Source organism: Kitasatospora sp. NPDC098652 (genome assembly GCF_044760155.1).
GTDB lineage: Bacteria > Actinomycetota > Actinomycetes > Streptomycetales > Streptomycetaceae > Kitasatospora.
Genome location: NZ_JBIWAQ010000010.1, coordinates 124684 through 238497 on the forward strand (window position 1 = coordinate 124684; position 113814 = coordinate 238497).

97 protein-coding genes, 2 tRNA genes and 2 pseudogenes (1 of these 101 only partly in view) are annotated in these 113814 nt (G+C 72.6%); 53 read left to right on the forward strand and 48 right to left on the reverse strand.

The features are described from left to right. Positions 1-281 precede the first annotated feature (281 nt). The 5 genes from dnaK to ACIQWA_RS22425 all read left to right on the forward strand — a co-directional run bounded on the left by dnaK (position 282) and on the right by ACIQWA_RS22425 (position 5883). Positions 282-2129 carry a molecular chaperone DnaK gene (dnaK, locus tag ACIQWA_RS22405; protein WP_402484993.1) on the forward strand — a complete coding sequence of 616 codons (1848 nt, stop codon included), beginning with the start codon at positions 282-284 and terminating at the stop codon, positions 2127-2129. Further along, positions 2126-2746: a nucleotide exchange factor GrpE gene (gene grpE / locus ACIQWA_RS22410; protein WP_360227379.1), complete on the forward strand. Its 621-nt coding sequence runs from the start codon at positions 2126-2128 to the stop codon at positions 2744-2746. Before dnaK ends, grpE begins: the two co-directional genes overlap by 4 nt. 223 nt (positions 2747-2969) lie before the next feature. Beyond that, positions 2970-4124: a molecular chaperone DnaJ gene (gene dnaJ / locus ACIQWA_RS22415; RefSeq protein WP_360227382.1), complete on the forward strand. Its 1155-nt coding sequence runs from the start codon at positions 2970-2972 to the stop codon at positions 4122-4124. Positions 4125-4164: 40 nt separating this feature from the next. After that, on the forward strand, positions 4165-4704 hold the full coding sequence (locus ACIQWA_RS22420; protein WP_402485245.1) for a heat shock protein transcriptional repressor HspR: 540 nt from the start codon (positions 4165-4167) through the stop codon (positions 4702-4704). 189 nt (positions 4705-4893) lie between these two features. Continuing rightward, entirely contained in the window at positions 4894-5883 is a 990-nt protein-coding gene (locus ACIQWA_RS22425; RefSeq protein ID WP_402484995.1) for a hypothetical protein, read from the forward strand. 77 nt (positions 5884-5960) lie between these two features. On the opposite strand, the gene ACIQWA_RS22430 is transcribed toward ACIQWA_RS22425, so the two are convergent. Beyond that, entirely contained in the window at positions 5961-6119 is a 159-nt protein-coding gene (locus ACIQWA_RS22430; RefSeq protein WP_402484998.1) for a hypothetical protein, read from the reverse strand. A gap of 334 nt (positions 6120-6453) precedes the next feature. On the opposite strand from ACIQWA_RS22430, the gene ACIQWA_RS22435 reads away from it, so the two are divergent. Next, positions 6454-7071 (forward strand): hypothetical protein, encoded by a 618-nt coding sequence (locus ACIQWA_RS22435; RefSeq protein ID WP_402485000.1) that lies wholly within the window; start codon positions 6454-6456, stop codon positions 7069-7071. Between the two features lie 7 nt (positions 7072-7078). Here ACIQWA_RS22435 and ACIQWA_RS22440 read toward each other — a convergent pair whose 3' ends face one another. From ACIQWA_RS22440 to ACIQWA_RS22470, 7 genes are all read right to left on the reverse strand, one after another. After that, a complete protein-coding gene (locus ACIQWA_RS22440) occupies positions 7079-8053 on the reverse strand; it encodes a LuxR family transcriptional regulator (RefSeq protein WP_402485003.1) in 975 nt (324 codons plus the stop codon). Further along, on the reverse strand, positions 8046-9014 hold the full coding sequence (locus tag ACIQWA_RS22445) for a LuxR C-terminal-related transcriptional regulator (protein WP_402485006.1): 969 nt from the start codon (positions 9012-9014) through the stop codon (positions 8046-8048). Before ACIQWA_RS22445 ends, ACIQWA_RS22440 begins: the two co-directional genes overlap by 8 nt. Next, the gene (locus tag ACIQWA_RS22450; RefSeq protein ID WP_402485009.1) at positions 9007-9969 is read right to left on the reverse strand and encodes a LuxR family transcriptional regulator; all 963 of its coding nucleotides are present in this window, start codon (positions 9967-9969) and stop codon (positions 9007-9009) included. The genes ACIQWA_RS22445 and ACIQWA_RS22450 overlap by 8 nt, the downstream gene beginning before the upstream one ends. Beyond that, positions 9962-10939: a LuxR family transcriptional regulator gene (locus ACIQWA_RS22455; protein WP_402485011.1), complete on the reverse strand. Its 978-nt coding sequence runs from the start codon at positions 10937-10939 to the stop codon at positions 9962-9964. Before ACIQWA_RS22455 ends, ACIQWA_RS22450 begins: the two co-directional genes overlap by 8 nt. Beyond that, positions 10932-11936 (reverse strand): LuxR C-terminal-related transcriptional regulator, encoded by a 1005-nt coding sequence (locus ACIQWA_RS22460; RefSeq protein ID WP_402485014.1) that lies wholly within the window; start codon positions 11934-11936, stop codon positions 10932-10934. Before ACIQWA_RS22460 ends, ACIQWA_RS22455 begins: the two co-directional genes overlap by 8 nt. Continuing rightward, entirely contained in the window at positions 11926-12921 is a 996-nt protein-coding gene (locus tag ACIQWA_RS22465) for a LuxR family transcriptional regulator (protein WP_402485017.1), read from the reverse strand. The genes ACIQWA_RS22460 and ACIQWA_RS22465 overlap by 11 nt, the downstream gene beginning before the upstream one ends. A 755-nt stretch (positions 12922-13676) precedes the next feature. After that, positions 13677-14876, reverse strand: coding sequence for a TDT family transporter (locus tag ACIQWA_RS22470; protein ID WP_402485020.1), 1200 nt, complete (start codon positions 14874-14876; stop codon positions 13677-13679). A gap of 70 nt (positions 14877-14946) precedes the next feature. On the opposite strand from ACIQWA_RS22470, the gene ACIQWA_RS22475 reads away from it, so the two are divergent. Both ACIQWA_RS22475 and clpB read left to right on the forward strand, forming a co-directional pair. Then, on the forward strand, positions 14947-15879 hold the full coding sequence (locus tag ACIQWA_RS22475; RefSeq protein ID WP_402485023.1) for a LysR family transcriptional regulator: 933 nt from the start codon (positions 14947-14949) through the stop codon (positions 15877-15879). Positions 15880-16009: 130 nt separating this feature from the next. Then, positions 16010-18616 carry an ATP-dependent chaperone ClpB gene (clpB, locus tag ACIQWA_RS22480; protein ID WP_402485026.1) on the forward strand — a complete coding sequence of 869 codons (2607 nt, stop codon included), beginning with the start codon at positions 16010-16012 and terminating at the stop codon, positions 18614-18616. A gap of 91 nt (positions 18617-18707) precedes the next feature. Here the strand turns inward: clpB and ACIQWA_RS22485 are convergent, their stop codons facing one another. After that, positions 18708-18989 (reverse strand): helix-turn-helix domain-containing protein, encoded by a 282-nt coding sequence (locus ACIQWA_RS22485; RefSeq protein WP_402485029.1) that lies wholly within the window; start codon positions 18987-18989, stop codon positions 18708-18710. A 337-nt stretch (positions 18990-19326) separates the two neighbouring features. On the opposite strand from ACIQWA_RS22485, the gene ACIQWA_RS22490 reads away from it, so the two are divergent. From ACIQWA_RS22490 to pyrE, 13 genes and pseudogenes are all read left to right on the forward strand, one after another. Beyond that, positions 19327-19881: a YbjN domain-containing protein gene (locus ACIQWA_RS22490; RefSeq protein WP_360227417.1), complete on the forward strand. Its 555-nt coding sequence runs from the start codon at positions 19327-19329 to the stop codon at positions 19879-19881. A gap of 372 nt (positions 19882-20253) precedes the next feature. Then, positions 20254-20655 carry a WXG100 family type VII secretion target gene (locus tag ACIQWA_RS22495; protein ID WP_402485032.1) on the forward strand — a complete coding sequence of 134 codons (402 nt, stop codon included), beginning with the start codon at positions 20254-20256 and terminating at the stop codon, positions 20653-20655. A gap of 3 nt (positions 20656-20658) precedes the next feature. Next, positions 20659-22281, forward strand: coding sequence for an alpha/beta hydrolase (locus ACIQWA_RS22500; RefSeq protein ID WP_402485034.1), 1623 nt, complete (start codon positions 20659-20661; stop codon positions 22279-22281). Further along, entirely contained in the window at positions 22269-22796 is a 528-nt protein-coding gene (locus ACIQWA_RS22505; protein ID WP_402485037.1) for a hypothetical protein, read from the forward strand. Before ACIQWA_RS22500 ends, ACIQWA_RS22505 begins: the two co-directional genes overlap by 13 nt. 508 nt (positions 22797-23304) lie before the next feature. Next, positions 23305-24060, forward strand: a pseudogene (locus ACIQWA_RS22510) (aminotransferase class I/II-fold pyridoxal phosphate-dependent enzyme); the annotation flags it as partial. Between the two features lie 379 nt (positions 24061-24439). Further along, positions 24440-24847: a hypothetical protein gene (locus tag ACIQWA_RS22515; RefSeq protein WP_402485039.1), complete on the forward strand. Its 408-nt coding sequence runs from the start codon at positions 24440-24442 to the stop codon at positions 24845-24847. A 3-nt stretch (positions 24848-24850) separates the two neighbouring features. Continuing rightward, entirely contained in the window at positions 24851-26602 is a 1752-nt protein-coding gene (locus tag ACIQWA_RS22520; RefSeq protein ID WP_402485041.1) for an alpha/beta hydrolase, read from the forward strand. A 17-nt stretch (positions 26603-26619) separates the two neighbouring features. Beyond that, positions 26620-27162 (forward strand): hypothetical protein, encoded by a 543-nt coding sequence (locus ACIQWA_RS22525; protein ID WP_402485044.1) that lies wholly within the window; start codon positions 26620-26622, stop codon positions 27160-27162. Between the two features lie 98 nt (positions 27163-27260). Beyond that, a complete protein-coding gene (locus tag ACIQWA_RS22530) occupies positions 27261-28421 on the forward strand; it encodes a pyridoxal phosphate-dependent aminotransferase (RefSeq protein ID WP_402485047.1) in 1161 nt (386 codons plus the stop codon). An 880-nt stretch (positions 28422-29301) separates the two neighbouring features. Further along, the gene (locus ACIQWA_RS22535) at positions 29302-29829 is read left to right on the forward strand and encodes a DUF2617 family protein (RefSeq protein WP_360227435.1); all 528 of its coding nucleotides are present in this window, start codon (positions 29302-29304) and stop codon (positions 29827-29829) included. Positions 29830-29999: 170 nt separating this feature from the next. Next, positions 30000-31670: a polyamine aminopropyltransferase gene (locus tag ACIQWA_RS22540; protein WP_402485051.1), complete on the forward strand. Its 1671-nt coding sequence runs from the start codon at positions 30000-30002 to the stop codon at positions 31668-31670. 229 nt (positions 31671-31899) lie between these two features. Beyond that, a complete protein-coding gene (locus ACIQWA_RS22545; protein WP_402485054.1) occupies positions 31900-33009 on the forward strand; it encodes a hypothetical protein in 1110 nt (369 codons plus the stop codon). Positions 33010-33062: 53 nt separating this feature from the next. Continuing rightward, a complete protein-coding gene (gene pyrE / locus ACIQWA_RS22550; protein WP_375882755.1) occupies positions 33063-33599 on the forward strand; it encodes an orotate phosphoribosyltransferase in 537 nt (178 codons plus the stop codon). A 139-nt stretch (positions 33600-33738) separates the two neighbouring features. On the opposite strand, the gene ACIQWA_RS22555 is transcribed toward pyrE, so the two are convergent. Continuing rightward, positions 33739-34458: a VTT domain-containing protein gene (locus ACIQWA_RS22555; RefSeq protein WP_360227444.1), complete on the reverse strand. Its 720-nt coding sequence runs from the start codon at positions 34456-34458 to the stop codon at positions 33739-33741. Positions 34459-34828: 370 nt separating this feature from the next. Here ACIQWA_RS22555 and fbaA point away from each other — a divergent pair, with 370 nt between their 5' ends. Further along, positions 34829-35851 (forward strand): class II fructose-bisphosphate aldolase, encoded by a 1023-nt coding sequence (gene fbaA / locus ACIQWA_RS22560; protein ID WP_360227447.1) that lies wholly within the window; start codon positions 34829-34831, stop codon positions 35849-35851. Positions 35852-35975: 124 nt separating this feature from the next. Here the strand turns inward: fbaA and ACIQWA_RS22565 are convergent, their stop codons facing one another. Continuing rightward, positions 35976-36407, reverse strand: a complete 432-nt coding sequence (locus tag ACIQWA_RS22565) for a DUF3151 domain-containing protein (protein WP_360227450.1) — start codon at positions 36405-36407, stop codon at positions 35976-35978. A 252-nt stretch (positions 36408-36659) separates the two neighbouring features. On the opposite strand from ACIQWA_RS22565, the gene ACIQWA_RS22570 reads away from it, so the two are divergent. Both ACIQWA_RS22570 and ACIQWA_RS22575 read left to right on the forward strand, forming a co-directional pair. Beyond that, on the forward strand, positions 36660-37442 hold the full coding sequence (locus tag ACIQWA_RS22570) for a DUF3152 domain-containing protein (RefSeq protein ID WP_402485057.1): 783 nt from the start codon (positions 36660-36662) through the stop codon (positions 37440-37442). Between the two features lie 100 nt (positions 37443-37542). Next, positions 37543-38262, forward strand: a complete 720-nt coding sequence (locus tag ACIQWA_RS22575) for a hypothetical protein (protein WP_402485060.1) — start codon at positions 37543-37545, stop codon at positions 38260-38262. Positions 38263-38275: 13 nt separating this feature from the next. Here the strand turns inward: ACIQWA_RS22575 and ACIQWA_RS22580 are convergent, their stop codons facing one another. From ACIQWA_RS22580 to purS, 4 genes are all read right to left on the reverse strand, one after another. After that, complete coding sequence (locus ACIQWA_RS22580) at positions 38276-39088, reverse strand: sterol carrier family protein (protein ID WP_402485062.1); 813 nt, start codon at positions 39086-39088, stop codon at positions 38276-38278. 63 nt (positions 39089-39151) lie between these two features. After that, positions 39152-41407, reverse strand: coding sequence for a phosphoribosylformylglycinamidine synthase subunit PurL (gene purL, locus ACIQWA_RS22585; protein WP_360227462.1), 2256 nt, complete (start codon positions 41405-41407; stop codon positions 39152-39154). Continuing rightward, positions 41407-42084: a phosphoribosylformylglycinamidine synthase subunit PurQ gene (gene purQ, locus ACIQWA_RS22590; RefSeq protein WP_402485065.1), complete on the reverse strand. Its 678-nt coding sequence runs from the start codon at positions 42082-42084 to the stop codon at positions 41407-41409. Before purQ ends, purL begins: the two co-directional genes overlap by 1 nt. Further along, positions 42081-42335, reverse strand: coding sequence for a phosphoribosylformylglycinamidine synthase subunit PurS (purS, locus tag ACIQWA_RS22595; protein ID WP_030278336.1), 255 nt, complete (start codon positions 42333-42335; stop codon positions 42081-42083). Before purS ends, purQ begins: the two co-directional genes overlap by 4 nt. A gap of 468 nt (positions 42336-42803) precedes the next feature. On the opposite strand from purS, the gene ACIQWA_RS22600 reads away from it, so the two are divergent. The 7 genes from ACIQWA_RS22600 (at position 42804) to ACIQWA_RS22630 (ending at position 47518) form a co-directional block, all read left to right on the forward strand. After that, positions 42804-43121, forward strand: coding sequence for an Lsr2 family protein (locus ACIQWA_RS22600; protein WP_030056585.1), 318 nt, complete (start codon positions 42804-42806; stop codon positions 43119-43121). Positions 43122-43263: 142 nt separating this feature from the next. After that, positions 43264-43336 (forward strand) — tRNA-Gly (locus ACIQWA_RS22605). Between the two features lie 39 nt (positions 43337-43375). Continuing rightward, positions 43376-43451: transfer RNA gene (locus tag ACIQWA_RS22610), tRNA-Gly, on the forward strand. Positions 43452-43612: 161 nt separating this feature from the next. Beyond that, positions 43613-44635, forward strand: a complete 1023-nt coding sequence (locus tag ACIQWA_RS22615) for an ABC transporter ATP-binding protein (protein ID WP_402485068.1) — start codon at positions 43613-43615, stop codon at positions 44633-44635. Next, on the forward strand, positions 44632-45486 hold the full coding sequence (locus ACIQWA_RS22620) for an ABC transporter permease (RefSeq protein WP_402485071.1): 855 nt from the start codon (positions 44632-44634) through the stop codon (positions 45484-45486). The genes ACIQWA_RS22615 and ACIQWA_RS22620 overlap by 4 nt, the downstream gene beginning before the upstream one ends. A 91-nt stretch (positions 45487-45577) precedes the next feature. Then, positions 45578-46804, forward strand: a complete 1227-nt coding sequence (locus ACIQWA_RS22625; protein WP_402485074.1) for a sensor histidine kinase — start codon at positions 45578-45580, stop codon at positions 46802-46804. Between the two features lie 93 nt (positions 46805-46897). Further along, positions 46898-47518, forward strand: a complete 621-nt coding sequence (locus tag ACIQWA_RS22630) for a response regulator transcription factor (RefSeq protein WP_360227477.1) — start codon at positions 46898-46900, stop codon at positions 47516-47518. Positions 47519-47546: 28 nt separating this feature from the next. Here ACIQWA_RS22630 and ACIQWA_RS22635 read toward each other — a convergent pair whose 3' ends face one another. The 4 genes from ACIQWA_RS22635 to purD all read right to left on the reverse strand — a co-directional run bounded on the left by ACIQWA_RS22635 (position 47547) and on the right by purD (position 53837). After that, complete coding sequence (locus ACIQWA_RS22635; RefSeq protein ID WP_402485076.1) at positions 47547-48446, reverse strand: phosphoribosylaminoimidazolesuccinocarboxamide synthase; 900 nt, start codon at positions 48444-48446, stop codon at positions 47547-47549. 133 nt (positions 48447-48579) lie between these two features. Beyond that, positions 48580-50118 carry a N,N-dimethylformamidase beta subunit family domain-containing protein gene (locus ACIQWA_RS22640; RefSeq protein ID WP_360227483.1) on the reverse strand — a complete coding sequence of 513 codons (1539 nt, stop codon included), beginning with the start codon at positions 50116-50118 and terminating at the stop codon, positions 48580-48582. A gap of 235 nt (positions 50119-50353) precedes the next feature. Next, positions 50354-51934 (reverse strand): hypothetical protein, encoded by a 1581-nt coding sequence (locus ACIQWA_RS22645; protein WP_402485080.1) that lies wholly within the window; start codon positions 51932-51934, stop codon positions 50354-50356. A 655-nt stretch (positions 51935-52589) separates the two neighbouring features. Then, a complete protein-coding gene (gene purD, locus ACIQWA_RS22650; RefSeq protein WP_402485083.1) occupies positions 52590-53837 on the reverse strand; it encodes a phosphoribosylamine--glycine ligase in 1248 nt (415 codons plus the stop codon). Positions 53838-54203: 366 nt separating this feature from the next. On the opposite strand from purD, the gene ACIQWA_RS22655 reads away from it, so the two are divergent. Continuing rightward, complete coding sequence (locus ACIQWA_RS22655) at positions 54204-54989, forward strand: SLATT domain-containing protein (protein WP_402485085.1); 786 nt, start codon at positions 54204-54206, stop codon at positions 54987-54989. A gap of 61 nt (positions 54990-55050) precedes the next feature. On the opposite strand, the gene ACIQWA_RS22660 is transcribed toward ACIQWA_RS22655, so the two are convergent. From ACIQWA_RS22660 to ACIQWA_RS22670, 3 genes are all read right to left on the reverse strand, one after another. Next, complete coding sequence (locus ACIQWA_RS22660; RefSeq protein WP_360227495.1) at positions 55051-55698, reverse strand: hypothetical protein; 648 nt, start codon at positions 55696-55698, stop codon at positions 55051-55053. A gap of 112 nt (positions 55699-55810) precedes the next feature. Beyond that, complete coding sequence (locus tag ACIQWA_RS22665; RefSeq protein ID WP_402485088.1) at positions 55811-56893, reverse strand: GntR family transcriptional regulator; 1083 nt, start codon at positions 56891-56893, stop codon at positions 55811-55813. 149 nt (positions 56894-57042) lie between these two features. Then, a complete protein-coding gene (locus tag ACIQWA_RS22670) occupies positions 57043-57840 on the reverse strand; it encodes a carbon-nitrogen family hydrolase (protein WP_360227501.1) in 798 nt (265 codons plus the stop codon). 173 nt (positions 57841-58013) lie between these two features. Between ACIQWA_RS22670 and ACIQWA_RS22675 the strand changes: the two genes are divergently transcribed. Beyond that, positions 58014-58835 carry a maleylpyruvate isomerase family mycothiol-dependent enzyme gene (locus ACIQWA_RS22675; protein ID WP_360227504.1) on the forward strand — a complete coding sequence of 274 codons (822 nt, stop codon included), beginning with the start codon at positions 58014-58016 and terminating at the stop codon, positions 58833-58835. Between the two features lie 177 nt (positions 58836-59012). Next, a complete protein-coding gene (locus tag ACIQWA_RS22680; protein ID WP_402485091.1) occupies positions 59013-59867 on the forward strand; it encodes a Bro-N domain-containing protein in 855 nt (284 codons plus the stop codon). A gap of 56 nt (positions 59868-59923) precedes the next feature. Here ACIQWA_RS22680 and ACIQWA_RS22685 read toward each other — a convergent pair whose 3' ends face one another. The 3 genes from ACIQWA_RS22685 to ACIQWA_RS22695 form a co-directional block, all read right to left on the reverse strand. Beyond that, positions 59924-61261: a nitrate/nitrite transporter gene (locus ACIQWA_RS22685; protein ID WP_402485094.1), complete on the reverse strand. Its 1338-nt coding sequence runs from the start codon at positions 61259-61261 to the stop codon at positions 59924-59926. Between the two features lie 142 nt (positions 61262-61403). Further along, the gene (locus tag ACIQWA_RS22690) at positions 61404-62636 is read right to left on the reverse strand and encodes a M64 family metallopeptidase (protein WP_402485095.1); all 1233 of its coding nucleotides are present in this window, start codon (positions 62634-62636) and stop codon (positions 61404-61406) included. 193 nt (positions 62637-62829) lie between these two features. Then, positions 62830-64059, reverse strand: coding sequence for a benzoate/H(+) symporter BenE family transporter (locus ACIQWA_RS22695; protein WP_402485097.1), 1230 nt, complete (start codon positions 64057-64059; stop codon positions 62830-62832). Positions 64060-64266: 207 nt separating this feature from the next. Here ACIQWA_RS22695 and ACIQWA_RS22700 point away from each other — a divergent pair, with 207 nt between their 5' ends. Together ACIQWA_RS22700 and ACIQWA_RS22705 are read left to right on the forward strand one after the other, a co-directional pair. Continuing rightward, complete coding sequence (locus tag ACIQWA_RS22700) at positions 64267-64404, forward strand: hypothetical protein (protein WP_402485100.1); 138 nt, start codon at positions 64267-64269, stop codon at positions 64402-64404. Positions 64405-64697: 293 nt separating this feature from the next. After that, a complete protein-coding gene (locus ACIQWA_RS22705; protein ID WP_402485102.1) occupies positions 64698-65018 on the forward strand; it encodes an LAETG motif-containing sortase-dependent surface protein in 321 nt (106 codons plus the stop codon). 81 nt (positions 65019-65099) lie between these two features. Here ACIQWA_RS22705 and ACIQWA_RS22710 read toward each other — a convergent pair whose 3' ends face one another. The 3 genes from ACIQWA_RS22710 to pdhA are packed head-to-tail and all read right to left on the reverse strand — an operon-like array spanning position 65100 to position 68692. Then, positions 65100-66551, reverse strand: a complete 1452-nt coding sequence (locus ACIQWA_RS22710; RefSeq protein WP_402485105.1) for a dihydrolipoamide acetyltransferase family protein — start codon at positions 66549-66551, stop codon at positions 65100-65102. 15 nt (positions 66552-66566) lie between these two features. Beyond that, positions 66567-67538 carry an alpha-ketoacid dehydrogenase subunit beta gene (locus tag ACIQWA_RS22715; RefSeq protein ID WP_360227525.1) on the reverse strand — a complete coding sequence of 324 codons (972 nt, stop codon included), beginning with the start codon at positions 67536-67538 and terminating at the stop codon, positions 66567-66569. Further along, positions 67538-68692: a pyruvate dehydrogenase (acetyl-transferring) E1 component subunit alpha gene (pdhA, locus tag ACIQWA_RS22720; RefSeq protein ID WP_360227528.1), complete on the reverse strand. Its 1155-nt coding sequence runs from the start codon at positions 68690-68692 to the stop codon at positions 67538-67540. The genes ACIQWA_RS22715 and pdhA overlap by 1 nt, the downstream gene beginning before the upstream one ends. Positions 68693-69118: 426 nt before the next feature. Between pdhA and ACIQWA_RS22725 the strand changes: the two genes are divergently transcribed. Beyond that, positions 69119-69778, forward strand: a complete 660-nt coding sequence (locus tag ACIQWA_RS22725) for a response regulator transcription factor (protein WP_360227531.1) — start codon at positions 69119-69121, stop codon at positions 69776-69778. A gap of 64 nt (positions 69779-69842) precedes the next feature. After that, the gene (locus ACIQWA_RS22730; RefSeq protein WP_360227534.1) at positions 69843-70946 is read left to right on the forward strand and encodes a phosphotransferase; all 1104 of its coding nucleotides are present in this window, start codon (positions 69843-69845) and stop codon (positions 70944-70946) included. Positions 70947-70950: 4 nt separating this feature from the next. Here ACIQWA_RS22730 and ACIQWA_RS22735 read toward each other — a convergent pair whose 3' ends face one another. The 11 genes and pseudogenes from ACIQWA_RS22735 to ACIQWA_RS22785 form a co-directional block, all read right to left on the reverse strand. Further along, complete coding sequence (locus tag ACIQWA_RS22735) at positions 70951-72651, reverse strand: protein kinase (protein WP_402485109.1); 1701 nt, start codon at positions 72649-72651, stop codon at positions 70951-70953. Positions 72652-72764: 113 nt separating this feature from the next. After that, positions 72765-74168 carry a protein kinase gene (locus ACIQWA_RS22740; protein ID WP_402485112.1) on the reverse strand — a complete coding sequence of 468 codons (1404 nt, stop codon included), beginning with the start codon at positions 74166-74168 and terminating at the stop codon, positions 72765-72767. A gap of 320 nt (positions 74169-74488) precedes the next feature. Then, on the reverse strand, positions 74489-75103 hold the full coding sequence (locus ACIQWA_RS22745; RefSeq protein WP_360227540.1) for a bacterial proteasome activator family protein: 615 nt from the start codon (positions 75101-75103) through the stop codon (positions 74489-74491). Between the two features lie 270 nt (positions 75104-75373). Then, positions 75374-76198, reverse strand: a complete 825-nt coding sequence (locus tag ACIQWA_RS22750; protein WP_402485113.1) for a hypothetical protein — start codon at positions 76196-76198, stop codon at positions 75374-75376. 166 nt (positions 76199-76364) lie between these two features. Then, positions 76365-77342, reverse strand: a complete 978-nt coding sequence (locus ACIQWA_RS22755) for an NAD(P)H-quinone oxidoreductase (RefSeq protein ID WP_360227546.1) — start codon at positions 77340-77342, stop codon at positions 76365-76367. 36 nt (positions 77343-77378) lie between these two features. After that, positions 77379-78437 carry a potassium channel family protein gene (locus ACIQWA_RS22760; protein WP_402485116.1) on the reverse strand — a complete coding sequence of 353 codons (1059 nt, stop codon included), beginning with the start codon at positions 78435-78437 and terminating at the stop codon, positions 77379-77381. Continuing rightward, positions 78434-79642, reverse strand: a complete 1209-nt coding sequence (locus ACIQWA_RS22765; RefSeq protein WP_402485119.1) for a molybdopterin molybdotransferase MoeA — start codon at positions 79640-79642, stop codon at positions 78434-78436. The genes ACIQWA_RS22760 and ACIQWA_RS22765 overlap by 4 nt, the downstream gene beginning before the upstream one ends. Beyond that, a pseudogene (locus ACIQWA_RS22770) lies at positions 79639-79920 on the reverse strand (DUF6457 domain-containing protein); the annotation flags it as partial. The pseudogene ACIQWA_RS22770 and the gene ACIQWA_RS22765, both read right to left, overlap by 4 nt. A gap of 101 nt (positions 79921-80021) precedes the next feature. Beyond that, on the reverse strand, positions 80022-80606 hold the full coding sequence (locus ACIQWA_RS22775; RefSeq protein WP_402485122.1) for a molybdenum cofactor guanylyltransferase: 585 nt from the start codon (positions 80604-80606) through the stop codon (positions 80022-80024). Positions 80607-80623: 17 nt separating this feature from the next. Further along, positions 80624-81640 carry an MBL fold metallo-hydrolase gene (locus tag ACIQWA_RS22780; protein WP_402485125.1) on the reverse strand — a complete coding sequence of 339 codons (1017 nt, stop codon included), beginning with the start codon at positions 81638-81640 and terminating at the stop codon, positions 80624-80626. A gap of 110 nt (positions 81641-81750) precedes the next feature. Beyond that, entirely contained in the window at positions 81751-82398 is a 648-nt protein-coding gene (locus tag ACIQWA_RS22785) for an NAD(P)H-dependent oxidoreductase (RefSeq protein ID WP_360227552.1), read from the reverse strand. Positions 82399-82504: 106 nt separating this feature from the next. Here ACIQWA_RS22785 and ACIQWA_RS22790 point away from each other — a divergent pair, with 106 nt between their 5' ends. Then, a complete protein-coding gene (locus ACIQWA_RS22790; protein WP_402485127.1) occupies positions 82505-82924 on the forward strand; it encodes a winged helix-turn-helix transcriptional regulator in 420 nt (139 codons plus the stop codon). A gap of 118 nt (positions 82925-83042) precedes the next feature. On the opposite strand, the gene ACIQWA_RS22795 is transcribed toward ACIQWA_RS22790, so the two are convergent. Beyond that, a complete protein-coding gene (locus ACIQWA_RS22795; protein WP_360227557.1) occupies positions 83043-83810 on the reverse strand; it encodes a polyprenol monophosphomannose synthase in 768 nt (255 codons plus the stop codon). A gap of 339 nt (positions 83811-84149) precedes the next feature. Here ACIQWA_RS22795 and manA point away from each other — a divergent pair, with 339 nt between their 5' ends. Further along, on the forward strand, positions 84150-85358 hold the full coding sequence (gene manA, locus ACIQWA_RS22800; RefSeq protein ID WP_402485131.1) for a mannose-6-phosphate isomerase, class I: 1209 nt from the start codon (positions 84150-84152) through the stop codon (positions 85356-85358). Between the two features lie 172 nt (positions 85359-85530). Beyond that, complete coding sequence (locus tag ACIQWA_RS22805; RefSeq protein WP_402485134.1) at positions 85531-86739, forward strand: GNAT family N-acetyltransferase; 1209 nt, start codon at positions 85531-85533, stop codon at positions 86737-86739. A 61-nt stretch (positions 86740-86800) separates the two neighbouring features. Here ACIQWA_RS22805 and dnaB read toward each other — a convergent pair whose 3' ends face one another. Beyond that, the gene (gene dnaB / locus ACIQWA_RS22810; RefSeq protein ID WP_402485136.1) at positions 86801-88420 is read right to left on the reverse strand and encodes a replicative DNA helicase; all 1620 of its coding nucleotides are present in this window, start codon (positions 88418-88420) and stop codon (positions 86801-86803) included. A gap of 457 nt (positions 88421-88877) precedes the next feature. Between dnaB and ACIQWA_RS22815 the strand changes: the two genes are divergently transcribed. Next, entirely contained in the window at positions 88878-90227 is a 1350-nt protein-coding gene (locus tag ACIQWA_RS22815) for an MATE family efflux transporter (RefSeq protein WP_402485139.1), read from the forward strand. A 109-nt stretch (positions 90228-90336) separates the two neighbouring features. On the opposite strand, the gene rplI is transcribed toward ACIQWA_RS22815, so the two are convergent. The 4 genes from rplI to rpsF all read right to left on the reverse strand — a co-directional run bounded on the left by rplI (position 90337) and on the right by rpsF (position 92112). Continuing rightward, complete coding sequence (gene rplI, locus ACIQWA_RS22820) at positions 90337-90783, reverse strand: 50S ribosomal protein L9 (RefSeq protein WP_360227569.1); 447 nt, start codon at positions 90781-90783, stop codon at positions 90337-90339. Between the two features lie 17 nt (positions 90784-90800). Next, the gene (gene rpsR, locus ACIQWA_RS22825; RefSeq protein ID WP_030059640.1) at positions 90801-91037 is read right to left on the reverse strand and encodes a 30S ribosomal protein S18; all 237 of its coding nucleotides are present in this window, start codon (positions 91035-91037) and stop codon (positions 90801-90803) included. A 79-nt stretch (positions 91038-91116) separates the two neighbouring features. Next, positions 91117-91725 carry a single-stranded DNA-binding protein gene (locus ACIQWA_RS22830; protein WP_402485143.1) on the reverse strand — a complete coding sequence of 203 codons (609 nt, stop codon included), beginning with the start codon at positions 91723-91725 and terminating at the stop codon, positions 91117-91119. Positions 91726-91821: 96 nt separating this feature from the next. Beyond that, positions 91822-92112 carry a 30S ribosomal protein S6 gene (gene rpsF, locus ACIQWA_RS22835; protein ID WP_188298654.1) on the reverse strand — a complete coding sequence of 97 codons (291 nt, stop codon included), beginning with the start codon at positions 92110-92112 and terminating at the stop codon, positions 91822-91824. A 318-nt stretch (positions 92113-92430) separates the two neighbouring features. Here rpsF and ACIQWA_RS22840 point away from each other — a divergent pair, with 318 nt between their 5' ends. The 3 genes from ACIQWA_RS22840 to ACIQWA_RS22850 all read left to right on the forward strand — a co-directional run bounded on the left by ACIQWA_RS22840 (position 92431) and on the right by ACIQWA_RS22850 (position 95065). Then, positions 92431-92730 carry a hypothetical protein gene (locus tag ACIQWA_RS22840; protein WP_030059643.1) on the forward strand — a complete coding sequence of 100 codons (300 nt, stop codon included), beginning with the start codon at positions 92431-92433 and terminating at the stop codon, positions 92728-92730. A gap of 168 nt (positions 92731-92898) precedes the next feature. Next, positions 92899-94017 carry a lipid II:glycine glycyltransferase FemX gene (locus tag ACIQWA_RS22845; protein ID WP_402485146.1) on the forward strand — a complete coding sequence of 373 codons (1119 nt, stop codon included), beginning with the start codon at positions 92899-92901 and terminating at the stop codon, positions 94015-94017. A gap of 13 nt (positions 94018-94030) precedes the next feature. Next, entirely contained in the window at positions 94031-95065 is a 1035-nt protein-coding gene (locus tag ACIQWA_RS22850) for an alanine racemase (RefSeq protein ID WP_402485149.1), read from the forward strand. Positions 95066-95087: 22 nt separating this feature from the next. Here the strand turns inward: ACIQWA_RS22850 and ACIQWA_RS22855 are convergent, their stop codons facing one another. Both ACIQWA_RS22855 and ACIQWA_RS22860 read right to left on the reverse strand, forming a co-directional pair. After that, on the reverse strand, positions 95088-96674 hold the full coding sequence (locus ACIQWA_RS22855) for a glycosyltransferase family 87 protein (protein WP_402485151.1): 1587 nt from the start codon (positions 96672-96674) through the stop codon (positions 95088-95090). A 174-nt stretch (positions 96675-96848) separates the two neighbouring features. Continuing rightward, the gene (locus tag ACIQWA_RS22860; RefSeq protein ID WP_402485152.1) at positions 96849-99332 is read right to left on the reverse strand and encodes a transglycosylase domain-containing protein; all 2484 of its coding nucleotides are present in this window, start codon (positions 99330-99332) and stop codon (positions 96849-96851) included. 515 nt (positions 99333-99847) lie between these two features. Here ACIQWA_RS22860 and ACIQWA_RS22865 point away from each other — a divergent pair. From ACIQWA_RS22865 to ACIQWA_RS22885, 5 genes are all read left to right on the forward strand, one after another. After that, the gene (locus tag ACIQWA_RS22865) at positions 99848-100564 is read left to right on the forward strand and encodes a PadR family transcriptional regulator (protein ID WP_402485153.1); all 717 of its coding nucleotides are present in this window, start codon (positions 99848-99850) and stop codon (positions 100562-100564) included. Positions 100565-100691: 127 nt separating this feature from the next. Further along, entirely contained in the window at positions 100692-101774 is a 1083-nt protein-coding gene (locus tag ACIQWA_RS22870) for an inositol-3-phosphate synthase (protein WP_402485156.1), read from the forward strand. Positions 101775-102007: 233 nt separating this feature from the next. After that, on the forward strand, positions 102008-103342 hold the full coding sequence (locus tag ACIQWA_RS22875) for an MFS transporter (protein WP_402485159.1): 1335 nt from the start codon (positions 102008-102010) through the stop codon (positions 103340-103342). 154 nt (positions 103343-103496) lie between these two features. Then, positions 103497-104132 carry a hypothetical protein gene (locus ACIQWA_RS22880; RefSeq protein WP_402485162.1) on the forward strand — a complete coding sequence of 212 codons (636 nt, stop codon included), beginning with the start codon at positions 103497-103499 and terminating at the stop codon, positions 104130-104132. A 34-nt stretch (positions 104133-104166) separates the two neighbouring features. Next, positions 104167-105180, forward strand: coding sequence for a hypothetical protein (locus ACIQWA_RS22885; RefSeq protein WP_402485163.1), 1014 nt, complete (start codon positions 104167-104169; stop codon positions 105178-105180). A gap of 76 nt (positions 105181-105256) precedes the next feature. Here the strand turns inward: ACIQWA_RS22885 and ACIQWA_RS22890 are convergent, their stop codons facing one another. Next, positions 105257-106666 carry a CCA tRNA nucleotidyltransferase gene (locus tag ACIQWA_RS22890; protein WP_360227737.1) on the reverse strand — a complete coding sequence of 470 codons (1410 nt, stop codon included), beginning with the start codon at positions 106664-106666 and terminating at the stop codon, positions 105257-105259. Positions 106667-107060: 394 nt separating this feature from the next. On the opposite strand from ACIQWA_RS22890, the gene ACIQWA_RS22895 reads away from it, so the two are divergent. The 3 genes from ACIQWA_RS22895 to ACIQWA_RS22905 form a co-directional block, all read left to right on the forward strand. After that, on the forward strand, positions 107061-109604 hold the full coding sequence (locus ACIQWA_RS22895; RefSeq protein ID WP_402485166.1) for a DUF6049 family protein: 2544 nt from the start codon (positions 107061-107063) through the stop codon (positions 109602-109604). Positions 109605-109662: 58 nt separating this feature from the next. Beyond that, complete coding sequence (gene murJ, locus ACIQWA_RS22900) at positions 109663-112098, forward strand: murein biosynthesis integral membrane protein MurJ (protein WP_402485168.1); 2436 nt, start codon at positions 109663-109665, stop codon at positions 112096-112098. Positions 112099-112404: 306 nt separating this feature from the next. Beyond that, positions 112405-113814: the 5' portion of a serine/threonine protein kinase gene (locus ACIQWA_RS22905; protein ID WP_402485170.1), read on the forward strand. Its footprint extends 618 nt past the window's final position; the window shows 1410 of its 2028 coding nt (coding positions 1-1410); its start codon is at positions 112405-112407; the stop codon falls past the right edge of the window.

Below are 113814 nucleotides of genomic sequence, written 5' to 3' on the forward strand. Positions count from 1 at the left end.
TTGTACTGGTCGGTAACTTGCCGGGCCGACGGCCCGGACATTACAGGTCGCCAACAGTCCTCCAGAAGGTTCCCAAGCTATGGCGGCAGTCACGTGACCGCACGCGCGCCGCCCCGTCGCGAGCGCCCGAACCGGCCCGCCCCTCCGGGTCGATGTCAGCGCCGATGTCAGCGGGGATATCAGCAAAGTTGAGTGCCGAGCACTCATAGCTGTTGACGCTACCCGCCGGGTCGTGCATCCTTGAGCCTGTAAAGCTCAACTCTTCCGTGGAGGTATCTACGATGGCACGCGCGGTCGGCATCGACCTCGGTACGACGAACTCGGTCGTCAGCGTTCTGGAGGGTGGCGAGCCCACCGTCATCACGAACGCCGAGGGCGCTCGGACCACGCCGTCCGTCGTCGCCTTCGCCAAGAACGGCGAGGTCCTCGTCGGCGAGGTGGCCAAGCGCCAGGCGGTCACCAACGTCGACCGCACCATCCGCTCGGTGAAGCGCCACATGGGCACCGGGTGGAAGATCAACATCGACGGCAAGGACTTCAACCCGCAGCAGATCTCGGCCTTCGTGCTGCAGAAGCTCAAGCGGGACGCCGAGGCCTACCTGGGCGAGACCGTCACCGACGCCGTCATCACCGTCCCGGCGTACTTCAACGACTCGGAGCGCCAGGCCACCAAGGAGGCCGGTGAGATCGCGGGCCTCAACGTCCTGCGCATCGTCAACGAGCCCACCGCGGCCGCCCTGGCCTACGGCCTGGACAAGGACGACCAGACCATCCTGGTCTTCGACCTCGGCGGCGGCACCTTCGACGTCTCCCTGCTGGAGATCGGCGACGGGGTCGTCGAGGTGAAGGCCACCAACGGTGACAACCACCTCGGCGGCGACGACTGGGACCAGCGCGTCGTCGACCACCTGGTCAAGGTCTTCCAGTCCGGCCACGGCGTCGACCTGTCCAAGGACAAGATGGCCCTGCAGCGTCTGCGCGAGGCCGCCGAGAAGGCCAAGATCGAGCTGTCCTCGTCCTCCGAGACCTCGATCAACCTGCCCTACATCACGGCCTCCGCCGAGGGCCCGCTGCACCTGGACGAGAAGCTCACCCGTGCCCAGTTCCAGCAGCTGACCGCGGACCTGCTGGAGCGCTGCAAGGTCCCGTTCCACAACGTGATCAAGGACGCCGGCATCTCGCTCTCCGAGATCGACCACGTCGTCCTGGTCGGTGGCTCGACCCGCATGCCCGCCGTCGCCGAGCTCGTCAAGGAGCTGACCGGCGGCCAGGACGCCAACAAGGGCGTCAACCCGGACGAGGTCGTCGCCATCGGCGCCGCGCTCCAGGCCGGTGTCCTCAAGGGCGAGGTCAAGGACGTCCTGCTGCTCGACGTCACCCCGCTGTCCCTCGGCATCGAGACCAAGGGCGGCATCATGACCAAGCTGATCGAGCGCAACACCACGATCCCGACCAAGCGCTCCGAGATCTTCACCACGGCCGAGGACAACCAGCCGTCCGTGCAGATCCAGGTCTACCAGGGCGAGCGCGAGATCGCCGCGTACAACAAGAAGCTCGGGATGTTCGAGCTGACCGGCCTGCCGCCGGCGCCGCGCGGCCTGCCGCAGATCGAGGTCACCTTCGACATCGACGCCAACGGCATCATGCACGTCGGCGCGAAGGACCTCGGCACCGGCAAGGAGCAGAAGATGACCGTCACCGGCGGCTCCTCGCTGCCGAAGGACGAGGTCGACCGCATGCGCCGCGAGGCCGAGCAGTACGCCGAGGACGACCACAAGCGCCGCGAGGCCGTCGAGACCCGCAACTCCGCCGAGCAGCTCGTCTACTCGACCGAGAAGTTCATCGCCGACAACTCCGACAAGCTGCCGGCCGACGTCAAGACCGAGGTCGAGACCGCCATCGGCGAGCTCAAGGAAGCCCTCAAGGGCGAGGACATCGCGAAGATCCGCGAGGCCTCCGAGAAGGTCTCCACCACCGCCCAGAAGCTCGGCCAGGCGCTCTACGCCAACGCCGACGCCGCCGGTGCCGGTGCCGCCGCGGCCGGCGACTCCGCCCACGCCAAGGAGGACGACGTCGTCGACGCCGAGATCGTCGACGACGAGAAGCCCAAGGGTGGTGCGTCGGCATGACGGACAAGCCGCAGGGCGGCAAGCCCGGCGACGACTCCGCCGCCGAGGAGGCCGTGATCAAGGCCGCCGAGGAAGCCGCCTCGGCCGGTGCCGGCGAGGCCCCCGAGGAGCTCGCCGCGGCCAAGCGCGAGCTGGCCGAGCGCACCGCGGACCTGCAGCGGCTGCAGGCCGAGTACCAGAACTACCGCAAGCGGGTCGAGCGCGACCGGCTGACCGTCCGCGAGATCGCGGTCTCCAACATCCTGGAGTCCCTGATCCCCGTCCTGGACGACATCGGCCGCGCCCGCGAGCACGGCGAGGTGACGGGCGGCTTCAAGTCCGTCTCCGACTCCCTGGAGACGGTCGTCGCCAAGCTGGGCCTGCAGCAGTTCGGCAAGGAGGGCGAGCCCTTCGACCCGACGCAGCACGAGGCGCTGATGCACAGCTACTCCTCGGACGTCACCGAGGACACCTGTGTCCAGATCCTCCAGCCCGGCTACCGCATCGGCGAGCGGATCATCCGCCCGGCGATGGTCGCCGTGGCCGAGCCCCAGCCCGGCACCCAGACGACGCCCGGCCCGGACGCCGAGGCGAAGTCCGCCGAGAAGGACAAGTCCGACGGTGGCTCGGACAGCTGACAACCTGTGACAGCTGACAACCAGTGCGCTGCGGAGTCGTACGCCGGCCAGTACGGCGGCCGGCTCCGCAGCGCGCTGTCAGCAGCGCTACTTCCGGCGGCTGTTGACAGCGCAGTGACGATGGACATCGGGAGGTGTCGGGAGCGGTGAGCGAGCACAGCGAGCGAACCATCGAGGGGTGCGTGAACCGCTCTGCGGCTTCCGGGCGGAGCGAGGTGGGCGCATGAGCGGCAAGGACTTTGTCGAGAAGGACTACTACAAGGTCCTCGGCGTGCCCAAGGACGCCACCGCCACCGAGATCAAGAAGACCTACCGCAAGCTGGCGCGCGAGTTCCACCCGGACGCGAACAAGGGCGACGCCAAGGCCGAGGAGCGCTTCAAGGACATCTCCGAGGCGTACGACGTCCTCTCCGACGAGAAGCGCCGCAAGGAGTACGACGAGGCCCGCAGCCTCTTCGCCAACGGCGGCTTCCGCACCGGCGGCCCCGGCGGCGCCGGCAGCTACGGCTTCGACTTCGGCGACCTCTTCACCGGCACCCAGGGCGGCGGTGGCGGCGGACTCGGCGACGTCTTCGGCGGACTCTTCAACCGCGGCGGCGCCCGACAGGCCCAGCCCCGGCGCGGCGCCGACGTCGAGACCGAGGTGACACTCTCCTTCGAGGAGGCCGTCGACGGCGCGACCGTCCCGCTGCGGATGACCAGCCAGGCCCCCTGCCGGCTCTGCAACGGCACCGGCGCCAAGAGCGGCACCACCCCCAGGGTCTGCCCGACCTGCGTCGGCGCCGGCACCGTCAGCCGCGGCCAGGGTGCCTTCGCGCTCTCCGAGCCCTGCAAGGACTGCCGCGGCCGGGGCATGATCGTCGACGACCCGTGCCCCGACTGCCACGGCAGCGGCCGGGCCAGCTCCGCCCGCACCATGCAGGTCCGTATCCCGGCCGGCGTCCAGGCCGACCAGCGGATCCGGCTCAAGGGCAAGGGCGCCCAGGGCGAACGCGGCGGCCAGCCCGGTGACCTCTACGTCACCGTGCACGTCGACCCCCACCCGGTGTTCGGGCGCAAGGGCGACAACCTCACCGTCACCGTCCCGGTCACCTTCCCCGAGGCCGCCCTCGGCGCCACCATCGAGGTGCCCACGCTGAACGGCCCCGCCGTGAAGCTCAAGCTCCCCCCGGGCAGCGCCAACGGCCTCACCATGCGCGCCCGCGGCAAGGGTGCCACCCGCAAGGACGGCACCCGCGGCGACCTCCTCGTCACCGTCGAGGTCGTCGTTCCCCAGCACGTCGACGGCGACGCGCTGGACGCCCTGGAGCAGTACCGCGAGGCCACCGCCTCCGACGACCCACGAGCCGCTCTGTTCCGGGCGGCGAAGGGAGCGTGACGACCAGATGTCCCCGAACCCGATGAACCCGACGAACCCGATGGACCCGGCGAACGCCAACGGCCCGATCGGCGCGGGCGGCCCGATCGGCCCGGGCCTCGGTGAGGGCCTCCCCGGCAGCCCCGCCGGCGGCCGCCCCCGCCGCGCCGCGGCCGCGCCGCAGTACGTCCTCACCGAGGACACCCCGGTGTACGTCATCTCGGTCGCCGCCGAACTCTCCGGCCTCCACCCGCAGACCCTGCGGCAGTACGACCGCCTGGGCCTGGTCTGCCCCGACCGCACCGCCGGCCGCGGCCGCCGCTACTCGGCCCGCGACATCCAGCAGCTGCGCGAGGTCCAGCGGCTCTCCCAGGACGAGGGCATCAACCTGGCCGGCATCAAGCGGATCATCGAGCTGGAGAACCAGGTCAGCGCCCTCCAGTCGCGCATCACCGAACTGGTCGACTCCCTCGAGGGCGCCGCCACCGCCCTCCAGCAGCGCGAGGCCGCCGTCCACGCCTCCTACCGCCGCGACCTCGTCCCGTACCAGCCCCCCACCCCCCAGTCCAGCGCCCTCGTCGTCTGGCGCCCCAAGCGCTGACCCGGGGCCCGCACCGCACCACCAGCCGCCGGCTCCCTCCTGTTCGGGGGGTGCCGGCGGCTGGGTGTTGGTGAGAGAGTGCGATCACATTCCCTCTCCAGAGGACTCAGAGGATCTGGCATGCTGAACCGCGATTCAGCATCAGCGCTGACAGCACACAGGCATCACGGTAACGGCAAGGAGTCGCGGATGAGTGAACGAGAGCAGCCCCTTTCCGCCGGCTTGTCCACCCTCTCTGCAGAAGCAAAAGAGCTCTACCTCGCCGTCATCCGAGGAGACGGCAAGCTGCCGCTGGGCCCCAGTGCCGATCAAACTCATTCATCCCGAGAGGAGCTGGTGAGGATTGGCCTTCTCGTGCCCGACAGCGATGACCCCACTACTCTCGTAGCCGCCGACCCGGCGCAGCTCTCGACGAGTCTCAGCCATTCCTGGCAGCGTCAGGCGCTGGAACTCCTATCGCGCGCCGTGTCCCTCCCCTCCGAACTGCAGGATTTGGCACGGGAATTCCACACCCCAAAGCAGTTCGGAGGATCTATCGAATATGTGCAGGGGAAGGTTCTTATCCGTCAGCGGCTGGAGCAGTACCGGGAGTCCGGACTGGGGGAGGCCCTATCACTCCAACCTGGCGGCCCCCGACAGCCCGATCTTCTCGCTGGAATGATCGAGCAAGATCTGGAGACGCTCCGCAGTGGCACGGAGGTACGGACGATCTACCACGCCAGCACCCGCTACCACCAGCCGACCAGGGACTACGTAGCGACGCTCGCTCGGGCCGGCGGCCAGTACCGAACCCTTGACGAGCCGTACACGCGCCTCATACTGATGGATCGACGGGTCGCCGTCATCCCGATCGCCGAGGACATGAGCCTTGCGGCCTTCATCCACGACCCCGCAGTAGTCGACTACCTCGCCGAAGAGGTGTTCGAACGATGCTGGAGCCGCGCCCTGGAGTTCGAGGGTGGCCGCACAGTGCCGCAGCAGGTGGTATCCCGCCTCCGGCAAACAATCATCGATCTGATGCTCGAAGGCACCAACCACCGAGTCATTGCGCGACGCCTGGGAATCAGCGAGCGGACACTCGCAAGACATATAGCTGAAATGCGAGACGACTACAAGGTCGACTCGCTATTCCAGCTCGGATACGTTCTCGGTCGGCAAGCCCAGAATCCTACCGACTGACCCATTCGCCCACTTCTGGAATGTCGGCGAATATTTCGGGAATTTTGGCATGTACCCAGGAAGCCACGTGGCTACGATCACTGCCAGGAGATGTCGTCCGCGACACTCACGGCAGCCTTGATGGCAGTCGTGTCGTGCGAGTCGGCAGCATTCGCGAGAGAAACAACGCCCAGCGCAGCAGCAGCAACGGCCGCCGAAAGCACAACCTTGCGGACAAATCGGCGCATGTCAGTCACGCCCCTACTCTCTCTCGACAATCGCCACTAGAACCGCCATGCAGGATAACGGCTCACATTGTGCCGCGCGAAGGGGAGGCTGTCACCAGCAGCTGCCCCGCAAGGTGTGCGTCATCTCCCTGCCAGGCATCCAGATGACACCGACCAACCCTGGACGCCACACCACGGCGCGTTGGACGATCAGTTCGCTCCCGATGGTCCAGCAGGACGCCACATCTTGCCAATGTACCGTCAAACGCCAAGCCGTTCACCAGTAGCACCACTCCACAGAGCAGCCCACATTCAACGCATAGCCGACATTCTCTCCCCCGGTCGGCCTTCCCCCGGAGTCGACATGACCGAGCCCTACCTGCGTCACAACGACAGCCAGGCCCCTGAGGGTCGGCGTGCACGTGTGTTCCTGGCCGCGCCGCTGATGCGGCTGACCGGCCCCGCGGACAGCGTGGTGACGCTCGCCAGCCGGACGCGGCTGACGACGCTCCGCACCACCCTCCTCCGCAGCGGTGCCGCCGTGTACAGCGCGCACCACAGCGACGCCTGGACCGTCGCCGGTCGGGCGCCCGAGCCCCGGGTCCCCTCCGACTTCCGCGCGCTCCAGTCCGCTGACCTGGTGTTCGCCTATGTCGGCGCCCCGCTCTCGGCCGGCGTCAGCCTCGAACTCGGTTGGGCGTCGGCGCTGCGGAAGCCGATCGTCCTGCTCGTCGACGAGGCCATCACCCACAACCCGCTGATCGCCACCATCGAGCAGGTCGCCCCCGTCCTGCCGCTGGTCTTCGACGACACCTGGTCCCAGGAGGCCCTCCACCACACCGTGGAGACCGCCCTCGACTGGGCCGGCATGGCGCTCTCCCTCCGCGAGGGCTTCTGGACCGCCCCCGGCGACCGCTTCAACGTCCCCCGGCAGCAGACCGCCACCCCCGGCTACTGGCCGACCGGCGCCGCCACCGGCTGAGCAGGACTCACCCACCGGACTCCCCCGTCCGGGCTCCCCGCATCTGCCAGCCGAGCTGGAACAGGGTCTCCGCGTCGTACACCTCACGCAGCCGGGCGATGTGACCGGCCACGGTCCGTTCGCTCAGGCCCATACGGGTAGCGATCGCCCGCTGCGTGAGACCCCTGGCGAGCAGGCGACCCACCTGCTCGTGGGCGATCGGGGCGGAACCGGCTGCGAGTGACTCCCAGTCCACGGCCTGGGCGTGCTGCCACTGCTGCTCGAAGACCCCCACCAGGTAGGCAACCATCGCGGCGTCCTCGACCACGGCGGCAACCGTGTGGTCGAGGGTGGCCGGGATCACGGCCACGGTGCGGTCGAAGATCAGCGTCTTGGTGAAGGGCCCCTCCAGCAGCCGGATCGGGGCGCCGGCCTGAGTGGAGTGCAGCGCGTACTCGACCGTCCGTGGATCGGAGCAGGCCGACGGTTCGAAGACGGTGAACATCGCCCCGCCCGCTTCGACGTAGCGGCGGCTGTGGTCGAGCGAGTCCTGCATGTGGTCGTGGGGACGGGGCCCGCCGGGCTGGGCCGCGAGGGCCTCATGCGGGTAGTCCTTGACCAGCTGCGAGATCAGGTGCCGGATCTCCGGCATGCCGACCACCCGCCGGACCCCGCCGACGGGATCGGCGCGACGGGGCGCGGTGTCGTAGGCCTGGGTCAGGTCGTCCAACAGGTCCGGGACGGCAGCGGCACGGGCAAGCAGGCGGGCGCTCTCCTCCCGCAGGTCCGCGCCAATCCGCTCGCCTACGGCCCGGGGGTTCACCGCGCTGTAGGTGCCGTCGGCGATGCGGAGGACGAGCAGGCCGAGGTCAGCGAGCTGTTGGACGGCGGCTGCGTCCTCAGGACCGATCTCGTCGATGCGGATCCGGCCGCCCTCGGCCAGGATCGCCCGGTAGAGCTCACGGGCTGCGGCATCGGGCAGGTCGAGTACCGGCTCAGGCATCGCGGGCTCCCCTCATCTGCCAGCCGAGCTGGAACAGCGTCTCCGCGTCGTACGACTCCCGTAGGCGCGCGATGTGGCCGGCGACGGTGCGCTCGCTCAGGCCCAGGCGGGTGGCGATGGCGCGCTGGGTGAGGCCTTGGGTGAGCATGTGGCCGATCTGGTCGTGGAACGGGGCCTCGGCGGTTCCGCCAGCGAGGGCCGACCAGTTCACCCCTTCCGCCTGCTGCCAGTGCAGTTCGAACTCCCGGACCAGGAAGTCGACCACGGCCCGGTCCTCGACGAAGGCGGCGCAGGTGTAGTCCTGGCCGACGGGGATCACGGCGACGGACCGGCCGAAGATGAAGAGCCGGGTGAACGGGATCGGCAGGATCCGGATGGCGACGCCGAGTTCGGTCGCCTGTGCCGCGAAAGAGACGGTCGGCGGATCGGCGAGGGCGGACGCCTCGTAGATGGTCCTCATGGTGCCGCCCTTCTCAATGTGGCGACGGTCGGATTCGAGGGCCTCCGCCAGGTGCGCGGCGGGCCGAGCACCTCCTGGCTGCCGGGACAGGGTCTCGCTCGGGTGGTCGGCGTGGATCTGGGCGACCTGGTGACGGATCTGCTCCAGGCCGACGACGTACTGGACCGCGGGCGAGGGTTCGGGATTCCGGCGGGGCGCGAGGTCATAGGCCTGGGTGAGGTCGTCCAGCAGCTCGGGGATGCGCGCCGCCCGGGTGATCAGGCGGGCCCCTTGCTCCCTGAGCTCGGTGCCGATCCGCTCGCCGACGGCCCGGGGGTTCACCGCGGTGTAGACGCCGTCCGCGATGTGCAGGAAGAGCAGACCGAGGTCGGCGAGTTGTCGGACGGCGGACTCGTCCTCAGGGCGGATCTCGCCGACGCGGATCCGGCCGCCCTCGGCCAGGATCGCCCGGTACAGCTCACGGGCTGCGGCGTCGGGCAGGTCGAGTGCCGGCTCAGGCATCGCGGGCTCCCCGCATCTGCCAGCCGAGCTGGAACAGCGTCTCCGCGTCGTACGACTCCCGCAGCCGGGCGATGTGGCCGGCGACCGTGCGCTCGCTCAGGCCCAGGCGGGTGGCGATGGCGCGCTGGGTGAGGCCGCGGGCGAGCAGGCGGCCGACCTGTTCGTGGGCGGCGGCCTCGGTGGAACCGTCAGCGAGGGCGGCCCAGTTGACGCCTTCGGCCTGTTGCCAGTGCGTCTCGAAGTCCTGGACCAGGAAGTCGACCACGGCCGGGTCCTCGATGAAGGCCGCGCTGCTGTCGTCCGGGGCGGCCGGGATCACCGCGACGGTCCGGTCGAGGATCATCAGCTGTCGGAACGGGACGGGCAGGACCCGGATGTGGCAGCCGGCCTCCGTCAGTCGCGCGGCGATCCGAACCGTCGGGCCGTCGAGCCGGGCCGCGACCTCGTAGATCGTGCGCAGTGTGCCGCCCGCCTCGGCGTAGCGGCGGGCGTGCGCCACGATGTCGTCCGCGGCCTCGGCCGGCCTGGCACCGCCCGGGCGCAGGGACAGGGCCTCGTTGCCCAGTTCCTCGACGAGTTGGGAGACCCGGTGCCGGATGTTCGCGTGTCCGTGGACGATCTGGGTGGCCCCGGCGCCGTCGTGGCGTCGCGGAGCACTGTCGTAGGCGGCGGCCAGGTCGCCGAGGAGGTCGGGCACTTCCTCCGCCTGAACCAGCAAGCGGGTACCGGCCGCACGCAGCTCGGCCGCAATCCGGGTGGTGACCGTACGCGGATTGACCGCGCTGAGCACGCCGTCCGAGGCGTACAGCTTCAACAGCCCCGTTTCCAACAGGGTCTGAACGGTATCGGCGGCCTCCCCCGGGATGTCGGCGATCCGGAGCCGCCCGCCGTCCTCCAGGATCGCGCGGTAGAGCTCACGGGCGGCATCGGGCAGGTCGAGTACCGGCTCAGGCATCGCGGGCTCCCCTCATCTGCCAGCCGAGTTGGAACAGCGTCTCGGCGTCGTACTGCTCGCGGAGGCGGGCGATGTGGCCGGCCACCGTGCGCTCGCTCAGGCCCAGGCGGGTGGCGACCGACCGCTGGGTGAGGCCCTGGGCGAGCAGGGCGCCGACCTGCTCGTGGACGGCGGAGCCGAGGGAACCGTCTTCCAGCGCAGCCCAGTTGACGCCTTCGGCCTGCTGCCAGAGCGTCTCGAAGGTGTCGACCGCGAAGGCGACCGTCGCCGGGTCGTCGACCACGGCGGCGGTGCTGTAGTCGGCGGCGGCGGGAATGATGGCGACGGTGCGGGCGAAGATCAGGAAGCGCCTGAACGGTACGGCGAGGACGCGGGTGGTGGCGCCGAGCCGGGAGGCCTGGGCGGCGAAGCGTACGGTCGGCGGGTCGTACTTGGCCGAGACCTCGTAGAGGGAGCGCACCGTGCCGCCGCGTTCGTGGAAGCGGCGGGCGCGCCGTAGTGAGTCCGGTAGCTCGTTGGCCGGGCGGGGGCCGCCGGGTTGAGCAGACATGCCGTCTCCGGGCATCGCCTCGGTCAGCCGGTCGATCTCGTGCCGGATCTCCTCCTTCCCGGTCACGTAGCGCGCCCCGGTCGAGGCGCTCCGCCGCTTCGGGCTGGTGTCGTAGGCCTGGGTGAGCTCGTCCATCAGCTCGGGGAGTTGCTCCGCTTCCGCGAGCAGGCGAATGCTCTGCCGGCGGATCTCGCCACCGATTCGCTCGATGGCCGTGCGCGGGTCAACGGCGCTGTAGGACTCGTCCAGCAACTGCGGTACCAGCAGCCCGAGTTCCACCAGGCGCCCGAGTGCCTCCCGGTCGCCCGGGCCGACCTCGGTGGCGCGGATGCGGCCGCCCTCGCGCAGGACGGCGAGGTAGAGGGCGCGGGCGGCGGCGTCCGGGAGGGCGGCGGCGAGGAGGGCGGTGGGGTCAGCCATGGCGTTCCCCGCGGAGGTGCCAGCCGAGGTGGAAGAGGGTCTGGGCGCCGTAGCGCTCGCGGAGGCGGGAGATGTGGGCGGCGACGGTGCGTTCGCTGAGGCCGAGCCGGGTGGCGACGGCGCGCTGGGTGAGGCCGCGGGCGAGCAGCCGGCCGATGCGGACGGTGGTGGGGTGGGGGGCGCCGAGGTTGCGGTCGGCGGGGGTGGCGCGGGCCCAGTCCCGTTCGAACTGGGCGACCAGGTAGGCGACGGTGGTGCGGTCGGTGACGACGGTGGCGCGGCTGCGGTCCTCGACGGCGGGGATGACGGCCACCGAGCGGTCGAAGACCAGCATCCGCTCGTACGGTTCGGCGAGCGCCCGGGCCTCGGCGCCCTCGCCGCTGCGGAGGGCGACCTGGCGCAGGGTGGCGGGGTCGGCGAGGGCGCCGGGCTGGTGGAGGGTGCGCATCGAGCAGCCGCGGCGGAGCAGGGCGAGGTCCTGGGCGAGGCTGGTCTGGAGGACCTCGGCGGAGTGGTGGCCGGGGCGGGCGGCGAGGAACTCCTCCTTGCACTCGGCGAGGAGTTCGGAGATGCACTGGCGGACGGCGCCGGCACCACCCCCGGCACCAACATCGACCCCGACCCCGTCGGGCCGAGCGCCGTCGGGCCGAGCGCCATCGAGCCGAGCGCAGTCCAGCCGAGCACCGTCGACGCCCCCGGACGGCCGGTGGAGCGCCTCGTAGGCACGGGAGAGCGGCTGGAGGGTCCCCGGCAGCCGCTCGGCGTGCACCAGCAGCCGGACGGCCCGGAGGCGGAGTTCGGTGCCGAGCCGGTCGCCGAGGGCGCGCGGGTTGGCGGCGGTGTAGCCGGTGGCGGTCGGGGTGAGGAGCCCGCGGGCGACGAGGGCCGCGACGGTGGCGCGGTCGGCAGGGGCGAGGTCCTCCGGGCGCAGCCGGCCGCCGGCGCGCACGACGGCGAGGTAGAGGGCGCGTTCGGCCGGGCCGGGCTCATCGGTCATCGCGGGCGCCTCTCATCAGCCAGCCGAGCTGGAAGAGGGTCTGGGCGCCGTACCGGTCGCGCAGCCGGGAGATGTGGCCGGCGACGGTGCGTTCGCTGAGGCCCAGCCGGGTGGCGACGGCGCGCTGGGTGAGGCCGCGGGCGAGCAGTCGGCCGACCCGGTCGGGGATGGTGCGGGCGGGGCCCTGGCCGAGAGCGGCGGCGGCCTCGGCGGTGTCGGCGCGGGCCCAGTCGCGTTCGAAGCCGCCGATCAGGAAGGCGAGGGTGGCCGGGTCGCTGATGAACGCGGCGGTGCTGTTGTCGTCGTTGGCGGAGATGACGGCGACGCTGCGGTCGAACACGATCAGGCGCTGGAAGGGCTCGTCGAGGACCCGGATCTGCGAGCCGTACCGGGTGACCTGCTCGGCGTAGGCGAGGGCGGCCGGTTCGACGAGGGCGACGGGCTGGTAGACGGTGCGCAGGGAGCAGCCGCGCTGGAGGAGTTGGACGTCCTGGGCGAGGGCGACCTGGAGGGTGTCGGCGGGGCGGTGGCCGGGTTGGGCGGTGAGGACCTCGGAGCGGCAGTCGGAGACCAGTTGGGAGATCCGCTGGCGGATGTGGACGTGGCCCTCGACGTAGACCGCGCCGCCGGAGGTGCCGGACGGGCGGGGCATCGCGTCGTAGGCGCGGGTGAGGCCGTCGAGGGCGCCGGGGAGGTTCTCGGCGCGGACCAGCAACCGGGTTGCCTCGCTGCGGAGTTCGGCGCCGAGCCGGTCGCTGACGGAGCGCGGGCTGACGGCGGTGTAGCAGTGGTCCATCCGGTTGACCATGACCAGGCCGATGTCGAGGAGCTGCCGCAGCGCGGCCCGGTCGGCGTCGGAGACGTCGGCGAACGGGATGCGGCCGCCTTCGGCGATGACGGCGAGGTAGAGCTGTCGGGCGGCCTCGTCGGGTTCCTCGCCCTCGGGTGCCGCATGGTGCGGCGCGACCGCCGGTTCCGCCGTCACGTCGTACTCTCCCTGCCGGACGCCTCTCCCCTTGCCTGTCCCCGTCCGTACGCGCGGGGCCGCGGGTCGCGCGGTCCGCGGGCGCCGGTGGCCGGGCGTCCCACGCTACCGGCCGGAAGGCGGGCCCCCGGGTCCGGGTGCCGTCGCACACGGGGTCCCGGGGGCCGCCATCGGTACGCCAGGTCCAGGCGATTCCGTCGAGGCGGAGCAGCAACGCCTCGCCGGTACCGGTTCGGGCTCCATCACCACACATGGATCCCGGCCGGGGCTCTTCCCCCCCGTTCCACGCGTGCGGGACGTTGCACTCGTGGTCAGTTCTGAAGAGCTGGTCGCCACCATCGGACTGCGGTGCCCGGACGACCTGGCGTACCTCCACCCTCACAGCGTGACGGCCGGTGAACAAGTGCCGTCCGAGTGCAGGTTCGCGCAATTGCAGTTATCTGCATCCCGCAGCGGGTGCGGGGCCGCGGGCGGGGGCCGGGATTCCGGTAAAGGCCGAGGCCAGCGGGGGGTACGGGCGGCGCGCAGCGATTGGCAGTGCACCGTCATCGTGCAGCTGCGCGTTCCTGCAACGGCGGCATGCTCCTGAGTGCGGGCGGCCGCCGCGCGGGTCGTCGCAGCTCAGCCCGCGCCGGCCGCACCGAGCAGGGCGTCCGGCTCAGGACGTCCGGCTCAGGACGTCCGGCTCAGGACGTCCGGCTCGGCGCCTGACTCAGGGCGTCCGGCTCAGCGCGCCCGACTCAGCGCGCCCGCGCTCAGCGCGCCAGCAGCCGTCCGCGCAGCAGCCCGGTGGCCGTGCCGGTCGCGGCGAGCACCCAGGCGGTGCCGAGCAGCAGGTAGAGCCCGACGGAGAGCCCGGTGAAGCCGCCGAAGCCGGTGTGCCGGGCGAGCGCGGAGGCGCCGGTGACGCAGGTGCCGACCGGGAAGGTGAACGCCCACCAGGTCATCGCGAACGGCATCCCGGCCCGCCGGGCGCGCAGGTTGGCGGCCAGCGCGACGGCCAGCCAGAGCATCGCGACGCCGATCACGGCGACCCCGTACAGCTCGGCCAGCGGCAGCAGGACGGGCGCCAGCCCGGGCAGCACCGGGCGGGCCGCGTCGGCGAGTTGGTGGATCGCGGTGACGGACTGGCCGAGCGGGCCGAGCACCAGGAACAGCGCGGGGGTGAGCACCAGGGTGGGGAGCTTGCTGTGGAACAGGCCGGTGAACACCACGGGCAGCAGCACCAGGGTGGCCAGCAGGCCGATCCCGAACAGCGCCCAGCAGCCGTACAGCATGGCCTCCTGGGGCGTTCCGGCGGGCAGGTGGGGGACGAGGGCCGGGCCGCAGGCGGAGGCGACCAGCGGGGCGACCACGGGCAGCAGCCAGGTCGGGTTGGCCTCCAGGGCGGACACCCGGTGCCGGGTGATCATCAGGTACGGGATGCCGGCCGCGACGGTCAGCGCGTAGAGCGTGCCGACGCCCCACAGCACGGCGTCCAGGGCGACGGCGGGGCCGGTGCCGATGACCCGGGAGCCGAGCAGCAGGGTGCCGAGCCCGACCGCCAGCAGGGCCATCGGCGGGCAGCCGTAGAAGACGGCGGTGGCCGGGTTGTCCAGCAGCTGGGTGCGGGCCGCCTCGCGGTGCCGGGTGAGGTGCACCAGGCGGGCGCCGGCCAGCAGCACCAGGGCCGCCGCGCCGAGCGCCCACATCACCTCGCCGAAGCCGATCAGCCCGGGCAGGTGGACCGGCAGGGCGGCGGCGCCGTTGGCCACGATCGCGGTGCCCATCACGGCGGCGTACCAGTTGGGACCGAGCTGGGCCAGGTCGAGGCGGGGAAGCCGGGAGAGCCGGGAGGACCGGGGGCCGCGGGAGGGACCGGAAGGGCGCGGGGGACGGGACGGCCGGGGCTGCTCGGAGGAGCGGGCAGGAGCGGCGGAGCTGGTGAGCGGGCGGACATCGGCCGAGGTGGACATGGTTCCACCGTCGCCGAGCGGCCCGGCCGCCGGTAGCGCCGCGGGTTCTATGAGGGCATAGCCTGAACCTATGCCCCTCTCCCCGCACGTCCCCGAACTGGGCGCCCTGGAACTGCTGCTCGCGGTGGCCCGGCTGGGCAGCGTCGGCCGGGCCGCGGCCGAGCTGGGCGTGAGCCAGCCGACCGCGAGCGCCCGGATCAAGGGCATGGAGCGGCAGATCGGCGTCCCGCTGCTGGAGCGCTCGCCCCGGGGCAGCCGGCCGACCGAGGCGGGCCGGCTGGTGGTCGAGTGGGCCCGCCAGGTGCTGGAGGCGGCGCAGGCGCTGGACGCCGGGATCGACGCGCTGCGCGAGCGGCGGGACGCCAAGCTGCGGGTGGTGGCCAGTCTGACCGTCGCCGAGTACCTGATGCCGGGCTGGCTGCTGGCGCTGTCCGAGGCCAGCCCGGGGACGGCGGTGACACTGCGGACGGCGAACTCGGCGGAGGTCGCCGGGCACGTGCTGGCCGGGGACGCCGACCTCGGCTTCGTCGAGGGTCCGACCACCCCGCCCGGGCTGGCCGGCGCGGTGGTGGCGGCGGACCGGCTGGTGGTCGTGGTGGCACCCGGCCACCGCTGGGCGCGCCGCCGCACCCCGCTGACCGGGGCGGAGCTGGCGGCCACCCCGCTGGTGCTGCGCGAGCCCGGCTCGGGCACCCGGGAGGTGCTGGAGGCGGCGCTGGCGCCGTACGGGGGCGCCGTGCAGCCCCGGATGGAGCTGGCCTCGTCCACGGCGTTGAAGGGGGCGGCGATGACCGGGGCGGGGCCGGTCTGCCTGAGCGAGCTTGCGGTGGTGGAGGAGCTGGCCACCCGGCGGCTGGTCGAGGTGCCGCTGGCGGAGGAGCTGGACCTGCGACGGCCGTTGCGCGCGGTGTGGCCGGCCGGGCAGCGGCCGGGCGGGCCGGCCCGGGAGCTGCTGGGGCTGACCCGGCGGAGCGTCCGCCAGCACCCGCGGCGGGAGGCCTGAACCGCGCGGGCCCGGCGCCGAGCCACCAGCCCCGAAAAGCCTTCCGCCGAAAAGTTGAGCGGAATACACTCAACTTAGTGCATGCTGTATCTAGCAGCAGTGAAGGACGACGAGGGAGGATCCCCCAGCAGTGGACGCGAGCAAGTTCACCACCAAGACCCAGGACGCCCTGTCCGCCGCGATCCGGCAGGCGGGCGCCGCAGGCAACCCGGACGTCAGGCCGGTGCACATCCTGATCGCCCTGCTGGAGCAGCCCGAGGGCATCGCCCGGCCCCTGTTGGAGGCGGTCGGGGCGAACCCCGCCCGGGTCGACGCCGAGGCGCGCCGCCAGCTGACGGCGCTGCCCAGCGCCATGGGCTCGACGGTCGCCGCCCCGCAGCTGGCCCGGGACACCCTCGCCGTGCTCACCGAGGCCGGCCGGCGCGCGGACGACCTGGACGACCAGTACGTCTCGACCGAGCACCTGCTGGTCGGCCTGGCCGCCGAGGGCGGGGCGGTCGCCGAGCTGCTGGCGCAGCAGGGCGCGACGCCCAAGGCGCTGCTCGCCGCCTTCAAGGACGTCCGCGGCAGCGGCCGGGTCACGTCGCCGGATCCGGAGGGCACCTACAAGGCCCTGGAGAAGTACGGCACCGACCTCACCCAGGCCGCCCGGGACGGCAAGCTCGACCCGGTGATCGGCCGGGACCACGAGATCCGCCGGGTGGTCCAGGTGCTCTCCCGCCGGACGAAGAACAACCCGGTGCTGATCGGCGAGCCCGGCGTCGGCAAGACGGCCGTGGTCGAGGGCCTGGCCCAGCGGATCGTGGCCGGTGACGTACCGGAGTCGCTGCGCGGCAAGCGGCTGGTCGCCCTGGACCTCAGCGCGATGGTGGCCGGCGCCAAGTTCCGCGGCGAGTTCGAGGAGCGGTTGAAGGCCGTCCTGAACGACATCAAGTCCTCCGACGGCCAGGTCGTCACGTTCATCGACGAGCTGCACACCATGGTCGGCGCGGGCGCCGGCGGCGACTCCGCGATGGACGCGGGCAACATGCTCAAGCCGATGCTGGCCCGCGGCGAGCTGCGGATGGTCGGCGCCACCACGCTGGACGAGTACCGCGAGCGGATCGAGAAGGACCCGGCCCTGGAGCGCCGCTTCCAGCAGGTGCTGGTCGGCGAGCCCAGCGTGGAGGACTCGATCGCCATCCTGCGCGGCCTCAAGGGCCGGTACGAGGCGCACCACAAGGTGCAGATCTCGGATGCCGCCCTGGTCGCCGCGGCGACCCTGTCCAACCGCTACATCACCTCCCGCTTCCTGCCCGACAAGGCGATCGACCTGGTCGACGAGGCGGCCTCCCGGCTCCGGATGGAGATCGACTCCTCCCCGGTCGAGATCGACGAACTCCAGCGCTCCGTCGACCGGTTGCGGATGGAGGAGCTGGCCCTGGAGAAGGAGTCGGACCCTGCCTCGGTCGACCGCCTCGCCCGGCTGCGGCGCGATCTGGCCGACAAGAACGAGCAGTTGAGCGTGCTGACGGCGCGCTGGGAGCAGGAGAAGAAGAGCCTCAACCGGGTCGGCGAGCTCAAGGAGCGGCTGGAGGGCCTGCACGGAGCGCTCGAACGGGCCCAGCGCGACGGGGACTTCGAGCGGGCGTCCAAGCTGATGTACGCCGAGATCCCGGCCGCCGAGACCGAGCTCGCCGAGGCCCAGGAGCGCGCCGCCGACCAGGACGCCTCCGCCTCGATGGTCAAGGAGGAGGTCGGCCCGGACGACGTGGCCGACGTGGTCGCCTCCTGGACGGGCATCCCGGCCGGCCGGCTGCTGGAGGGCGAGAGCGCCAAACTCCTGCGCATGGAGGAGGAGTTGGGCCGCCGCCTGATCGGCCAGACGGAGGCCGTGCAGGCCGTCTCGGACGCCGTGCGGCGCACCCGCTCGGGCATCGCCGACCCGGACCGCCCGACCGGCTCCTTCCTGTTCCTCGGCCCGACGGGCGTCGGCAAGACCGAACTCGCCAAGGCCCTGGCCGACTTCCTGTTCGACGACGAGCGGGCGATGGTCCGGATCGACATGAGCGAGTACGGCGAGAAGCACTCGGTCGCCCGTCTGGTCGGCGCCCCGCCCGGGTACGTCGGCTACGAGGAGGGCGGCCAGCTCACCGAGGCGGTCCGGCGCCGCCCGTACAGCGTGGTGCTGCTGGACGAGGTGGAGAAGGCCCACCCCGAGGTCTTCGACGTGCTGCTCCAGGTGCTGGACGACGGCCGGCTCACCGACGGCCAGGGCCGCACGGTGGACTTCCGCAACGCGATCCTGATCCTCACCTCCAACCTGGGCTCGCACTACCTGGTCGACCCGACCACCCCGGAGGACCGGAAGAAGGCCCTGGTGCTGGACTCCGTCCGGGCAGCGTTCAAGCCGGAGTTCCTCAACCGGCTGGACGACATCGTGGTCTTCGACCCGCTGGGCACCGCCGAGCTCAGCCGGATCGTGGACCTCCAGGTGGCCCGCCTCGGCGAGCGGCTGCGCGAGCGGCGGCTCACCCTGGAGGTCTCCGCGGCGGCCCGCGACTGGCTGGCACTGACCGGGTACGACCCGGCGTACGGCGCCCGCCCGCTGCGCCGGCTGGTGCAGTCCGCGATCGGCGACCAGCTCGCCCGGGCGATCCTCTCCGGCCAGGTGCACGACGGGGACACCGTCCTGGTCGAGCGGGACGAGGAGGGCGACCGGCTCACGGTCCGCGGCCGGGGCCCGCTGGAGAAGTAGCCACCGGCCCCCTCCCGTCACCGGCACCGCCCTCGGCCGCCCCCTTGCCCGCGCGAGGGGGCGGGCGAGGGCGCGGCCGCCGGGCGCCCGCTCACTCCCCCGGGGCCCGCTGCTCCCGCCGCGCGCGGTCCCGCCAGGCGCGGGCCATCCGGTGCAGCTCGGCGCCCTGGGACTCCGGGAGGTTCCAGGTCTGGGTGAGCAGCCGCAGGGTGGACACCCGCGGGCAGGACACCCCCCGCTCCAGGTCGCGGATCGACCGCACGCTCAGCCCCGACGCCTCCCCCAACTGCTCCTGCGTCATCCCCCGGTCCAGCCGGATGTTCCGCAGCAACGCCCCGAGCGAGGCGCCCTCCCCCGTCACCGTACGCTCCATCCCCGTTCCCCCCTTCGGTTCAAAACACCTCAACTCGCCCGGGAGGCAAGGCCTTTGCCCCGGGCCGGTTCCGTCGCACGCTAACCGCATCCGGCCCGCACGGCAGGCGAACCCGGGCGCCGGGCGCGTGACTTGGCTCACGCGCGCGCCGGGCGTGCGACGGGGCCACCGCACCCCGGGCACCGTGCGTGACGGAGGCCTCCGGACACCCCGGGACGAAGATCGACGCGCCCCCCGCCTCCCCTGTGAGCGGAGCCCCGAATGAGGCAGGATGGGAGGTGGAAAGGGCGGCCTCTCATTGCCGGCCACCACGTGCACTGAGGAAGAGGACCCCCCCATGAGCATCGACCCGTCGTCCATCCCGTCGTTCGGCGTGCCCCAGGGCGGCCAGCCCGGTGGCCAGGGTGGCCGGCCGGCCGGCCCTCCGCCGATCGTCGTCCCGGACCAGGCCCTGGTCGCCCAGCTGCTCGACCAGATGCAGCTCAAGCACGTCGTGGACGAGGAGGGCGACCTCACCGCCCCTTGGGAGGGCTTCCGCGTCTACTACATGTTCCGCGGCGAGCAGAAGGAGCTCTTCGCGGTCCGTGCCTTCTACGACCGCGCGTACCCGCTGGAGAAGAAGGGCGAGATCCTCGACCTGATCGACGAGTGGAACCGCGAGACCCTCTGGCCCAAGGTGTACACCCACACCCACGAGGACGGCGTGGTCCGCCTGATCGGCGAGGTCCAGATGATCGTCGGCACCGGCGTCAACCTGGACTACTTCGTCACCACCACCGCGAACTGGACCCAGGCCGCGGTCGGCTTCGAGCAGTGGATCGTCGAGCGCCTCGGCCTGCAGAACGAGATCGAGGGCGAGGACGGCGGCAGCGAGGACGGCGAGGAGGCCTGATCCCGGCCCCCGCGCACACCCCTGCGGCCCGGCCCCCGGCAGACGCCGGGGGCCGGGCCGTTCCCGTACCCTCCCCCCACCCTCCCGGCCGCCTGGCCGTCCTTGTCCCCGGCCCCCGGCTCGGCTGGGTCAAACCCTGCTCGCCTACCTGTTCGCTGGCGAGCTGAGGGCGAATGCGGTGGCCCTGCCAAGATGCCGGGTCCGCCTGCGAGTGCTCCCATGCCTCGGTTGTCCATGCCCCGCTCGCGTTCATGCCAACGCCCAGGTCCACCGATCGCAGCTAGAAGCAACCGATTACTATCCGACAGTAATCATTTCTGGGGGAATGCGGGCTGCGGGCAACGCCTCGGGGCCGGCTACAGGGGGGAACACATGGCGGATCCTGATCTGGCCTTGGAGTTCAAGGTCAATCCGGCTGAGCTGGACGGCTGCGGACAGAGCGCGCAGCACGTCGGGGGTCTGATACCGGGTGAGACTGCGAAGGTGACGGAGCCGTGCAGCCAGGCCGCCGGCACGCTGCAGGGGTGGCTGACGGCCGCCGCGGTGCGAGACTGCGGCACCAACTGGAAGACGCTGCTGGACAAGCTCGCCGGCGACATGGGGGACGTCGGTACCAAGCTCGCCGCATCGGCCGCCTACTACCGCCAGGTAGAGAAGGACGTCCACACGAGTATGAGGAACCCGGCCGCGCCGATCCCGGACGAGCCGGACCCCTTCGGCACGACCGTCGTCCCGGGCCCGGTGAAGCCCTCCAGCGCGAAGGCGGCCGAGTAAGCGATGAACATCAAGACGCTCTACGACGCCAACATCAACAACATCACCATCGCGAAGAACGCCTTCGACAAGCTCTACTCGGCCTTCGGCCAGCACATCGAGTCCTGGCAGCACGAGGTCGTCGACCGACTCACCAACTCGCACTGGACCGGCACCGCCGCCGACCACGCCCATTCCCGAATCCAGTTCCTGGGCACCGAACTCCAGTCCGCGCACAGTGAGCTCGACTTCGTCAGCAAGGCACTTGCCAAGGCCGCCGAACAATTCGCGCTGGCCCAGGCCCACTTGATCTACGCCCTGGACGACGCCAAGAACGCGAAGCTCAACGTCGCCCCTGACGGCCGCATCACATGGGACAAAGAGCCCACGTCCCCGAACTACGCAGGCGCCGGCGCCGAGACGACGGCGATCGCCATCAGCAATCGCATCGCCGCCGCACTCAGTGAAGCCGACCACGCGGACCAGGAGATCAGTGCCAGGCTGAACCACCTCGCGACCAACGCGAGCAACGGCACCGGCCTGGACGCCGCCACGGTGGCGAAGGACCAGGCGGCCGAGACCGCCCGCGAGCAGATACCCGCCGCGGGCACGGACCCGGCCTCCGTCAAGCAGTGGTGGAACGGCCTCAGCGACAGCGAGCGCCAGAAGTTCATCAACGACCACCCCGACCAGGTCGGCAACCTCGACGGCATCCCCGCCGTCGCCCGCGACCAGGCCAACCGCATCAACATGAAGAACGCCAAGCAGAACCTCCAACTCCAACTCGACCATCTGGGCCCCGAGCCACCGCACAAGATCGATGGCGGGCAGGGCCCCATCACCAACCCGGACTGGATGGCCTGGGATGCCAAGAACATCGACCTGCGGGAGAAACTCAAGGGAATCGGCGACATCGAAAGCCGCCTGGACGGCAAGAAACTGGCCGCCCGTGGCAACACACCGGCCTTCCTCCTCGGCTTCGACACCAAGGGCAACGGCCGGGCAATCGTCTCGGTCAACAACCCCGACACGGCCGACAACGTCGTGACCTTCGTCCCTGGCACCACCTCCAAGTTCGCAGCGGTCAGCGGCGACGTCGACAAGGCGGACGAGATGGTGAAGGCAGCCACCACGGAGGGCCGAACCAAGTCCACCGCGGCAATCGCGTGGGTCGGGTATGACGCGCCGCAGAACAAGATCCCGGACGCAGCAATGGACCATTTCGCGGAGAACGCGGAGAAGGATCTGGCCCGTTTCCAGGTCGGGCTGCGCTCGACCCACGAGGGCGCACCGTCGCACAACATCCTCATGGGCCACAGCTACGGAACCCTCGCAGTCGGTTACACCATGCGCGACCTCAAGCCACCAGTCGACGACGTCATCCTCGTCGGCAGTCCCGGCGTCGGCGTCGACCACGCCAGGGAACTGAACATCGACCCGTCCCACGTATACGTCGCCCGGGGAAGCGAGGACACCGGGATGTATGCGGTAGCGCGAAGCGAGTGGTTCAGGCAGGATCCTATGAGTTCCGATTTCGGAGCCCGGCATTTGCAGGCCGGGGACAGCGATCACTCCCACTACTGGAATCCAAATGGGGACGCGGTCAAGGAATTCGGCAGGGTCATCGCCGGCACATGGCGGCCGTGATGGCGAACGGGACCCACCAACGCCTTACCAAGGCCGCGAGGTTGGCGCTGCCGGCCGTCGCCGTCCTGCTGATGGCCACGTCCTGCGCCGGTACGGACGACAGCCCGACGATGACCCATGAGCAGGCCAAACAGAAGACCGAGGCGTACTTCGCCGACGCATTCGCCGCCCTCCCGCAACCGGTGACCGCAGTCGCCGATCGGGACAGCGACGGGTGGTGCTTCAAGAACGACGCCCCTTCGGAGGAAGACGGCCGGACCATGGCCGTAACCTCCCGCTATCTGCGAGGCATCCCGGCCGACCATCATGCCGCCACCTTCGAGGCCTTCCGCGACCATCTCGTCAAAGCCGGGTTCAAGGTCACCAGCAGCCACCCTGATGCCATCTTCCTCAAGAATCCGAAAGACGATTTCAGCGCCACCATCGACGACGGCGGCGACTGGAGCACCACGCTGCACATCGCCTTTGTGTCCCCTTGTGTCTGGCCCAACGGCACCAAGCCACCCACCGGGTGAGCTGGAAGTCCGTCGAAGATCTCGCTGGTAGCGGGGCTGTCCCGGTTGCTAGGAGTCGGCGCTCCGAGGGCCCAACCGACGGGCTATGCGTGCGGCTTTCCTTCCAAACGGGCCGATCTCGCGGCACTCGTAGAGACCGTTACCGCGGAGCGGCCAGCCGTAGGGCTGGCCGCTCCGGCCGAGGAACGTACGCGCGTACACGTACTTCTCGTTCGTGCCAAGGATCTTGGCGACCCAGCCAGCCGAGACGGAGCAGATGAGGCGCTGGGGCGTGATGGACACGTCTGGAAACGGGGCGGCGGGATCCGCGCTGGAAACGTCAAGGGGCACGTCAAGCGGCCGCGGTCGATGCGGTGGTCTGCTCGGCGGTGGCGTGCTGTGCGAACACCCCCAGGTGCTCGCCGATGCCGTACCAGGGCATCAGCTGGATCGACGGGTTGCGCTTGCTTGTCCATCACTCGCCAGCCATCAGAGGATGGCTCTGACTACGAGCCGTGAGGAGCCGCTGATGGGTACGAGGCCTTTGCTGAACCGCAGGCTGGCGGGCATGGGGACGACGATCTTCGCGGAGATGTCCGCCCTGGCCACGGCCACCGGCTCGATCAACCTCGGGCAGGGCTTCCCGGACACGGACGGGCCCGAGGAGGTCCGCGAGGCGGCCGTACGAGCCCTGCGCGAGGGTCGCGGCAACCAGTACCCGCCCGGCCCCGGCATCCCCGAGCTGCGCACCGCGATCGCCGAACACCAGCAGCGCTTCCACGGCCTCGCCTACGACCCGGACACCGAGGTACTGGTCACCGCCGGCGCCACCGAGGCCATCGCCGCCGCCCTGCTCGCCCTGCTGGAGCCCGGCGACGAGGTGATCGCCCTCGAACCCTTCTACGACTCCTACGCCGCCTGCATCGCCATGGCCGGTGCCACCCGCGTCCCGCTCACCCTCCGGGCCCCGCACTTCCGCCCCGACCTGGACGAACTGCGCACCCTGATCAACCCGCGCACCCGGCTGCTACTGATCAACACCCCGCACAACCCGACCGGCACCGTCCTCACCCCCGAGGAGCTCGCCACCATCGCCGCCCTCGCGATCGAGCACGACCTCCTGGTGATCACCGACGAGGTCTACGAGCACCTGGTCTTCGGCGCCACCCACCACCCCCTCGCCGCCCTCCCCGGCATGCGCGAGCGCACCGTCACCATCTCCTCGGCCGGCAAGACCTTCTCCTTCACGGGATGGAAGGTCGGCTGGGTCAAGCCCTGTTCGCCCACCTATTCGCTGGCGAGCTGAGGGCGGATGCGGTGGCCCCTGCCGAGATGCCAGGTCAGCCTGCAAGCGCTCCCATGCCTTGACTGAAGGCCGAGAGCAGCATCTGCTGAACCAGGGTTCGAGGATGCCGCCGAGAGAGAGTCCCCCGGATCCGCCGGCCCACGCTCCTCGGTCGGCCCTCTTGGACCGGCGCTGGTGCGGTGTCCTCCAGGATGTCCGCGTCCTGAACAAGATCCTCCCGCTCGGTCTCGGAAAGTGCATGTCAGCGCCCGGGTCCGCCGATCGCAGCCAGAAGCAACCAATTACTATCCGACAGTAATCATTTCTGGGGGAGAGCGGGCTACGGGCGACGTCCCGGGGCCGGCTACAGGGGGAACACATGGCGGATCCTGATCTGTCCTTGGAGTTCAAGGTCAATCCGGCCGAGTTGGACGGCTGCGGACAGAGCGCCCAGCACATAGGCGGTCTCATACCGGGTGAGACGGCGAAGATCACCGAGCCGTGCAGCCAGGCCGCCGGTGGCCTGAAGGGCTGGCTCACCGCCGGCGCGATCACCAACTGCGGCACCAACTGGAAGACCCTGCTGGACAAGCTCGGCACCGACATGGGCGACGTCGGCACCAAGCTCGGTACGACGGCCACCTACTACCGAACGGCCGAACAGAACGCCCACAACAGCATGCGGAACCCGAATGCGCCCGTCTCGAACGGGTCGGAGCCAGACCCCTTCAACACCGCCGTCGTCCCCGGGCCCGTGACGCCCCGCAGCGCGAAGGCGGCCGAATAAGCGATGGACATCAAGACCCTTCACGACGCCGACATCATCGGCATCACCACCGCGAAGAACGCCTTCGACACCCTGGCCACCGCCTTCGGTCAGCACGTCGAGAACTGGCAGACCGAGGTCGTCACCCGGCTCAACAACTCGCAGTGGACCGGGACCGCCGCAGACCACGCCAACACCCGGATGCAGAACCTGGAGAACGAACTCAAGGCCGCCAAGCAGGAGATCGGCCTGGTCAGCCGCGCCCTGCAGGACGCCTACGACGGCTTCGCCGCCGCCCAGTCGCACCTGATCAGCGCCCTCAACGACGCCAAGACCCACAAGCTGACCGTCGCCGACGACGGCGGGATCACCTGGGACAAGGACCCCAACTCCCCGAACTTCGCCGGCAACGACGCCGATTCACAGGCCCAGCAGATCCACGCCCGGATCACCGCCGCGCTCGACGAGGCCGACCACGCCGACCAGACCATCAACGCCCGACTCGCCCACCTGGCCACCAACGCGAGCAACGGCACCGGCCTCGACTCCGCCACCGCGAAGACCGACACCGACGCCGCGAACGCGCTCCAGCAGGCCCCCGCCGCCGGCACCGACCCGAACAGCGTCAAGGCCTGGTGGAACAGCCTGACCGACGACCAGCAGCACCGGATGATCCTCAACCACCCCGACCAGATCGGCAACCTCGACGGCATCCCCGCCGCCGCCCGCAACGACGCCAACCGGACCAACCTGAAGAACCTGATCCAGGACCGCCAGCGCCAGCTCGCCGACCTCGGCCCCGAGCCGAAGCAGTACCTGGGGTACGTCAAGGGCGAGCCCGTCACGAACCCCGAGTACGAGAAGTGGAAGGCCAAGCACGACGCCCTGAAGGAGAAGCTCGACGGCTTCCAGTCCATTCAGGACCGGCTCGACGGCAAGAAGGACGAGGGTGCGGGCGGGCCGAACTCCGACCCGCCGCTGCTGTTGCTGGGGATCGGTGATCAGGGGCAGGGCCGTGCGATCGTGTCCTGGGGCGACCCGGACAAGGCGCGCAACGTCTCGTCCCTGGTACCCGGGCTGAACAGCACCATGGCGGGCGTCGGAGGCGGCGACGCCATGACCGCGAAGCGCATCTACGATTCCGCGGTGAGCAGCGCGGGGAAGAATGAGACGCCGAGCGTCGCGTCCGTGTTCTGGTTGGGGTACGACGCCCCGCAGCTGGACGGTGATTCCGTTACCGCCAAGGACCGGGCGGTCGCGGGCGGGGCTGACTACAACAAGTTCCTCGCCGGGCTCCGAGCCACCCACGAGGGGGCGCCGGCGCACATGACCGCTCAGGGGCACAGTTACGGATCCTTGGTGGTTGGACAGGCGACCCAGCACCCAGGAGGCTTGGCCGCTGACGACATCATCCTGGTCGGCAGCCCAGGTGTCGGGGTGGACAAGGCGTCGCAACTCGGGGTCGGCGCTGATCACGTGTACGTCGGCGCTGCCAAGAACGACCCTGTGGCCAATGCGCCGAGTCCCGGGATGATCGGTGGTTGGGGCGCGTTCATCTACGAGGAGATGAATCACACGGGCAAGCAGTCGTGGTTCGGCGCGGACCCGGCCAGCGGGGACTTCGGCGGGCAGCGCTTCTCGGTGGCGGATGGGACCATCACCGACTCGCACGACAACTACTTCGGGAAGCACGGCGCGGGCGGCGACTCGCTCCCCAACATCGGGAAGATCGTGAGCGGCCACGGGAACGCGATCACCCGGCAGGACCCGCGGTGAGGGCCCCGACATGGCGCGTGACCGTGCCGGGGGTCGTGCTGGCCCTCCTCATCGGCTGGCTCGCCTGGCCGGAGCAGAAGGAACCCACCATGCCGGTCGAGCAGGCACAGCACCGGGTCGAGGGCGAACTCGCCGATGTCGCTGGGGCCTTCCACCCGGGGCTCCAGTGGGCCGAGACGAAGTTCGAGAGCAACCCCGACCTGACCGGGTTCTGCGGAACGTCCGGGTGCAGGAAGACGGGTCGCACGGAGATGATCGCCGAACAGGCGGCCCGGGTCCGGATCGCCTCCAGGCGGGGTCAGGAGCCGCTCGACCTCGTCCAGGCGCTCTGGACGGGCAAGGGCTACCCCGTCGAGCGCAACGAGGGCGCGGTGGAAGTGAGGGGCTCGGGGTTCACCCTCTGGTTCGCCGTGGGTGTGAACGGCTGCGCCAAGGTCCGAGCCACCCTGACCGATGTCACCGACACCACCGATAACAACGGCAACGGCGGGTTCCTCCGTGGACCGTTGAACTACGCCGACCAGTGCGCGACGGTCGAAGACCCGTACTGGTCGAGCTGAGGCACGAGTTGGGCCGGGGCGGCGGGCGCGCATGCTTGTCCGCCGCCCACCGGCCGTCAGAAGATGGCCCCCACGACGAGCTGTGAGGAGCCTTTCGCATGGGAACCAGGCCGCTGCTGAACCGCCGACTGGCCGGGATGGGCACGACGATCTTCGCCGAAATGTCCGCCCTCGCGGTCGCCACCGGCTCGATCAACCTCGGCCAGGGGTTCCCCGACACCGACGGGCCCGCCTCCGTCGCCCAGGCCGCCGCCGATGCCGTGCTCAGCGGCCGCGGCAACCAGTACCCGCCCGGCCCCGGCATCCCCGAGCTGCGCACCGCGATCGCCGAACACCAGCAGCGCTTCCACGGCCTCGGGTACGACCCCGATACCGAGGTCCTGGTCACCGCCGGCGCCACGGAGGCAATCGCCGCCGCCCTGCTGGCCCTGCTGGAGCCCGGCGACGAGGTGATCGCCCTCGAACCCTTCTACGACTCCTACGCCGCCTGCATCGCCATGGCCGGCGCCGTCCGCCGCCCGCTCACCCTCCGGGCCCCGCACTTCCGCCCCGACCTGGACGAACTGCGCACCCTGATCACCCCGCGCACCCGGCTGCTGCTGATCAACACCCCGCACAACCCGACCGGCACCGTCCTCACCGCCGAGGAGCTGGCCGGCATCGCCGCCCTCGCGATCGAGCACGACCTCCTGGTGATCACCGACGAGGTCTACGAGCACCTGGTCTTCGGCGCCACCCACCACCCCCTCGCCGCCCTCCCCGGCATGCGCGAGCGCACCGTCACCATCTCCTCGGCCGGCAAGACCTTCTCCTTCACGGGATGGAAGGTCGGCTGGGTGACCGCGAGCCCCGCCCTGGTCGCCGCCGTGCGCACCGCCAAGCAGTACCTCACCTACGTCAGCGCCGGCCCCTTCCAGTACGCCGTCGCCGAGGCCCTGCGCCTGCCCGACGACTACTTCGACACCCTGCGCACCGATCTGCGCCGCAAGCGCGACCTCCTGCTCGACGGCCTCACCGCGGCCGGCTTCCGCGCCTTCACCCCCGAGGGCACGTACTTCATCACCACCGACATCACCCCACTCGGTGAGAAGGACGGTGTCGACTTCTGCCGCGCCCTCCCGGACCGCTGCGGCGTCGTCGCCATCCCCAACGCCGTCTTCTACGACGACCCGGACGCCGGCCGCAGCCTGGTCCGCTTCACCTTCTGCAAGAAGGACGAGGTTCTCCGGGAGGCCGTCGACCGGCTGCAGCGGCTCTGAGCGACCCTGGTCGACGTCGGCGGCGAATTCGGTGCCGTACGGAGTCCGGTAGAACCGGAAGAAACCGCCGACGTCCTCACCGGTCACCGAACCGGTCACGAAGTGCGGAATGCCGGACGACGGAATACGATCCCGCTCCGCGGCCGGGGCCGTCGCCCCGGGCCCATCCCCCTGCCCCCGCCCCCTGCCTCCCGGCCGCGCGTCAGGTCGCGCCCCGGAGCCGCCGCGCGCGATGAACACGCCTTTTCCACAAGGAAGTTGAGCCGCCGATGGCGCCGCTCGACGGTCCCGCCCGGCCTGCGCGGCGCTACCTAGCCCGACGGAGAGCGGTTTGTGCAAGGGGATCGGGGGGTTCCGGGAGTCCGTTGCGCGTGTACGGCGCGCGTACGGCTTTGCACGCCCCCCTTGGACGGGGCCAATTCTGGCCCGACGGACGTGCCGATTCGCCCCCAACTCCCCTGGGTGGCATGCTCCTTTGCTGCCCGTCAGGCAGTCCCCACGGCCCGTCGGGCACCCCCCGGAGACCCACCCGCATCCCCCACGTGGCAGGCGGCAGCGCACGGTGCGCGTGAAGAGCGCACTACCGGCGCACACGGCGCACAGGCCGGTGACAGGGGCGCGCGCTGTTCAGAGTCGCACACCGGGTCGATCAGAGCCGGGAAGCAGGTGTGCTCGAAACGGTGAATGCTTGACAAAGTTGGGTAAATCACCGACGGACCCGGCGTATTCATGCTTCTCTGCTGCTGAATCTCCAGCCGGAATCCTTCCTTCCACGGTCGGCCGCGCCCAGGGCCGCACAGCCACGAACAGCCTCGCCATCGCCTAGGCCTACTCGCTGCTGCTCGGCGGGCGCGCACGGAGCTGAAACGCGGAGCCGAGCATGCTCACCACACTGCAGACCTCCTACACGGACACCCGCGCCGGTGACCTGGCCTGGTGCCTCGGCGGCGACCCGCTGCCCGCTCTCGCCGTCCGCGACCTGAGACTCGACGGCGGCCGCCCCGGAACCTCCGGCACCCTCCAGCTGCGGCTGCTGGGCGCCTCGCACCAGGTGGTGATCTCGGCCGGCCCCGGGGACTGCCTGGAGACCGTCGCCTGCATGCCCGGCCGCCGCACCCCGCTGCCCGCCCGGGTGGCCAAGCAGGTCGGCGGCTGGGAGTACGAGTTCGCCGCCCGCATCGAGGCCCTGCCCCCGCACGACTTCGCGGCCCGCGCCCAGGAGCTGCTGGCCCTGGTCGAGGGGCACCCGCGCGGCCTCGCCGGGGTCTTCCCGGGCGACCCGAGCGCCTTCACCGCCCTGGTCACCCAGGGCGGCACCGACCGGCTGCTCTGGCGGACCTGGCACGCCTACCCGCAGGAGGGGCAGCTGGTCTGCACCCGTTCCGCGCTGGTGGTGTCGGGGCCGTGACAGCCCGCGCGCCGGGCACCAGGAGCCCGTCCGACAGCACCGAACCCGGTCATATGCCACCCGGCACAGACCTACGAATCGTACGCAGGAACGATTCGTCAATCCGAGGGCTCCCGCTGTCCGTCGGATGGGCGCAGCGATCCGTCCCGCACGTCCCCTAGCGTTTGTTCGTGATCAATCATCCGGCCGGTCCGCCCGCACGCCCGCGAGTGGACCTCGACGACGGCACCCCACCCCGGCCCGGGCGAAGCCTCATCCCCCTGCCCGCCCGCCGTCGCTCCCGGCTGCGCTCCCGCCCCCGGCTCGCCCGGCTGACCGTCCTGCTGGCCGCGTTCGTCTGCGCGGCCTGCGGACTCGTCTACGAACTCGAACTCGTGGCGCTCGGCGACTACCTGCTCGGGGACACCGTCACCCAGACCTCCGTGGTGCTCTCCGTCATGGTCTTCGCGATGGGCCTCGGCTCCCTGCTCGCCAAACGGCTCACCCGGCGGCCCGCGACCGCCTTCGCCCTCGTCGAGTGCGCACTCGCCCTCACCGGCGGACTCTCCGTCCTCGCCCTGTACTCCTGCTGGGCCTGGATCGGCCGCTACCAGGCCGCGATGGTCGCCCTCACCTGCCTCATCGGCATCCTCATCGGCGCCGAGATCCCGCTGCTGATGACCCTCATCCAACGCATCCGGCGCGAGGACGCCGGACGCGCCGTCGCCGACCTGTTCGCCGCCGACTACGTGGGCGCGCTGATCGGCGGCCTCGCCTTCCCGTTCCTGATCCTCCCCCTGCTCGGCCCCGGCGACGGCGCCCTGCTCACCGGGGCGGTCAACGCCGTCGCCGGGGCCGCCGTGGTGCTCTGGCTCTTCCGCGAGGAACCCGCCCCCCGGATACGACGGCTGCTCTGGGCCGGCTGCACCCTCGTCCTCGCCCTGCTCGCCGCGGCCGCCGTCGGCTCCGACCCGATCGAGCGCGCCGCCCGGCACGCCCTCTACGGCGACCAGGTCCGCTACGCCATCCGCAGCCGGTACCAGGAGATCGTGCTCACCGGCCCCGCCGAGGGCCCGCTCCGGCTCTACCTCGACGGACGGCTCGCGGTCTGCGGGCCCGACGAGTACCGGGGCAGCGAAGGCCTCGTCCACCCCGCCATGGCCGCCGGCCCCGACGCCCGGGTCCTGCTGCTCGGCGGCGGCGACGGCCTCGCCCTGCGGGAGGTGCTGCGGCACCGCGGCGTCCGCTCGGTCCTCCTCGTCGACGCCGACCCGGCCCTCCCCCGGCTCGCCCGCACCGACCCCGGCCTCGCCGCCCTCGACGGCCACTCCCTGGACGACCCCAGGGTCCGCACCACCGCCGCCGACCCGCTGGCCTGGCTGCGCGGCGCGCCCGGCGAGGAGTACGACGTGGTGCTCGCCGACCTGCCCGCGCCCTCGGACGGCGGCCCGGTCAAGTTCCACTCCCAGGAGTTCTACGGCCTCGCCGCCCGGCTGCTGGCCCCGGGCGGCCGGATCGCCGTCCGCGCCGGCCGGGAAGGCGGGGAAGGCGGGGACGGCCGGGAAGGCGGGAACCGCGGGGACGGCCTCTGGCAGATCGAGTCCGGCCTCCGCGCGGTCGGGCTGCGGACCACCCCGTACGCGGTCGACGGCAGCGCCACCGCCGACTGCCGCCCCGGCCTGCCGGACACCGCCCAGGACTTCCTGCTCGCCGCCGCCACCCCGCCCCCGCTCACCCTCGCCCCCGACGCCCCGCCACCCCGCGCCTTCACCTCCGACACCCTCCAGACCTCGGCCACCCGCCTCACCGCCCTCCGCCCACCCCGCCCCCCGGCCCCCCTCACCCTCCTGGCGCCACGCTGACCCGGCGACGGGCGCCCCGGGGCGCCCGGGCCGGTGGGCGGGGTGGGCGGAGCGGCTCCCAGCCCTCGGGCCGACCCGGCTGGAGGCGCCCCTACGACGCGACAAAGCCTCCGACAGAGCCCCGGGAATACCGGGCCGCCCCGGGGCCCGGGCGGGCGGAGGTGACCCCGGGAAACTCGGGCGGTGGTGGGTGGGGACCGGGCGGGGCCCAGTCGGTAGGCTCCGTGGCATGGAGCATGAGGTTGTCGTCCCGATGTCCGCAGAGCTGGTGCGGCAGGCCTTGCAGGATCCGGCGCTGCTGGCGCGGAGCGTGCCGGGGCTGAGCACCGAGCCGGCGGCGGTCGGGGCCGGGCCGGCCGAGGAGATCGGCGGGCGGCTGAAACTGCGGATCGGCGGCTCCACGATCACCTACAAGGGCGTGCTGTCGCTGATCGAGGGCCGGGGCGGTGTGCTGACCGTGCTGGCCGAGGGCGAGGAGGCCCGGGGCAGCGGCGAGGCGACCGCCACCGTGCGGGTCAGCGTCGCGGAGGGTGCCGAGGACGGCACCGCGACGCTCCGCTTCACCGGCGACCTGAGCGCCACCGGCCGGCTGACCGAGTTCGACGCCGAGACCCTCGACGCCGTCGGCCGCCGCCTGCTGGAGCGCTTCGCCGTCTCGCTCACCTCCCCGGACGCCCCGGCCGAGGGCGACGAGGAACTCACCGGCGAGGCCGCCGACGAGGCCGGGTCGGAGCCCGCGGACGAGACCGACGCCGAGACCGACGCCGGAACGGACACCGGAACGGACACCGGGACGGACACCGGGACGGACGCCGAGGTCCTGTTCATCGAGGACCGCCAGGACCAGCCCGGTGACGACCTGGACGACGACCTCTCCGACCTGATCGCCTTCTCCGACGCCGATGCCGAGCGTTTCGGCCTCCCCACCGGCTCCGCCGCCGACGACGACAACGACGGCGATGACGACATCGACGAGCACGGCGACGGCAACGCCGACGAGGCCGGCACCGGTGGCCCGCAGGACGGGGTCGCCGAGGAACTCCCGGTCGGGCCGCTCTTCGCGTACGAGGACGAGCCGGAGCTCTCCGGCCCGGTCCGCCGCAGCATCGTCGGCCGTTCGGCCGAGGAGGTGGACCACGCCCCGCCGCGCGGCCGGTACGCCCCGGCGCTGCCGACCCGCAGCGCGCGGGCCCGGGCGGCGTCCCGCTGGGGCGGCGAGGCCGGTGGCATCGTGGTGCCCGGCACGGGTGGCCGCAGCGCGGTGCCGTGGGTGATCGGCGGCTCGGTGGCCCTGCTGGGCGGCGCCGTGGTACTGGCCAGGGTGCTGCGCCGACGCTAGCCGCGAGCGCCCGCGAGGGCCCGGGAGGGCCTCAGGGCCTAGACTGAACGCTCATGAGCAACGACCGCGACGCCCTGCTGGCACAGATCAAGGACAAGGCCGTCGTGCACGGCAAGGTCACCCTTTCCTCCGGCAAGGAGGCCGACTACTACGTCGACCTGCGCCGGATCACCCTGGACGGCGAGGCCGCCCCGCTGGTCGGCCGGGTGATGCTGGACGCGACCTCCCACCTGGAGTACGACGCCGTCGGCGGCCTGACCCTGGGCGCCGACCCGGTGGCGGCCTCGATGCTGCACGCCGCCGCCGCGCGCGGGCAGAAGCTGGACGCCTTCGTGGTCCGCAAGGCCGGCAAGGCGCACGGCCTGCAGCGCCGGATCGAGGGCCCCGAGGTCAAGGGCCGCCGGGTGCTGGCGGTCGAGGACACCTCCACCACCGGTGGCTCGGTGCTGACCGCCGTCGAGGCGCTGCGTGAGGCGGGCGCCGAGGTGGTCGGCGTCGCGGTGATCGTCGAGCGCGGTGGCGCGGCCGCGATCGCGGAGCAGGGCCTGGAGTACGTGACCGCGTACGACCTGGACGACCTGGGTCTCTGACCCGTACGGGCACCCCGAGCAGCACGGAGGGCCGGGCCCTGTTTCACGTGAAACCACGTGGAACAGGGCCCGGCCCTCCGTCACTACACCGTGCGGCCGAAAGAGCCACGCAGCCGTAGAGCACTACACCCGTGCAGCCTCAGCCGCGGCGGTGCCGCCCGCTGCCGCTCTGCACCGCGTCGCCGGCCGGGGCCTCGACGATGCCCGCCTTCTTCTTGCGGCGCTCCCGCATGACCTCGACCAGGATCGGCGAGATCGACAGCAGCACGATCAGCAGCACGGCCGGGATCAGGTACTTGTCGATCACCGGGGCGAGCGCGTCGCCGAAGAAGTAGCCGATCAGCAGCATGGACTCGGTCCAGAGCACGCCGCCGACGACGTTCCACACGAAGAAGGTCCTGGCGGGCATCTCCAGGGTGCCGGCCACCGGGTTCAGGAAGGTCCGGATGATCGGCATGAAGCGGGCCAGCACCACGGCCTTGCCCGAGCCGAACTTGTTGAAGTACTCCTCCGCCTTCACCACGTACTCGCGGCGGAAGATCTTCGAATCGGGCTTGTCGAACATCCTCGGTCCGACCTTGGCACCGATCAGGTGCCCCAGCTGGGCACCGGCGATCGCCGCGATCGGGCAGCCCACGAGCAGGACGGCGATCGGCAGCTTCGCACCGTCGCCGAGGACCGAGGAGGCCGCGTTCGAGGCGGCCACGCCCGCCAGGATCAGCAGCGAGTCACCCGGGAAGAAGAAGCCGACCAGCAGGCCGGTCTCCGCGAAGATGATCGCGATCAGCCCGATGGCGCCGAGGGACGAGATCAGGGATTTGGCGTCGAGCACGTTGACGGCCAGCTGGTTGTAGTCCACGGGCGCAGGATAGCGGGCGTACCTTTCCGGCGGCTTCCGGCCGAGCCCACCGCCCGGCCGCGGCCGGGCGCCCCGCCCGGTCCGCGGCCCCGGACCGGGCGGCGAGTTCCGGCCGAGCCGTCCGGTACGGCGTCCCGACAGACGGGCTCCTGCTGACCTGCGGGCACGAGTCTGGGAAGATGACACCGGCGTCCGGTCCGCGGCGGCCCACCACCCTCATGGCCGTACCGCGGAGGTCGCCTCGAACCTTGGTGCCGGAGAGCCACACCGCAGCGCCGCGCGTCGGCGGGCCGGCACGGAGTCGTCACGAAGGCGTACACAGCGTCGGACAGCACCGTCCGTACGCCGCAACCCGACAGGAGCGGATCGCATGCCCATCGCAACTCCCGAGGTCTACAACGAGATGCTGGACCGGGCCAAGGCGGGCAAGTTCGCCTACCCGGCCATCAACGTCACCTCCTCGCAGACCCTGCACGCCGCGCTGCGCGGTTTCGCCGAGGCCGAGAGCGACGGCATCATCCAGATCTCGACCGGTGGCGCGGAGTTCCTGGGCGGCCAGCACAACAAGGACATGGTGACCGGCGCGGTCGCGCTCGCCGAGTTCGCCCACATCGTCGCCGCCAAGTACGACGTCACCGTCGCGCTGCACACCGACCACTGCCCGAAGGACAAGCTGGACGGCTACGTCCGCCCGCTGCTGGCGGTCTCCGCCGAGCGCGTGGCCAAGGGCCTGAACCCGCTGTTCCAGTCGCACATGTGGGACGGCTCGGCCGAGACCCTGGCCGACAACCTGGAGATCGCCCAGGAGCTGCTGGCCCAGGCCGCCGCCGCCAAGATCATCCTCGAGGTCGAGATCACCCCGACCGGCGGCGAGGAGGACGGCGTCACCCACGAGATCAACGACGAGCTGTACACCACCGTCAACGACGCGGTGCGCACCGCCGAGGCGCTGGGCCTGGGCGAGAAGGGCCGCTACCTGCTGGCCGCCTCCTTCGGCAACGTGCACGGCGTGTACAAGCCGGGCAACGTCGTGCTCAAGCCGGAGCTGCTGCGCGAGCTGCAGGACGCGATCGGCAAGCAGTACGGCAAGACCGACCCGTTCGACTTCGTCTTCCACGGCGGTTCGGGCTCGACCGCCGAGGAGATCGCCACCGCGCTGGAGAACGGCGTCGTGAAGATGAACCTGGACACCGACACCCAGTACGCCTTCACCCGCCCGGTGGCCGGCCACATGTTCGCCAACTACGACGGCGTGCTGAAGGTCGACGGCGAGGTCGGCAAGAAGAACACCTACGACCCGCGCACCTGGGGCAAGCTGGCCGAGGCCGGCATGGCCGCCCGCGTGGTCGAGGCCGCCGAGCAGCTGCGCTCGGCCGGCAAGCGCCTGAAGTAGCCGGCGGCCGGCCCGACCGGCGCCCGGAGTGCTGAGTGCCCCCGGTGGATCATCCACCGGGGGCACGGTCACATCATCGGGGTGACGGAGTCACCAGGTCACGCGGTCACGCGGTCCGAGGTCCCTACAGCTCGGTCGACGGCTTGAGCTCCGCGTACGCCTCCGCGCTGCTGTCCTTGAGGAACTGCCAGCAGCGCGCCTCCTCCTCGGTCTCCTTGATCGCGCCGGCCGCCCGGGCGAGCGCCGCCAGGCAGCGCAGGAAGCCGCGGTTGCCGCGGTGCTCCCACGGCACCGGCCCGTGGCCCTTCCAGCCGTTGCGGCGCAGCGCGTCGAGGCCCCGGTGATAGCCGGTGCGGGCGTAGGCGTACGACTCGACGTGCCGGCCGGCCGCGTAGGCGTCGTCGGCGAGCATGGCCCAGGCGAGGCAGAAGGTCGGGAACTCCGCGGCCACCTGGGTCGGTGAGGCGGACTCCTCCGCCAGCATCCGGTAGGGCTGCTCGTCCTCCGGCAGGAGGGTCGGTTCGGGGCCGTCGAGAAGATTCCTGTGAATCGCCATGGGTGCAGTCTGCCATCCGGGGCCCTGGGGTCAACCGTCCCCCGGTGATCGGCCGCCCACTGGTCCGGCGGCGCGCCGTCCAGCGCACGACGCGCCCCGGGGGCTGCATACCGGGTATATGGACATTCACCCGTTCGCCATGTCAGGGTGTGGCGCGTGCCCGCAGCCAGATCCGCCCGCCGGCGAGCCACCCGACCCGAGAACGCTCGCAGCAGACGCCGTCGCCGGGCACCCCGTCGGATCGGACCTGGCATGCTCACGGCACTGGTGGCCTCCGTGCTGCTGCTGGGCGCCGCGGCCTTCGCCCTGGACCGCTCCCCGGACGCCCCGGCCCCCGCCGCCTCCGCCCAGGCCCGGCTCGCCCCGCCCGCCGAACAGGCACCCGGCAGCCCGTCGACGGCGCCCACCCCGACCCCGGTGAACACCCCGACACCGACGCCCACGCCGACGCCCACCGCGCCGGACCCCGGCCCCGCCAAGGGCGCGGGCACGTTCAGCACCGCCCCCGCCAACGCCAAGGCGGTCGGGCGCGGCACCGTGCGCCGCTACCGGGTGGAGGTCGAGGACGGCATCGGCATCGACGCCGCCTCCGCCGCCGCCCAGATCCACGGCATCCTCGGCGACCGCCGCGGCTGGACCAACGACCGCAAGAACGCCTTCCAGCTGGTCGCCGGCGGCTCCTACGACTTCACCGTGAAGATCGCCTCCCCGGCCACCGTCGACAAGATCTGCGGCGCCTCCGGCCTGGACACCCACGGCGAGGTCAACTGCAACGTCGGCAACCAGGTGCTCGTCAACTCCAAGCGCTGGAACACCGGTTCACCCCAGTTCGACGGACCGCTGGACGACTACCGGGCCCTGATCATCAACCACGAGGTCGGCCACCGGATCGGCCACGGCCACGAGACCTGCCCCGGCCCGGGCAAGCCCGCACCCGCGATGATGCAGCAGATCTACGGACTCAAGGGCTGCACGCCGAACGCCTGGCCGTACTCGGCCGAGGGCACCTACCTGAGCGGCCCGGCCGTGCCCTGAGGAGCGTCCGACGCCCCGCTTCGGACCGACGCCCCGCTTCGGAACGGAGTTGAGACCAGATCGACAGACCGGCGGGACACCCGGCGCCTACCCTGCGACCATGACCGCTGCCCAACTGACCGCTGCCCGACGCCGAAAGCTCACCGCCGTGTTCGCCGCCGCCGGGATCGCCCTCGGCGCCGCCGCCTGCTCGTCCTCGGCCGGGGGCGTCCCCGGGCCCGGCGCACTGTCCTACGGCTCCGTCCGCTCGACCGCCGAGAAGCTCCAGCAGGACAAGCAGGACACCTGCCCGTTCGGCCTCGACCTCGGCAAGGCGCTGCAGGCGGCCGGGATCCCCGGCACCGTCACCCCGGACCACGAGTACGGGCACGCCGTGCAGGGCAGCGTCGGCGACGGCCTGCCGCCGCAGCCGTGGCCGTCCGGCGCGAGCCACCCGCCGGCCATGCCGTCGATCCCGGCCACTCCCCCGCACGCCGACGTCATCTGCGCCTACCAGGTCGGCACGGCGAGGCTGGACCTCGAGCTGTTCGCCGTCCCCCAGCCCGACGTGGCCGTCAACCTGCTCCTGCCGGGCATCCAGCGCGCGGCGGGGCTGCCCGTCGCCGCACTCCAGCAGGTCGCCACCGAGCAGCCGGGCCCGGGCCAGACCAGGCTCCTCGGCAGCAAGGGAACGGCGGCCCTCGCCCGGATCGCGCACCAGGGCGAGGGCGACATCGTCCTGATGCTGTCCCAGAACCCCAGCACCGGCGAGCCGGACCAGGCCCTCACTGGCGAACCCCTGCGCAAGGCCGCCGCGGCCCTGGTCGACCAGCTGCACTAGCGGTCCCGGGTCGCTACCCCAGGACCGGCAGGTACGCCCCCAGATCGCTGCGCTCCCCCGAGGCGGACACCTGGTGGTCGGCCACCGCCGCCGCCCAGGGCAGCCGGCCGGTGGCCAGCCGGATCCAGGTCAGCGGGTCGGTCTCGACCACGTTCGGCGGGGTGCCCCGGGTGTGCCGGGGGCCCTCGACGGCCTGGACGACGGCGTACGGCGGGATCCGCAGCTCGACCGCGCCGCCGGGCACCTGGTCCGCGAAGGCGTCCGCCAGCATCCGGGTGACGGCGGCGAGGGCCTGGCGGTCGTGCGGGAAGGCCTCCAGCCGGAGCGCGTCGGCCAGGTCGTCGGCGTGCACCACGGCCTCGACCAGCCTGGTCACCAGGTAGTCGGTCAGCAGCATCCGACGACCGACCACGACGGCGGTCGGCTCCGGTGCCGCCCCGGCAGGCCGGTCGAGCACCGCCCGTACGGCGTCGAGCGATCGGTCGAACGCGGCGACCACCTCCGCGAGCGGGCCCGCGAACCCGGTCGCCGCGCGCTCCGTCACCGCGCTGTCGACGGCCCCGGCCAGCGTCCGGCTCACCTCCGCGTAGCCGGCCAGCGAGAGCACCGGCCCGTCCGGGGCCGGGGCGTCCAGCGCGGTCGGCATCCGGCCCAGCGCCAGGCTCAGGTGGGCCAGCAACTCCCGTACCCGCCAGGCGCCGAGCCGGGTCGGCCGGTCCAACTGGTCCGCGCCGAGGCCGTGCACGACGGCGCGCAGCGCCTCGCTCTGGGCGGCCAGCGCGGCGCGGACCTTCTGCGGCTGGTACGTACGGGACTTGGGAGGCATGGGGCCCAACATACGCCGAGGAGCGGACGGTTCAGCGAACCATCCGCCCCTCAGAACGAGCACTCAGGCCAGCAGGGCCTCGATGACGCCGGTGTGGGCGTCCCTCAGCTCGGCCAGCGTGACGCTGAACTGCCCCTGGACGTCGAGGCTGTCGCCGTCCACGACACCGATCCGGGTGGCCGGCAGGCCACGCGCGGTGCACATGTCGTTGAAGCGGAGCTCCTCGCTGCGCGGCACCGCCACGACGGCGCGGCCGGCCGACTCCGAGAACAGCAGGACGAACGGGTCCATGCCCTCCGGCACGACGATCCGGGCGCCGTGGCCGCCCTTGAGGCAGCTCTCCACGAGCGCCTGGCCGAGGCCGCCGTCGGAGAGGTCGTGCGCGGCGTCGATCATGCCGTCGCGCGAGGCGGCGATCAGGATGTCGCCGAGCAGCCGCTCGCGCTCCAGGTCCACCTTGGGCGGCAGGCCGCCGAGGTGGTCGTGGACGACCTGGGACCAGGCCGAGCCGCCGAGCTCGTCCGCGGTGTCGCCGAGCAGGTAGAGCAGCTGCCCCTCCTCGGCGAAGGCGACCGGGGTGCGCCGGGTGACGTCGTCGATGACGCCGAGCACCGCGACCACGGGGGTCGGGTGGATGGCGACGTCGCCGGTCTGGTTGTACAGCGAGACGTTGCCGCCGGTGACCGGGGTGCCGAGCACCAGGCAGGCGTCGGCCAGGCCGCGGGTGGCCTCGGCGAACTGCCACATCACGTCCGGGTCCTCGGGGGAGCCGAAGTTGAGGCAGTCGGAGACGGCGAGCGGCTTGGCACCGCCGGCCGCGACGTTGCGGTACGCCTCGGCCAGGGCCAGCTGGGCACCGGTGTACGGGTCCAGCTTGGCGTAGCGGCCGTTGCCGTCGGTGGCGACCGAGACGCCGAGGTTGGTCTCGTCGTCGATCCGGATCATGCCCGAGTCCTCGCCGTGCGAGAGCACGGTGTTGCCGAGCACGTAGCGGTCGTACTGGTCGGTGATCCAGGACTTGGAGGCCTGGTTCGGGTGGCTCGCGACCTTGAGCAGGTCGGCCTTGAGGCCCTCGCCGGTGGTCGGGCGGGCCAGCCGCTCGGCGGTGGGGGCGTCGGCCTGGAGCGCGTCCTGCCAGCTCGGGCGGGCGTAGGGGCGCTGGTAGGTCGGGCCCTCGTGGGCGACGGTGCGCGGGGGCACGTCCACCACGAGCTCACCGTGCCAGAAGATCTCCAGGCGCTCGCCGTCGGTCACCTCGCCGATGACGTTGGCGATGACGTCCCACTTCTCGCAGATCTCCAGGAAGCGGGCGACCTTGTCGGGCTCGACGATCGCGCACATGCGCTCCTGCGACTCGCTCATGAGGATCTCCTCGGGCGAGAGCGTGTGGTCGCGCAGGTGCACGGTGTCGAGGTCGATCCGCATGCCGCCGGAGCCGGCCGAGGCCAGCTCGCTGGTGGCGCAGGACAGGCCGGCGCCGCCGAGGTCCTGGATGCCCTTGACGAGCTTCTCCCGGAAGATCTCCAGGGTGCACTCGATCAGGAGCTTCTCCTGGAACGGGTCGCCGACCTGGACGGCGGGGCGCTTGGTCGGCTTGGTGTCGTCGAAGGTCTCGGAGGCCAGCACCGAGACGCCGCCGATGCCGTCGCCGCCGGTGCGGGCGCCGTACAGGATGACCTTGTTGCCGGCGCCGGAGGCCTGCGCGAGGTGGATGTCCTCGTGCTTCATGACGCCCACGCACAGCGCGTTGACCAGCGGGTTGCCCTGGTAGCAGGAGTCGAAGACGACCTCGCCGCCGATGTTCGGCAGGCCCAGGCAGTTGCCGTAGCCGCCGATGCCCGCGACGATGCCGGGCAGCACGCGCCGGGTGTCGGGGTGGTCGGCCGCACCGAAGCGCAGCGGGTCCATCACGGCGACCGGGCGGGCGCCCATCGCGAGGATGTCGCGCACGATGCCGCCGATGCCGGTGGCCGCGCCCTGGTAGGGCTCGATGTACGACGGGTGGTTGTGCGACTCGACCTTGAAGGTCACCGCGTAGCCCTGGCCGACGTCGACCACACCGGCGTTCTCGCCGATGCCGACGAGCATCGCGTCCGAATCCGGCTTCTTCTCGCCGAACTGCTTGAGGTGGACCTTGCTGCTCTTGTACGAACAGTGCTCGGACCACATGACCGAGTACATCGCGAGTTCGGCGCCGGTCGGGCGGCGGCCGAGAATCTCCCGGATGCGCGCGTACTCGTCCTGCTTGAGGCCGAGTTCGGCCCACGGCTGGGCGGCGTCCGGGGTCTGCTCGGCGTTCTTGACGGTGTCGAGGCTCATCAGGCGTTCACCAGCTGCTTGAGGACGGAAGTGAAGAAGCCCAGTCCCTCGGTGGTCGGACCGGTGAGCGGCTCCACGGCGTGCTCCGGGTGCGGCATCAGGCCGACGACATTGCCGGCGGCGTTGGTGATGCCGGCGATGTCGCGGTACGAACCGTTCGGGTTGACGTCCAGGTATCGGGCCACGACCCGGCCCTCGGCCTCCAGCTCGTCCAGGACGTGGGCGTCCGCGACGAAGCGGCCCTCGCCGTTCTTGAGCGGGACGACGATTTCCTGGCCCACCGAGTAATCCCCGGTCCAGGCGGTGCCGGCGTTCTCGATCCGGAGCTTCTGGTCGCGGCAGACGAAGTGCAGCGAGTCGTTCCGGGTGAGCGCGCCGGGCAGCAGGTGCGATTCGCACAGCACCTGGAAGCCGTTGCAGATACCGAGCACCGGCATTCCGAGCCTGGCCTGCTCGATGACGGTCTCCATCACCGGCGAGAAGCGGGAGATCGCGCCGCAGCGCAGATAGTCGCCGTAACTGAATCCGCCCGGCAGGACGACGGCGTCGACCTGGTGGAGATCCTTGTCACGGTGCCAGAGGGCGACCGGCTCCGCGCCGGCCAGGCGGACCGCGCGCTGGGCGTCGCGGTCGTCGAGGGATCCGGGGAAAGTGACGACGCCTACGCGGGTGGTCACTTCGCCGCCTCCTCGACCCGGACGGTGAAGTCCTCGATCACGGTGTTGGCGAGAAAGGTCTCGGCGGCTTCGCGGATACGGGCGAGCGCGGCGTCGTCGACCGGGCCCTCCAGCTCCAGCTCGAAACGCTTGCCCTGGCGGACGTCGGCGATCCCGGTGAATCCGAGACGGGGCAGTGCACGCTGCACCGCCTGTCCCTGGGGGTCGAGGATCTCCGGCTTGAGCATGACGTCGACTACGACGCGTGCCACTGGCACTCCCGGTGGTGTCTTCGGTGAGGCGGGGGAACTCCAGACTACCGGCCGTTCGGGGCAGGATTGCTGGCCGGGGAGGGTGACGCGCGTAGACCCAGGACCCTTACGCCACAAGGGATCCGACGCCCCCGCCCCCCGTCCGGGCCGTCCCGTTTCCCGGGATTCGGAGCCCCGAACCGCACTGCCCGAAGAACACCCGAATACGGCACTTGGGGACAGAACCTCCCGTCCCGCACTCCGGTATCCGGCAGTCCCACCAAGACTCGTGAATATCCGGAAAAGAATGCCGGACTCTTCGATTTCGACCCCCTTCGGGTGCAGAATAGGGCCACCTGTCGCGGCAAGTGCTGCGTATCCGGCGGGCCACCAGGCCTGCCCGTGTGCGCTTGCGCGAGTTGGTGCACATCAGGCCGGCGGGCGCACTCCGCGAACCGGCGGCCGAATTGCCCGAGAGGATTGACACCCATGGCTCAGCGTGTAGTTGTCACGCTCTCCGACGACCTGGACGGCGGTGCCGCAGCGGAAACCGTCCACTTCGGTGTCGACGGGAAGTCGTACGAGATCGACCTGTCCGTGGACAACGCGGAAAAGCTGCGGGAGGCCCTCGCTCCGTTCGTCGCGGCCGGCCGCCGGCAGAGCCGCACCGGAAAGTCCTTCCGCCGCACCGCGCTCACCCCGGACCCGGCCGCCGTGCGCGCCTGGGCCCTGTCGCGCGGCATGGAACTCCCGGCCCGCGGTCGCATCCCCAAGCATGTCTACGAGGCGTTCGCCGAGGCGAACTGACCGCGTCGGGGCAGCGCCCCCGGTCGCCCCGCCCGCCTGGACCGAAAGGGTGGGGCGACCACCCCGAACGATGCTGTAGAGTATTCCTCGTCGCCGCAACGGAGAGATCCGAAGAGGCGGCGGGTGCCCCACCAGGCACCATGCGGACGTGGCTCAGTTGGTAGAGCATCACCTTGCCAAGGTGAGGGTCGCGAGTTCGAATCTCGTCGTCCGCTCGCAGTGCGCGAGCACAGCACAACTCAATAGTTTGACCTGCGGACGTGGCTCAGTTGGTAGAGCATCACCTTGCCAAGGTGAGGGTCGCGAGTTCGAATCTCGTCGTCCGCTCCAGATCGAAGGCCCCCTCGGATCGAGGGGGCCTTCGGCGTATTCCGGCACGTCCTTCCCGGCTTCTCCCCATGACATTTGTCATCGCCGACCCGTGGATCCGCACCGCGGACCGATGACGGCCCGCACTGCCCGGGAGGCCCCGGCGGCGGAAGGCTGGGGGCATGGAGAAGAGCCAGCCCGCCCGCCCCGGCGACAGCGTGATCGAGGTCACCGACCTGCACCGCCACTACGGCACCGGCGCCGCCGAGTACCACGCCGTCCGCGGCGTCGACCTGACCGTCGGCCGCGGTGAGCTGTTCGCCCTGCTCGGCACCAACGGCGCCGGCAAGACGTCCACCATGGAGGTCATCGAGGGCCTGGCCGCCCCCGGTGCCGGCAGCGTCCGGGTGCTCGGCCACGACCCCTTCGCGGAGCGCGCCGCCGTCCGGCCGCGGATCGGCATCATGCTCCAGGAGGGCGGGTTCCCCGGCGAACTCACCGCCGCCGAGACCGGCCGCACCTGGGCCGGGATGACCAGCGGCGCCCGCCCGGTGGCGGAGGCGCTGGAGCTGGTCGGCCTCGGCCACCGCGCCGACGTCCGGGTCAAGCAGCTGTCCGGCGGCGAACGGCGCCGGCTCGACCTCGCGATGGCCCTGCTCGGCCGCCCCGAGGTGCTGTTCCTGGACGAGCCCAGCACCGGCCTCGACCCGGAGGCGCGCGCCGCCGTCTGGCGGCTGGTCCGCGAACTGCGCGCCCAGGGCACCACGGTGCTGCTCACCACCCACTACCTGGAGGAGGCCGAGGAGCTCGCCGACCGGCTGGCCATCATGCACGGCGGCCGGGTCGTCACCACCGGCACCGTCGCCGAGGTGATCGCCGGCCGGCCCTCCCGGATCTCCTTCGAGCTCCCCGAGTACACCGGGGCCGCGCTGCCCGTCCTGGCCGGCGCCGAGGTCACCGTCGACGGCCGCAAGGTCACCGTGCAGAGCACCGGCCTCCAGGACACCCTCACCGACCTGCTCGGCTGGGCCCGGCACCACGGCATCGCGCTCGGCGCCCTGGACGCCCGCAGCGCCACGCTGGAGGAGGCCTTCCTCGCCATCGCCTCCGAGGCCGCCCACCAGGCCCCGCCGCGCACCACACCGCCTTCCGGACCCGCCGCCTCCCGTCCCGCCCGCCGCCGCCTGATCGGATCCGCCCGATGACCACCGCCGCCACCACCGCCACGGGATCCCCGAGCAGCGCCACCGCCCCGGGTGCCCCGAGCACCACCGCCGGCCGCCTGCTCGCCCTCGGCCGCGCCGAGGCCACCCTGCTGCTGCGCAACCGCACCGCCCTGTTCACCGCCGTGGTGCTGCCGGTGGTGCTGATCGGCTCGCTGCGCGGGATCCTCAAGCAGCAGGCCGAGCACAACCCCGGCCTGGACATCGACTCGATGCTGGTCTACGGCTCGGTCGGGATGGTCCTGGCCTTCGTCGTGTACTACAACCTGACCGCCGCGTACGTCGGGCGGCGCGGCGAGCTGGTGCTCAAGCGGCTGCGCACCGGCGAGGCCCGGGACCTGGAGATCCTGCTCGGCACCGCCGTCCCCTCGCTCGCCCTCGGCCTGCTGATGGCCGCCCTGATCGGGGTCGGCGGCAGCCTGGGCCTGCACCTGGCGGTGCCGGTCAACCCGCTGCTGATGCTGGTCGGCCTGGTGCTCACGCTGGCCACCATGATCGCCCTGGCCGCGCTGTCCAGCGCCTTCACCAAGACCGTGGAGAGCGCGGGCATCACCACCCTGCCGGTCATGCTGGTCATGCAGTTCGGCTCCGGCCTGTTCGTCCCGCTGGAGGTCATGCCCTCCCAGCTGGCCGACGTCTGCCGGCTGCTGCCGACCACCCCGGCCTTCCAGCTGATCCGGGTCGGCTGGTTCGGCACCGACGGCTCGGCCGCCCCGACCGACTTCCTGGGCAGCTGGAGCGCCGCCGCCCCGCACCTGGTCACCGGCACGGTCTGGCTGGGCCTCGCGATCTGGGGCGCGGTCCGCCACTTCCGCTGGGAACCGCGCCGCTGACCAGGGCGAACGGGAAACCGAAGGATCCGTCCCCGGCCCACCTCTGATATGAAGGCAGCGACACGATCGTGAGCAGACGGGGGGCACTGCGATGGTCCGGGGGCCGGTCCGCCGCTGGAAGGGCTACGGCAAGCCGCAACGCGCCGAGCTGTACTTCCGCTGGTCGCTCTACCTGGTGGCGTGCATCGGGCTGCCGGTGAACCTGCTGGCCAGCGTCTCCTCGGTACAGATCGCGGACTCGGCCTCCGTCGCCCGGACCGCCCTGGTGCTGTCCCTCGCCTCGATCCTGGTCACCCTCCGGGCCTACCGCACCTCCCTCGACCACTACCTGGGGCGGCCCAGCACCTACCGCCGCTGGCTGACCGTCAACGCCGTCCTCGCGGTGGCCGGTTCCTGGGCCGTGCTGCTGCTCGGACCGTCCTCCGACGGAATGTCACCCCACCCCGGCCCGCCGTTCACCATGGTGATCGCCGCCGCCCTGGTGGGCGGGGCCGCCGGACCGGCCGGGGTGAGCCTGCCGTTGCGCTGGGCCTTCGTCGGCGCGGTCGCCGCGCCGCTCGCGGTCGCGCCCCCGATGCTGCTGGCCGGCATCGGCCCCGGCGTCACCACGGGCTGGGTGGTCGGCGCGATCTTCGGCACCCTCGTCCTGATCGGTAGTTGCCGCAGCGCCGCGTGGGTGACCGCCGTCGTCTGGGAGTTGGACGCCGCCCGCGAGGCGCAGTCCCGGCTGGCCGTCGCCGAGGAGCGGCTGCGCTTCTCCCGCGACCTGCACGACGTGATGGGGCGCAACCTCACCACCATCGCGTTGAAGAGCGAGCTCGCCGTCCAACTCGCCCGGCGCGGGCGCCCGGAGGCCGCCGAGCAGATGTCCGAGGTGCAGCGGATCGCCCAGGAGTCGCAGCGGGAGGTCCGGGACGTCGTCCGCGGCTACCGCACCGCCGACCTGCGCGCCGAGGCGATCGGCGCCCGGGCGGTGCTGCGCTCCGCCGACATCGCCTGCGAGATCGACCTCGGAGAGAACGCCGACGGGCTGCCGCTGCCGGTGCAGTCGGTGCTCGGCTGGGTGATCCGCGAGGCCACCACCAACGTGCTGCGGCACAGCGAGGCCGCCCACTGCCGGATCCGGCTGCGGCGGGAGCACGGCCGGGCGGTGCTGGAACTGGAGAACGACGGGGTGCCGGAGGTCCCGTCGCCCTCCCAGGGGGCCGGCACCGGGCTGCGCGGCCTGCGCGAGCGGCTGGCCGCCCACGACGGCGAACTGACCGTCCCGACGGCCGTACCGGGCACCTTCCGGATGCTCGCCGCCGTACCGCTCTGACCCCCCTGCCACTGGGGTCCGCAGCCACTGCGGATCCGCTGCCACCGGGGGTCCGCCGCCACTGCGGATCCCGCTGCCGAGGAAGGCCGTCCGATGACCGACACCCCGCCCGTGCGCGTCCTGCTCGCCGACGACGAGCACCTGATCCGCGGCGCCATGGCCGCGCTGCTCTCGCTGGAGGACGACATCGAGGTGGTCGCCCAGGCCGGCTCCGGCCCGGAGGCGCTGGCGATGGCCCGGACGCACCGGCCGGACGTCGCGGTGCTGGACCTCCAGATGCCGGGCAAGGACGGCATCGAGGTGGCCACCGAGCTGCGCCGGCTGCTGCCGGACTGCCGCTGCATGATCGTCACCGGCCACGGCCGCCCCGGCTACCTCAAGCGGGCGCTGGAGGTCGGGGTGCGCGGCTTCCTGCCGAAGACCGTCTCGGCGGCCGACCTGGCCGGCATCATCCGCACCGTGCTCTCCGGCGGCCGGTACGTGGACCCGGAGCTGGCGGCGGACGCGATCAGCGCCGGGGAGACCCCGCTGACCCCGCGCGAGACGGACGTCCTGGAGCTGGCCGCGGACGGCACCCCGATCGCGGAGATCGCCCAGCGGGCCGGGCTGTCCCAGGGCACCGTGCGCAACTACCTGTCCTCGGCGGCCACCAAGCTGGGCGCCGAGAACCGGCACGCGGCGGTGCGGATCGCCCGCGAGCACGGCTGGATCTGACCGATCCCGTGCCCGCGGGCGGCGGGGCTCAGACCCAGCTGGTGCCGGTCAGCCGCTCGTACACCTCGATGTACTTGGCCCGGGTCCGCTCGACCACCTCGGCGGGCAGCTCCGGCGGCGGCTGCTCGCTGTAGCGGTCCCAGCCGGAGGCCGGGGAGACCAGCCAGTCGCGGATCAGCTGCTTGTCGAAGGAGGCCTGCGAGCGGCCCGGCTGGTACTCGTCGGCCGGCCAGTAGCGGGAGGAATCCGGGGTGAGCACCTCGTCGCCGATGATCAGCTCGCCGTCCAGCAGGCCGAACTCGAACTTGGTGTCGGCCAGGATGATGCCGCGGTCGCGGGCGATGTCCCGGGCCCGGGCGTAGACGTCCAGGGTGGTGCGGCGCACCTGGTTGGCGAGCTCGGCGCCGATCCGGCGGGCGGTCTCCTCGTAGGTGACGTTCTCGTCGTGCTCGCCGACCTCGGCCTTGAGGGCCGGGGTGTAGATCGGGGCGGGCAGTTCGGAGCTGTTCTCCAGCCCCTCCGGCAGGGCGATGCCGCAGACCGTCCGGCTCTCCTCGTACTCGGTCAGGCCGGAGCCGGCCAGGTAGCCGCGGGCGACCGCCTCGACCGGGATCATGTCCAGGCTCTTGCAGATCAGCGTGCGGCCCTTCCAGTCGGCGGGGGCGCCGGCCGGGACCTCGGTGGAGATCACGTGGTTGGGGACGATGTCGGCGATCCGCTCGAACCACCAGAGCGAGAGCTGGGTGAGCACCCGGCCCTTGTCCGGGATCTCGTTCGGCAGCACCCAGTCGTGGGCGGACATCCGGTCGCTGGCCACCATCACCAGCTCGCCCGACCCGGTGCGGTACAGGTCGCGCACCTTGCCGGTGTGCAGGTGGACCAGGCCGGGTACCTGGACCGGCTCGGGCTTGGTGACAAATCCGCTCAAGGTGTTCAGTCCTCAGGGGTCGTTCACGGGCGTGGGGCACCGCGAAAGGGGAGGTCACTGCCCCCGCAGTCTTTCACGCCCGCCCGCCCGGGCTCCCGGGGAGCCCGGGGCTCAGTTCTTGCGCAGCCCGGACTCAGTTCTTGCAGAGGCGGTCCAGCAGGTTGGCGGTGGCGCGCTGGACCCGTTCGTCGGTGAGTCCGGGGCGGCCGAGGGCGGGCGACCAGGCGAAGGTCCCGGCCGCGAAGACGTACGCGCCGCTGGGCGCCCGGTACAGCGAGGTCTCCTGGTAGCGGGTCCGGCCGGCCAGGTCCCGGTACGGCGAGTGGGCCAGCAGCACCCGCTCGGTGTGCTCGGGCAGCGCGACCTTCGGGTAGTACCGGTCGGCCTCCCCCGCGACCAGGCCGGGCAGCTCGTCCCCCTCCTGCAGCCCGGTGCCGTCCCAGAGCCAGTGCGCGGTGTGCCGGGCGACCAGCGGGACGGGCGCCGCGACCCGGCCCGAGTACTGCACGCCCAGCAGGTGCTGCTCGGGCTCCCCGGCGTCCCGCCAGAGCGCGCTGGCCGCGCCGGGCACCCCGGCGGCCGGGCTGCCCGGCCCGACCTTCTGCCGCTTGCGGCAGTTGAGCAGCCGGTTCGGTTCGCCGGAGGCCGCGGCGGTCAGCTCGACCCGCCAGTACATGGTGTTGGCGGACAGGAAGACCAGCGAGGTGCCGCCGTCCCTGGCCCGCTCGGCGGTCCGGCGCATCGGCTCGGACCAGTACTCGTCGTGGCCGGGGAAGACCAGCGCGCGGTGCTCGCCCGGGTCGACCAGCCCGGCGTGCAGGTCGGTCGCGGTGGCGTAGGAGAGGTCGTAGCCGTAGCGCTCGGCCCAGCGGATGAAGTCGTACGCGTGGCCGACGTGCAGCGGCAGCCCGGCGGTGGCGTGCGGGCGGTCGAAGGAGACGGTGACGGCCGCCTCGGGCTCGCCGACCAGACCGCCCTGCCCGTCCCAGGCGTGGTAGAGGCTGGCGCCGGTCCGGCCGTCCTCGGGGAACAGGTTGTACGCCTGCCAGGTCACGTCCGGGACCACCAGGAGCAGTTCGGCGGTCCGCCCCTGGTCGGCGAAGTCCCGCACGGTGAACGGGATGTGGCTGCGGTGCAGCATGTCCGCGGTGGTCAGCACGGCGACGTACGCGCCGGGCTGCCAGTGCAGCGGGACCTGCAACCGCCAGGAGTGCCACCAGTGGTGGCAGGAGACCGTCCGCTCGACCACCAGCGGCGCGGGCTGGGCCAGACCGGCGATCAGCGGACTGGACGTCATGTGGCGGGCGCCGTCGCCGCCGTAGTGGCCGATCCGGTAGACGTCCACGGTGAACTCGCGCGGCGGGTTGACGGTGACCCGGAAGTCCACCGAGCCGCCGGGGCGGATCACCCCCGCCGAGGCGAAGCCCTTGATCTGCTGGTCGACGTCGTTGGCGCTCTGCGGGGTGCCGACCGGCGGCTTGGGCCGCACCCCCGCCGACAGCGGCTGCTGGCCGGGCGCGTCCACCGAGACGTACCAGGGCACGGCGCCCTCGGCCCCGGCGAGGTACTGGTCGGGGCTGCGCAGCCAGGGCAGCGGGCCCTGGCCGAAGGGGTCGGAGACGCTGTAAGCGTGCGTGCCCGACTCCCAGCGGCGGTTGAGTTCGGTCCCCACGCGCCCCTCCCAGGTGCACTTCCGTCCGGTGGCACGTGCCCCCCGGATGTGCGTGCGGTCTAATACACCACACAGTGCTGGCGCTCCGTCACCCCACGGTAGCAATTGGTGTCGGGAATCTTCCGCTCCGCCGGGACGGGGCCTCCGGCCTGCGGAGACGGCCGGCGGCCGGGGCCCCCGGGGGCGCGTGCCGGGGTGCCGAGCGCCGCCCGGGGCGGCCGGGGCGGCCGGGGCCTCAGAGGCGGACGGGCTTCTCCAGGCGCACCTCGGCGGCGTCCAGCCAGGCGCGCAGCGGCCCGTCCTGGCCCTGCTCCACCGCCTGGGCGACCGGGCCGGCCAGGTCGGTGCGGCGGACCCCGCCGAGCAGCAGTACCGGGCCGTCCAGCCAGTCCAGGCCGGGCGCGCCGCCCGCGGTGTCCACGGCGGCGCAGCAGACCATCGCGGTGACGTGGTCGACCAGCAGGTCGCGGCCGGTGCGGTCGGGCTCCAGCAGCGGGGCCGGGGTGGTGGTGCGGGCGAGCTGGGCGGCCAGGGCGGCGGCCAGCTGCTCGCCGTCGCCCTCGGCGAGCCGGAGCAGCAGCCGGGTGAGGGTCGGGGCGCCCGGGCGGGACTGCGGGGCGAGCCGGTCCAGGGCGGCCTGCAGGGCGGCGGCCCGGGCCCGCCAGCCGGCGTCCACCACCTCGGCCGGGTACTCGGCCCACTCCAGCTCGTGCCAGGCCCCGGCCGCCGGGCGGCCGAAGAACAGCTCGGCGGCCAGCCGGGAGACCGCGCGGTCCACCGCGCCGGGCTCCTCCAGCAGGTCGCAGGCGGGGCGGTCGCCGAGCCGGTTGCCGTAGCCGTCGGCCAGCCGGTCGCGGCGGGACAGCTCGGTGAGCGCGGCGACCACGCCGGCGTTCAGGTGCGCGGGGTGGCGGCCGAGCCGCCAGGCGGGCAGCGCGACCCGGGTGAGCAGCCGGTCCCAGCCGGCGTAGGCCAGGCCGACCTGCTCCTGGGCGGCGATCCGCAGGCCGTAGTCGACCGTCCTGGCCTGCTCGGAGGCCCAGCTCGCGACGGACCGCTCCAGCTCGGCGGAGTGGCCTCGGCAGGCGCCCAGCAGCCGGCGGGTGATCCGCCGGGTGATCCGGTCGGCGAGCCGGGCCGGGCCCCGGCGGGGCGGGGCCGGCGGGACGGTCAGGGTGCCGCCGCCGAGACCGGGGGCCGCGGCCGGACCGGAGTCCAGACAGGCGTCCAGGGCGCGCAGGAAGCGGCGGGCGGCGGCGATCTCGGGGTCGGCGGAGGCCGCGGTGCCGGCCACCACGGGGGCGAGCAGGGCGCGCAGCTCGCCGGACCGCATCCACCACAGGAAGGGCGAGCCGATCACCAGGACCGGCGCGGCGGGCTCGGGGTGCGGCCGCAGCGGGTGGGGGCGGCGCGGCGGGGCCACGTCCTCCAGCCAGCTGTCGCAGTCCGGGGTGAGCGCCACCGCGGACGGGGCCGGGACGTCCAGCCGCTCGGCCAGTTCGCCGATCAGCCGGTACAGCTCGGGGGCGCCGGCCCGCTCGACCGGCACCGCCGGGATCTGCGGCGGGACGGCCCGGCGCAGCGCCCGGGCGGTCAGCCCGGCCACCAGCAGGGTCAGCGCGGCGACCGCGCAGACCACCCACCGGACGGCGTCCCAGCCGGCGGCGTCGGCGGAGCCGGCGGCCCCGATCCGGCCGGTGAACCGGCCCGCGAGCAGGACCACCGCCACGGCGGAGGGCAGGACGGCCGCGGCCAGGGCGAGGCCCCGGATCCGCAGGACCGCTTGGGCGTGAGCGCGCGCGGTGTCGACGGCCATACGGTGCGGCACCCCCTTCGGAGCCCTCGGGCACCCGCCACGGGCCCTGAGACGACTCGAAACGATCAGTTCCGACCGGGAAGCGGAGGCGTCCGATCCCGGCAGTGCATGCTGTGTGGCGCTACTGACACTTTCGACGCCCCGGTCCGGGCGGGCGTTCCGGATCGCCCAGGTTTCCACTCGTCCCGGTGACACCGCCCGGTCGTCCCGGTGACGCCGCCCGGTCGTCCCGGTGACGCCGCCGTCGGTCCGGCGACGCCGCCCGGAGGCCGCTACCGGTCCGGTACGGAGCACCGGGCGACCACCCGGCCGATCGCCGTCCAGCATCCCCCCGCGGGCGCGCCGCCACCCGGCGGCGACCCCGGCGCACGGCACCGTCGCACGGCGATCCAGCGCACCATAAGGCCGGGCGCCCGGTTACGTCAGCCGGATGCGGGTGGTGTCACCCGATGGGCTGGAATCCGCCCGCCGATCGGTGCGTCGGGCCCCGGAACCGCTCCGACCCCGGAAACGCCGTAGGCGCTGCGCCCTGCGGGTTGTTCCGCTGCTCTCCGGCGCCCGCCCGCCTCCGGAGCCCGGCGCGCCCGCGCGCCGCGTCATGGCCGCGGCCCCCGTGCGAGGGGTTCGCACGGGGGCCGCCGGGGTCGCGGTGGCGTCAGCCGTTGGCCGCCTTGAGCGCGATGTCGGTGCGGTGCTGGCCGCCCTTGAGGGAGACCCTGTCCACGGCCGCGTACGCGCGCTCGCGCGCCTCGGCCAGGTCGGCGCCGGTCGCGGTGACCGACAGCACGCGGCCGCCGGCGCTGAGCACCCGGCCGTCCCCGTCCGCCTTCGTCCCGGCGTGCAGCACGTACGCGGTGCCGTCCGCCTCGGCCTCGGCGAGGCCCTCGATCGGGTCGCCGGTGCGCGGCGCGGCCGGGTAGCCCTCGGAGGCGACGACCACGGTGACGGCCGCCCCCTCGTCCCAGCGCAGCGGCTCCAGCTGGTCCAGGGTGCCGGTGGCGGAGGCGAACAGGACGCCGGCCAGCGGGGTGCGCAGCCGGGCCAGCACGACCTGGGTCTCCGGGTCGCCGAAGCGGGCGTTGAACTCGATCACCCGGGTGCCGCGCGAGGTGAGCGCCAGGCCCGCGTAGAGCAGGCCGGAGAACTCGGTGCCGCGGCGGCGCAGCTCGTCCACGGTCGGCTGCAGGACGGTGTCCAGGACCTCCTGGACCAGCCCGGCGGGCGCCCAGGGCAGCGGCGAGTAGGCGCCCATGCCGCCGGTGTTGGGGCCCTCGTCGCCGTCCAGCGCGCGCTTGAAGTCCTGCGCGGGCTGCAGCGGCAGCACGGTGGTGCCGTCGGTGACGGCGAACAGCGAGACCTCGGGGCCGTCGAGGTACTCCTCGATGACCACGCGCTCGCAGGAGGCGGCGTGCGCCAGCGCGGCCGCGCGGTCGGAGGTGACCACCACGCCCTTGCCGGCCGCCAGGCCGTCGTCCTTGACCACGTAGGGGGCCCCGAAGGCGTCCAGCGCCTCGGCGGCCTCCTCGGCGGTGGTGCAGACGTACGAGCGGGCGGTGGGCACGCCGGCGCCGGCCATCACGTCCTTGGCGAAGGCCTTGGAGCCCTCCAGCTGCGCGGCCGCGCCGGAGGGACCGAAGACCGGGATGCCGGCCGCGCGGACGGCGTCGGCGACGCCGGCCACCAGCGGGGCCTCGGGGCCGACCACCACGAGGTCGGCGCCGAGTTCCGCGGCGAGGGCGGCGACCTGGGCGCCGTCCGACTGGTCGATGGGGTGGACCGTCGCCACCTGGGCGATCCCGGCGTTGCCCGGGGCACAGTGCAGCTCGGTCACGGAGGGATCTTGGGACAGGGAGCGGCACAGGGCGTGTTCGCGGGCGCCGCCGCCGATGACGAGGACCTTCACGCCTGGCAGCGTAGTCGGTGGCCTGTTCCGGCCGCTCTCCGGTCCCGTCGGATCCTCCAGGAGAAGCGGTCCGTACACCGATGAGCTAGGAGGATCCTCCAAACCGGACCGGCTCGGATGCGCTCCGGGTGTCCGGGTCAGGACGGCGGGTCACCGGCGCCTCGCTCGGACGGGTGAAATCTCGCCGGGCCCCGCAACCGCCCCACCTCGCGTTCCCGTGGCCGAAACCGGTAACGATCACCGGGGAAGCGCCCCGCGGTCAGCCATTTGGCGGTAAGAAGTGCTGTTGGACAACCACCGGCGGACGTCGCGTCAGCCGATGCGCCGACAGACCATGCCGCCCGCCCGCCACAGGGAGCCCCACAGGTGAGCCAGCCGGAAATGCAGCCCGAGGAGAGTGCCTGGGGCAAGGACATCGGCGAGGAGGACCAGCCCGCCGCAGCCGTGGCCCGGCGGGCCTCCACCCGGTACCGGACCGATCTGAGCGCCCGCCAGTTCCCGCTCGGGGACTGGGGCGAGCCCGCGGAGCGACTGGAGGAGCTCTACCGCTGGTCCGAGGAGCGGGCGGTCGAGGCGATCGAGTGGTACCGCCGGGACCGGATCTGGAAGCGCCGCTGGGCGCGCCTGCTGCGCTTCGGGTCGGCCGGCTTCGCGGCGGGCGGGGTGACCGCCCCGCTGGTGGGCCTCACCGGCACGCTCGCCCACGGCACCGCCTGGGGCTACGTGGCCTTCGCGCTCTCCGCCGCCTGCTACGGCGCCGACCGGGTCTTCGGCCTCACCTCCGGCTGGATGCGGGACGTCTCCACCGCGCAGGCGCTGCAACGCCGCCTGGAGGCATTCCAGTTCGACTGGGCGTCGGAGTGCGTGCGCGAGGTGCTCGGCCCGACCGAGGGCACCGCGGGCGAGGCCGCCGAGCGCTGCCTGGGCGTGCTGCGCCGGTTCTGCGAGGACGTCTCGGACATGGTCCGCACCGAGACCTCGGAGTGGATGCTGGAGTTCCGCGCCTCGATGACCCATCTGCCCACCCAGTCCGCGGGGGCCTGGGGCGGCCGCACCGAACCCGGGGTGGGCGCCCAGGTGCGGGTGCTGCCGCCGCCGGGGACGAGGCCCACCATGCCGCGGCAGCGGCCGCCGGAGGGCCCGCTGCGCTAGCCGGACGGGCCAGGGGCCTCGGCCCTGGGGCCCGGGCGAAGGCACAGGCGGCGCCGGGGCGTTACGCGAAGACGATCATCGAGCCCTGGCCGAGGCTCCGGGTCGCCGCCGCGTACAGGCCCGACCACGCGTGCCGCTCCCGGGCGAAGGGGTGCAGGTCGTCGATCGGCGGCCCGAACGGCTGCTCCAGGCCGGTCGGGCCGAGCGGTCGGGTCGGGCTCGGCGGGTTGAGCGGGTCGATCCCCAGGGCCGGTGCCACGGCCTGCAGTTCGCGCAGCAGTCCGTGGCTGGAGCCGAGCGGGCCGCCGGCGGCGAGCAGCGTCTCGTCCACCAGCGGGGCCTGGAACTCGATCGGCACGTAGGCGCCGGCGTGGTCGAAGTGCCAGACCAGGTGCGACTGTTCGGCACTGCTCTCGAACATCTCCAGCAGTTGCTCGTAGTCGCTGCCGAGCGCGTCGACCGGGGTGATGTCCAGGCCGGTGAGGCCCAACAGGTAGGCGCGGCGCAGGAAGTGCAGCGAGTCGTAGTCGAAGGCGGCTATCGGCTCGACCGCCCCGCTCAGCCCGGGGACGAACTGGTAGACCGGCACTTCGGGCAGGCCGCGCGAGGTGAGCACCGCGTTGTAGAGCGCGAGGTCGTCCCGGAAGGGGTTGTCGGGGCTGTGGCTCAGCACGTCCACCAGCGGGACGAGCCAGAGGTCGCAGGCCATGGCCGGCAGTTCCTCTCCGGACGGCGGGATCGCCCGCGGGGCGGGGCGACGACGGGGGCGGGGTCGGTACCCGGACGGCCCGTGCGGGCGGCCGGTCCGACGCCCGCCCACCCTACCGGCCCGGGGCCGGGCGCGGACCGGGCCGTCCCTGCGGAGTCTCGGGGGGCGACTCGGGCAGCCGCCGGCCGAACCTGGTGTGCGGCACCCAGCGCGGTTGCGGCACCAGACCGAGGCCGAGTCCCAGCTCACGGCCCAGTTCACGGCCGACCTCGTCACCCCGTCGGGGCCGCCCGCCCGGGGCCGCCCCGGGCTCCGGCGCAGCCCCGGGCTCCGGCACGGCGTCCGGCGCGGGGTCCGGTGCCGGATGGTTCGCCGGCCGGTCCGCCGGGAGCCGGTGGGACCGGTGCCACGCCGATTGCGGCGCGGGCGGCTCCACCGGGACGGGCAGCGGCTCGCCGTCCGCGACCTCGGTGAGCAGCCCGAGCACCGTCACCGACTCCAGCGGCCGCCCGGCCAGCCCGGCCAGCAGCCGGACGGTGAACAGGTTGTACTCGCAGATGATCCGGTGCGCCCCGTGCAGGTCGTGGGCCCCGATCGCCTCGACCAGGTCCGGGTGGCGGTCCCAGCAGACCCCGCCCAGGGTGGGCATCGCCCGCAGGTAGCGCGCGGCGAACATCCAGGACTGCACCCGCAGCCAGTCCAGGTACTCCGCGATCCGGCGGTTGCCGAGCAGGGCGGAGACCTCCTGCCAGAACCGGCGGTCGCAGCCCACCATCACGTCCAGGTTCCCGGCCCGGGCGGCCCGCACCGCCGCGTCGGCCCGGCGGCTCAGCGAGGGCAGCCTGGTGAGGTCGGGCAGGGACCGGCGGGTGGCGAACTGGCGGTAGAAGCTGTCGGTGAGCAGCACCCTGGCCTCGAAGATCTCCAGGAAGTCCTCCCAGCCCAGCTCCGGCACCGTGAAGCCGCGGTGGTGCTCGGTCCGCAGCAGCCCCTGGGCGCCGAGGTCGACCAGCGCCTCGCGGGCCGGGGTCGCGGAGACGCCGTACAGCTCGGCGATCTCCTTGACGGTGAAGTTGCGGCCTGCCTCCAGCCGGCCGGCCATCATCTCCTCGCGGAGCGCGCCGGCGATCTGCTCGCGCAGGCTGTTGCGCTGGATGACGGGGCGGGGGGTGTCGCCGGCGCCGGTGCCGGACATGCGCGCGACCTCCTGGGGCGGGCCACCGTACCGACCCGCGACGGACCGGCCGACCGGCGGCGGGGAACACGACGAGTGCTCATCTTCTCAAACGGACCCGGAACAGGTACGAACCAACCCTCCCGGACACCGTGCCCCCCGGCCCGTGCCTACCGCTGGACCGGCGCCGGGATGCCGAGCAGGCGGTCCCGCAGCACCGGGAACTCCTCGCGCGCCCGACCCACCTCGGCCGGGTCGAACTCGACGGTCAGCACCTCCTCGGCCGCCCCGGCCTCGGCCAGCACCCGGCCCCACGGGTCCACCACGATGCTGTGCCCGGCCTGCTCGACCCCGGCGTGCGTCCCGGCGGTGTTGCAGGCCAGCACGAAGGCCTGCTCCTCCACCGCCCGGGCCCGGGCCAGCAGCGTCCAGTGCTCGCGCCGCTTGGCCGGCCAGGCCGCCGGGACCACCAGCAGCTGGGCCCCCGCGTCCAGCAGGGCCCGGAACAACTCCGGGAAGCGCAGGTCGTAGCAGGTGGCCAGGCCCAGGGTGCCGAACTCGGTGGGCGCGGTGACGATCTCCTGCCCGGCGCCCATCACCACCGCCTCGCCGCTGTCGAAGCCGAAACGGTGGATCTTGCGGTAGGTGTGCACCAGCTCGCCGTCCGGGGCGAACAGCATCGAGGTGTTGTAGATCGGACCGTCCGGGTCGCGTTCGACGATCGAACCGGCGTGCAGCCAGACCCCGGCGGCCCGGGCGGCGGCCGCCATCGCGTCCGAGGTGGGCCCGTCGAGCGTCTCGGCACCCTCCGACCAGAGGTCGTGGGCGAAGCCGCCGAGCGGCCACAACTCCGGCAGGACCACCAGGTCGGCGCCCTGCTGGGCCCGTACCAAGGACGCGGCCCGGGCCCGCCGTTCGGCGGCCGGCTCGGCGTCGGAGACCGCGAGTTGGATCAATGAAGCGCGCACAGTACCACCGTCCACGGCAAGAGACCTACGATCGTCACCCGAAAGCGCTGCCCAGCTGTCTCCCGGCAGCGTAACGTGCGGTTAGCGTGCGCGCCCGGAAGCCGGACCATCCCGGCCGACCGCGACGGCCGGGCGCCGAGCGTAGGAAAGCTGACGGAGGGCCGGAGATTCCCGTGACGGACAACCAGACCGTGCAGGCTTACACGGAGGCGTGGACCCAGAGCATCGAGTCCATATCGGAGCTGGTCGCCCCCCTCCCCGAAGGCTCCTGGAACCGGGCCACCGAGTGCCCCGGCTGGTCGGTCCGGGACGTCGTCTCGCACGTGATCGCGGTCGAGTCCGAGCTGCTCGGCGACCCCCGCCCGATCCACTCGCTGCCGCGTGACCTTCGCCACGTGACCACCGAATTCGCCCGCTACGTCGAACTGCCCGTCGACAAGCGCCGCTGCCACACCGCGCTGGAGATGACCAGCGAGCTGGAGTACACGATCATCCGCCGCTCCCGCGCGCTGCGGAACGCCAAGCAGACGCCCGGGGAGCCGGTCCGCTGGCCGGCCGGCCCGCTGGCCACGGACGTGCCGTACCACCAGCTGCTGCGGATGCGGGCCTTCGACGTCTGGGTGCACGAGCAGGACCTGCGCCGGGCCCTCGACACCCCCGGCAACCTGGACTCCCCCGGCGCCCTGATCGCCCGGGACGTGCTGCTGGAGCTGCTGCCCAAGGCCGTCGCCCACACCGCCGGCGCCCCGGCCGGGACGGCCCTGGTGCTGGACGTGACCGGCCCGGTGGAGTTCCTGCGCACCGTCCGGGTGGACGCCACCGGGCGCGGCAGCGTGGACGAGTCGATCAGCCTGGCCCCCGACGTCCAGCTCACCATGGACTGGGAGACCTACGTCCGCCTCGCCTGCGGCCGCGGCCGGCCCGGACCGGTGAGCGTCGAGGGCGACAAGGAGCTGGCCGAGCGGGTGCTGGCCAACTTCGCCGTCACCATCTGACGCCCCTCGGCGCACCCGGCCCAACCGGCGCGCACCACCCGGCGTACACGCACGACCGTGCGCCGGGTGGGCACCACTCGTGCACCCATGCGTCAATCCATCACCAGCAACCTCACCTGTTTGGCCTCGTTTCACCGGGCAGCACTGCCATCACCCGGAAGAAGGAGGGGCGTCCGCATGGACGACGAACAGGAACAGCAGGAACAGATGGTGCTGGTGCGGTCGAGCTTCCCGGTCACGGGGCAGCCGATCCGGGTCGTGATGATCGACGGGGAGCCGTGGTTCGCCACCAAGGACGTGTGCGCCGTGCTCGATCGGGGCAGCCCGGGCTGGGCCAGCAAGATGGTCGGCCCCGACGACAAGCGGACCATCGACATGCGCTCGGTATGGGTGAGTTCAACTCACTCATACGACGTTTCCGCAGGTGGGAATGGATCCGTCCGTGGAAATCCATCTCTGAGCCTCATCAGCGAGGCGGGGCTCTATCTCCTCATCATGAGGTCGAGGAAACCCAATGCCCGCCCGTTCCAGGATTGGGTCACCCAGAGCCTCCTCCCCTCCGTCCGCCGAGGGGACACCGACGTCCCAGCCCAGCAGCAGCGGATGGCGGAGACCCTGGCCGAGGCGATCGGGCAACAGGTGCGGATCGTCGCGGAGATCGAGCACGAGGACTGGCCCGGTCTGACCGTCCACTCGGACGGGACGGTCCACTGCCGGCACGGGGAGATGGTGCTCCACCTGCCGGGCCGGGAGGAGGACAGCGGGCCGCCGTTCGGCGCGTACTTCGCCTGCCCGGGCGGGGAGCGGGTCGGCATCCGGGGCAGCCGGATCGTCCCGGGGTGCCCGAAGTTGAAGCTGGTGGACCTGATCCGCCTCCGAAAGGCAGTAGCCAAGCACCCGCAACCGGTGGTCCGCTCGGCTCCGTCACCGACCGTGCCGCCGGAGGGCACGGTTCTCTGCCTCATTGACCGGGTCCAGCTCTACGGTCGCCCACCGGAGATCACTGAGGTTCTCCGCGGCCTCGGGCTGTAGCAACGGCAAACCACCCATCAGATGGGGCCATTCGACATTCCCGCAGGTCGGAAACCCTACGCATCCGTCGCCGCAAGCCTGCGGCGCAGCCGAAGGATCATCGCCGTCCCCAGCGCCAGCGGCACGTACTGCCAGCAGAAGGCCCAGCGGAAGGCGTCGGCCGAGTAGGCGCCGGCGCCGGACGGGGAGAGGGCGTCCAGGAGCACGCCGATGCCGAACAGGGTGATCATCGTGCCGATGAAGCCGCCCATGTTGACGATCCCGGAGGCGGTGCCGAGCCGTTCGGCCGGGTTGCGGGTGCGGGCGTAGTCCAGGCCGACCAGTGAGGCGGGGCCGTTGCTGCCCATCACCAGGATGATCCCGATCAGCAGCCACATCGGCGGGTGCCCGCCGGGCCAGGCGAGCACCAGCGCCCAGCCGGACGCGGTGGTGGCGACGACGGTGAGCACGATGGGCATCCGGGCCCGGGCGGAGCGGGAGAGCAGTCGGCCGAAGAGGAAGCCGAAGGACATGTTGGAGAGCACCAGCAGGGTCAGCAGCCCGCCGGCCTCGCCCCGGGACATGCCCTGGGCCTCGATCAGGTAGGGCATGCCCCAGAGCAGGCCGAAGGCGTTGCCGGGGAACTGGGTGGTGAAGTGGATCCACAGGCCCAGCCGGGTGCCCGGCTCCCGCCAGCAGTCCTGGATCTGCCGTCGGACCTTCGGGCGGGCGGCGGGCTGCTCGACCGGTCGTACGACCGCCGGCGCGTCCCTGAGGAAGAGCGCGACCAGGGCGAACACCGCCACGCCGAGCAGCGCGATCGCGGTGAAGGTGGGCGTCCAGCCCTCGCTGTGCAGCGCCTGGGCGAGCACCACGGTGGTGACCAGGTTGCCGCCCATCCCGGCGAGGCCGGTCAGCTGGGCGACGAACGGGTTCTTCGCCGCAGGGAACCACCGGGCGGCGATCCGCAGCACGCTGATGAAGGTCATCGCGTCGCCGCAGCCGAGCACCGCCCGGGAGGCCAGCGCCGGGGCGAAGGAGGAGCTGAACGCGAAGGCCAGCTGGCCGGTGCTCAGCAGCAGCACGCCGAGCAGCAGCACCCGGCGCGGCCCGAACCGGTCGACCAGCAGGCCGACCGGGACCTGCATGGCCGCGTAGACCAGCACCTGGAGGATCGAGAAGGTGGACAGCGCCGAGGCGCCGATGCCGAAGCGCTCGGCGGCGTCCAGTCCGGCCACGCCGAGGCTGGTGCGGTGGATGACGGCCAGGACGTAGACGCTGACGCCGACGGACCAGGCCAGCCAGGCCGCGCGGCCGCCGGGCGGTACGGGGGCCCCGGCCGTCGGCGGCTCGACGGCGGATCGAGGAGCGGGGACGGACAGGGACGCGGCTGAACGAGCGGGCTCCACGGTCATAGTCCGTCCAGACTAGTCATCCCATGATTGGACGCCCAGCTCCCTGCGGTGTGAGCTCGCGAACCCCGGCCGGTGACCGTCCGCCCTTCGTCCGCCCCTCTGCCGCCCCTCGTCCGCCCCTCGGCCGGCAACCCGCCGACCCTCAGCCGGTGACCGTCCAGGACACCGACCGGGTCATGTAGCGGTCCCGGAAGGCCTCGTCCCGCACCCAGTCCGTGGTGTCCCGGACGGTCGCCGTCACGGTCGCCGTCCGGCCCGGGGCGAGGCCCAGCTGCGCGGTGTCCAGCCGGCCCCCGTCCACGGCCTGCGGGGCGGCCGGGGCGCCGTCCACCTTCCAGTCCACCGTCAGCTGCCGGGCGCCGGTCAGCGGCAGCGGCCGGACGTCCAGCCGGGGGAGCCCGGCGACCTCGCCGGGCGGCGGCGAGGGGGCGTCGGTCGGCCGGACCTTGCGGTACAGCTCCTCGACGATCGCCTCGCGGGAGGGCAGGTTGTAGGCACTGCCCAGGGTGCGCATCACGGAGTCGGGGGTGGGCCGGTAGAGGCCGTTGGCGCTGCGGTACGCCCCGACGACGCCGGCGCCGTCCGGCGAGACGGCGCCCAGCCAGCGCCACCACTTGGTCTGCTTCTTGAGCATGTCCTCGGCGTTGAGGGTGGAGAGGTTCGGGTAGTCGGCGTCGTCCGGGGCGCTGTCGTACTCGTCGCCGAGGTCCCCCACGGTGTGGCCGATCTCGTGCTGGATGATCCGCCCGGCGTCCGGGCTGCCCCCGGCCAGGGTGGTCACCCCGGTGCCCCCGGCGCCGCCGTACTCGACCGAGTTGGCCAGCGCGATCAGGTACTGCGGGCCGGTGCTGTCCCCGGCGTAGCGGGCGGTGGCGCCCTCGTCGGCGCAGAGCAGCCGGGCGGTCCCCTCGCACCAGAAGTGCATGCCCAGCGGGGTGGCGGGGTGGCGGCCGCGGCTCTCGGTCTCGGCTATCCCGGAGGTCGGGGAGACCACCTCGACCCGGCGTATGTTGAAGAACCCCTGGTAGGTGCGGAACGGCTCGATGTCCATCAGCGCGTGCCAGGCCTTGTCGGCCTGCTGGCGGAACGTCTCCTGCTCGTCCGCCGTGTAGCCGTCGCCGAGCAGGACCAGGGTGATCCGGTTGGCCGGGTCCCCGGTGCGGCGTATGTCGAAGGTCGGGGCGGCCGCGAGCGTCCGCTGGTCGGCGCGGAGGGCGGTGTGCGGGGGGACCGCCCGGTCGACGGGGGCGCCCGCCCCGATCACGCCGAACGGCGAGGGGCCGACGAGTTCCAGGGCGGCCGGGAGTACGGCGGTGGACACCAGTACGAGGGCGGCCAGACTCCGGACGAGACGGCCAGGGTTGCCAGCAGGCATACGGGTGCGTCCTCGGGGCTCCGGTCACCCGGTGTCGCCCGGGTGGTGGAGCGGAGACGTACCCGCACCGGCGTGTCGCCCCCACCGGCCGAAGAAAATGTCACCGACCTGGCCGAACGATTCCCGTTGTACCTGTCATACCAATGAATCTCGGCGGCTCACCCCCGGGCTCCCGGCGGGCCTCCCGCAGGGCTCACCGGGCGCGCCCGCCCAGTTCCAGCACCAGGTGCGTCCCGAGCCCGAAGAGCAGCCCCCAGAAGGCCGAGCCGATGCCGAACAGGCTCATCCCCGAGGCGCTCGCCAGGAAGGTCACCACCGCCGCGTCCCGCCCGCGCTCCGCCGAGACCGCCGCCGCCAGGCTGCCCTGCAGCGAGGCCAGCAGCGCGACCCCGGCGATCACCGCGATCAGCTCCTTCGGCAGCCCGGTGAACAGGCTCACCAGCACCCCGCCGAAGCTGCCCACCAGCACGTACAGCACGCCCGAGGACATCCCCGCGACGTACCGGCGGCGCGGGTCCGGGTGGGCCTCCGGGCCGGAGCAGATCGCCGCCGTGATGGCCGCCAGGTTCACGCCCGGCGAGCCGAACGGCGCCACCAGCACCGACATCGCGCCGGTCGCACCGATCAGCAGCCGGTCGTCGGCCCGGTAGCCGAAGGCCCGCATCACCCCGAGTCCGGGCGCGTTCTGCGAGGCCAGGGTGACGATGGTGAGCGGCAGCGCCAGCCCCACCAGGGCCGACCAGGAGAACGCCGGCGCGGTCAGCACCGGCACGGTCGGTCCGCCCGGGCCCAGGTGCAGCGGCAGCCCGACGGTGAGTGCCGCCAGCACCCCGCCGACCACCAGCGCGATCAGCACGGCGTACCGCGGCGTGAACCGCTTGGCCAGCAGGAAGGCCGCGAAGCTGCCCACCACCAGCACCGGAGCACCGTGCACGGCACCGAAGATGCCGGCGCCGAAGGAGAACAGGATGCCCGCGAGCATCGCGTTCACGATCCCCACCGGCACCGCCGCGATCAGCCGGCCGAACCACCCGGTCACCCCGAACAGCGCCACCACGACCGCACTCACCAGGAACGCCCCGATCGCCTCCCGGTACGGGTAGTGGCCCAGGCTGGTCACCAGCAGCGCCGCCCCCGGCGTGGACCAGGCGGTGATCACCGGCGTCCTGGTCCACCAGCTGAGCGCGAAGCCGCTCACCCCGCTGCCGATCGCCACCGCCCAGATCCAGGAGGTGGTGTGCGCCGGGTCCAGCCGCCCGGCGGCAGCCGCCGCGAGCACGACCACCAGCGGCCCGGAGAACGACACCGCGACGCAGACCAGCCCCGCCAGCAGGGCCGGCACCGACACGTCCCGCCGCAGCGACCGACGTTCGCCGTCCCCGGCCGCCGTCTGTTCCGGTCGAATCGTCAGCTCATCCGTCATTCCGGCAGTATCCCGAAACCGCCCTGCGGGAGCCGCCGAAAAAACTTTTCGATCCACCTGCAACCCCCGGCGGGGATGGACGTCTATCAGGGTGAAGGCACGGAGAGCGAGACCGGCGGAGCCGGGGGGCGCTTCCGCTCACCAGGAGCGGAGCCGGTCGTCTTCATCCAACACACCGTCAGGCTCATGACCTTGGGGAGTCACGTCATGCGTACGTCCGTTATCAACCGTTTTGCGAAGAACGACCGCGCCTTCTCCGGCCGCCGCCGCATCGCCGTCCTCGCCGCCACCACCGTCCTCGCCGGCGGCGTCCAGTTCATCGCCGCCGACACCGGCTGGGCCTGAGGGGACGGCGTCGCCACCGCCCCGGTCTCCCAGGAGGTCACCCAGGACAACGACTTCGACCTGCACGGCCCCGGTGCGAAGTCCGCGTTCATCAGCCCCACCCCGGCCACGATCACCATCGGCGGTCCCAAGGCCGAGTTCGGGGTGGAGATCGCGAACTTCAGCAAGGCCGACTTCCACAAGGCCGTTGCCGGCTTCGGGCTCTTCAACCCGAGCGGCGCCACCCCCAAGCCGTCCCAGGTCGGTCGGTCTCGATCTCGGCCGACGCCCCCAAGGACGTCAAGGAACTCCAGGTGTACGGCAACGGCGCCAACTTCTCGGGTGCCATGACGACGGTCAAGGTCGTACGCCAGGCCTCCGCCGAGACCATCGGGCCCGCCGCCCCGGCCGAGCCGGCCGCCGACCGCACCCCCGCCAAGGCCACCGAGCCCGCCAAGGCCCCCACCGCCACCCCGTCCGCCGCACCGGCCACCACCGCGCCCGCCGGCACCCCGGAGCTCGCCCACACCGGCGCCTCCTCCACCAACGCCTTCCTCGCCACCTCCTCCGCCGTGCTGCTCGCGATCGGCGGCGGTGTCCTGCTCGCCGTCCGGCGCCTCCGCCGCCAGCGGTAGTCGCCGGGGCGGGTACGACGAAGGGGCCCTGCTCCGCACGGCGGTGCGGAGCAGGGCCCCTTCGTCATGTCTCCGGGGGCGTCAGCCCCAGGTGATCAGGCGCTTCGGGAACTCCAGCAGCCCGGCCACGTCGGCCAGCACCCGGGAGCCCAACTCCCCGTCCACCAGGCGGTGGTCGAAGGAGAGCGCGAGCGTGGTGACCTGGCGCGGGACCACCTTGCCCTTGTGCACCCACGGCAGTTCCCGGACCGCGCCGAAGGCGAGGATGGCCGCCTCGCCCGGGTTGAGGATCGGGGTGCCGGTGTCGACGCCGAAGACGCCGACGTTGGTGATGGTGACCGTGCCGCCCTGCATGTCGGCCGGCGAGGTCTTGCCCTGGCGGGCGGTCTCGACCAGCTCGCCGAGCGAAGTCGCCAGGCCCGAAAGGGTCTTGGACCCGGCGTCCTTGATGTTCGGGACGATCAGGCCGCGCGGGGTGGCCGCGGCGATGCCGAGGTTCACCTGGCCCTTGACCACGATCTCCTGGGCCGCCTCGTCCCACTGGGCGTTGATCTCCGGGTGCCGCTTGATCGCCACCAGCAGCGCCTTGGCGACCAGCAGCAGCGGGCTGACCCGGACGTCGCGGCCCAGTTCGCCGCTCTCCTTGAGCTTGCGGACGAACTTCATCGTGCGGGTCACGTCGACCTGGACGAACTCGGTGACGTGCGGGGCGGTGAAGGCCGAGGCCACCATCGCCTGCGCGGTCGCCTTGCGGACGCCCTTGATCGGCACCCGGACGTCGCCCGAACCGGACACCGGCACCGGGGCCGAAACGGCCTCGACGGCCTCGGCCACGACCGGCTCGACGGCCGGGACGGCCGGAGCGGCCTGGGCCGCGGCGTGGGCGTGCAGGTCATCGCGGGTGATCACCCCGCCCGCGCCGGTCGGGGTGACGGACCGCAGGTCGATGCCCAGGTCCTTGGCCAGCTTGCGCACCGGCGGCTTCGCCAACGGCCGCTCACCGGCGGGCAGTTCGACGGGCGCGGCCGGAGCGGCCGGAGCCGGGGCGGCAGCCGGAAGGACCGGAGCAGCCGGAGCCGCGGCCTTCGCCGTACCAGCGGCCGTACCGCTGGCCGTGCCGGTCCGCCGGGCCCGGCGCTGGGCGGTGCCGGTGCGCGGGCCGTACCCGACCAGCACCTCCCGCCGCTCCGGCTCGGCCTCGGCGGCCGGCTCCGCCGCCGCGGCGACAGCGGGCGCGGCGGGCGCGGGCACGGCGGCCGGAGCGGCCCCCGCCTCCCCGGCGACCGCCACCGAGATGATCACGGTGCCGACGTCGACCGTCGCGCCCTCGGGGAAGAAGAGCTGCTCGACGACCCCGTTGAACGGGATCGGCAGCTCCACCGCCGCCTTCGCGGTCTCCACCTCGCACACGACCTGCCCGTCGGTGACGGTGTCACCGGGCTTGACGTACCAGCTGAGGATCTCGGCCTCGGTGAGGCCCTCGCCCACGTCGGGCATCTTGAACTCGCGGAGCGAGCGAACTTCGGTGGTCATCTACGCTCCCCGGTATCAGTACGCGAGCGCGCGGTCGACGGCGTCGAGCACGCGGTCCAGGTCGGGGAGGAAGGCCTCCTCGACGCGGGACGGCGGGTACGGCGCGTAGTAGCCGCCGACCCGCAGGACCGGTGCCTCCAGGTGGTAGAAGCACCGCTCGGTGAGCCGGGCGGCCAGCTCGGCGCCCATGCCCAGGAAGACCGGGGCCTCGTGCACCACGACGGCCCGCCCGGTGCGCTTGACCGACTCCTCCAGGGCGGCGAAGTCCACCGGGGAGAGCGAGCGCAGGTCGACGACCTCCAGCCGGCGGCCGTCCTCCTCGGCGGCCGCGGCGGCCTCCAGGCAGACCTTGACCATCGGGCCGTACGCGATCAGCGTCGCGTCGGTGCCGGGGCGGACGATCCGGGCCTGGTGCAGCCCCAGGTCGGCGGCGGCGCCGACCTCGCCCTTGTCCCAGTAACGCCGCTTGGGCTCCAGGAAGATGACCGGGTCGTCGGACTCGATGGCCTGCCGCAGCATCCAGTGCGCGTCGTGCGCGTTGGACGGGGTGACCACCCGCAGACCGGCGGTGTGCGCGAAGTACGCCTCGTGCGACTCGCTGTGGTGCTCGACCGCGCCGATGCCACCCGCGTAGGGGATGCGGACGGTGACCGGCATCTTGACGTGCCCGAGCGCGCGGGCGTGCATCTTCGCCAGCTGGGAGACGATCTGGTCGAAGGCCGGGTAGACGAAACCGTCGAACTGGATCTCCACGACGGGGCGGTAGCCGCGCAGCGCGAGGCCGATCGCGGTGCCCATGATGCCGGACTCGGCCAGCGGGGTGTCGATCACCCGGTCCTCGCCGAAGTCCTTCTGCAGGCCGTCGGTGATCCGGAAGACGCCGCCGAGCTTGCCGATGTCCTCGCCCATCAGGACGGTCTTCGGGTCGTTCTCCAGCGACTTGCGCAGCGCGTCGTTGAGCGCCTTGGCGATGCTCTGACCGGCCATCAGTGGTTCTCCCCCGCCTCGAAGGAGGCCGCGTACTCGACGTATTCGGCCCGTTCCTGATCGACCAGCGCGTGCGGCTCGCTGTACACGTGGTCGAAGATCAGCGTCGGGTCCGGGTCCGGCATGCTGCGCACGCCCTCGCGCACCCGCAGCCCCAGCTGCTCGCTCTCGGCGTCGACGGAGGCGAAGAACTCCTCGTCCGCCAGGCCCTCCTTCTCCAGGAGGGTGCGCAGCCGCAGGATCGGGTCCTTGGCCTTCCAGGCCTCGGTCTCCTCGGTGGCCCGGTAGCGGGTGGGGTCGTCGGAGGTGGTGTGCGCGCCCATCCGGTAGGTGAAGGCCTCGATCAGCACCGGGCCGTTGCCGCTGCGGGCGTGGTCGAGCGCCCAGCGGGTGACCGCGAGGCAGGCCAGCACGTCGTTGCCGTCGACCCGGACGCCGGGGAAGCCGAAGCCGGAGGCGCGGCGGTACAGCGGGATCCTGGTCTGGGTGGTGGTGGGCTCGGAGATCGCCCACTGGTTGTTCTGGCAGAAGAAGACCACCGGCGAGTTGTAGACCGAGGCGAAGGTGAAGGCCTCGTTGACGTCGCCCTGGCTGGACGCGCCGTCGCCGAAGTACGCGATCACCGCGTCGTCGGTGCCGTCCTTGGTGATGCCCATCGCGTAGCCGGTGGCGTGCAGGGTCTGCGCGCCGATCACGATGGTGTAGAGGTGGAAGTTCTTCTCGTTCGGGTCCCAGCCGCCGTGGTTCACGCCGCGGAACATGCCGAGCAGGTTCAGCGGGTCGACGTCACGGCACCAGGCGACGCCGTGCTCGCGGTAGGTCGGGAAGGCGTAGTCACCGGGGCGCATGGCCCGGCCGGAACCGACCTGGGCGGCCTCCTGGCCGAGCAGCGAGGCCCACAGGCCCAGCTCGCCCTGGCGCTGGAGCGAGGTCGCCTCGCCGTCGAACCGGCGCACCAGCACCAGGTCGCGGTAGAGGGAGCGAAGCTCCTCGGGGGTGGTGGTGAGGGGGTAGTCCGGGTGCTCGACCCGCTCGCCTTCCGGCGTGAGCAGCTGGACGAGCTCCGGCTGGGCGTCCGTCCCCGTGGCGCGGAGGGTGTCAGGAACAGCGGGAGCCGCCTTCTTGCGGGTCCTCGCCGTGCTTTTGACGGTCACGTTCACTCCTCGGTCTGTCCGGCCGCCCGGGGTCGCCGGTGACCGGTCCGGTCACCGCCTCGCGGGGCGCGCGTGGGTGTGCGCACCTACTGCGTGGCAGGTGGTGATCCTGTTCCGACGGCGTCCCTCACGAGAACGTTACCCAGCGTCCGCCCTTGGCGCGCTTGCGCTAGGACGTCCTACTTGTTCAGGGCCTACAACCCCGAGGGTGCCGCGTCCGGCTCGCCGTCGGAAGGGTGGGGGTGACGGTCGGCGTGACGCAGCTCTCAATTCGAGCGCCTTCAGGACACCAGCGCACGTTATCCGGGCGGAAGCCCGTGCGTAAGGGGGTTCTCGGTATCGGTTTCGGTCGGGTGTGGCTGGATCACGCCTTTACGGCACTGGGGACGATAGGCCTTTTGTACGGTGATATGGGAGGCTTTGGGCGTGACTGATAACGGACAAATCAGGGTGTTCCTGCTCGACGACCACGAGGTCGTCCGACGGGGCGTGCACGACCTGCTGTCGGTCGAGGACGACATCGAGATCGTCGGCGAGGCCGGCACGGCCGCCGAGGCGCTCACCCGGATCCCCGCGGTCCACCCCGACGTCGCGGTGCTCGACGTCCGGCTGCCGGACGGCAACGGGGTCGAGGTCTGCCGCGAGATCCGGTCCCGGCTGCCCGGGATCAAGTGCCTGATGCTGACCTCGTTCTCCGACGACGAGGCACTGTTCGACTCGATCATGGCCGGCGCCTCCGGCTACGTCCTGAAGGCGATCCGCGGCACCGACCTGATCACCGCCGTCCGGGACGTCGCGGCCGGCCGCTCCCTGCTCGACCCGGTCGCCACCAGCCGGGTCCTCGCCCGACTGCGCGACGGCGGCGGGAAGGAGGACGAGCGGCTGGCCCAACTCACCAAGCAGGAACGGCGGATCCTCGATCTGATCGGCGAGGGGATGACCAACCGTCAGATCGGCAACGAGTTGCACCTGGCCGAGAAGACGGTGAAGAACTACGTCTCCAGTCTGCTCGCCAAGATGGGCATGGAGCGACGCACCCAGGCGGCGGCGTACGTGGCGCGGCACCAGGCCGATCATCAGTACTGATACTTCCCTTCACACATGTGACGGTTTGTCAAGGGCCCCCACCAGGGGGCCATAACCTCTGCACGTGACTTTCAGCCAGACCCTCGCCTGCGCCCCGGCCCGCCCCGACCTCTCCGCACCGCCGATAGGGACCCTCAGCCCACCGGTACCGCGCAGCGCACTCGCCGAGGTCCTGGCCCGCTTCCGGGTGGGGCGGCTGCTCACCGCCGAACCGGTCGCCGAAGGCCTGCTCAACCGGGGTTACCGGGTCACCACCGAAGCCGGCACGTACTTCCTGAAGTGCTACGTCGACGCGGCCACCGCCAACCGCCCGAAGATCCTCGCCCACCACCGCGCCATGACCGACCTGCACGCCCTCGGCCTGCCGGTGGCACCCCCGCTGAGCTGCTCCGACCGCGGCGCGACGGTGGCCGGCCTGAACGGCCGACTGTTCGCCCTGTTCCCCTGGACCGATGGCCGACACCGGCACGGTACGGAGCTGGAACCGCCGCAGTGCGACGCCCTCGGCGCGCTGCTCGGCCGACTGCACGGCGCGCTCGACGACGTCTGCGCCCCCCTCGACCAGCCCGACGGCTACCGCAGCGCCGACCCCCTCGACAGCGCCGAACTGGCCCGCGACCTGCGCCGCCGCGCCCGCGAGCACCGCCCGTACGGCGAGCTGGACGCCCTCGTCGTCCGACGGCTCGACGAACGGCTGGAACTGCTCGCCGAGCACGCCCACCGACGGCCCGACCCGCTCGCCGCCCCGCCCACCGGCTGGACCCACGGCGACTTCCACGGCCTCAACCTGATCCACACCGCGGGCCCGGACGGCGGCGAGCGGGTCACCGCGGTGCTCGACTGGGACAAGCTCGGCCCGCAGCCGCGCGCCGAGGAGGCCGTCCGGGCCGCCACCCTGCTCTTCAACGACCGCACCACCGGCGCCCTCGACCTGGTCCGGGTCCGCCGCTACTCCCAGGCCTACCGGGCCTCCGGCGCGGCCACCCCCGAGCACCTGGCCGCCGCCGTCCACCGGGTCTGGTGGGAGCGACTGAACGACTTCTGGATGCTGCAGTGGCGCTACCAGCGGGCCGACCACCGGGCCGACCCGCTCTACCCCGCCTCGGCGGGCCAGTTGGCGTGGTGGTGCCAGGAGTACGAGCAGGTCCTGGACGCCTTCGCCAACTGATCCGTCAGTTGCCGCCGACCGGCGGCGTCACCGGCGGCTTGACCGGGGTCTGCGACTGCTGCGGCTTCGAGGAGGCCGTACCGTCACCCGAGGGCGCCGACGGCGAGGTGCTCGCCCCACCGGTCGCCGTCGCGGAGGCGCTCGGCGTGTGGGTCGGCGTGGGCGTCGGGGTCGGCGTGTGCTTCCCCGTCGGCGACGGCGACATGTTGTTGCCGCCCCCGCCGCCGTTCCCGCTGTACGTCCCGGGGTCGCTCGGCAGCTGCGGCCGCCGGCTGCCGGAGGTGGACGGCGGCGGGGTCGGCTGGCCGTTCTGGGTCGGCGTGGTCGACTCGACGGTGCTGACCGCCGGCTCGGGTGTGTTGGGCACCACCGGCGTCTTCACGTCAGTGCCGCTGAGCGCGAAGGCGATCCCGGCCCCGGCCGCGACCAGCACGGCGATCCCGCCGGCCACCCAGCCCCAGGGCCCGCGCCGCCGACCGCCGTGGTCACCGTGGTCGTCCTCGCCGCCACCGCCGCCGTACGAGCCGCCGCCCTGGTACGGGGAGGGGGTGTGCGGGCCGCCCGTGGAGTACGGCAGCACCGAGGTCTGGTCACCGGCGCCGACCGCGCCGAAGGCCTGGGTGGCGGCCGCCTGGTCCGGCCGGAGCACCTGGGTGGCCCCGGTGTCCCCGGGCAGCCCGGTGCCCGCGCCGACCCAGCCGGCCCCGCCCGCGCCGTGCATCTCGCGCAGCGCGTGCTGCAGGTGGGCGCGGAACTCGTCCGCGTCCTGGAAGCGGTCGTCCGGGTTCTTGGCGAGCGAGCGCAGCACCAGCGGGTCCAGGCCGACCGGCACCCGGCTGTTGGCCTGCGAGGGCGGCATCGGCGGGTCCTGGACGTGCTGGTAGACCACCGAGAGCGGGGTGTCGCCGGTGAACGGCGGGCGCAGCGTGAGCAGTTCGAAGAGCATGCAGCCGGCCGCGTACAGGTCGGACCGGTGGTCGACCGGCTTGCCGAGCGCCTGCTCGGGCGACAGGTACTGCGGGGTGCCCATGACCATGCCGGTCTGGGTCATCGTGGTGGCCCCGCCGGTCAGCGCCCGGGCGATGCCGAAGTCCATCACCTTGACCGCGCCGGCGTTGGTGATGATCACGTTGGCGGGCTTGATGTCGCGGTGCACGATGCCGTTGCGGTGGCTGTAGGCCAGCGCCTCCAGCACCCCGGCGATGATGATCAGCGCCTGGTCGACCGGCGGCGCCTCCTCGTCCGCCAGCAGCTCGCGGACGGTCCGGCCCTCGACCAGCTCCATCACGATGTACGGCGTGGACTCGTCCCCGACGTACTCCTCGCCGGTGTCGTAGACCGCGACGATCGAATGGTGGTTGAGCGCCGCGACGGCGTGCGCCTCGCGGGTGAAGCGCACCCGGGCGATGTCGTCCTGCGCCAGCTCGCCGCGCAGCAGCTTGACCGCGACGGTGCGGCCCAGCCGCACGTCCTCGGCGGCGAACACCTCGGCCATGCCGCCGCGGCCGAGCCGGTGGGTCAGCCGGTAGCGGCCGTCGCCGACCGTGCCCATCGGCACCCCGCGGCCCGGCGTCTGCGAACCGCCGAACGGCGGCAGCGCGGAGGTCGCGGATTCGCTGCCCGGCTCGGGGATCCTCGGCGCGCCGCCGGTCCGGCCGTTCGCTCGGGCACCCGTCTCGTCGTCCGGCTGCTGCGTCTGTGCCATCGCTCCTCGCCCCGGGCGTTCGCTCGGATTCGCGGTGCCCTGTCGCTTACGTATCCCCGAACGCTACCGCTTCCGGCGCGCAGCCGTGACACGCGCGGAGGAGCGGGAAACCGTCAGAGCAGACCGCCCCGGTCGGCCTGCGGGTCCACCACCACGACCGCGGCCGGGCGCTCGGAGTGGAACTTGCCGTTGGTGTTGTTCTGCGCCTTGTTGACCACGATCGCGATGATGATGCCGGCCAGCACCAGCACGCCGACGATGATCGCGATCACCACGAAGGCCGTGGAGCAGCCGCCGCTGCTGGGCTTCGGCTGCTGGTACGGCGGCATCGGCTGCGGGCCCGGGGTGTGCATCGGCCGCTGGAAGGGCTGCGGCGTGTGCGGGGCCTGCGGGACCGGGGTCTGGTACGCGGGCGGCGGGGTCCGGTACTGCGGCTGGGCCTGCGGGCCGCCCTGCTGGAGGTACTGCGGGTGCGGCGTCCGGTACGCGGGCGGCGGGGTCTGGTACTGCGGCGGCTGCTGCTGGGGGAACGGGTGCGGGGTCTGCGGCGCCTGCGGGGTGGCGTGCACCGAGCGCGGCCCCTCCTTGATCACCAGCGGGGAGCTGGCCTGCAGCGCGTGCCCGGCGCCGCCGCCCTTCAACTCGGCGATCAGCCGCTCCGCCTCGTCCCGCATCGCGGCCGCGCTCTGGAACCGGTGCGCCGGGTCCTTGCGCAGCGCCTGCGCCACGAAGGCGTCCACCACCGGGGTGATCGACCGGTTGAGGCTGGAGGCCGCCGGCGGCTCCTCCTGGACGTGCTTGTAGGCGATCGAGAAGGCCGAGTCGCCGTCGAAGACCAGCTGGCCGGTGAGCATCTCGAAGAGCATCACACCGACCGAGTACAGGTCGGAGCGGGCGTCCACCGGCTTGCCGAGGGCCTGCTCGGGCGACAGGTACTGCGGGGTGCCGACCACCATGCCGGTCTGGGTCATCGACGTGACCCCGGACTCCAGCGCCCGGGCGATGCCGAAGTCCATGACCTTGACGTTGCCCTTGCGGTCGAACATGACGTTGCCGGGCTTGATGTCGCGGTGCACCAGGCCCATGTCGTGCGAGGCCTCCAGCGCGTTCAGCACGCCGACGATGACCTTCAGGGCCTCGTCGGCCGGCATCGCGCCGTACTGGGCGACCGCCTCGTTGATCGCCTCGCGCAGGCCCTTGCCGTCGATCAGCTGCATGACGATGTACGGCGTGCTGGAGCCGTCCGGGGCGACGTCCTCGCCGCTGTCGTACACCGTGACGATGTTCGGGTGCTCCAGCCGGGCCACCGCCTGGGCCTCGCGCCGGAACCGCTCCTTGAACGAGTCGTCCCGGCCCAGCTCGCTGTGCATGCTCTTCAACGCGACCTGCCGGTCCAGCACGCTGTCGTACGCGAGGTGCACGGAGGCCATGCCGCCCTCGCCCAGCAGCCGCTGCAGCACATAGCGGCCGTTGCCCAGGGAGAAGCCCTCGGCCGCCGCGTTGCCGTGCTCGCTCATGGTCCTCTGCTCCCCCTCGGCGCGGTGGTCCTGCCGCAACCGGTGACGTTCGGTCTCGTCCGTGCGTGGTGGCCCGGCCCGCTGGCCCGGCGAACCCCTGTCGCGGCGGCTCCACCGGCCTGCGACAGGGGTCAGGGTATCGGCTCCCGCCGACGGTGATCGGCCCAGGGCCGGTCCCGCCCCCGGACCGTCGGCGCCCGGTCCCCGCGCCCCGGCCCGGGGCGGACCGTCACGGTACGGTCCGGCCCCGGACCGTACCCACGGGCCGACGGGTACGGTCCTGCGGGTCGGGCCCACAGGTACGGTCTGCGGGGTCGGGCCTACAGGTACGGGCCGGAGCGGATGCCGCGGCCCTGGCCCGGCTCCTCCTCGTCCGGCTCGCCGCCGTGCAGGCCGGGCGGCAGCGCGCGCCGCATCTGCTCCAGCTGCGCCCGCGCGGCCATCTGCTGCGCGAACAGGGCGGTCTGGATGCCGTGGAACAGGCCCTCCAGCCACCCCACCAGCTGGGCCTGGGCGATCCGCAGCTCGGCCTCGGTCGGGATGGTGTCGTCGGTGAACGGCAGCGAGAGCCGCTCCAGCTCGGCGACCAGCTCCGGGGCCAGCCCGAGCTCCAGCTCCTTGATCGAGCTGGCGTGGATGTCCTTCAACCGGACCCGGCTGGCCTCGTCGAGGGGCGCCGCCCGGACCTCCTCCAGCAGCTGCTTGATCATGCTGCCGATGCGCATGACCTTGGCGGGCTGCTCGACCATCTCGGTCACCGGGAGCTCCCGCGGCATCTCCGAGTCCTCGTGTCCCTCGATCGGCGCCCCGGCGAACCCCTGTCCCACGGGCAGCCCGTCCGGTCCGACGATCAGCACCTTCTGGCCGTCCTGCGACTGCCCGCCGGCGGCCCGGAAGGGCTCCTGCGACGAGCGCTCGTTCATCGGATTCGTCATGAACAACATTCTCTCTCACTGGGGTTGGTCGGGCGGAAGCCCCCGTGCGTCCCGCCGTCCTGCGCCACCCCGTCACGACGGTACGCCCCCGCGGCCCGGCCGGGAATCCGTACGGATACTCAGTTCCCGCCCCGACCCGACCGTCCGCGCCCGCGCGTGCGCCGTCCCGCGCGCCGCCCGGTCGCACACAGCACCTCCCCGACCACCCCGCGAAACCCACCCCTCACCGCGGGCCCGTCCCCCGCGAACCCGCACCGAACCTCCACCCCCTCAGCCCTTCCGCAGGCGCAGGCCCACCAGCCCCAGGCCGCAGCCGATCAGGCCCAGGCCCACACCCAGCGGCAGCTGGAGGGTGGAGGGGTCCTGCCAGCGGGCGGGGAGGACCCCGCTGGCCGCCGTGGCCGTCAGCGGCTGGGCGGCCGTCGTGACGGTGTCCTGGTCGACGGCCGGGTCCTGGGCGTCCGAGGTGTCCGGGGCCGGGTCCGGCCGGTCGGCCTGGGCGCCCTGGTCCGGGGCCTGCGCGGGCGGCTGCTCGGGGGGCTGCTCGACGGCCTGGTCCGGGGCCTGCGCGGCAGCCTGGTCCGGCGCCTGGTCCGGCACCTGCCCGACGGCCTGGTCGGGCCGTTCCAGGACGGCGGCCGGGTGGTGGCGGTGCGCCCTGAGCTCGGCGAGGTCAGGGCGCGACCGGTCGGGCACCCCGTACTGCGGCGGTGCGGCCTTCGGCGAGGACCAGCCCTGGTCCGCTCCGTCCGCCTGGGCGGACGGATCCACCTGGTCCAGCTGGTCCAGCTGGTCCACCTGGTCCAGCTGATCCGACTGGTCCGACTGATCGGGCTGCGCCGCCCGCTGCGCCTTGCCGCCCGGCACCGGAGCGTCCGCCCGCGCGTCCGCCGGTGCCGAGGCACCCGGCGCGGGGGCCGCCACCGCACCGGTCGCGGCGGCCAGCGGGAGCGTCAGCCCCAGCACGGCCGCCGCGACCAGCCGCCGGGCCCGACCGGTCGGACGGGCTCGGCGGGGACGACGGGCACAGCGGTCGGGACGGTGGTGGAGCGCGGCGGGCAGCGGCCCGAGGACGACGTGCGGGGGTGCGGCCACGGTCGGAGTCCTTCCGACGGCCGACCACGCCCGGAGGCGGGTTCGGCAGCGGGACAGCTCCGCACCAGATTCACACAGTCCGACAATCGCGGCATTTCGGACAGCCTGGCAGCCCCGGCCCGCCGCCCCGGCACCCCGCCTCCACGGCGCCCCGGCGCCCCGCCGCTCAGACCGTCAGCACGACCTTCCCGACCTGCTCCCCCGCCTCCAGCACCCGGTGCGCCTCGCCGACCTCCGTCAGCGGCAGCACCCGGTCCACCACCGGCTTCACCACCCCGGACTCCACCAGCGGCCACACGTGCTCCCGCACCGCCGCCACGATCGCCGCCTTCTCGGCCAGCGGCCGCCCGCGCAGGTTGGTGGCGATCACCGCCGCCCGCTTGCGCAGCAGCGCGTTGAGGTCGAGTTCGCCCTTCACCCCGCCCTGCAGCCCGATGATCACCAGCCGCCCGTTGACGGCCAGCGCGTCCACGTTCCGCTGCAGGTACTTGGCCCCCATGATGTCCAGGATCACGTCCGCCCCGGCCCCGTCGGTGGCCTCCCGGAGCGCCTCGACGAAGTCCTGCTCGCGGTAGTCGATCGCGATGTCCGCGCCCAGCTCGGTGCACCGGGCCAGCTTCGCCGCGCTGCCGGCCGTCACCGCGACCCGGGCGCCGACCGCCTTGGCCAGCTGGATCGCCATCGTCCCGATCCCGCTCGCGCCGCCGTGCAGCAGCACCGTCTCGCCCGGCCGCAGGTGCGCGGTGAGGAAGACGTTGGACCACACGGTGCAGGCCACCTCCGGCAGGGCCGCGGCCTGCTCCGGGCTCAGCCCCTTCGGCAGCGGCAGCAGCTGCCCGCTCGGCACCGCGACCCGCTGGGCGTAGCCGCCGCCGGCCAGCAGCGCGCACACCTCGTCGCCGACGGCCCAGCCGGCCACGCCCGGGCCGAGCGCGACGATCCGCCCGGCGCACTCCAGCCCGGGGTAGGGGGAGGCGCCGGGCGGCGGGTTGTAGAAGCCCTGCCGCTGGAGCAGGTCGGCGCGGTTGACGGCGGTGGCCGCCACCTCGACCAGGACCTCGCCCTCGCCGGGCACCGGGTCGGGGACCTCGGCCCACACCAGTGCCTCGGGGCCGCCGGGTACGGGAATCGTCATCGCATGCATGCCCCGAACCTACTGCGGCGCACGGCGCTCCGGGGCTCAGGCCCCGCCCTGCGCGGCCGACTTGATGACGATCACCCGGTCGGTGAGCTGCAGCACCGCGGCCTCCGGCTCGGTGTAGTTGAGCACCCGCCGGCCCCGCACCACCGCGACCACCAGCTCCGCGCACTCGCGCGGGCTGTGTCCCGCCTCGGCCCGGGTGACCGGACGCTCGACCACGTCCAGCCCGTTCCCGTACGTCAGCAGGTCCTCCATCACCGCCCCGGCGTGCGGGCTGAGCATGGACAGCCCGAGCAGCCGCCCGGCCGAACTGGAGCTGGTGACCACCACGTCAGCGCCGCTCTGCCGCAGCAGGGGTGCGTTCTCGTCCTCCCGGACGGCCGCGACCACGGTGGCGCCCTTGTTCAGCTGCCGCGCCGTCAGGGTGATCAGCACCGCCGTGTCGTCCCGTTCCGGGGCGACCACGATCCGGGCCGCGGCGGGGACGGCGGCCCGCACCAGGGTGTCGGTCCGGGTCGCGTCGCCGACCACCCCGACCAGGCCGTGCTGCGAGGCGTGCTCGATCACCTTGCGCTGGGGGTCGACGACGACGATCTCCTCGGCCTTCACCCCCTGCCCGAGCAGGGTGTCGACGGCGCTGCGCCCCTTCGTCCCGAAGCCGATGACGACGGTGTGCTCGCGCACGGTGGACCTCCAGCGGTTCAACCGCCATTGCAGGCGGGTCCGTTCGGTGAGCACCTCCAGCGTGGTGCCGACCAGGATGATCAGGAACACCACGCGCAGCGGGGTGATCACGAAGATGTTGGTGAGCCGCGCGCCGTCGCTGTACGGGGTGATGTCGCCGTAGCCGGTGGTGGAGAGCGTCACGGTGGCGTAGTACGCCGCGTCCAGGAAGCTGAGTTCGCCGCCCGCGTTGTCGTGGTAGCCGGCCCGGTCCAGGTAGACGATCACCGAGGTGGCGACCAGCACGGCCAGCGCGAGCAGCAGCCGCGAGCCGACCTGCCGGAGGGCGGGCGCGGTACGGCGCGCGGGCAGCACGATCCCGGCGTCCGCCCACGGTTCCGTCCCCGGCGCCGAGATCCGCCGCAACCTGCTCACGGCGCCTCCACCAGCTCGACGGTCTCCCCCGCGGCCGCGCCGCCGGGCGGGACGACGGCCAGGGCCTCGGCCCGGGCCAGGCCCCGCAGCATCGCGGGCCCGTCGAAGGCGAGCGGCACCACGCCCCTGGCGGTGCGCCGCACCGGTTGCAGCCGGGTGTCCACCGGGTGCCCGGGCAGCAGGACGGCCGCCGGGGCGAGCGCGGGCGCGGCGGCGGCCCGGCCGGCGCGGGCGTGCAGCAGCGGCAGCGCCAGGGTGACCATGCCGGCCGTGGCGGCGAGCGGGTTGCCCGGCAGGCCCACCAGGTGGCGCCCGCCGGTGAGTTCGGCCAGCAGCATGGGGTGTCCGGGCCGGACGGCCACGCCGTCCACCAGCAGTCGGGCGCCGGCCTCGGCGAGCGCCCGGTGCAGGAAGTCCACCGGGCCGGCGGCCGTCCCGCCGGTGGTGACCACGACGTCGGCGGTGGAGTGCCGCAGGGCGTCCCGCAAAAGCCCGAAGTCGTCCCGGACGCAACGGACTTCGGCCACCTCAGCACCGGCCGCCCGCAGCCAGGGCGGCAGCAGCGGGCCGAGCGCGTCCCGGACCAGTCCCGGCCCGGGGATCCCGGTGTCGAGCAACTCGTCACCGAGCACCAGTAGTTGGACCACCGGACGGCGGCGCACGGCGAGCCGGTCGTGGCCGCAGGCGGCGGCCAGGCCGAGCACGGCCGGCCCGATCACCGTCCCCGCGGGCAGCAACTCCTCGCCCCGGCGGCACTCCTGGCCGCGCGGGCGGACGTCCTGGCCGGTGGTCAGCTGCTGGGGGCCGCTGTCGCGCAGCAGCGTGCCCTCCGCCCGGCCGTGTTCGCGCCGCAGTACGGCGGTGGCGCCGGGCGGCAGTTGGGCGCCGGTGGCGATCTCGACGGCGTTGCCGTCGGCCAGCGGCGCCACCTCGGTGCGCCCGGCCAGCACCCGGCCGGTGACCCGCCAGGGCCCCGGCCCGGCGACCGCCCAGCCGTCCATCGCGGAGGTGTCGAAGGCGGGCAGGTCGGTGAGCGCGCCGAGCGGTTCGGCGAGGACGTGCCCGAGCGCCTCGGCCAGCGGCAGCCCGATCACCGGCAGCGGCCGCAGTCCGGCCCGGCGCGCGGCCTCCCGGGCACGCGACCAGCTCAGCACGCCGGGGCCGGTGGCGGGAACGGTCACGGTGGTCCGTCCGACCTCGCTCACGGCTCCCCCGGGCCGTCTGCCGGGTTCCACCGCTCGGCGAGCGCCGCGGTCCGCCGGGACGCCTCGGCCACGGCCTGCGCCCCGCCGCCCTGCTGCGCGGCCGCGTAGCCGATCAGGAAGGCGGTCAGCGGCGCCGCGGGCCGGGCCACCCCGTGGGCGACCACCCGGGCCAGGTCGAGCAGTCCCCGGACGTCCACGTCCAGGTCGATGCCCAGGTCGGCCTTGACCTCGGCGATCCAGTCTTCCAGCGTGCGCTCCATGCGCCCATGCTGCCCGATCGACGGTTTCCCCGAGGTGTTCGCCCCGTGTGCGGCGCGCGTCGCTTCCCGCACCACCGGCGGAGCGGCCGGGTGAGGCCCGCCCACCGCCCGGCCCCAGGTCAGGACTTCTCCCGCTCCCGGGCCCGTTCCAGGTCCTCCCAGGTGTCGCAGTCGTACGCGACGTTGTCGGTGTCGGCGACCCGCAGCCCGCTCAGCCCGCCGACCAGGCGGCGCAGCGGCTGCCCGGCCGGGTCGCCGAGCGCGGTGAGCGCGGCGCGCAGCGGGGCGGTGCGGTAGGCGGCGGCGAGCGGCTGGTCACGGCCGCCCGCGTCGACCAGCACGGCGGCGTCGACGTGCGGTCCGGCCCGGTCGAGGGCGGCGACCAGCCGGTCCACCGTGCGGCGGTCCAGGAAGGGCAGGTCGGCGGCGAGCAGCAGCACGGTGTCCGCGGTGACCAGGTCGAGCCCGGCCGCGACGGCGGCGACCGGCCCGCCGCCGGGCGGCTGCTCCCTGGTCCAGCGGACGCCCGGGCCCGCGGTGGGCCGGGCAGGACCGACCACCACGGTGGTCCGGGCGCCGGTGCAGGCGGCGAGCACCCGGTCCAGCAGGGTGGTCTCGCCGACGGTCAGGCCCGGTTTGTCGACTCCGCCCAGCCTCCGGGCCGCGCCGCCCGCCGGAACGATCACGTCGTACGGCGTCGTCATGCGGCCAGTATCCCGCCCTACCGGCCGTCCCCGTCCCGGTCCGTCCCGGCCTCCCCCTCGGTCCCGGCCGTCCCGTCGTCGCCCTCGCCCTCACCCTCGGCCCCGGCCCCGGTCTCCGCCCCAGCCGCCGGAGCGGCGGCGGACCGGGCGGTGTTGGCGGCCGCCCCCAGGTCCAGGAAGGCCGGCAGGGTCAGCTCCCCGTACCGCTCGTTCATCGCCGTGACCAGCGCCTCCGGGTCGTCCGGGTGCTCGGCGAGCAGCCGGTCGAAGTCCCGCAGGTACTCCCCGGTGAAGGCGAGCACCCGGGCCGCGTCGTCGCCCTGCTCGGGGGCGCGGTGCCCGGCGATCACCCGGTCCACGCCGAGGTCGGCGATCCGGCCGAGGTTGTGGCCCCAGGTGGTGCGCTGGGCCGGGGTGGTGTCGGCGGTCCACACGTGGGTGCCGTTGCAGACGAAGTCCCCGGCGATCACGGTCCGGATGCTCGGCACGTGGACGACGGTGGACTCCCCGCAGTCGGCCTGGCCGAGCAGCAGCACCGGGATGACCTGGCGGTCGAGCATCAGCGGCTGCGGCAGCAGCGGGGCGGGCACCAGCGGGTGGTCCGGGATGTCGTCGCCGTAGACCGGCTTCCACTGGGCGACCTTGGCCGCGACGGTGCGCCGGATGCCCTCGACCACGGCCGGGGCGGCCAGCAGCTGGGCGTCCGGGAAGAGCCTCAGCACCTCCTCGGCCCCGAAGTAGTGGTCCGGGTGCTGGTGGGTGACCACGATGGCGAGCAGCCGGCGGCCCTTGCCCGCGACCCATTCGGCCAGTTCGCGCCCGGCGCTGCGGGTGAGCTGGGCGTCGACGAGGATCGCGGTGTGCTCGCCGAGGATCAGCGTGGAGGTGGCGAAGAAGGCCGACTCGGGCCCGGTGAAGACCGCGACCTCCAGCGGCCGGGCGGTCCGCTCGGTGTCGTCGGGGAGTCCGGCCGCGACGGGCTCGGCGTCCACCCGTTCCGCGCCGGCGCTCTCCTCGGGCGGGGACGACGTCACGGGCTGCTCCCTCTGGTCGGCGGTCGGACTTCCTGCGCCCTACAGCATGGGAGTACCGGCGGCCGATTGCGCGGAAGGCGCGCCCGGCGGGGCGCGCCGTCCGGCGCAGGTCACACCGCGGCCCGGGCGGCGAGCTCCTTGCCCCGGGTGGCGGCCAGTTCCAGAGCCCTGGCCTTGGACTCGGCGGCCGCCGGGACGAACTCGGCCAGCGCCGGGACGTTCGGCGCCATGGTGAACTCCGGGACGATGAAGTCGACCTCCAGCCCGAGCCCGCCGGCCAGCACCTTCTCCAGGTAGGTGGTGACGAACTCGAACGGCTCGCGCGGGGCGCCCGGGCCGTACGAGCCGCCGCGGGAGGCGACCACGGTGACCGGGGTGCCCTTGGCGGAGGGCTGCTCGCCGGCGGTGCGGCCCATCAGGATCACCTGGTCCAGCCAGGCCTTGAGGGTCGACGGGATCGTGAAGTTGTACATCGGGGCGCCGATCAGCACCGCGTCGGCGGTCTCCAGCTCGACCATCAGCCGCTCGCGCAGCGCGAAGGCGGCGGCCTGCTCGGCGGTGCGCGCCTCGGCCGGGAGGTATCCGGCGGTGATGCCGGCGGCGTCCAGGTGCGGCAGCGGGTCGGCGGCGAGGTCGTGGTGGACCACCGTGCCACCGGGGTGCTCGGCCTCCCAGGCGGCCCGGAAGGCGGCCGTGACCTCGCGGGAGACGGAGCCGTCGGTGAGCGCCGAGGAGTCGATGTGCAGAAGCGTGGGCATGCCGGTCCTCCAGAGAATAAGTAGCTGCCTTTTCCCTCGCAGCTGTAAGTACGGTAGCAGCTTACTTTTCTACAGTCACTAGTGGCGAGTCGAGTACGCTGGATCCATGGCCGAGCCCGAGGTAGTGACCGACGCAGTACCGACCGGGGTCGACGCGTGCGCCGCCCCTGCCGGCCGCGGCGACCGCGGCGGCTGCGCCAGCGTCGACCTGGCCCTCCACCGGGTGTTCACCCTGCTCGGCAAGCGCTGGACCGGCATGCTGCTGGGCGTGCTCACCAACGGCGGTCCGGCCTACTTCTCCGAGCTGCGCCGCGCCGTCCCGGGCATCAGCGAGCGGATGCTCTCCGACCGGCTGACCGAACTGACCGAGGCCGGGCTGGTGGTCCGCGAGGTCGACCCCGGCCCGCCGCTGCGGGTCAGCTACCGGCTCACCGAGGGCGGCGTCGCCCTGAAACCGGCCCTCAACGAACTGGCCGTCTGGGCCGACCGCTACCTGCCGGAGAGCGCCCTCCGGGGCGGCTGCTGACCGGCCGGCCCCGGCCGCTCACCAGCGGGCCACCGGCCACCGGCCCGCCCCCGGGTACGACGAAGGGTCCGTCCGCCGTATCCCGGCGGACGGACCCTTCACACGATCAGGGGGCGGCTCAGCCCTTCGCGGCACCGCCGCGCGCCCGGGACACCCGGTCGGCGACACCCCAGGAGGTCACCCGCCAGAGCGCCTCGGCCACGATGCCGCGGCTCATCTTGGAGGCGCCGAGCTCGCGCTCGACGAAGGTGATCGGCACCTCGGCGACCTTGAAGCCGGCCTTCACCGTGCGCCAGGCCAGGTCGACCTGGAAGCAGTAGCCGGCCGAGGCCACCTCGTCCATGCCCAGGCCCAGCAGGGTCTCCTTGCGGAAGGCCCGGTAGCCGCCGGTGACGTCCCGGATCGGCACGCCCAGCATCAGCCGCGAGTAGGTCGAGCCGCCGCGGGAGAGCAGCAGGCGCGACTTCGGCCAGTTCACCACCCGGCCGCCCGGCACCCAGCGCGAGCCGAGCACCAGGTCGGCGCCGCGCAGCGCGCTCAGCAGCCGGTCCAGCTCCTCGGGCTGGTGCGAGCCGTCCGCGTCCATCTCGACCAGGACGTCGTAGCCGTTGTCGATGCCCCAGCGGAAGCCCGCGAGGTAGGCGGCGCCCAGGCCCTCCTTGCCCTTGCGGTGCATGACGTGGACGTTGCTGTCCTCGGCGGCCAGCTTGTCGGCCAGCTCGCCGGTGCCGTCGGGGCTGTTGTCGTCGGCGACCAGCACATGGGCCTCGGGCACCGCAGCGCGGACCCGGCCGACGATCCGCTCGACGTTCTCCGCCTCGTTGTAGGTCGGGATGATCACCAGGACCCTGCCGAGATCAGCAAAACTCTGCTGGTTCACGGTCACGTACAAACCTCTCGGCCGATGGCGGGGAGTGTCAGAACACCGTCGCCCGCACTCTGGAACGCGGCCCCGCCGACAGCCCGCCGACGGGATGACCACGGTGGAGAATGCTGCGGGGGGCGGATAATACTGCGTCCTGGCATTCTACTACCGCGCCCGGGAACCACCGCTCGGACCACGGCAGTCCCACCTGATACCCGCCGTTTCCCCGCGGGCGACCCAGGTCAGCTAGGGTCGATGCCCTTGCCCGGGCCCGGACCGCCCGCACCGCCGGGCCCGCACCGCCGACCCGACCCGGGACGTCCGGGGCAGCCCCGTCAGCGAAGGAGTAGGACCGCGCGCATGGACAGGCTCGTCAACACCGTCCGCCCGTACGCCTGGGGGTCGCTCACGGCCCTGCCCGAGCTGCTCGGCCAGGAGCCGACCGGAGAACCGCAGGCCGAGCTGTGGATGGGCGCCCACCCCGGCGACCCGTCCCGGGCCGACCGCGGCGAGGGCCCGCGCCGGCTGGACGAGCTGATCGCGGCCGACCCGGAGGGCGAGCTCGGCGCGGCGAGCGTGGCCCGGTTCGGGCCGAGCCTGCCGTTCCTGTTCAAGGTGCTCGCCGCCGGCATCCCGCTGTCCATCCAGGCCCACCCCACGACGGAGCAGGCCCGGGCCGGCTTCGCCGCCGAGAACGCCCTCGGCATCGCGCCGGACGCCCCCGAGCGGAGCTACCGCGACGACAACCACAAGCCCGAAATGGTGTGCGCGCTGGGCGAGTTCGAGGGTCTGTGCGGCTTCCGCCGGCCCGCCGAGGCGGCCGCGCTGATGGCCGCCCTCGGGGTGCCCGGGCTGGACCCGCTGATCGCCCTGCTGGCGGTCGGCGAGGACGGCGGCGCCGAGGCCGAGGCCGAGGTGCTGCGCCGCACCCTGGCCACCCTGCTCACCATGGACGACGAGACCGCCGGGCGGACCGTCCGGGAGACCGTCGCCGCGCTGGCCGGCACCGACCCGGACGGCCCGCACGCCCCGTACGCCCGGATCGCCAAGGACTTCCCGGACGACCGCGGCGTGATCGCCGGCCTGCTGCTCAACCACGTCCGGCTGCGGGCCGGCGAGGCGCTCTACCTGGGCGCCGGGGTGCCGCACGCCTATCTGTCCGGCGTCTGCGTGGAGCTCCAGGCCAACTCGGACAACGTGCTGCGGGCCGGCCTCACCCCCAAGCACATCGACGTCCCGGAACTGTTGAAGGTCGTGCTCTTTGAACCCGGTGCCCCCGAGGTGGTGCACCCCGTCCCGGTCGAGGGCACCCCCGGCGAGCAGCTCTACCCCGTCCCGATCGACGAGTTCCGGCTGTCCCGCTTCCAACTGGACGGCGTGCGGCGGGAGATCGACGGCCGCACCCCGCAGATCCTGCTCTGCACCGAGGGTGCCGTCCGGCTCACCGCCGCCGACGGCGCCGTGCTGGACCTCGCCCGCGGCCAGTCCGCCTTCCTGCCCGCCACCGGCGCCCCGACCCGGCTCTCCGGCACCGGCGCCACCCTCTTCCGGGCCACCGTCACCGTCTGATCCACCGCCGCACCTGCCCCTCCCCCGCACCGCGTTCGCACCGCCTTCGCACCGGCTTCGCGCCGGCTCGGCCATGGCCGGTCGAAATTCGTTTGCTCCGCCCGCCGGTCACGGCTGGACTGTCCGGCGGCCCACGAAGCGCGGGCCGTACTCAGGGGAGAGCACAGCAACGATGGAAATCCGTTCCACGACCGAGAAGGACCTCGACGTCTTCGTCGACACCGTCCACGCCGCGTTCGGCCGCTTCCCCGAGACCCCGGCCGAGGACGGCGGCGGGCTCTGGTGGTCGGCGATCGAACCGGAGCGCTGCCTGCTCGCGGAGACGGCCGAGGGGCGTCCGGTCGGCACCGCCGGCGCGTACTCCTTCGAGCTCACCCTGCCCGGCGGGGCGCTCACCCCGGTCTCCGGGGTGAGCTTCGTCGGCGTCCTGCCCACCCACCGCCGCCAGGGCGTGCTGACCGCGATGATGCGGCGCCAGCTCGCCGACCTGCGGGCCCGCGGGGAGTTCCTCTCCGTGCTGCTGGCCTCCGAGGCCTCGATCTACGGCCGGTTCGGCTACGGCCCGGCGACGTACACCGGGCGGCTCACGGTGCCGCGCCACCGGGCTGTCCTCGCCGCCCCGCGGGCCGGCGGCACGGACACCGGCTCGGTCGAGGTGCTGCGGCGCGCCGACTGCCGGGACCTCCTGGAGGAGCTCTACGACCGCTACCGCCGTGCCCGGCCCGGCGCGCTCTCCCGGCCGCACCGCTGGTGGGCCCTGAACGCCGGGCAGCCCCCGGTCTCCGCGGCGCCGCGCTACATCGTCCTCCACCGGGACGCCGACGGCACCCCGGACGGCTACGCCAGCTACTCGCTGGACGGGGGCACCCTGATGGTGGACGAGACCATCGCCGTCGACGACGCCGTCACCTCGGCCCTGTCCCGGGTCCTGCTCGGGCACGACCTGGTCGACCAGGTCGTCTTCAAGCACTTCACCGCCGAGCACCCGCTGCGCTGGCAGCTCGCGGACTTCGGCGCCGCCCAGGTGGGCAACAGCACCGAGTGGCTCTGGGTCCGGCTGCTGGACGTCCCCCGGGCGCTGACCGCGCGCGGCTGGTCCGCCGACGGCGAGCTCGTCCTCGACGTGGACGACCCGTTCCTCGGCGAGCGCGCCCGCCACCTGCTGACCGTCCGGGGCGGCGAGGCCACCTGCGTCCCGACCGACCGGGAGCCCGACCTCTCGCTGGACGTGCGGGACCTGGGCGCGGTCTACCTCGGCGGCACCCCGGTGAGCACGCTGGTGCGGGCCGGGCACGTCCGGGCCCACCGCCCGGAGGCGGCCGCCCTGGCCGACGCCCTGTTCCGCACCGAGCGCCCCCCGCACTGCCTGTCCTGGTTCTGACCGGTCGCCCCCGCCCGCCCCGAATCCGGTTCCGCACCGGGAGCGGGCCGGGGGCCGGGGGTCAGTCCCGGGTCATGTCGACGAAGCGCGAGTAGTGGCCCTGGAAGGCGACGGTGATGGTCGCGGTCGGACCGTTACGGTGCTTGGCGACGATCAGGTCGGCCTCGCCCGCGCGCGGGGACTCCTTCTCGTAGGCGTCCTCGCGGTGCAGCAGGATGACCATGTCGGCGTCCTGCTCGATCGAGCCGGACTCGCGCAGGTCGGAGACCATCGGCCGCTTGTCGGTGCGCTGCTCGGGACCACGGTTCAGCTGGGACAGCGCGATGACCGGCACTTCCAGCTCCTTGGCCAGCAGCTTGAGGTTACGGGACATGTCCGAGACCTCCTGCTGACGGTTCTCTGCCCGGCGGGAGCCGCCGGACTGCATCAGCTGGAGGTAGTCGATGACGATCAGCTTGATGTCGTTGCGCTGCTTGAGCCGGCGGCACTTGGCCCGGATCTCCATCATCGACAGGTTCGGCGAGTCGTCGATGAACAGCGGCGCCTCGCTGACATCCGGCATCCGGCGGGCGACCCGCGTCCAGTCGTCGTCCGTCATGTTCCCGGAGCGCATGTGGTGCAGCGCGACCCTGGCCTCGGCGGAGAGCAGGCGCATGGCGATCTCGTTGCGGCCCATTTCGAGCGAGAAGATCACGCTCGGCAGCTTGTGGTGGATCGAGCAGGCCCGGGCGAAGTCCAGCGCCAGGGTCGACTTGCCCATCGCGGGGCGGGCCGCGATGACGATCATCTGGCCGGGGTGCAGCCCGTTGGTGAGCGCGTCGAAGTCGGCGAAGCCGGTCGGCACGCCGGACATCTGGCCGTTGCGGGAGCCGATCGCCTCGATCTCGTCGAGGGCGCCCTCCATGATGTCCGCGAGCGGCGCGTAGTCCTCGTTGGTGCGCTGCTCGGTGACGGCGTAGATCTCCGCCTGGGCGGCGTTGACGATCTCGTCCACGTCGCCCTCGGCGGCGTAGCCCATGCCGGCGATCCGGGTGCCGGCCTCGACCAGCCGGCGCAGCACCCCGCGCTCGGCGACGATCTGGGCGTAGTACTCGGCGTTGGCCGCGGTCGGGACGGAGTTGACCAGGGTGTGCAGGTAGGCGGCACCGCCCACCCGCTGCAGCTCGCCGCGCTTGGTGAGCTCGCCGGCCACGGTGATCGGGTCGGCCGGCTCGCCGCGGGCGTACAGGTCGAGGATCGCGCCGTGCACCATCTCGTGCGCGGGCCGGTAGTAGTCGGCCGGCTTGAGCACCTCGACCACGTCGGCGATGGCGTCCTTGGAGAGCAGCATGCCGCCCAGCACGGACTGCTCGGCGGCGAGGTCCTGCGGGGGGACGCGTTCGAAGCCGTCGACGCCGCCGCGGCCCTCGTCGTCCCGGCGGTCGTCCCGGCCGCCGCCCTTGCCGTTCTTGCCGCCCCTGCCGTTGAAGTCGCCGCCCTTGCGGAAGCCCTCGCCCCGGTTGCCGCCCTGACCGCCGCCGCCACCCTGGCCGCCGCGGTTGCGGGAGACCGGCAGCCGGTCGCCGGGACCGTCCGGGAAGGGGGCGTCGTCGAAGGCGCCGGCCGGAAAGGGGTCCTCGGCGGGCTGCCAGTCCTCCTCCGGCGGCGGGGCGTCGTGGTCGTCGTACTGGGGGCCGGTCACGCGTGTTCCCCGATCAGCGAGTGGTGCGAAGTTGGAGCGGGCCTTGCCGGTGGCTGGGTGGAGCGAGCGGAGCCGCTCCTCTTTGTACGCCACGGCACCGACAAATCGGACGCCGGGGCCGGTGGGAGTGTCGGGTGGAGGGCCCACGCTAAGGCGCCGGACGCCCTTGCGCCAAGGCGGTTATCCACAGGGGGTGTGGACGACTGGCTCCGGGCTGTGGAGAACTGCCGCAAAGCTGTGGACACCCCTGTGGAAGCTCCTGTGGATAACCGGACGATCGATCCGTCGTCAACCTGCTGACCTGCGATTACCTCTTTCGGGACCTGTGCATGAGAAATTCTTCACACACCGCCGAACGACGGTGGGCGCGGACCGGCCGGAGCGCGCCGCCCACAGGTTCGAGTAATGACTGACTGTGCCATTGGCCTATTACCTGTGGATGAGTACCCTGGAGCGCATGAGCACCGCCCCCGCCGAGCCCTCCAGACGCACCCGCGACGCACGCGGCCACGATCGCGAGATCCTCGCCCTGGCGGTGCCCGCCTTCGGCGCCCTGGTCGCCGAACCGCTGTTCCTGATGGCCGACTCCGCGATCGTCGGCCACCTCGGCACCCCCCAGCTCGCCGGGGTCGGCGTCGCCTCCGCCGCCCTCACCACGGCCACCGGGGTGTTCGTCTTCCTCGCCTACGCCACCACCGCCGCGGTGGCCCGCCGGATCGGCGCCGGGGACCGCCGGGGCGCCGTCCAGCAGGGCGTCGACGGGCTCTGGCTCGCCGTCGGCCTGGCCGTCCCGGTGGTCCTGCTCACCCTGCTGCTAGCCCCCCGGGCGGCCGAACTGCTGGGCGCCTCGCCGACCGCGGCGCCGTACGCCGTGACGTACCTGCGGATCAGCTCCCTGGGCATCCCGGCGATGCTGCTGGTGCTGGCCGCCACCGGCGTGCTGCGCGGCCTCCAGGACACCCGTACGCCGCTGCTGGTGGCCGTCGGCGGCTTCACCGCCAACATCGCGCTGAACGCCGGCCTGGTGTACGGCGCCGGACTCGGGGTGGCCGGCTCGGCCTGGGGCACCGTGCTGGCCCAGACCGGGATGGCCGCGGTCTACCTGGTCGTGGTGGTCCGCGGCGCCCGCCGGGAGCGGGCCTCGCTGCGGCCGGACGCGGCGGGCATCCGGGCCGGGGCCAGGGCGGGCGGGCCGCTGCTGGTCCGCACGGTCAGCCTGCGCGCGGTGCTGATGATCGCCACCGCGGTGGCCGCCCGGCTCGGCGACGACCAGGTCGCCGCGCACCAGATCGCCATGACGCTGTTCAGCTTCCTGGCCTTCGCGCTGGACGCCATCGCGATCGCCGGCCAGGCCATCATCGGCCGCTACCTGGGCGCCTCGGACGTCCCGGGCGCCCGCGCGGCCACCCGGCGGATGGTCGAGTGGGGCCTGGGCTCCGGGGTGGTGCTGGGCCTGCTGGTGGTGCTCGCCCGCCCGCTGTACGTCCCGCTGTTCACCCCCGACCCGGTGGTCCAGGGGCAGCTGCACACGGCCCTGCTGCTGCTCGCGCTCAGCCAGCCGGTGGCGGGCCTGGTCTTCGTGCTGGACGGCGTGCTGATGGGCGCCGGGGACGGCCCCTACCTGGCCCGGGCGGCGCTCGCCACCCTGGCGGTGTTCGCCCCGGCCGCGTTCCTGGTGCCGGCCACCGGCACCGGACTGGCCGGGCTGTGGTGGGCGATGAACCTGTTCATGCTGGTCCGCGCGGTCTTCCTGGTGGCCCGCGCCCGCGGCGGCCGCTGGCTGGTCACCGGAGCCGTGCGCGGCTGAGGAGGCCCGGGAACGACCGAGGGGGCCCGGGAACGACCGAGGGGGCCCGGGAACGACCGAGGGCCGGACTCCCCGGGGGGAGTCCGGCCCTCAGCCGGTGCTACGGAACTCAGGCAGCCACGACGGCGACGTCGAGGTTGGCCACGACGTCCGAGTGCAGCTTGACCGAGACCTTGTGGGTGCCCACGGTCTTGATCGGCGAGGCGATCGCGACGGCGCGCTTGTCCACGGCCGGGCCGCCGGCGGCCTTGATGGCCTCGACGACGTCGGCCTGGGTCACCGAGCCGAACAGACGGCCGGCGTCACCCGAGCGAACGGCCAGCTTGACCTGGACGCCCTCGAGCTTGCCCTTGACCTCGTTGGCCGCGTCCAGGGTCTGGATCGCGTGGATCTTGCGGGCGCGACGGATCGCGTCGACGTCCTTCTGGCCGCCCTTGGTCCAGCGGATGGCGAAGCCACGCGGGACCAGGAAGTTGCGGGCGTAGCCGTCCTTGACCTCGACGACCTCGCCGGCGGAGCCGAGACCCGGAACCTCGTGCGTGAGGATGATCTTCATTACTCGGTCACCCTCTCTTAGCGCGCGGTGCTGGTGTAGGGCAGCAGCGCCATCTCACGGCTGTTCTTCACGGCCGTGGCGACGTCACGCTGGTGCTGGGTGCAGTTGCCGGTGACACGGCGGGCACGGATCTTTCCGCGGTCGGAGATGTACTTCCGCAGCAGGTTCGTGTCCTTGTAGTCAACGTAGTTGACCTTGTCCTTGCAGAAGACGCAAACCTTCTTCTTCGGCTTGCGAGCAGGCGGCTTCGCCATGGTGTGCTCCATTTGGGGTTCACGGCCCGACCGGCGTCCGGGGACGCCTGCGGCCGGGCCGCACGAAATCTGTCAGCTCTTAGAACGGGGGCTCTTCCGAGTAGCCGCCACCGGACGGGGCGCCGCCCCAGCCGCCGCCGCCCTGGTTTCCACCGGACGGGGCGCTGGACGCCCACGGGTCGTCGGAGGGGCCGGACTGGCCGCCGCCGGAGTTTCCACCCCAGCTGCCGCCGCCCTGCTGGCCGCCACCGTTGCCACCGCCCCAGCTACCGCCCTGGCCGCCGCCCTGCTGGCCGCCGAAGCCGCCGCCGGGACCGCCGGACCGGTTGGCCCGGGTGACCTTCGCGGTCGCCGAGCGCAGGCTCGGACCCACCTCGTCGACCTCGACCTCGAAGACCGTCCGCTTCTCGCCTTCCTTGGTCTCGTAAGACCGCTGGCGCAGTCGGCCCTGCACGATGACGCGCATGCCGCGCTGCAGCGACTCGGCCACGTTCTCCGCCGGCTGCCGCCAGACGTTGCACGTGAGGAAGAGGCTCTCGCCGTCCTTCCACTCGTTCGTCTGACGGTCGAAGGTGCGGGGGGTGGACGCGATGCGGAACTTCGCGACCGCCGCACCCGACGGGGTGAAGCGCAGCTCGGGGTCGTCGACGAGATTGCCGACGAGGGTGATGACGGTCTCGCCTGCCATGGTGGTGATGACCTCTCGGGAAGATGTCCGTTCACCGCTGTTTCACGTGAAACAGCGGACGCGAGCTACCCGAGACCCGAAGGCCTCAGAGGTGGCTCAGTGGGTGTCCGGGCGCAGGACCTTGGTCCGCAGAACCGACTCGCTCAGGCCCAGCTGGCGGTCGAGCTCCTTGACGACCTCAGGCGTGGCCTTGAGGTCGATGACCGAGTAGATGCCCTCGGACTGCTTGTTGATCTCGTAAGCCAGACGGCGACGACCCCAGGTGTCGACCTTCTCCACCTTGCCGCCGGCGTTGCGGACGACGGCCAGGAAGGACTCGATCAGGGGGGAGACAGCGCGCTCCTCGACCGACGGGTCGAGGATGACCATCAGCTCGTAGTGACGCATGAGTAACCCACCTCCTTTGGACTCAGCGGCCACGGTCTCTCCGTGGCAGGAGGGTTGTGCGTAGCGTCGGCACCGGTGCGGTGACGACTCCGGCCCACGGTAGCGGCCGGGTCGGACAATCGGGCCCCGCACACCCGCCAGGGGTGTCACCCGGAAGAGGGCGCAAGGGGGCACAACTACACCAGTGCAGACGGCACAGCCTACCTGCACCCGGACGGCCGAACAAAACGCACAGGGGTTGTGAGACGGACGAGGCCGCCGCAATCTGGACGGAACGGGATTCCTGCCCGTTCGTCTCCACGCCAGGAGGTGGGACTCATGGCCCAGTCCGTCCACCGCATGCCCGCCCTCACGCTGAACACCGACGGCCACCCGCACCCCCGCGAGAACACCCTGGTGGCCCTGACGGCCGTGCTGGGCGTGATCGCCTTCACCACCTCGTTCTTCTACAACCTGCACCTGCTGACCTCGTGGACCGGCCTGGCCGGGATCGTCACCGGCCTGTGGGGCATGTTCGTCTCGGTCACCACCGCCGAGCGCTTCGTCCTGATGATCACGCTCGGCGCCTCCGCGATCGGCTTCTACCTCGGCATCGCCCGCGGCGGCCTGTGGGGCTGAACACCCGGCTCCAGGAACCCTCGGCGCCCCCGTCGCGTATCTGCATCAGACAGGTACCCGCCGGGGGCGCCGTCGTGCCCGCAGCGCCGGGCGGCCGGGCCCCGGACGATAGGGTCGAGCCCGAGAACCTGGGGCCACCGCAGCCCGACCGACGAGGAGCACCGAGCAATGAGCCTGCGCCTGAGGACGATCACCCGCGAGGAGCACCTCGCCTTCATCAGGAGCCGTGCCTCGGCCAGCCACATGCAGGTGCCGTCCTGGGGCGACGTGAAGGCCGAGTGGCGCTCGGAGTCGATCGGCTGGTTCGACGACGCCAACCGGCTGGTCGGCGCGGGCCTGGTGCTCTACCGCCAGCTGCCCAAGGTCAAGCGCTACCTCGCCTACCTGCCCGAGGGCCCGGTCATCGACTGGTTCGACCGGGACCTCGACCGCTGGCTCTCCCCGATGCTCGCCCACCTGAAGTCGCAGGGCGCGTTCTCGGTGAAGATGGGCCCGCCGATCGTCATCCGCCGCTGGAACGCCCCCACCATCAAGGAGGCCATCGCCGCCAAGCAGGCCAAGCGCCTGCGCGACGTCGAGGCCGACTGGTACGAGGCCCGCGCCTTCGAGGTGGCCGACCGGCTGCGCAAGGCCGGCTGGCTGCAGGGCGAGGACGGCGGCGCCGGCTTCGGCGACGTCCAGCCGCGCTACGTCTTCCAGGTGCCGCTGGCCAACCGCTCGCTGGACGACATCCACAAGAACTTCAACCAGCTCTGGCGCCGCAACATCAAGAAGGCCGAGAAGAGCGGCGTCGAGGTGTACCAGGGCGGCTACGACGAGCTGCCGATCTTCCACCAGCTCTACCTGGTCACCGCCGAGCGCGACAAGTTCACCCCGCGCCCGCTGTCCTACTTCCAGCGGATGTGGCAGGCCCTCACCGCCGAGGACCAGAACCGGATGCGGCTCTACATCGCCTACCACGAGGGCGAGCCGCTGGCCGCGACCACGATGCTGGTGGTCGGCGAGCACGTCTGGTACTCCTACGGCGCCTCGGCCAACCACAAGCGCGAGGTCAAGCCGTCCAACGCGATCCAGTGGCGGATGATGCGCGACGCCTACGCCCTCGGCGGCGGCGTGTACGACCTGCGCGGCATCAGCGACACCCTGGACGAGAACGACCACCTGTTCGGTCTGATCCAGTTCAAGGTCGGCACCGGCGGCCAGGCGGCCGAGTACCTCGGCGAGTGGGACTTCCCGCTCAACAAGCTGCTGCACAAGGCCCTCGACCTCTACATGTCCCGCCGCTGAGGAGGCTGCCCCGATGACGCTGTCGCTCTACCTCGACACCGAACGCTGGCGCGCCCACCAGCGCTCCGTCCTGGCCGAGTTCCCCGGCCTGGTGCCCGTCGCCAAGGGGAACGGCTACGGCCTGGGCAACCACCGGCTGGCCGAGGAGGCGACGCTGCTCGGCACCGGTGTGCTGGCCGTCGGCACCGCCTACGAGGCGGCCGACGCCGCCGAGTGGTACGGCGGCGAGCTGCTGGTGCTCACCCCCTACCGGGTCGGCGAGGAGGTGCTCCCGCTGCCGCACGCCCGGGTGATCCGCACGGTGGCCGGCGTGGACGCGCTGCGCTCGCTGCACGGCGCCCGGGTGGTGGTGGAGTGCATGACCACCATGCGCCGGCACGGCGTGAGCGCCGCCGACCTGCGCACCGTCGCCGCCGAGCTGGACGGCGTCTCCTTCGAGGGCCTCGCCCTGCACCTGCCGATGGACCGGCCGGACGGCTCCAGCCCGGTCGAGGAGGTCGTGTACTGGGTGGACACCGCGCTGGCGGCCGGCATCCCGGTGCACACCGTCTTCGTCAGCCACCTGGGCGCGGCCGGCATGGAACAGCTGGCCCAGCGCTACCCGGGCACGGTGTTCCGGGCCCGGATCGGCACCCGGCTCTGGCTGGGCGACCACGGCGCGCTGGAGGTCCGGGCCACGGTCCTGGACGTCACCCCGCTCAAGAAGGGCGAGCGCTACGGCTACCGCCAGCACCCGGCGCCCACCGACGGGCACATCCTGGTGGTCGCCGGCGGCACCGCGCACGGCATCGGCCTGGAGGCTCCCAAGTACGTGGCCAGCATGGGCGCGCGCGCCAAGGGCATCGCCCGGGCCGGTCTGGCGACGGTCAACAAGACCAAGTCGCCGTTCCACTGGGCGGGCAAGCAGCTCTGGTTCGCCGAGCCGCCGCACATGCAGGTCTCGCTGCTGTTCCTGGACGGGGAGACCGCGCCCCCCGCGATCGGCGAGGAGCTGGGCCTCCAGGTCCGGCACACCACCACCCACTTCGACCGGGTGGTGGACCGCTAGGACCCACGGCGGCCCCCGGGCGCTACCGCTGCTTCTCCTCGGCCGGCTCCGACAGCCGTGGCTCGTCCAGCCACTGCTCGAAGGAGCCGGCCGACGCGTGTCCGGCGTAGCTCCGCTCCTCCTCCAGCCGCCGGGCGGTGCCCAGTGCGAAGGCGTCCGGCGCGCCGTCCAGCACCCCGCCGGAGGGGTCGTCGGTGCCGTCCCAGCGGACCGGGTCGCGGTCCGGGTACAGGGCGTCCCGGACCACCAGCACGACCAGGTAGAGCGTGCCGAGCAGGTGCAGCGCGATCGCGAAGTGGTACCAGTTCTCGCCGATGCCGTGCTGCTTGGGCCCGGTGACGAAGCCCAGGTGGGACCAGATGCCCAGGGTGTACAGCACCTCGCAGGCCTGCCAGATCAGCAGGTCGCGCCAGCGCGGCCGGGCCAGCGCCGCGAGCGGCAGCAGCCAGAGCGCGTACTGCGGCGAGTACACCTTGTTGACCAGCACGAACAGCGCGACCACCAAGAAGGCCAGCTGCGCGAACCGCGGCCGGCGCGGCGCCGAGAGGCCGAGCCACGCTATGGCCGCGCAGCCCAGCACCATCAGCACGCCGATGTAGAGGTCGAGGTCGGCCAGCCCCACGCCGCGCTGCTGCATCAGGATCAGCCAGAAGGAGCCGTAGTCCTCGCCGCGGTGCTTGCTGAACACGTAGAACGTCGACCAGCCCTGCCAGTTGGCCAGCATGATCGGCAGGTTGACCACCAGCCAGGCCCCCACCGCGCCGCCGAGCACCACCCGGAACTCGCGCCACTTGCCGGCCCGCCAGCAGAGCACCAGCAGCGGGCCGATCAGCAGCAGCGGGTAGAGCTTGGCCGCGGTGGCCAGGCCGATGAAGACCCCGGCCCAACCCGGCCGGGAGCCGGCCCACCAGGCCATCGCCACGGCGGCCAGGGCGACCGCGAGCAGGTCCCAGTTGATCGTGCCGTTGAGCAGCAGGACCGGCGAGAGCGCGAACAGCATCGCGTCCCAGGGGCGGCGGCGGTGGGTGCGCGAGAGCGCGACCGCGGCGACCACCGCGCAGGCCATCAGCAGCCCGGCGTTGATCGCCCAGAACCACTGCTCCTGGGCCTGCTCGGTGCCGCCGCCGGGCGTCAGCCAGGCCGCGACCTGCATGAACAGGCCGGTCAGCACCGGGTACTCCAGGTACTGGAGGTCCCCCGTGGTGCCGGGGATGCGGTCCACGTACGGGTGCAGCCCGGCCGCGAAACCGCGACCGGAGAACAGGTGCGGGACGTCGCTGTAGCAGGCGTGGATGTACTGCGGCGAGCCCGGCTGGAACCAGGCCTGGTCGTAGCAGGGCAGGTTGTGCACCATGCCGAGCGCGGAGACCACGATCACCACCAGGGCCAGCACCCGCACCGGGATCCACCAGGAGACGCCGAGCAGCGCCCGTCGGCCGGGCGGGCCGCCGAACACCTCGCTGCCGGCTGCCGCCACCCGGTCCTCGTCGGCCGGGACGACCACGGTGTTGGCCGGCGGCGCGGCCGTGGCGACGGCTGCCGGGGTGGTCCCTGCGGCGGCGCCGGGCCCGTCCGGGCCGCCGGTTTCGTCACGATCGCTCGACGTCATGCCGGACATCCTGCCGCACCGGATGCGCCGGGACGAGGAGGACCCCGCGATGGTCCGGCGGTGCGGGAGGGGCGCGCGCGGCGAATCGTGACGAAACGGCGGTGGCGGTCCTCCGAGGAGGACCGCCACCGCCGTTCTCGGCTTCTCACCGGTCGGACCGGTCGGACGGGGCTACTACCCGGCCGCTCCGCCGCCGCCCTGCATGCCGCCGCCGGTGCTGGTCGGGGTCGGCTTGCCGCCGGTGCCGCCGTTGCCGCCGGCGCCACCCCCGTTGCCACCTCCGGTGTTCCCGGTCGGCGTCGGCGACTGGCAGATCCCCAGGAAGCAGGAGCCCGTCGGCGTGGGCTGGTGGGGGGTCCGCGACGGCGGCGCGGTCGGCGGGCAGTCCACGCCCTGCACGCAGCCGCTGCTCTGGGTCGGCTGCGGGGGCTGCGGCTGGTTGGGCTGCTGGGTCGGCTGCTGGGTCTCCACCGTGGTCGGCGTGGAGCTCGCGCTCTGGGTGGGCGTCGCGCTGACCGTGGACGGCGCGCCGGAGGAGTCCACCTCGGTGCCGACCGGCTGCGGGGTCGGGAAGTCCATCTTCTTCTCGTTGGCCAGGGCGGCCTTCATGTACCGGGTGAAGATGTCGGTGGGGATGTCACCACCGTGGATGGACTCCTTGCCGCCGGTGCCGTTGAGGGACTCCCGGTCGTGCTTGCTCGGGTCCTCGCGCCACATCGCGACGCTGGTCACCAGCTGCGGGGTGTAGCCGACCCACCAGGCCGACTTGTTCTGGTCGGTGGTACCGGTCTTGCCGGCCACCGGGCGGCCCAGGCTGTTGGTCTTGGTACCGGTACCGTTCTTGGCCACGTTCACCAGTACGTCGGTGACGTTGTCCGCGACGGCCGGCTCCAGCGCCACCTTGACGTCCTTCTTGCCGAAGCCCGGACGCTCCTTGCCGTCCACCTCGACCTTGGTGACCGAGTAGGGCTCGGCCTCCTTGCCGCTGGCGGCCAGGGTGCCGTAGCCGGTGGCCATCCGGATCGGGCTGATGGTCGAGGTGCCGAGCGGGAAGGTCGCGGTCTTCGGGTCGGCCAGGCTCTCCCGCTTGATGCCCATCTGCACGGCCATGTCGGCCACGGCGGGGCCGCCGACGTCCTGGTTGAGCTGGACGAACGGCACGTTGTACGACCACTGCATGGCCTGCCGCAGCGAGACGTAGCCGCGCTTGCCGGCGTCCTCGTTCTTCTGCCGGTAGGGCTTGCCGTCGTCGCCGATCACCAGCGAGCCGTCCGGCTTGCGGATCTCGGACATGTCGTCGGCGAGGTAGCGGCTGTCGGCGTTGATCCGCTTCGGCTTGCCGTCCGTGTCCTTCGCGGTCTGCACACCGGTCTGCATCGCGGTGGCCAGCACGAAGGGCTTGAAGGTCGAGCCGACCTGGACACCGCCGGCGTTGGCGTTGTTGTCGAAGTGGCCGTTCTCCACGCCGTCGCCGCCGTAGATGGCGACCATCGCCCCGTCACCGGGCCTGATGCTGGCGGCGCCGAACTGGACGAAGGTGTCGTTGTTGGGCCGCTTCTGCGGGTCGAGGTTCTCGCCCTTGACGTCGTCGACGGCCTTCTTGAGGGCGTCGACCTTGTCCTTCTCGAAGGTGGTGTAGATCTTCAGGCCACCCTTGTCGATCATCTGCTGGGTGACCGACTTGTCGGTGGCCATCACGTACTGGTTGGCGGTGTCGACCAGGTAGCTGATCTCACCGTTCATGTTGGAGCTGGGCTTCAACGCGATCGGCTCGGGGAAGGTGGTGCACTTCGCCCGCTCCTCCGCAGTGGCGTTGTGGGTGGTCACCATCCGGTCCAGGATCCACTTCCAGCGCTCCACCGCGCGTTCGTGGTTGGCCGGCTTGGAGGGGTCGTAGTAGTTGGCCCCCTTCAACAGACCGGCCAGCATGGCGCTCTGGCAGAGGTTCAGGTCCTTGGCGTTGACCCCGTAGTACGCCTGCGCCGCGGCCTGGGCGCCGTTGGCGTTGCGACCGAACCAGCTGGTGTTGAGGTACCCCTTGAGGATGTCGTCCTTGGACTTCTGCTGGTTGATCTTGAGCGTGATGAAGAATTCCTTCACCTTGCGGTCGATGGTCTGTTCCTGGCTCAGGTAGGCGTTCTTGACGTACTGCTGGGTGATCGTCGAAGCGCCCTGGGTCTCGCCGCCCTTCGCCATGTTGTAGACGGCGCGCAGCATGCCCTTGGGGTCGATGCCGCTGTCGGTGCGGAAGGTCTCGTTCTCGGCCGAGATGACGGCGTTCTGCAGGTTGGGGCTGATGTCGCTGAGTTCGACGATCTGCCGGTTGGTGTCGCCCTTGCGGGTCATCTCCGAGCCGTCGGCCCAGTAGTAGATGGTGTTCTGGTTGTTCACCAGGGCCTTGAGGTCGGGGACCTCGGTGGTCTGGTAGAGGTAGAACACGCCGCCCACGCCCATGGCGAAGAACAGCAGGAAGACGCTGAACACCAGTTTCCAGGAGGGCAGCCAGCGCCGGAAGCCGGTCTTGCCGAACCGCGGGTAGTCGATGAAGCGCTTCTTGCCGGGGCCGGCCGCGGCAGCGGCGGAGGCGGCGGCGGCACCGCGCCGGCCACCGCCCTTGCCCTTCTTCTGGGCGGCCTTGCGCATCTCGGCACGGGTCATCCGGGGTTGCTGGGCGGTCTCCCGGACACCGGGCGGGCGTCGACGGCCGATCCCTTCCGAGCCCAGTTCGTCGGGACCGGGGCCGCCCCGACGGCCGCCGCCTCCCGGCGGCTGCTGCCCGTCACCGCCCGAATTGGGCGTCCTTCGCCGTCGCTCGCTCATGTTTCCAGCCGCTCCTCGCCAGGCCCGGTCGACCTGTTGGCAGGGTTCCTGTCCGATGCCCGGACCGCCCTAACCCCGGAGGTTGGTCCTCGTGCACACGCGACAGCGTACGCAGCGGGAAATCCCTCCTAATCGGGCATCAGGTGCTAATACCCGCAAAACGGCAGCAGATCATTACACGCCCGTTGCCAACCCCACCCGCGCGTCGGCTTGTGATCACATTCACGCGTGCCCCCCTTGCTCGTTCCGGGGGTCGGGTTTACTGTTCTCGATATATCGAGCCGATACATCGAAGCGGCATACCGCCGATGCAGCGGCCGGAGCGAGGGTCGAGAGGGAGGAGGACGACGGCAGTGGGCAGGCGCTCAGGAGTGCTGGAGTTCGCCGTCCTCGGGCTGCTCCACGACGCCCCGATGCACGGCTACGAACTGCGCAAACGGCTCAACATCCTGCTCGGGGCACTGCGGGCGCTCTCCTACGGAACGCTCTACCCGTGCTTGAAGAGCCTGGTCGCCCAGGGCTTCCTGGTCGAGGACAACCCGGACGTCGAGTACGTCCCGGCCACCGCGCTCAACGGCAAGCGGTCGAAGATCGTCTACCGGCTCTCCCCCGAGGGCAAGCAGCGCTTCGAGGAGCTGCTCGCCGACTCCGGCCCGGAGGCCTGGGAGGACGAGCGCTTCGGCGTCCACTTCGCCTTCTTCGGTCAGACCGACCGAGCGGTCCGGATGCGCGTCCTGGAAGGCCGCCGCAGCCGGCTGGAGGAGCGCCTGGAGCGGATGCGCAACGCGCTGGCCCGCGCCCGCGAACGGTTCGACGACTACACCGTCGAACTCCAGCGGCACGGCCTGGAATCGGTGGAGCGCGAGGTCCGGTGGCTCAACGAGCTGATCGAGACCGAGCGGGCCAACCGCACCGGCCGGACCGGGCCCGCCACCGGCGCCCCCACCGGGACCGCCGGAACCACCGCCGTACCCCACACGACTTCGGACGGCCGTGGCCAGGAGACCGGGTCCCCCGACCCGTCCGGGCCACCGTACGACCGCCCGGGGCGCTCCGCCCAGGAGCGCTGACACCGCGTCAGCCCTGTGCCACGCGGCAGGAGTGGGCGCCTCGCGCCCGTACAAGCAGTCATTCGAAGAAGCAGGACGAGTGCCGTCGGTTCCGACGGCACTCATGAGATCACAGGGAGCAACCGGAATGGGTTCGGTTCGCGTAGCCATCGTGGGCGTGGGCAACTGCGCCGCGTCGCTGGTGCAGGGTGTCGAGTACTACAAGGACGCCGACCCGGCCGGCAAGGTCCCCGGGCTGATGCACGTCCAGTTCGGTGACTACCACGTCCGTGACGTGGAGTTCGTCGCCGCCTTCGACGTCGACGCCAAGAAGGTCGGCTTCGACCTGGCCGACGCCATCGGCAACAGCGAGAACAACACCATCAAGATCTGCGACGTCCCGCCGACCGGCGTGACCGTCCAGCGCGGCCACACCCTCGACGGCCTGGGCAAGTACTACCGGGAGACCATCGAGGAGTCGGACGAGGCCCCGGTCGACGTCGTCCAGGTCCTCAAGGACCAGCAGGTCGACGTCCTGGTCTGCTACCTGCCCGTCGGTTCCGAGCAGGCCGCCAAGTTCTACGCCCAGTGCGCCATCGACGCCAAGGTCGCCTTCGTGAACGCCCTGCCGGTGTTCATCGCGGGCACCAAGGAGTGGGCGGACAAGTTCACCGAGGCCGGCGTGCCGATCGTCGGTGACGACATCAAGTCCCAGGTCGGCGCCACCATCACGCACCGCGTGATGGCCAAGCTGTTCGAGGACCGCGGTGTCATCCTCGAGCGCACCATGCAGCTGAACGTCGGCGGCAACATGGACTTCAAGAACATGCTCGAGCGCGAGCGCCTGGAGTCCAAGAAGATCTCCAAGACCCAGGCCGTCACCTCGCAGATCCGCGACCGCGAGCTGGGCGCCAAGAACGTCCACATCGGTCCCTCGGACTACGTGGCCTGGCTGGACGACCGCAAGTGGGCCTACGTCCGCCTGGAGGGTCGCGCGTTCGGCGACGTCCCGCTGAACCTGGAGTACAAGCTCGAGGTCTGGGACTCCCCGAACTCGGCCGGTGTCATCATCGACGCCGTCCGCGCCGCGAAGATCGCCAAGGACCGCGGCATCGGCGGCCCGATCCTGTCGGCCTCCTCGTACTTCATGAAGTCCCCGCCGGTCCAGTACTTCGACGACGAGGCCAAGGAGAACGTCGAGAAGTTCATCCGCGGCGAGGTCGAGCGCTGAACGCAGTTCGGTTCGCGACTGTCGAGCACCGAGCGCTGAACGCAGCTCGGTTCGCGACTGTCGAGCACCGCGCGCTGAACGCAGTTCGGTTCGCGACTGTCGAGCACTGAGCGCTGAGCTGACCGCTCGTGACGCGCCAGAAGGGCTCACGACCACCCGGTCGTGAGCCCTTCACGTTCGCGCAGCGAATGTTTCACGTGAAACGGCGCCCGGTTCCGTGGCACCCTGGGCGGGTGGCGATCACCGAGAACGGCAGCACCCACCAGTCCGCGCACCGCGCCACGCTCCTCGGTCTGCTCCGCGGCCGGGACTTCCGCCGACTGCTCACCGCCCGGGTGCTCTCCCAGCTCTCGGACGGCGTCTTCCAGGTCTCGCTCGCCGCCTACGTGGTCTTCTCCCCCGAGAAGCAGTCCTCCCCCGCCGACATCGCCTCGGTGCTGGCCGTGATGCTGCTGCCGTTCTCGGTGATCGGCCCGTTCGCCGGGGTGCTGCTGGACCGCTGGCGCCGGCGCCAGGTGCTCTACTTCGGCAACCTGGCCCGCTTCGGGCTGGGCCTGGCCACCGGCGCGCTGCTCCTGGTCGAGGCGCCGACCTGGCTGTTCTTCGCCTCGGCGCTGCTGGTCACCGCGCTCAACCGGTTCATCCTGGCCGGGCTGTCGGCCGCGCTCCCCCGGGTGGTCGAGCAGGACCGGCTGGTCACCGCCAACGCCCTCTCCCCCACCCTCGGGACCGTGGCCGCCGCCTCGGGCGGAGGCATCGGCTTCCTGCTGCACCAGCTGATGGCCCCCGGGCCGAAGGCGGACGCCGCGCTGGTCACCGTGGCCTCGCTGCTCTACCTCTCGGCCGCGCTGGCCGCCCGCCGGATGGACCGCGACCTGCTCGGCCCGGACCAGCACGGCGAGCGCCCCGCGCTCCGCCAGGCACTGGTGCGGGCCGCCGTCGGGCTCGGCGCCGCCGTCCGCCACCTGGTGCGGGACTGCCGCCCGGCCGTGCACGCGCTGGCCGCCGTGACGGCGGCCCGGTTCTGCTACGGCGTGCTGATCGTGGTCGTGGTGATGCTCGCCCGCTACACCTTCAACGCCCCGACCGACAGCGCGGCCGGGCTGGCCACCCTCGGCCAGGCGGTCGGGCTGTCGGCCGCCGGGTTCTTCGTCGCCGCGGTGGTCAGCCCCTGGTGCACCCGTCGGCTCGGCCTGGCCGGCTGGATGACGGTCTGCCTGCTCGCCCCGGTGGTCTTCGTCCCCGCGCTGGGCCTGTTCTTCGCCCCGGTGCCCACCCTGGCCGCCGCGCTGCTGCTCGGGGTGGTCACCCAGGGAACCAAGATCTGCGCCGACACCGTGGTGCAGGAGTCGGTCGAGGACGAGTACCGCGGCCGCGTCTTCGCCATCTACGACGTGCTGTTCAACGTCGCCTTCGTGGCCGCCGCCCTGGTGACGGCGCTGGTGCTGCCGCTGTCCGGCCGCTCGGTCACGGTGGTGGTCGGGGTGGCGGTGGTGTACGGGCTGACCGCGGTGGGCTACCTGCGGGCCGCCCGGCGGTCCGGTCCCCTGCCCGGCGAGGCCCACTGACCGCGGCAAGGCCCACTGACACCGCGCGGTACCGGAATCGAAACCACTTCGTCCCGGAGTCCGGCTGCGGCCACCGGACCGATTGCGTCCGACCCAGTCGCTAAGGTACGTAAACCTGTCGGAAAGACAGCACTCTGCCACGGGGGGCGAACTGATGAGCACACCGACCGGTCCGTACGGGCCGCCGCCACCCGCGGCGCCCGGCTTCGGTCCGCCCCCACCCGGGTACGCCCAGGCGCCGTACGGCGGGCCACCCGCCCAGCAGCCGTACGCCCCGAGCCCGTACGGCGGCCCGCCGCCGGGCCCCCAACCCCCGTACGGCCAGGCCCCGTACCCCCAGCCTCCCCACGGGCAGGCGCCGTACGGGCCGCCGCCGCCCGCCGGGCCGTACGGCTACCCGCAGCCCGGTGCGGCCCCCACGGCGCCGCCCGCCAAGCGCGGTGCCCGCGCCAAGCTGCGGATCGCCGGGGCGGTCGGCGGCTGCGTCGTGCTCGCGGGCGCGTACTTCTTCAGCGGCCCGAACGTCAGCAGCGCCAAGCCCGGGGACTGTGTCCGGGTGAGCGGCTCCCGTGACGTCGAGATCGTCAAGTGCACTGATTCCAAAGCGAATTACAAGGTGCTGTCGAAGTTCACCGGCACCACCGACGTGACCCGCTGCCGGCAGACCCCGCAGACCACCAGCGCCGTCTCGGGCAAGAGCGGCCGCCGCTGGAACAAGACGCGGTACGTGCTCTGCCTCGGCCCCCTGACCCCCACCACCACCGGCTACCCGCCGGTGAAGAAGTCCTGACCCTTCCACCGACGTCCTTGTTCCGGGGGATCCCTTGTCCGCTCCGCCTCCTCCCCAGCTGCCCTACGGCCCGCCACCCGGTGACGGCAACCCGTACGCCGGCGGCCCGTACGGCGCCCCGCCTCCGCCGCCCCCGCCGGGGTACGGCTACCCGAGCGCCCCGCCGCCGCCGGAGCAGCCGTACGGCGCCCAGCCGCCCGGCTACGGCTACGGCTACCCGCCACCGGCCCCGACGGACGGGGAGCACTGCCGCTTCTGCGGCGGCTTCCCGGCCGTGCGCGCCACCGTCCGCGGCCACCAGGGCCTGCTGATCGCGTTCCGGATGCTGCGGATGCACGGCCCGTTCTGCCGCACCTGCGGCACGGCCACCGTGCGCGACATGTCCGCCAGGACGCTGGTCCAGGGCTGGTGGAGCTGGGTCTCGCCGATCCTGACCGTGATCACCCTGCTGATGAACCTCGGCGCCCACAACCGGATCAAGCGGCTGCCGCCGCCCATGCCGGGCACCCACGGCCCGCAGCTGGACCCGGGCACCCCGCTGGGCAGCCGTCCGCACGTCGCCATGCTGCTGGTGCCGGTCTCGCTGCTGGTCACCGGGGTTCTGCTGGCCACCGGCGTGATCGGCCCGAAGCAGGACTCCGGGCCCGTGGCGGGACCGAAGCCGACCGACACGGTGACCTTCTCGCCGTCGCCGCGGCCGTCGCCCACGTTCAGCTACACCCCGCCGCCGATCCCGATGCCCACCTTCTCCCTGCCGAGCATCACCCTGCCGCCGCCCGCCACCAAGGACGACGTCGACAGCGCCGGCATCGGCGACTGCCTGCGCAACGAGAACTCCAACAGCGCGACCGCGGACGACCACCCGAACATCACCGTGCTGCCCTGCACCGACCCCAAGGCCCAGTACAAGGTGGTCTACAAGTACTTCGCCACCTCGGACGAGAAGGTCTGCGAGAAGCAGCCGAAGTCGGACAGCTCCTACACCCGCACCTACACCAAGCTCCCCTCGCTGAACTACGTGCTCTGCCTCAAGCACGTCAACGGCTGACCGGACGCGAGCGCGGCGGTCACCGTCCCGAAGGGGATGGTGACCGCCGCGCGGTGCGTCCGGGGCGTCGCCCGGGTCAGCCCTGCTGCTGCTCGGCCCACCAGGCCCGCAGCGCCGCGACCGCCTCGTCGGGCTCCATCGGGCCGTGCTCCAGCCGCAGTTCGAGCATGTGCTTGTACGCCTTGCCGACCTGCGGGCCGGGCCCCAGGCCGAGCAGCTCCATGATCTGGTTGCCGTCCAGGGCCGGGCGGATGGCGTCCAGCTCCTCCTTGGCCTGCAGTTCGGCGATCCGCTCCTCCAGGCCGTCGTAGGTGCGCGACAGCGCGGCCGCCTTCTTCTTGTTGCGGGTGGTGCAGTCGGAGCGGGTCAGCTTGTGCAGGCGCTCCAGCAGCGGCCCGGCGTCGGTGACGTAGCGGCGCACCGCGGAGTCGGTCCACTCGCCGCCGCCGTAGCCGTGGAAGCGCAGGTGCAGCTCGACCAGGCGCGAGACGTCCTCGGTGAGCTCCTTGGAGTACTTGAGCTCCCGCATCCGCTTGCGGGTCATCTTGGCCCCGACCACCTCGTGGTGGTGGAAGGAGACCCGGCCGTCCGACTCGAAGCGGCGGGTGCGCGGCTTGCCGATGTCGTGCAGCAGCGCGGCCAGCCGCAGGGTGAGGTCCGGGCCGTCCTGCTCCAGGTCGATGGCCTGCTCCAGGACGGTCAGCGAGTGCTCGTAGACGTCCTTGTGCCGGTGGTGCTCGTCGCTCTCCAGCTGCAGCGCGGGCAGCTCCGGCAGCACGTGCCCGGCCAGGCCGGTGTCGACCAGCAGCCGCAGGCCCTTCACCGGGTGGGCGGCCAGCAGCAGCTTGTTCAGCTCGGCCTGCACCCGCTCCGCCGAGACGATGGTGATCCGCTCGGCCATCGCGGTCATCGCGGCGACCACCTCGGGCGCCGGGTCGAAGTCCAGCTGGGCGGCGAAGCGGGCGGCCCGCATCATCCGCAGCGGGTCGTCGGAGAAGGACTCCTCGGGGGTGGCGGGGGTGCGCAGCACCCGGGCCTCCAGGTCCTCCAGGCCGTGGTGCGGGTCGACGAAGCCGCGGCCGGGCAGGTCGACGGCCATCGCGTTGACCGTGAAGTCGCGGCGGACCAGGTCCTGCTCGATGGTGTCGCCGTAGGTCACCTCGGGCTTGCGGGAGGTGCGGTCGTACGCCTCGGAGCGGTAGGTGGTGATCTCGATCAGGAAGGAGCCCTCGGGGGTGTCCTTGCGGGCACCGACGGTGCCGAAGGCGATGCCGACGTCCCAGACCGCGTCCGCCCAGCCCTTGACCAGCTTGAGCACCTGCTGCGGCCGGGCGTCGGTGGTGAAGTCCAGGTCGTTGCCGAGCCGGCCGAGCAGCGCGTCCCGCACCGAGCCGCCGACCAGGGCCAGCCGGTGCCCGGCCGCCTGGAAGCGGCGGGCGATCTCGTCGGCGACCGGCGAGACCCGCAGCAGCTCTTGCAGCCCCATCGTCTGGGCCTCGCTCAGGCCTGGGACGACCTGGAGGGCGGTGCTGGAACGGTCGATACGCGCGGTGGGCTCATTGGCAGTGGACACGGCTCACAAGGGTACGTGCCCCGGAAGGTCAACCGCCCGCGCGTTTTGGGCGTCTCACCCCACAGCCCGCAACACTGCACGCCAGGCTGGATCGTTACCATGCCGGTGGACGAAGCGCGGACACCGGAACCGGGGATGCGGTGTCGCGTGCCGCCGTGCCGACGGATCCCTCCGCGGCAGCGGGGTGGCGTACGTCGTCGAGCGAAGAACGTCGAACGAAGAACGTCGAGCGGGGAACGTCGGGCGACCGTGCCGGACGGACAGCATCAGCAGCGAGCGAGCGAACAGAACGGCGAGGGCGAAACGAGTGAGTGAGCCGGCACGGCACTCGGGCCTGGGGGCGCACCGACGACCTGGACGGGCCGACGGCCCGACCGAACCCCGCACCGGGGAACGGCGCACCGGCGGCCGCGCGCGCCGCTTCGCCGCCGCCTGCGGCGCGCTCCTGGCACTGGTCGCGGCCGCCCCCGCCGCGGCCCTGCCGGCCGGCGGCAACGTCCGCCCGACCGTCGACTCGACGGCCACCGCGGAGTACCCGGTGGTGCTGACCATCGAGACGGTCACCCCGCAGCTGGCCGTCCAGAACGGCACCGTGTCCATCACCGGTCACGTCACCAACTCCGGCAAGTCGGCCCTCAAGGGCGCCCACGCCGCGGTCCGCAAGCCGGTCTCCAGCAAGCCCCTGCAGCGGCGCAGCGAGCTCCAGGGCGTGGCCGCCCGGACCAGCCCGCGGGGCGACGACGGGACGGAACTGGACAGCCCGCAGTACGCCCTGCCGGAGCTCAACCCGGGCCAGAGCCTGCCGTACACCCTGAGCGTCGCGGTGAGCGACCTCGGCTTCTCCGAGAGCGGCGTCTACGAGCTCGCGGTGGACGCCTGGGGCTCGACCGCCGACAACCCGCGCGACCGGGCCCTGGGCATCGCCCGCACCTTCCTGCCCTACTCCCAGGGCAGCAGTGAGGCCCAGCCGACCAAGGTCGCCACCCTCTGGCCGCTGGTGCACGCGCCGGTGCTGGCCGCGCAGACCTACGCCGAGGGCGACCAGAGCCTCTCCGTGCTGCGCGACGACAGCCTGGCCGCCGACCTCGCGCCGGGCGGCCGGCTGTACGAGCTGGTCGACACCGGCGCCAAGCTGAACGGGCTGACCTGGGTGGTCGACCCGGACCTGCTGGACGCCGCGTTCGCGATGACCAAGCCGTACCGGGTGCAGAAGCCGGGCAACGAGTCCTCCGGAAAGTCCGCCAAGGACGAGAACACCGTCGGCCGCCCCGCCTCGGCCGCCGCCGACGCCTGGCTGAACAAGCTGCGGGCGGCCGTCGCCAAGTCGGGCAGCCAGGTCGTCGCGCTGCCGTACGCCGACCCGGACCTCGCCTCGATCGCGCACAACGGCGCCGACCTGAGCGGCATGGGCACCGCCCTGAGCAAGGCCGCCACCGCCGGCCGGCTGACCGTCGAGGGCCGGCTCTCGGTGGACACCCGCTCCGACGTGGCCTGGCCGTACCAGGGCTACCTCGACCAGCAGATCGCCGGCATCGCCCGGCAGGCGGGCAGCAGCCTGGTGCTGGTCAACGGCGCGAGCATGCCCGACCCGGACTCGGTCAACTACACCCCGACCGCGGTGCGCCCGATCGGCAACGGCCAGAACGCGGTGGTCGCCGACGACCCGGTCTCCGCGCCCTTCCAGAAGGACCTGAGCACCCCGAAGGACCAGACCGACGCGACCCAGCGCTTCCTCGCCGAGACCTACGCGATCACCCACGAGCAGCCGCAGAACCAGCGCGGCCTGCTGGTGATGCCGCCGCGCGAGCTGACCGCCAACACCGCCAAGGCGCTGGCCGGCGCCCTGCAGACGGCCGGGGACAAGTGGCTGACCCCGGTGAAGCTGGACGTGCTGGCCCAGGCCGCGCCGGACCCGAAGGCCAACACCGGCGTCCCGTCGCCGGCCGACTACCCGACCCAGGCCCGCGCCTCCGAGCTGCCGGCCTCCGCCCTGAGCGGCACCGACGATCTCCAGCAGAAGCTGGACACCCTGATGCGGGTGCTCACCCTGCCGCAGCGGGTGCGCGGCCCGTTCAGCGCCGCGATGGTCCGCTCGCTGTCCACCGAGTGGCGGGCCCAGGCGCCGTCCGGTGACGCCTACCGCACCGGCGTCACCAACTACCTGAACGAGCTCACGACCGCCGTCCAGGTCCCGAGGAAGAACGTGGTCACCCTGGCCGGGAACACCGGCCAGCTCCAGGTCAGCGTGCGCAACGACCTCACCCAGACGGTCACCAACCTGCAGCTGCGGCTCACCTCGAACCAGCCGAACAGGCTGCGGGTCGGCCTGCCGGAGCAGCTCGTCCTCCCCGCCTCGCAGAGCGTCACCCTGCGCTTCAACGCCGAGGCCCGCAGCAACGGCCCGGTCACCATGGTCGCCCAGCTGTGGACCACCGGCCCCGATTCCCGGCCCTACGGCCAGCCCCAGACCTTCACCGTCGAGGTCACCTCGGTGACCAACGGGGTGCTGTACGTCTTCGCCGGCGCCGCCGTGCTGCTGGTGCTGGCCGCGCTGCGCTTCGTCCGCCAGCGCAAGCGGCGCGGCGGGCAGCCGCACGAGGACGGCGACCAGCCGGTCGGGGACGGCCCGGCGGACGGCGACCCGGCGGGCGCCGCCGCGGCCGAGCCCACCGATCCCGCCGAGCCCACCCAGCCGACCGACCCGGACGCCAGCACGGCGGGCCGGTCGGCGGACCAGGCGGCGGGCCGGCCGGAGAACGGTGCCGCGGACGGGGGTCCCACGCAGACACCGCGCGCCAGCAGCCCGGATGGCCGGGATCGGACCGCCAGTGATGAGAAGGTTGGTCCTTGACACCGCCGACCCCCCGCAACCCCGGGCCGGTCTCCCCCCACAACAGCGAAGAGGTGACATGACCGGGCGCAGCGAGGAGCGGCCGCCGGGCCGCGGTGAGAGCCGGCCGGGCGCCGAGTCGCCCTCCGGCGACTGGTACGTGGCCGACACCTACGCCCAGGACCCGTACGCCGCACAGGCGTACGGGACGGCGCAGGACGGTCAGGACCCGTACGGCCTCCAGGCCGGACGGCCCGCCGCGGCGCCGCCGCCGGCCACCGCGTACGACGTGCCGCCGCAACTGCCGCCGCAGGGCGGCGGCTACCCGACGCCGGTGCCGTCGACACCGTTCTCGCCCCCCGTGCCCCCCGTGCAGCCCGGCTGGGACACCCCGGTGCAGCCCGGCTGGCCGCAGCAGGCCGCCCCCGCGGCACCGGTCTCCGCTCCGGCCCCCGGGGCGTGGAGCCAGCCGCAGCCGCAGTGGGAGCCGGGCCCGGCATCCGCCTGGAACACCGAGACCACCGAGTACGTCGGGGTGGACGCGCTGTTCGGCGGCGGTCAGCCGGAGGCCGCGGCCCAGCCGCCCGCCCCCCAGCCCGCCCCTGTGCCCCCGGCCTCGGCGGTGCCGCCGGGCGCGCCCGCGCCGTACCCGCCGATGGGCGGCTACCCGGGGCAGCCGCAGCACGGCGGCCACGACGGGCAGCGGCCGTTCGTGCCGCCGATCGAGTTCGACCCGCCGCTCTCCGAGGAGGAGGCCACCATGCAGGTGGCCGCCGTGGCGGTGCCCCCGGCGGTCGAGCCGCTGGCGGACCTCGCCGAGGAGCAGGCCGCCCCCGCGGCCGAGCCCGCCCCGGCCCCCGGCGGCGGTGGCGGCAAGGTCGCCGGCCTGCTGAGCTCCAGCGCGATCATGGCGGCCGGCACCCTGGTCTCCCGCGGCACCGGCTTCCTGCGGACCATGGTGATCGCCGGCGCGATCGGCATCGCGGTCATGGGTGACTCGTACAACGCGGCGAACACCCTGCCCACCCTGCTGTACATCCTGATCGGCGGCGGCGCGCTGAACGCGGTCTTCGTGCCGCAGCTGGTGCGCAGCATGAAGAACGACGAGGACGGCGGGACGGCCTACGCCAACCGGCTGCTCACCCTGGTGATGGTCGGACTCGGCGGCGTGGTCTTCCTGGCCGTGCTCGGGGCGCCCCTGCTGGTCCAGCTGATCGCCCACCCGATGATGACCAACCCGGCCCGCGCCGACACCACGGTGGCCCTGGCCCGCTACTGCCTGCCGACCATCTTCTTCATGGGCGTCCACGTGGTGATGGGCCAGATCCTCAACGCCCGGGGCCGGTTCGGCGCGATGATGTGGACCCCGGTCCTCAACAACATCGTGGTGATCTTCACCTTCGGCGCCTACATCTGGGTCTACGGCGGCTTCAACGGCACCCAGATCACCCCGGAGAACATCACCCCGGAGGGCGTCCGGCTGCTCGGCCTGGGCACCCTGCTCGGCCTGGTGGTCCAGTCGCTGGCGATGATCCCGTACCTGCGGGCCGCCGACTTCCGCTTCCGGCCGCGCTTCGACTGGCGCGGCCACGGCCTGGGCAAGGCCGCCCGGCTGGCCAAGTGGACCTTCTTCTTCGTGCTCGCCAACCAGGCCGGCTACCTGGTCATCACCCAGCTGGCGACCGCCGCCGGCAGTGCCGCCGAACAGGGCGGGCACGGCGGTGTCGGCCTCTCGGCCTTCTCCAACGCCCTGCTGATCTGGCAGCTCCCGCAGGCCGTCATCACCGTCTCGATCATGAGCGCGGTGCTCCCCCGGCTCTCCCGCGCGGCCGCCGACGAGGACGCCGGCGCCGTCCGGGACGACCTGTCGTACGGGCTGCGCACCACCGCGGTGGCGGTCGTCCCGGCGGCCTTCCTGTTCCTGGCGCTCGGCCCGGCCATCGGCCGCTCGATCTACGCGGTCGGCGGCGGCGGGACGGCCCTGGACAACGCGACCAACGTCGGCCTGATGCTCTCGGCCTTCGCGCTCGGGCTGATCCCGTACTCGGCCCAGTACGTGATGCTGCGCGGCTTCTACGCCTACGAGGACACCCGGACGCCGTTCTCCAACACCGTCTGGGTGGCGGTCTGCCAGGCCGGCTTCTCGCTGATCTGCTGGGTCGCGCTGCCCGCGCAGTGGACGGTGACCGGCATGGCCTTCGGCTACGGCCTCGCCTACGCCGTCGGAGTGACGGTCGCGGTGCCCAAGCTCAAGAAGAAGATCGGCGGGCTGGACACCAAGCGGATCGGCAAGACCTACAGCCGGCTGGCCACCGCCTGCGTCCCGGCCGCGGTGGTCGGCCTCGGCGTCAGCCTGGCGGTCCAGCAGGTGCTCGGCGGCTGGCCGGGCAGCGTGCTGTCGGTCCTGCTGGGCGGCGGTCTCCAGCTGCTGGTGTTCGTGTTCATCGCGAAGCGCCTGCGGATCGAGGAGATGAACGCCATGCTGGGCATGGTCCGCGGCCGACTGGGCCGCTGAGTCCGAGTACAACCGGCCGGACGAGCGGGCGCCCTGACCGGGCGTCGACCGGGGCCGACACCGCCCCCGCCCGTCCGGCCGCAGCACGGGCCGCCACCCACCACCGGACCCGCCCGGGCCGCCACGTGGCGGCCCGGTGTCGGATCTGCACCACATCTCTCCACCGCCATGCAACCGAGCGGACCCTTCAGCGGTCGTACCCGGTGGTGAAGAGTGGGCACAATTGTCCTGGAGCACAGGGCGGCCAATCCGCGGGCTCCAGCGACTCTCTCAGGCCGGGGCGACACAAGGGGAGGCAGGACCACGGTGGCTGATGGCACCAAGGCGGTCGTCGACACGTCAACAGCTGACGCGGCGGCGGACGAGGCCGCGCTGGCTGCGGCGATCGACGAGCTCGGGAGCGGGGACACCGCCCCGGCGGACTCCGCCGACGCCTCCTCCACGAACGCCCCCGGGAACTCCTCCGCGGCCTCCGCCGAGGCCCCCACCAAGGCCGGCGGCAAGGCCAAGGCCGAGTCCCCCGCCGAGCCCGACAGCGGGGGCGACGAAGAGGTCGGCGACGAGGAGGGCCCGACCCCCGGGACGGCGGTGAGCGAGGAGACCTCGGAGATCACCGCCCCGCTCTCCGTCCACGAGATCGCCGCCGAACTGGCGGCCGGCTCCCCACGGAAGAAGCCCGCTCCCGCCCCGCAGCCCGCCTCCGAGAAGCGCCGCCCCACCGACCCCCAGCCCACCGTCGACCCGCGCGACACCGCCACCCTCCCGCGCACCCTCCCCGCGCCGATGCGGCACAGCGGCGACAAGATCGGCCACCGGTACCTGCTGGAAGAGTGCATCTCCCAGACCGAGACCTTCAGCAGCTGGCGCGCCGTCGACGAGAAGCTGCGCCGGGCCGTCGGCGTCCACCTGATGGCCTCCGGCCACCAGCGCGCCCGCAAGGTGCTGGCCGCCGCCAAGTCCGCGGCCCTGCTCGGCGACCCGCGCTTCGTCCAGGTGCTGGACGCCGTCCAGGAGAACGAGCTGGTGTACGTCGTGCGGGAGTGGCTGCCGCACGCCTCCGACCTCGCCAAGCTGCTCGCCGACGGGCCGATGGAGCCGCACGAGGCGTACCAGATGGTCCGCCAGGTCGCCGACGCCGTCGCCGCCGCGCACCGCCGCGGCAAGGCACACCTGCGGCTCACCCCGCGCTGCGTCCTGCGCACCGACAGCGGCCAGTACCGGATCAACGGCATCGCGGTGGACGCCGCCCTGCGCGGGCTGCCCGCCGAGGACTCCACCGAGGACGCCCAGCGCACCGACACCCGGGCCATCGGCGCGCTGCTCTTCGCCGCGCTCACCCACCGCTGGCCGTACCCCGAGGACCGCTACGACCTCAAGGGACTGCCCAAGGACCTGCAGAACGCCGCGCCGGACCAGGTCCGCGCGGGCGTCCACAAGGGCCTGTCCGAGCTCGCGGCGCGCGCCCTGTTCGACCACCCGCCGCACCACGCCGAACCGATCACCACCCCGGAGGAGCTGGTCCGGGCGATCGCGAAGCTGCCCCGGATCCGCCAGCCCGAGCCCGAGCTGCCGGCCTTCCCGACCCCGCCCCGGCACAACACCCACGCCCTCCCGACCGCGCCCAACCCCACCCGGGTGGCCGACCCGGCGGTCGCCCCGCTGCCGGCCTCCTCCCGGCCCACCGCCGCCCGGCGCACCAAGCGCCGGCTGCGCCGG

What these genes read in the sequence shown, in the direction of transcription:
- rplI (WP_360227569.1), bottom strand. Translation starts at nt 90,783, where the DNA reads ATGAAGATCATCCTCACGCACGAGGTTCCGGGTCTCGGCTCCGCCGGC.
- ACIQWA_RS22460 (WP_402485014.1), bottom strand. Translation starts at nt 11,936, where the DNA reads ATGACCGATGAGCCCGGCCCGGCCGAACGCGCCCTCTACCTCGCCGTC.
- ACIQWA_RS22490 (WP_360227417.1), top strand. Translation starts at nt 19,327, where the DNA reads ATGAGCATCGACCCGTCGTCCATCCCGTCGTTCGGCGTGCCCCAGGGC.
- ACIQWA_RS22580 (WP_402485062.1), bottom strand. Translation starts at nt 39,088, where the DNA reads ATGCCTCCCAAGTCCCGTACGTACCAGCCGCAGAAGGTCCGCGCCGCG.
- ACIQWA_RS22870 (WP_402485156.1), top strand. Translation starts at nt 100,692, where the DNA reads ATGGGTTCGGTTCGCGTAGCCATCGTGGGCGTGGGCAACTGCGCCGCG.
- rpsF (WP_188298654.1), bottom strand. Translation starts at nt 92,112, where the DNA reads ATGCGTCACTACGAGCTGATGGTCATCCTCGACCCGTCGGTCGAGGAG.
- ACIQWA_RS22615 (WP_402485068.1), top strand. Translation starts at nt 43,613, where the DNA reads ATGGAGAAGAGCCAGCCCGCCCGCCCCGGCGACAGCGTGATCGAGGTC.
- ACIQWA_RS22755 (WP_360227546.1), bottom strand. Translation starts at nt 77,342, where the DNA reads ATGCATGCGATGACGATTCCCGTACCCGGCGGCCCCGAGGCACTGGTG.
- ACIQWA_RS22625 (WP_402485074.1), top strand. Translation starts at nt 45,578, where the DNA reads ATGGTCCGGGGGCCGGTCCGCCGCTGGAAGGGCTACGGCAAGCCGCAA.
- ACIQWA_RS22740 (WP_402485112.1), bottom strand. Translation starts at nt 74,168, where the DNA reads ATGAGCGAGCACGGCAACGCGGCGGCCGAGGGCTTCTCCCTGGGCAAC.
- ACIQWA_RS22485 (WP_402485029.1), bottom strand. Translation starts at nt 18,989, where the DNA reads ATGGAGCGTACGGTGACGGGGGAGGGCGCCTCGCTCGGGGCGTTGCTG.
- ACIQWA_RS22425 (WP_402484995.1), top strand. Translation starts at nt 4,894, where the DNA reads ATGAGTGAACGAGAGCAGCCCCTTTCCGCCGGCTTGTCCACCCTCTCT.
- ACIQWA_RS22600 (WP_030056585.1), top strand. Translation starts at nt 42,804, where the DNA reads ATGGCTCAGCGTGTAGTTGTCACGCTCTCCGACGACCTGGACGGCGGT.
- ACIQWA_RS22455 (WP_402485011.1), bottom strand. Translation starts at nt 10,939, where the DNA reads ATGGCTGACCCCACCGCCCTCCTCGCCGCCGCCCTCCCGGACGCCGCC.
- ACIQWA_RS22470 (WP_402485020.1), bottom strand. Translation starts at nt 14,876, where the DNA reads ATGTCCACCTCGGCCGATGTCCGCCCGCTCACCAGCTCCGCCGCTCCT.
- ACIQWA_RS22570 (WP_402485057.1), top strand. Translation starts at nt 36,660, where the DNA reads ATGCTCACGGCACTGGTGGCCTCCGTGCTGCTGCTGGGCGCCGCGGCC.
- ACIQWA_RS22710 (WP_402485105.1), bottom strand. Translation starts at nt 66,551, where the DNA reads ATGACCACCGAAGTTCGCTCGCTCCGCGAGTTCAAGATGCCCGACGTG.
- ACIQWA_RS22890 (WP_360227737.1), bottom strand. Translation starts at nt 106,666, where the DNA reads ATGGGGCTGCAAGAGCTGCTGCGGGTCTCGCCGGTCGCCGACGAGATC.
- ACIQWA_RS22855 (WP_402485151.1), bottom strand. Translation starts at nt 96,674, where the DNA reads ATGACGTCGAGCGATCGTGACGAAACCGGCGGCCCGGACGGGCCCGGC.
- ACIQWA_RS22565 (WP_360227450.1), bottom strand. Translation starts at nt 36,407, where the DNA reads ATGGCGATTCACAGGAATCTTCTCGACGGCCCCGAACCGACCCTCCTG.
- ACIQWA_RS22700 (WP_402485100.1), top strand. Translation starts at nt 64,267, where the DNA reads ATGCGTACGTCCGTTATCAACCGTTTTGCGAAGAACGACCGCGCCTTC.
- ACIQWA_RS22785 (WP_360227552.1), bottom strand. Translation starts at nt 82,398, where the DNA reads ATGCCCACGCTTCTGCACATCGACTCCTCGGCGCTCACCGACGGCTCC.
- ACIQWA_RS22445 (WP_402485006.1), bottom strand. Translation starts at nt 9,014, where the DNA reads ATGCCTGAGCCGGCACTCGACCTGCCCGACGCCGCAGCCCGTGAGCTG.
- pyrE (WP_375882755.1), top strand. Translation starts at nt 33,063, where the DNA reads ATGAGCAACGACCGCGACGCCCTGCTGGCACAGATCAAGGACAAGGCC.
- ACIQWA_RS22790 (WP_402485127.1), top strand. Translation starts at nt 82,505, where the DNA reads ATGGCCGAGCCCGAGGTAGTGACCGACGCAGTACCGACCGGGGTCGAC.
- ACIQWA_RS22575 (WP_402485060.1), top strand. Translation starts at nt 37,543, where the DNA reads ATGACCGCTGCCCAACTGACCGCTGCCCGACGCCGAAAGCTCACCGCC.
- manA (WP_402485131.1), top strand. Translation starts at nt 84,150, where the DNA reads ATGGACAGGCTCGTCAACACCGTCCGCCCGTACGCCTGGGGGTCGCTC.
- ACIQWA_RS22845 (WP_402485146.1), top strand. Translation starts at nt 92,899, where the DNA reads ATGAGCCTGCGCCTGAGGACGATCACCCGCGAGGAGCACCTCGCCTTC.
- ACIQWA_RS22520 (WP_402485041.1), top strand. Translation starts at nt 24,851, where the DNA reads ATGGACATCAAGACCCTTCACGACGCCGACATCATCGGCATCACCACC.
- ACIQWA_RS22505 (WP_402485037.1), top strand. Translation starts at nt 22,269, where the DNA reads ATGGCGGCCGTGATGGCGAACGGGACCCACCAACGCCTTACCAAGGCC.
- dnaJ (WP_360227382.1), top strand. Translation starts at nt 2,970, where the DNA reads ATGAGCGGCAAGGACTTTGTCGAGAAGGACTACTACAAGGTCCTCGGC.
- ACIQWA_RS22680 (WP_402485091.1), top strand. Translation starts at nt 59,013, where the DNA reads ATGGACGACGAACAGGAACAGCAGGAACAGATGGTGCTGGTGCGGTCG.
- murJ (WP_402485168.1), top strand. Translation starts at nt 109,663, where the DNA reads ATGACCGGGCGCAGCGAGGAGCGGCCGCCGGGCCGCGGTGAGAGCCGG.
- ACIQWA_RS22860 (WP_402485152.1), bottom strand. Translation starts at nt 99,332, where the DNA reads ATGACCCGTGCCGAGATGCGCAAGGCCGCCCAGAAGAAGGGCAAGGGC.
- ACIQWA_RS22880 (WP_402485162.1), top strand. Translation starts at nt 103,497, where the DNA reads ATGAGCACACCGACCGGTCCGTACGGGCCGCCGCCACCCGCGGCGCCC.
- ACIQWA_RS22545 (WP_402485054.1), top strand. Translation starts at nt 31,900, where the DNA reads ATGGAGCATGAGGTTGTCGTCCCGATGTCCGCAGAGCTGGTGCGGCAG.
- ACIQWA_RS22850 (WP_402485149.1), top strand. Translation starts at nt 94,031, where the DNA reads ATGACGCTGTCGCTCTACCTCGACACCGAACGCTGGCGCGCCCACCAG.
- ACIQWA_RS22495 (WP_402485032.1), top strand. Translation starts at nt 20,254, where the DNA reads ATGGCGGATCCTGATCTGGCCTTGGAGTTCAAGGTCAATCCGGCTGAG.
- ACIQWA_RS22515 (WP_402485039.1), top strand. Translation starts at nt 24,440, where the DNA reads ATGGCGGATCCTGATCTGTCCTTGGAGTTCAAGGTCAATCCGGCCGAG.
- grpE (WP_360227379.1), top strand. Translation starts at nt 2,126, where the DNA reads ATGACGGACAAGCCGCAGGGCGGCAAGCCCGGCGACGACTCCGCCGCC.
- ACIQWA_RS22420 (WP_402485245.1), top strand. Translation starts at nt 4,165, where the DNA reads ATGGACCCGGCGAACGCCAACGGCCCGATCGGCGCGGGCGGCCCGATC.
- ACIQWA_RS22535 (WP_360227435.1), top strand. Translation starts at nt 29,302, where the DNA reads ATGCTCACCACACTGCAGACCTCCTACACGGACACCCGCGCCGGTGAC.
- ACIQWA_RS22450 (WP_402485009.1), bottom strand. Translation starts at nt 9,969, where the DNA reads ATGCCTGAGCCGGTACTCGACCTGCCCGATGCCGCCCGTGAGCTCTAC.
- ACIQWA_RS22695 (WP_402485097.1), bottom strand. Translation starts at nt 64,059, where the DNA reads ATGACGGATGAGCTGACGATTCGACCGGAACAGACGGCGGCCGGGGAC.
- ACIQWA_RS22690 (WP_402485095.1), bottom strand. Translation starts at nt 62,636, where the DNA reads ATGCCTGCTGGCAACCCTGGCCGTCTCGTCCGGAGTCTGGCCGCCCTC.
- ACIQWA_RS22685 (WP_402485094.1), bottom strand. Translation starts at nt 61,261, where the DNA reads ATGACCGTGGAGCCCGCTCGTTCAGCCGCGTCCCTGTCCGTCCCCGCT.
- ACIQWA_RS22830 (WP_402485143.1), bottom strand. Translation starts at nt 91,725, where the DNA reads ATGGCAGGCGAGACCGTCATCACCCTCGTCGGCAATCTCGTCGACGAC.
- ACIQWA_RS22660 (WP_360227495.1), bottom strand. Translation starts at nt 55,698, where the DNA reads ATGGCCTGCGACCTCTGGCTCGTCCCGCTGGTGGACGTGCTGAGCCAC.
- dnaK (WP_402484993.1), top strand. Translation starts at nt 282, where the DNA reads ATGGCACGCGCGGTCGGCATCGACCTCGGTACGACGAACTCGGTCGTC.
- ACIQWA_RS22665 (WP_402485088.1), bottom strand. Translation starts at nt 56,893, where the DNA reads ATGTCCGGCACCGGCGCCGGCGACACCCCCCGCCCCGTCATCCAGCGC.
- fbaA (WP_360227447.1), top strand. Translation starts at nt 34,829, where the DNA reads ATGCCCATCGCAACTCCCGAGGTCTACAACGAGATGCTGGACCGGGCC.
- ACIQWA_RS22735 (WP_402485109.1), bottom strand. Translation starts at nt 72,651, where the DNA reads ATGGCACAGACGCAGCAGCCGGACGACGAGACGGGTGCCCGAGCGAAC.
- ACIQWA_RS22620 (WP_402485071.1), top strand. Translation starts at nt 44,632, where the DNA reads ATGACCACCGCCGCCACCACCGCCACGGGATCCCCGAGCAGCGCCACC.
- ACIQWA_RS22715 (WP_360227525.1), bottom strand. Translation starts at nt 67,538, where the DNA reads ATGGCCGGTCAGAGCATCGCCAAGGCGCTCAACGACGCGCTGCGCAAG.
- ACIQWA_RS22530 (WP_402485047.1), top strand. Translation starts at nt 27,261, where the DNA reads ATGGGAACCAGGCCGCTGCTGAACCGCCGACTGGCCGGGATGGGCACG.
- ACIQWA_RS22775 (WP_402485122.1), bottom strand. Translation starts at nt 80,606, where the DNA reads ATGACGACGCCGTACGACGTGATCGTTCCGGCGGGCGGCGCGGCCCGG.
- ACIQWA_RS22500 (WP_402485034.1), top strand. Translation starts at nt 20,659, where the DNA reads ATGAACATCAAGACGCTCTACGACGCCAACATCAACAACATCACCATC.
- ACIQWA_RS22815 (WP_402485139.1), top strand. Translation starts at nt 88,878, where the DNA reads ATGAGCACCGCCCCCGCCGAGCCCTCCAGACGCACCCGCGACGCACGC.
- ACIQWA_RS22840 (WP_030059643.1), top strand. Translation starts at nt 92,431, where the DNA reads ATGGCCCAGTCCGTCCACCGCATGCCCGCCCTCACGCTGAACACCGAC.
- ACIQWA_RS22440 (WP_402485003.1), bottom strand. Translation starts at nt 8,053, where the DNA reads ATGCCTGAGCCGGTACTCGACCTGCCCGATGCCGCAGCCCGTGAGCTC.
- ACIQWA_RS22630 (WP_360227477.1), top strand. Translation starts at nt 46,898, where the DNA reads ATGACCGACACCCCGCCCGTGCGCGTCCTGCTCGCCGACGACGAGCAC.
- ACIQWA_RS22645 (WP_402485080.1), bottom strand. Translation starts at nt 51,934, where the DNA reads ATGGCCGTCGACACCGCGCGCGCTCACGCCCAAGCGGTCCTGCGGATC.
- ACIQWA_RS22805 (WP_402485134.1), top strand. Translation starts at nt 85,531, where the DNA reads ATGGAAATCCGTTCCACGACCGAGAAGGACCTCGACGTCTTCGTCGAC.
- rpsR (WP_030059640.1), bottom strand. Translation starts at nt 91,037, where the DNA reads ATGGCGAAGCCGCCTGCTCGCAAGCCGAAGAAGAAGGTTTGCGTCTTC.
- ACIQWA_RS22745 (WP_360227540.1), bottom strand. Translation starts at nt 75,103, where the DNA reads ATGACGAATCCGATGAACGAGCGCTCGTCGCAGGAGCCCTTCCGGGCC.
- ACIQWA_RS22435 (WP_402485000.1), top strand. Translation starts at nt 6,454, where the DNA reads ATGACCGAGCCCTACCTGCGTCACAACGACAGCCAGGCCCCTGAGGGT.
- purL (WP_360227462.1), bottom strand. Translation starts at nt 41,407, where the DNA reads ATGAGCCTCGACACCGTCAAGAACGCCGAGCAGACCCCGGACGCCGCC.
- ACIQWA_RS22475 (WP_402485023.1), top strand. Translation starts at nt 14,947, where the DNA reads ATGCCCCTCTCCCCGCACGTCCCCGAACTGGGCGCCCTGGAACTGCTG.